Source organism: Pseudomonas sp. MYb193 (assembly GCF_002966775.1).
In the GTDB taxonomy this organism is placed as follows: domain Bacteria; phylum Pseudomonadota; class Gammaproteobacteria; order Pseudomonadales; family Pseudomonadaceae; genus Aquipseudomonas; species Aquipseudomonas paracarnis.
In genome coordinates this window covers 4022665-4134889 of sequence record NZ_CP023269.1, presented here as the reverse complement: position 1 = coordinate 4134889, position 112225 = coordinate 4022665, and the positions used below count along the sequence as shown (strand labels likewise).

Below are 112225 nucleotides of genomic sequence, written 5' to 3'. Positions count from 1 at the left end.
TTCGGCATCGAGGCACCGATGGGTGTCAACGTGTACCGCGCCGAGGTGTACCGCAAGATTCTCAAAGGCGAGGGCCAGGCTACCCATCCCGTGCCGGTGCCCAACCTTTAGGCGCAGCTTTTCAGTCGAACAGATGCTTGGGCACATCGTGCTTGAGCATCAACTGGCATTGCTCGCTCTCGGGGTCGAAGACGATCAGCGCCTGGCCTTTGGTCAGCGCCTGGCGCACGCGCAGCACGCGGGTTTCCAGGGGCGTGTCGTCGCCATTGTCGGTGCCGTCGCGGGTGACGAAGTCTTCGATGAGGCGGGTCAGGGTGTCGACTTCAAGTGCATCGTAGGGAATCAGCATACAAGCCTCAGGTGTCAGGTCCCGGCGATGCTACTGCGCCGGGACCTTTGTTGCCAGTATCAACTCACCGCGTCAGGACTTCTGGCCGACCAGGCTGTCTACCGACGGCACGCGGGTGTCGCTCTCCATTTGCGTTTCATGCTCGATCTGATGACTGAACCGATCCAGGGAACCCTGGGCCGGTTGCGCATCGCTGGCAAACACCGGCGGGCTGAGGATGTAAGCGCCCAGCAAGCGGCTCAGGGCGGCCAGGCTGTCTATATGGGTACGCTCGTAACCGTGGGTGGCGTCACAACCGAAGGCGAGCAGGGCGGTGCGTATATCATGGCCGGCGGTGACCGCCGAGTGCGCATCGCTGAAGTAATAGCGGAACAGATCGCGGCGTACCGGCAGGTCGTTCTCCGAAGCCAGGCGTAGCAAGTGGCGGGACAGGTGATAGTCATAGGGCCCGCCGGAGTCCTGCATGGCCACGCTCACCGCGTGTTCGCTGGAGTGCTGGCCGGGGGCGACCGGGGCAATATCGATGCCGACAAACTCACTCACATCCCAGGGCAGGGCGGCCGCTGCACCACTGCCGGTTTCCTCGGTGATGGTGAACAGCGGGTGGCAGTCGATCAGCAAGGGTTCGCCACTGTCGACGATGGCCTTGAGCGCGGCGAGCAGGGCGGCGACGCCGGCCTTGTCGTCCAGGTGGCGAGCGCTGATATGCCCGCTCTCGGTGAACTCGGGCAGTGGGTCGAACGCTACGTAGTCACCGACGCTGATTCCCAGGGAATCGCAGTCGGCACGCGTGGCGCAGTAGGCGTCCAGGCGCAGTTCCACATGGTCCCAGCTCACCGGCATTTCATCCACGGCAGTGTTGAACGCGTGCCCGGAGGCCATCAACGGCAATACGCTGCCGCGAATCACGCCGTTGTCGGTGAACAGGCTGACCCGGCTACCTTCGGCAAAGCGGCTCGACCAGCAGCCCACCGGCGCCAGGGTCAGGCGCCCGTTGTCCTTGATCGCACGCACGGCGGCGCCGATGGTGTCCAGGTGGGCGGAGACGGCGCGGTCAGGGCTGTTTTTCTGGCCCTTGAGGGTGGCGCGAATGGTGCCGCGCCGGGTCATTTCAAACGGGATGCCGAGTTCTTCCAGGCGTTCGGCGACGTAACGCACGATGGTGTCGGTAAAACCGGTGGGGCTGGGAATGGCGAGCATCTCCAGCAGCACTTTTTGCAGGTACGCGAGATCGGGTTCGGGGATGGTTCGGGTCATGGAAACTCCTGATGAGTTGAGGGCATCGATGGTTTCGATGAGGGGGGGGCACGGCCTCATCGCGGGCAAGCCCGGCTCCCACATTGGAGTGCGGTCAACTGTGGGAGTCGGGCTTGCCCGCGATAGCGCCGGTACAGGCGACACATCACTTAAGTCGCCGGCTGACTGTGTGGAAACAACAAATCCACAAACTTCTCAGCCGTGGGTTGCGGTTCATGGTTGGCCAGGCCGGCCCGTTCGTTGGCTTCGATAAACACATACTCTGGCTGGTCGGCGGCAGGTACCATCAGGTCCAGGCCGACCATAGGGATATCCAGAGCACGGGCCGCACGCACGGCCGCGTCCACCAGCGTGGGGTGCAGGATCGCCGTGACATCTTCCAGGCAACCCCCGGTGTGCAGGTTGGCGGTGCGTCGCACGGCCAGTTGCACGCCACGGGGCAGGATGCTGTTGTAGTCGTAACCTGCGGCTTTGAGGGTGCGCTCGGTTTCTGCATCCAGCGGGATTTTGCTCTCGCCGTCGGTGGCCGCCTGGCGACGACGGCTTTGCGCCTGGATCAACGCGCGAATCGAATGTTGGCCGTCGCCGATCACTTCGGCGGGGCGACGAATCGCAGCCGCGACCACTTCAAAACCGATCACCAGAATCCGCAGGTCCAGGCCTTCGTGGAAGCTTTCCAGCAACACGCGGCTGTCGAACTGGCGCGCCGCTTCGATCGCCTGCTGCACCTCTTCGATGCTGCGCAGATCCACGGCGACGCCATGGCCTTGCTCGCCATCCAGCGGCTTGACCACGATGCGCTGGTGTTCGTCGAGAAACTCCAGGTTGTCGTCGGCACTGCCCGCCAACTGTTGCACCGGCACCTGCAGGCCCGCCGCCTTGAGCACCTTGTGGGTCAGGCTCTTGTCCTGGCACAGAGTCATGCTGATGGCGCTGGTCAGGTCGCTCAGGGACTCACGGCAACGCACGCGACGCCCGCCGTGGCTAAGGGTGAACAAACCCGCATCGGCATCGTCCACTTGCACATCAATACCGCGTCGGTGGGCTTCTTCGACAATGATGCGTGCGTAAGGGTTGAACTCCGCCTGGGGCCCGGGGCCCAGAAACAGCGGTTGATTGATGCCGTTCTTGCGCTTGATCGCGAAGGTGGTCAACGCCCGAAAGCCGAGTTTGGCGTAAAGGCTCTTGGCCTGGCGGTTATCGTGCAGCACCGACAAGTCCAGGTAGCTCAAGCCTCGGCTCATGAAGTGCTCCACCAAGTGGCGCACCAACACTTCACCGACGCCAGGGCGCGTGCATTGAGGGTCGACGGCCAGGCACCAGAGGCTGCATCCGTTCTCCGGGTCGTGGAAGGCCTTGTGATGGTTGAGGCCCATTACGCTGCCAATCACCGCGCCGCTGTCTTCATCTTCGGCCAGCCAGTACACCGGGCCGCCTTGATGACGTGGGGTGAGGCGTTCCGGGTCGACAGGCAGCATCCCGCGGCCCTGGTACAAGTGGTTGACCGCTTGCCAGTCGGCCTCGCTCTGTACCCGGCGAATGCGAAAGCCGCGAAACACCCGGGTGGCCGGGCGGTAGTCGGTGAACCACAGGCGCAGGGTGTCGGACGGGTCGAGGAACAGTTGCTGCGGGTCAATGCCCAGGATTTGCTGGGGCGCGGCCACGTACAGCGCGATATCGCGCTCGCCGGGCTGCTCGTTGAGCAGTTCCAGGGCCAGGCTTGCCGGGTCGGGAAAGGTGTGGCCGATCAACAAACGGCCCCAGCCGCAATGCACGGCAATGGGGTCGGCGGCCAGGGCGCTGCCATCTTCGGCCAGGCGCGCTTGCAGGCGCTCGTAGGTCGGCGCCTGGCCCTTGAGTAAGCGTTGGCTGTAAGCCGCGGCATTCGGTTTCATGGATCAGATTCCTTGTTCGCTCAGCCACAGGTTCAGCGCCGCCAACTGCCACAGCTTGGAGCCGCGCAGTGGGGTCAGTTGGCCTTGCGGGTCGGTGAGCAAGCGGTCGAGCATGGCCGGGTTGAACAGCCCGCGGTCCTGGCTCGGGTCCAGCAGCAACTCGCGCACCCAGTTCAAGGTATCGCCCTGCAGGTGCTTGAGGCCGGGCACGGGGAAGTAGCCTTTCTTGCGGTCGATGACTTCGCTGGGGATGACCCGGCGCGCCGCTTCCTTGAGCACCTGTTTGCCGCCGTCGGGTAGCTTGAACTGGGCCGGCACACGGGCCGACAGCTCTACCAGGCGGTAGTCGAGGAACGGCGTGCGCGCTTCCAGGCCCCAGGCCATGGTCATGTTGTCGACGCGCTTGACCGGGTCATCCACCAGCATCACCGTGCTGTCCAGGCGCAGGGCCTTGTCCACGGCCGCGTCGGCGCCCGGCATTGCAAAGTGCTCGCGCACGAAATCGCCGGCGGCGTCGTTGGCGGTCAGCCATTGGGGTGCGACGGTCGCCGCGTAGTCGTCGTAGCTGCGGTCGAAAAACGCCTCGCGATAGGCCGCGTACGGGTCGCTGGCACCGTCCACTTGCGGGTACCAGTGGTAACCGGCGAACAGTTCATCGGCGCCCTGGCCGCTCTGCACCACTTTGCAATGCTTGGCCACTTCCCGCGACAGCAGGTAGAAGGCGATGCAGTCATGGCTGACCATCGGCTCGCTCATGGCGCGGAAGGCGGCCGGCAGTTGCTCGATGATCTCGCTTTCGGCGATGCGCAGTTGGTGGTGATGGGTGCCGTAGTGTTTGGCGATCAGGTCTGAGTACTGGAACTCGTCGCCACGTTCGCCGCCGGCGTCTTCAAAGCCGATGGAAAAGGTCGACAAATCCTCCACGCCCACTTCACGCAGCAGGCCGACGAGCATGCTCGAGTCGACGCCGCCTGACAGCAGCACGCCGACATCCACGGCGGCGCGTTGGCGGATGGCCACGGCTTCGCGGGTGCTGTCGAGCACGCGGTCGGTCCAGTCTTCCAGGGTCAGGTGTTTTTCGTCCTCATGGGGCCCGTAGGGCAGGGTCCACCAGGTTTTCTGTTCGGTTTTGCCGTTGGCGTCGATGCGCATCCAACTGGCGGGCGGCAGCTTTTCGATGCCGGCCAACAGCGTGCGCGGCGCAGGGACCACGGCGTGGAAATTCAGGTAATGGTTGAGGGCGACCGGATCGAGGATCGGGTTGATATCCCCACCCTTGAGCAACGCTGGCAACGCCGAGGCGAAACGCAGGCGCTGACCGGTGCGCGACAGGTACAAGGGCTTCACCCCGAGACGGTCACGAGCGATGAACAGACGCTGGGCATCACGCTCCCAGATGGCGAAAGCGAACATGCCGTTGAGCTTGGGCAGCAGCGCTTCGCCCCAGGCGTGATAGCCCTTGAGCAGCACTTCGGTGTCGCCGCCGGAATAGAAGGCGTAACCCAGGGCTTCCAGCTCTTGGCGCAGCTCCGGGAAATTATAGATAGCGCCATTGAACGCCAGGGACAGCCCCAGATGGGCGTCGACCATCGGTTGGGCAGAGCCGTCCGACAGGTCCATGATTTTCAAGCGGCGGTGGCCCAGGGCAATCGGCCCTTGGGCATGAAAGCCCCAGGCGTCGGGGCCTCGGGGGGCGAGGTGGTGCGTGATGCGTTCTACGGCTGCCAGGTCGGCAGGTTGATGATCAAAGCGTAACTCGCCAGCTAGTCCACACATAAGTTCCTTACCGGTTTTTCCGTTGGGGAGGGGTCAATACTCAATACGCCCAAAAGGGCGCGTACCCAGAAACTGACCCAGTGCTATGCGTGGAGTTTTAGACCGATAAGTTATAAGGCAGATAGCCGCCTTGCCTTTAATCCGGCTTTTTTTGTGCAGCGCCTTGGCCTCGCACCAGCGCGCGCAGGGCAAATCGATTGGGGTGGCAAGCCTCGGCTACGCTGGTTGGCACGGGCAGGGGCTCATCACTCAGCCATGCAGCCAGCAGTTCGCCGCACAACGGCGCAGTGATCAGGCCACGCGAACCATGGCCGCTATTGAGAAACAGCCCCGGCAGCCACGGGCATGGCGTTTGTGGCACTTGCCGGGCGTCTTTGCCCAGTACCGCATAAGCCTGCTCAAACGCCGCATGGTCGGCCAGTGGCCCAACGATGGGCAGGTAGTCGGGGCTGGTACAACGAAACGCGGCACGGCCTTCCAGTTGTTCGGCCGCCAGGCGGTCGGCACCCAGGCGCTGCAGCAGGTCGGTAGACATCTCGCGCAGCATCTGCAGGTTGCCGCTGTGTTCGGCGGGCGTGGGCGTGAGGTCTTGATTGTTGAAGTCAAAACTGGCGCCCAGGGTGTGTTCGCCAAGCCGGGCCGGCGCGACGTAGCCCTCGGCACAGACCACCGTGGCCAGCGCTTTACTCGCGCAGGTTTGCGCCAGCCGAGTGATCTGCCCACGGATGCGCTTGAGCGGTATGTCAGCACTGAAGGGGAAACGCTTGATCTCCGCAGCCCCTGCGAGCACCACGACACCGGCGCTGGCCAGTACGCGGTCACCGGCGCGGGCTTGCCATTGGTCGTCGAGCCGGTGCAGTTCCAGTGCCTCGTGGTGGGTGAGCACTTCAATCAGTGGATGTTTGGCCTGCCACTGGCACAGCGCGGGCGGATGCACCCAACCGCCCTGTGGAAAAAACAACCCGCCGTGGGCCAGTTCGATTCCCGCCTTTTGCTGCGCCTGCTCGCGGTCCAGCAGATGCAGCAGGTCCGGAGCAAAGGCGTTTGCCAATTGAGCCTGACGCTGGATCTCTTTGGCGTCAAACGCCAGTTGCAACACGCCACAACCGTCCCAATCGACACCTCGGTGCAAATGTTCCAGCAGGCGTCGGGTGTGGCCAAAACCGCTGACTATCAGCTGGGACAAGGCCGTGCCATGGGCCGAAAGCTTGAGGTACAACACACCCTGTGGGTTGCCCGACGCTTCCTGTGCCAAGCCGGCGTGGCGCTCCAGAAGGCTGACACGCCAACCCCTGGCGGCCAGGCTGGCGGCGGTCGCGCACCCGGCCAGGCCACCGCCGATGACCAGGGCATGACGTTCTCCCTCGATGGCGGGTGGCCGGGCGAACCAGGGTTTACGTGGGGCGGGCGCGGGTAAGTCGGCGGGCCAACCGACAAACTCCCCACGCAGGATCTCCCACTTATGGCCGATGCCTGGCGTGCGTTTCATCTTGAACCCGGCGGCATTGATCAACCGCCTTACCCAGCCGGTGCTGGTGAAGGTGCTGATGGTTGAGCCCGGTGCCGCCAGGCGCGCCAGTTGGGCGAACAGCTCGGCGGTCCACATGTCGGGGTTTTTCGCCGGGGCAAACCCGTCGAGAAACCATGCATCGACCTGGGCGTCCAGTTGCGGCAATTGTTCCAGCGCATCGCCGATCAACAGGGTCAGGGTCACGCGGCCGTTGTTCAGTACCAGGCGCTGGAAACCCTGGTGGATGGCAATGTATTGCGCCAGCAGTTGCTCGGCCAAGGGTTGCAGTTCGGGCCAGAGGGCGAGGGCGCGTTGCAGGTCGGCATGGCTGAGTGGGTACTTTTCCACGCTGACAAAGTGCAGCCGCGCACCGGCGACTGCGTGCTGTTCGAACAACTGCCAGGCGCAGAGGAAGTTCAAGCCGGTGCCGAAGCCAGTTTCACCAATCACCAGGCGCCCACCTGCGGGCAAGGCGGCGAAGCGTTCCTGCAAGCGGTTCTGCTTCAGGAACACGTAGCGGGTTTCTTCCAGGCCCGACTGGTCGGAGAAATACACGTCGTCGAATACCCGCGAATGCGGGCGGCCTTGGTCATCCCAGTCGAGCTGGGCGTGGGTGATGGGGTTCATGGCGGCTCATAAAATGAAAGCGGGCAAAGGCAAGGCGGCCATTCTAGCCGATCAACAGGCGTTGAATTGATCCATGGCAAGGCTGGGTTGTATTTCCTTGCGCGTGTCGGGGCCCAATCCGCTAGTCTTGAGCCATCTTGAAACGGAGCTGCCCATGTTCGAATCCGCCGAAATCGGTCACGCCATCGACAAAGAAACCTACGACGCCGAAGTGCCGGCCCTGCGTGAAGCCTTGCTGGAAGTTCAGTACGAACTGCAACAGCAGAAACGCTTCCCGGTGATCATCCTCATCAACGGCATCGAGGGCGCGGGCAAGGGTGAAACCGTCAAGCTGCTCAATGAATGGATGGACCCGCGCCTGATCGAAGTGCGCACCTTCGACCAGCAGACCGACGAAGAACTGGCGCGTCCACCGGCCTGGCGCTACTGGCGGCAACTGCCGGCCAAGGGCCGCATGGGCATTTTCTTCGGCAACTGGTACAGCCAGATGCTGCAAGGCCGCGTGCATGGGCAGATCAAGGATGCGCGCCTGGACCAGGCCATCGCCGGCGCCGAACGTCTGGAAAAGATGCTCTGCGATGAAGGTGCGCTGATCTTCAAGTTCTGGTTCCACCTGTCCAAAAAACAGATGAAGGCGCGCCTCAAGGCGCTGGCCGACGACCCGCTGCACAGCTGGCGCATCAGCCCATTGGACTGGCAGCAGTCCAAGACCTACGACAAGTTCGTGCATTTCGGTGAGCGTGTGCTGCGCCGCACCAGCCGCGATTACGCGCCGTGGCATGTGATCGAAGGCGTCGACCCCCTTTACCGTGGGCTGACCGTGGGCAAGATCCTGCTCGATGGGCTGCAAAGTGCCCTGAAGCAGGCCAAGGTCAAGGCCAGCGGCATGAACCCGGCGCCGTTGCTTGCCTCGGTGGACCGCAAGAGCCTGCTCGACAGCCTCGACATGACCCTGCGCCTGGACAAGGATGATTACGAAGAACAACTGATTACCGAGCAGGCGCGCTTCTCTGGCCTGATGCGCGACAAACGCATGCGCAAGCACGCGCTGGTAAGCGTGTTCGAGGGCAACGACGCGGCGGGCAAGGGTGGGGCGATCCGTCGAGTGGCGGCAGCACTGGACCCGCGCCAGTACCACATCGTGCCGATTGCCGCGCCCAGCGAAGACGAACGGGCCCAGCCTTATCTATGGCGGTTCTGGCAGAAGATCCCGGCGCGCGGCATGTTCACCGTGTTTGACCGCTCCTGGTACGGCCGCGTGCTGGTGGAGCGCATCGAAGGCTTCTGTACCCCTGCGGACTGGATGCGCGCCTATGGCGAGATCAATGACTTCGAAGAGCAACTGCGCGATGCGGGGGTGATCGTGGTCAAGTTCTGGCTGGCCATCGACAAGGAGACGCAACTGGAGCGCTTCCAGGCCCGTGAAGAAATCCCCTTCAAACGCTTCAAGATCACCGAAGACGACTGGCGCAATCGCGACAAGTGGGACGACTACCGCGCGGCAGTGGGCGATATGGTTGACCGCACCAGCACCGAGGTGGCGCCCTGGACTCTGGTAGAGGCCAACGACAAGCGCTGGGCGCGGGTCAAGGTGCTGCGCACCATCAACCGTGCGCTGGAAGAAGCGTTTGATAAAAGCGACAAGCACGACAAGAAGAAAAAGAAATAGCCTGAGGGGCTTGCCGTTTCCCACGTCGGTCCATGCTTTTGCATCCACGCAGTGAATGATCATCGCGGTCGGCCAGGCCTGGATCTATCCTCGATTCACATCCACAAGATCGAGGTAGCCCATGCGTGAAGTAGTGATCGTCGACAGCGTGCGAACCGGCCTGGCCAAATCCTTTCGCGGCAAGTTCAACCAGACCCGTCCCGATGACATGGCGGCCCATTGTGTCAATGCGCTGCTGGCCCGCAACGGGATCGACCCGGCGACGGTGGAAGACTGCATCGTTGGCGCCGGCTCCAACGAGGGCGCCCAGGGCTATAACATCGGGCGTAACGTGGCGGTGCTCTCGCAACTGGGCACCGGTACGGCGGGCATGACCCTCAACCGTTTCTGTTCGTCGGGCTTGCAGGCGATTGCCATTGCCGCCAACCAGATCGCTTCGGGCTGCAGCGACATCATTGTTGCCGGTGGCGTGGAGTCCATCAGCCTGACCATGAAGAGCGTCAACACCGATAACCTGATCAACCCGCTGCTTAAAGAACAGGTGCCGGGCATTTACTTCCCCATGGGCCAGACCGCCGAAATCGTTGCGCGCCGATATCACGTCAGCCGCGAAGACCAGGACCTTTATGCGCTGCAAAGCCAGCAACGCACCGCCCAGGCCCAGGCTGATGGCTTGTTCAACGATGAAATCGTACCGATGGCGGTCAAGTACAAGGTCGAGGACAAGAACACTGGCGCGGTGCAGATCCTGGATGGCGTGGTAGACCGTGACGACTGCAACCGCCCGGACACCACCCTGGCCAGCCTCAGCGGCCTGAAGCCGGTATTTGCCGAGGATGGCTCGGTGACGGCAGGTAACTCCTCGCAGCTCTCCGACGGTGCGTCGATGACCCTGGTGATGAGCCTGGAAAAAGCCCTGGAGCTGGGGCTCAAGCCCAAGGCGTTCTTCCGTGGCTTTACCGTGGCCGGTTGCGAGCCGGACGAGATGGGCATCGGCCCGGTGTTCTCGGTGCCCAAGTTGCTCAAGGCCAAGGGTTTGCAGGTGGCGGACATCGACCTGTGGGAACTCAATGAGGCCTTTGCTTCCCAATGCCTTTACGCGCGCAATCGCCTGGAGATTGATAATGCCAAGTACAACGTCAACGGCGGCTCGATCTCCATCGGGCACCCGTTCGGCATGACCGGCTCGCGGCAAGTAGGGCACCTGGTGCGGGAGTTGCAACGGCGCAATCTTCGTTATGGGATTGTCACCATGTGCGTGGGGGGCGGGATGGGCGCCACCGGGCTCTTCGAAGCGGTGCGCTGACTGCGGTTGGAACAGCGCCAGTGTGGGAGGGCTAATGTGGGAGCTGGCTTGCCTGCGATGACGGCCTGATAGCCGACACCCATCTACCTGGCACACCACGATCAACCTGTGGGAGCGGGCTTGCTCGCGAAGGCGGCCTAACAGTCAACACAGTTGGACCGGGTACATATCCGTTATTTCGGTAACGGCCACTTAGGGTTCCGCCCTGACGGCGGCTCACTTTTGAAAAGCGCAAAAGTAAGCAAAACGCTCTTGCCCCACCACTCGGCACCTCGCCTAGGCTCGGTGTGCCCGAACACAGGCTTGAATCCGTGGGCCGCCGCCACGCGCCATCCATGGCGCGGGGCGGCTAACCCGGCGTCCTGCCGGGTTACCCACGAATTCAAGCCTGCGTTCGGCCAGCGTGGTTTAACGGGGCGCCTGAGATCAAGATCACAAGCAGATCAAGAGCAAGATCAAGAGCGACTCGCTTCGCATCGTGGTTACCGTGGGCGTATGGCCATCGCAGGCAAGCTCCCACACTCAAAACTGTGACGTATCCGAACTCAGTGACTTGCCCCTAGAATGCCTGCTCCACTTCCTCTGGCATCTGGGGCACTCATGCACATCTCTTCCGGCCGCTGGGTCTACGGTTTCTTCCTGACCCTGCTGACCGCGTTCCTGTGGGGCATTCTCCCGATCAAGCTCAAGCAAGTGTTGCAGGTGATGGACCCGATCACCGTGACCTGGTTTCGCCTCATGGTAGCGGGCACGTGCCTGTTCGTTTACCTGGCCGCCACCAAACGCCTGCCCAGCCGCAAAGTGCTTGGCCCCAAGGGTGGGTGGCTGGTGGGCATGGCGGTGTGTGGCCTGGTGGGCAACTACGTGCTGTACCTGGTTGGCCTGAAAATGCTTAGCCCCGGCACGGCGCAGTTGGTGGTGCAGATGGGGCCGATCTTTCTGATGGTTGCCAGTGTGTTTGTGTTCAAGGAGCGCTTCAGCCTGGGGCAGGGAGTGGGGCTGTTGGTGCTGATCGCAGGCTTCGGCTTGTTCTTCAATCAACGTCTGGTGGAATTGCTGACGTCCATGGGCACCTACACCGCCGGTGTGCTGACGATCCTGCTCGCCACCACCATCTGGGTGTTCTATGCACTGGGGCAGAAGCAGTTGCTGACGGTATGGAATTCATTGCAGGTGATGATGGTGATTTACTTGTCGTGCGCGGTGTTGCTCACGCCTTGGGCGCACCCGCTGGAGGCGTTGCAGTTGAGCCCGTTGCAAGGCTGGCTGCTGCTGGCGTGCTGCATGAATACGCTGGTGGCCTACGGCGCATTTGCCGAAGCCCTGGCGCATTGGGAAGCCTCGCGGGTCAGTGCGACCCTGGCGTTGACGCCGTTGGTGACCTTTGTGGCGGTGGCAGTGGCGGCCTGGCTGTGGCCGGACTATGTGCAAGCCGAAGAGATCAATGCCTTGGGGTATGTGGGGGCTTTGGTGGTGGTGACTGGCTCGGCGATGGTGGCGCTGGCGCCTTCGCTGCTCGCCGGGCTCAGGGCCCGGCGGCTGCGGATGTCGGTTTAAGCGCCGAGCATGTTTTCCGGGCGCACCCACTGGTCAAACTCGGCATCGGTGAGGTAGCCCAGCTCCAGTGCAGCCTCACGCAGTGTCAGCCCTTCGGCGTAAGCCTTCTTGGCGATTTCGGCTGACTTGTCGTAGCCGATATGCGGGTTGAGGGCGGTGACCAGCATCAGCCCGCGTTCCAGGTGCTGGGCCATTTGCTCGGCGTCGGGTTCAAGACCGGCAATGCAATGCTCCTGGAAGTTGTTGCAGCCATCGGCCAGCAGGCGGATCGACTCCAGCAGGTTGTGGATGATCACCGGTTTGTACACGTTCAACTGCAAGTGCCCTTGGCTGGCGGCCATGCCGATGGTCACGTCGTTGCCCAGCACCTGGCAGGCCAGCATCGACAGCGCTTCGCATTGTGTGGGGTTGACCTTGCCGGGCATGATCGAACTGCCCGGTTCGTTGGCCGGCAACTTGACTTCGGCCAGCCCGGCGCGAGGGCCGGAACCCAGCAGGCGCAGGTCGTTGGCGATCTTCATCAGCGCCACGGCCAGGGTTTTCAGCGCGCCGTGCAAGGTCACCAGCGGCTCATGGCCGGAGAGGGCGGCGAATTTGTTCGGCGCGGTCACAAAAGGTAAACCCGACAACGCGGCCAGCTCGGAAGCAATCGCCTCGCCAAAGCCATGGGGGGCATTGAGGCCGGTGCCGACGGCGGTGCCGCCCTGGGCCAGCTCGCACACCGCGGGCAGGGCGCTGCGGATCGCACGCTCGGCGTAATCGAGCTGGGCGATAAACGCCGAAAGTTCCTGGCCGAAGGTGATCGGTGTGGCATCCATCATGTGGGTACGGCCGGTCTTGACCAGCTTCATATGCCGCGCGGCCAATTCTGCCAGTCCACCGGACAAGGTGGCGATCGCCGGCAGCAGTTGCTTGTTCACCGCTTGCACCGCAGCAATGCTCATGGCGGTGGGGAAGCAGTCGTTGGAACTCTGGGAACGGTTGACGTGATCGTTGGGGTGCACCGGGCTCTTGCCGCCGCGGTTGTTGCCGGCCAGTTCGTTGGCGCGGCCAGCGATCACTTCGTTGGCGTTCATGTTGCTCTGGGTGCCACTGCCGGTCTGCCAGACCACCAGCGGGAACTGGTCATCATGCTGGCCGTCCAGGACCTCGTCGGCAGCCTGTTCGATCAGGCGGGCAATATCGGCGGGCAGGTCGCCGTTGCGGTCGTTGACCCGAGCGGCGGCCTTCTTGATCAAGGCCAGGGCATGCAATACCGCCAGCGGCATGCGCTGCTCGCCAATCGCGAAATTGACCAGCGAACGTTGGGTTTGCGCGCCCCAATAGGCGTCATCAGGGACCTGTACTTCCCCCAGGCTGTCGGTTTCGATACGGCTCATCGGTCACCCTCGTTATGCAGTCGTGATTGGTCAGTTTAGGCCCTGGCGGCCAGCGTGGGTTCCCTAAAAGCGTATTTGTGCCATCGCGCCCCGTGAAACCGGGGCTTGCCAAGGAGTGGGGTTGAGCCGCGAGGTTTTTTAGGCGCAGAATGGTCGCCCTTGGGGTCTTACCTCGCCTGCTAGAAAAGGAAACTCGATGACTCGTCTTCGTGCCATCTGTACCGCGGTTGCTCTGGTTTGCGCCAGCGGCCAGGTTCTTGCCGATACCGCCAGCCACAACGCCAGTGCCGAAGCCTTCCTTACCCTGGCCCATGCAGACAAGCTGGGGACCCCGGTGTACATGCAAGTGCAGCAAATGTTCGCCCAGCGTTTTGAACAGACCAAGGCGCCTGCCGCCAAGCAGTCGGTACTGGACAGCTACCAGGCCAAGGCCAACGCCGCTCTGGACCAGGCCATCGGCTGGCCGAAGCTCAAGCCTGACATGGTCAAGCTCTACACCACCAACTTCAGCGAATCCGAGCTCAAGGACCTGGTAGCGTTTTACAAGTCGCCACTTGGCAAGAAAGTCCTGGAAAAAATGCCCCAGCTGACCCAGCAATCGGCCCAGATGACCCAGGCCAAGCTGGAAAGCGCCGTACCGGTGGTGAACAAGCTGTTGGAAGACATGACCAACGAGCTGGCGCCAAAAGCCGCTGCACCGGCCAAGAAGAAGTAAGCAGGAATGACCATGCAACAGCGTATCGAAACGGCCCTTGCCGCCCTGGCCCCGCAACACTTGAGCGTGCTGGATGAAAGCCACATGCACAGCCGTGGGTTGCAGACCCACTTCAAGGCCGTGCTGGTCAGCCAGCAGTTCGAGGGGCTCAACCGCGTCAAGCGCCATCAGAAGGTCTATGCCACCCTGGGTGATCTGATGAGCGAGTTCCATGCGCTGGCGCTGCATACCTATACGCCCGAAGAGTGGGCGACGATCGACGCAGCCCCGGCCTCGCCGACCTGCGCCGGCGGACATTGACGGGGGAACCCTGATAGAATCCGCAACGCGCCGCTTAGCCGGCGCGTTTTTTTTGCATCCGGTTCACCCCTTACGAGGGTAGCCACCTGGAGAGAACACCCATGACTCAACCGATTGTCGTGGCGGCACTGTATAAGTTCGTCACCCTCGAAGATTACGTCGCCCTGCGCGAGCCCCTGTTGCAGGCGATGGTCGATAACGGCATCAAAGGCACCTTGCTGATCGCCGAAGAAGGCATCAACGGCACCGTTTCCGGCAGCCGCGAAGGCATTGACGGCCTGATGGCCTGGCTGAAAAAAGACCCGCGCATGGTCGACATCGACCACAAGGAATCCTACTGCGACGACCAGCCGTTCTATCGCACCAAGGTCAAGCTCAAGAAAGAGATCGTGACCCTGGGCGTTGAAGGCGTCGACCCGAACAAAAAGGTCGGTACCTACGTCGAACCGCAGGATTGGAACGCGTTGATCAGCGACCCGGAAGTGTTGTTGATCGATACCCGTAACGACTACGAAGTGTCAATTGGCACGTTCGAAGGCGCAATCGACCCGAAAACCACCAGTTTTCGCGAATTTCCCGACTACATCAAAGCCAACTTCGACCCGGCCAAGCACAAGAAGGTCGCCATGTTCTGCACCGGCGGCATTCGCTGTGAGAAGGCGTCGAGCTACATGCTCAGCGAGGGCTTCGATGAGGTCTACCACCTCAAGGGCGGTATCCTGAAGTACCTCGAAGAGGTGCCCCAGGAAGAAACCAAATGGCAGGGCGACTGCTTTGTGTTCGACAATCGCGTGACCGTGCGCCACGACTTGAGCGAAGGCGACTACGATCAATGTCATGCCTGCCGCACACCCGTGAGCGTAGAAGACCGCGCCTCCGAGCATTATTTGGCCGGCATCAGTTGCCCCCATTGCTGGGATAAGCTGCCGGAGAAGACCCGTCGCAGCGCAATCGACCGCCAGAAGCAGATCGAACTGGCCAAGGCCCGCAACATGCCGCACCCGATTGGTTACAACTATAAGCAAACCCCTTCCGAGGCCTGAGCCATGTCTGCGCGCCTGCTCTATGTAATGGACCCGATGTGTTCCTGGTGCTGGGGCTTTGCCCCGGTGGCACAAGCGCTGGTGGAGCAGGCCCAGGCGGCCGGCGTGGACGTGCACCTGGTGGTGGGCGGCTTGCGCACCGGCAGCGGCGCGGCGCTGGAGCCGACTACCCGGCGCTACATCCTTGAACACTGGCAGGCCGTCACCGACGCCACCGGCCAGCCGTTCAAGCGTGACGGCGCGCTGCCTGACGGGTTTGTCTACGACACCGAGCCGGCGTGCCGCGCTATCGTCACCGCACGCAGCCTGGCGCCGGATTGCGCCTGGAAGCTGCTGGGGCTGATCCAGCGTGCGTTCTATGTCGAAGGACGGGACGTGACCCTTGCCCATGTGTTGGTTGAGCTGGCCGAGCAGGCCGGCATTCCACGTATCGAGTTTGCCGGCGAGTTCGACCGTGCCGAGCAGCACGCGGCCACGGCGGCCGATTTCACTTGGGTGCAAGACCTGGGCATTGCCGGGTTCCCGACCCTGCTGGCCGAACGCAACGGCCAGTTGGCCTTGCTGACCAATGGTTACCAGCCGCTGTCCGAGCTGTCGCCGTTACTGGGTCGATGGCTGGAGCGAGCTGCCTGTGTATGAACAGCCTCCACGCACCGACCGCCTGACCTGGGCAGAAATTCGCCGCCTGGCCCTGCGCCACAAGAAATCCCTGTGGGTTGCCAACGGCGTCGCTGTGCTCGCCACCCTGTGCAGCGTGCCTATCCCGCTGTTGTTGCCGTTGCTGGTGGACGAAGTGCTGCTGGGCCATGGCGATGCCGCCCTCAAGGTGATGAATCACGCGCTGCCCCTGGGTTGGCAAAAAGCCGCTGGCTATATCGGCCTGATGCTCTTGGTCACCCTGGCCCTGCGCTGCGGCGCGCTGGTGTTCAACGTGGTGCAGGCGCGGCTGTTTGCGCGCTTGGCCAAGGACATCGTGTACCGCATCCGCGTGCGCCTGATCGAGCGTCTCAAGCGTATCTCTCTGGGTGAGTACGAAAGCCTGGGCAGCGGTACGGTCACCACTCATCTGGTGACCGACCTGGACACCCTGGACAAATTCGTGGGTGAAACCCTCAGTCGCTTCCTGGTGGCGATGCTGACCCTGGTCGGCACCTCGGCGATCCTGGTGTGGATGCATTGGCAACTGGCGTTGTTGATCCTGTTGTTCAATCCGTTGGTGATCTACGCCACGGTGCAATTGGGCAAGCGCGTCAAGCACCTCAAGAAGCTGGAAAACGACAGTACTTCACGCTTTACCCAGGCGCTGACTGAAACCCTCGATGCCATCCAGGAAGTACGTGCCGGCAACCGCCAAGGCTTTTTCCTCGGGCGCCTGGGCCAGCGTGCTCAGGAAGTGCGTGACTATGCCATTCATTCCCAGTGGAAAACCGACGCGTCGAGCCGCGCCAGTGGCTTGCTGTTCCAGTTCGGTATCGACATCTTCCGCGCCGCGGCCATGCTCACTGTGCTGTTTTCCGACCTGTCCATCGGCCAGATGCTCGCGGTGTTCAGTTACCTGTGGTTCATGATTGGCCCGGTGGAACAACTGCTGAACCTGCAATACGCCTATTACGCGGCGGGCGGCGCGCTGTCGCGCATCAACGAGCTGCTGGCGCGTGCCGATGAGCCGCAATACCCAGGCGGCGCAGACCCGTTCAGCGGGCGCGAGACGGTCGGCATCGAAGTGCGTGGCCTCGACTTTGGCTACGGCGAAGACCTGGTACTCAACCAGTTGAACCTGGCCATCGCACCGGGTGAAAAGGTGGCAATTGTCGGCGCCAGCGGCGGCGGCAAAAGCACCCTGGTGCAACTGCTGCTGGGGCTCTACACGCCGCAGGCCGGCAGCATTCGTTTTGGCACTGCCACCCAGCAGGAGATCGGCCTGGAGACCATCCGCGAAAACGTCGCGGTGGTACTGCAACACCCGGCGCTGTTCAACGATACCGTGCGCGCCAACCTGACCATGGGCCGCACCCGCACCGATCAAGCCTGCTGGCAGGCGCTGGAAATCGCCCAACTGGATGCTACTGTCAAGGCATTGCCCTTGGGCCTGGACAGCGTTGTCGGGCGTTCGGGCGTGCGCTTTTCCGGTGGCCAGCGGCAACGCCTGGCGATCGCCCGCATGGTGCTCGCCGAGCCTAAAGTGGTGATTCTGGACGAGGCCACATCTGCATTGGATGCGGCGACCGAGTACAACCTGCACCAGGCACTGGCGCGGTTTCTCAGCGGGCGTACTACACTGATCATCGCCCACCGGCTGTCTGCGGTGAAGCAGGCTGACCGAGTGTTGGTGTTCGATGGCGGGCACATCGCCGAGGATGGCGACCATCAGCAGTTGATTGCCGATGGTGGGTTGTACGCCAAACTGTACGGACACTTGCAACAAGTGCGTTGATTTAGCTTAGGCTGTGCTATCGGGAGCGGATTTTCGCGTGCGTATTAAGCTGTGCATGTGTAAGGGACTTCATGAAGCAAAAGCGGACTCTCGGAACGCCACGTCTGTTGGGAATTGTCTGGCCCTTCATCGCCGTCGTGTTGTTCCAGGCATTGTTAGGCTGCGTCAGTCTCTACGTGCTTTCGGCAGTGCGGGGTTATGTGGCGGGTGAAAGCCTGTGGTCCAAGGGCCAGAAGGATGCCATCTACTACCTGACCCTCTACGCCGATAACCGCAACGACGCCACCTACCTCAAATACCAGCAGGCCATTGCCGTGCCCCAGGGTGGGCATGAATTGCGCATTGCGCTGGACCGTCCCAATCCAGACATGGAGGCCGCGCGCCTGGGTATTCTCAAGGGCGGCAACCATCCGGACGACGTTTCCAGCCTGATCTGGCTGTACCTCAACTTCCGCCATTTCAGCTACCTGGAAAAAGCCATTGAGCTGTGGACGGTGGGCGACGGCTATCTGCTGCAGTTGGATGAGCTGGCCCAGGAGATGCACGGCGCCATTACCTCCGGCTACGTCAGCAATGACGATGTCCATAGTTGGAAGGCGCGCATCACGGCCATCAATGAGGGGGTGACGCCCGCCGCCAAGGCCTTCAGCGATGCCCTGGGCGAAGGTTCGCGGATGATCCTGCGCCTGTTGTTGATCACCAACCTGGCGACTGCCTTGGGCCTGATCGTGTTGGCGCTGCTGCGCACCCACAAGCTGCTGGCCCAGCGTCATGCCTTTGCCGATGCGCTGCAAGCGGAGAAGGAGCGGGCGCAGATTACATTGGAGTCGATTGGCGACGGGGTGATTACCACCGATGTCGACGGGGCCATTGCCTATATGAACCCTGCCGCTGAGGCCTTGACCCACTGGCGCTCGGAGCAGGCCCAGGGCCTGCCGCTGGCGGCGTTGTTCAAACTTTTGAATGAAAACGCCGAGCCCGACGGATTCACCCTGATTGAGCACATCGTCAAGGGCCAGTTCAGCGGCGGCAGCGAGCATTCCAAGCTGATCCAGCGCCTGGACGGCAGCACGGTCTCGGTCACCCTGGTGGGCGCTCCGATCCGCAGCGCCGGCAAGATCAGCGGTGCGGTCCTGGTGCTGCACGACATGACCCAGGAACGCCAGTACATCGCCAATCTTTCCTGGCAGGCCACCCATGACGCCTTGACCGGCCTGGCCAACCGTCGCGAGTTCGAGTTCCGCCTTGAACAGGTGCTGCAACAGGTCGCGCGCCAGCAAAGTGGGCGACATGCCTTGATGTTCCTCGACCTCGACCAGTTCAAGCTGGTCAATGACACCTGTGGCCACGCGGCGGGCGATGAATTGTTGCGTCACATCTGCGCGCTATTGCAATCAGACCTGCGCGAAGGCGACACCCTGGCTCGGTTGGGCGGCGACGAGTTTGGCGTCCTGCTGGAAAACTGCCCGCCGCAGGTGGCGGAAAAAATCGCCGAGAGCCTGCGCCATACCGTGCAGAGCTTGCACTTCGTGTGGAAGGGGCGGCCCTTCATGACCACTGTCAGCATTGGCCTGGTGCATATCTCGCAAACCCCGACCACCCTGGAAACCTCCCTGCGCGCTGCCGATATGGCGTGCTACATGGCCAAGGAAAAGGGCCGCAACCGGGTGCAGGTCTACCACGTCGACGACTCGGAATTGTCTCTGCGGTTTGGCGAGATGGCCTGGGTACAGCGGCTGCATATCGCCCTTGAGGAAGACCGCTTTTGCCTCTACGCCCAGGAAATCGCGCCGTTGGGCCCTACCGACGCCGGCAATGGGCACATCGAAATTCTCCTGCGGCTGCATGACGAAGCGGGGCGGATCATTTTACCCAACAGTTTTATTCCGGCGGCCGAGCGTTACGGTTTGATGACGTCCCTGGACCGTTGGGTAGTGGAAAACGTATTCAAGATTATCGCCCGCTGCATGCATGAGCGTCCGGGCCGACCCATGGCCATGTGTGCGATTAATCTGTCAGGCATAACCATTGGCGATGATGACTTTTTGGGTTTTTTACGTCAGAAATTCGATAGTTACAACATTCCACCGGAAATGATTTGTTTTGAAATAACTGAAACGAGCGCTATAGCCAATTTGGGCAGTGCGATTCGATTTATTAATGAACTCAAAGCGTTAGGGTGCCATTTTTCCCTGGATGATTTTTGCGCCGGAATGTCCTCATTCGCATATTTGAAACATTTACCTGTAGACTTCCTGAAGATCGATGGAAGTTTCGTAAAGGATATGCTGGACGACCCGATTAACCGCGCCATGGTCGAGGTGATCAACCACATCGGCCACGTCATGGGTAAGCGCACGATTGCCGAGTTTGTTGAAACACCCCAGATCGAACAGGCTTTACTTGAGATAGGTGTGGATTACGCTCAGGGCTACCTGATTGAACGCCCGCAATTGTTTACCTTTGATAGCCTGCAGTGCCGACCTGAGCGGCCGCAGCCTCTGTTATTCAAGGCGCCCGGCACTTTCCGCTGAAACATTTGCTGGTCTGTACAATCACACTTGAAAAGGAGCCCCACAGTGATCGACACATTCAACAGAACCGGCCCGCTTATGGAAGCCTCGAGTTACCCCGCCTGGGCGCAGCAACTGATCCAGGACTGTAGCGAGAGCAAGCGTCGGGTTGTCGAGCACGAACTGTACCAGCGCATGCGCGACAACGCCCTCAGCGCCAAGACCATGCGCCACTACCTGATTGGTGGTTGGCCGGTGGTGGAACAGTTTGCCTTGTACATGGCGCAGAACCTGACCAAGACCAAGTTTGCCCGCCATCCTGGGGAGGATATGGCGCGCCGTTGGCTGATGCGTAACATTCGCGTGGAGCTCAACCATGCCGACTATTGGGTCAATTGGGCGCGGGCTCACGGCGTCAGCCTTGAAGAACTGCAAGCGCAGGAGGTGCCGCCCGAGTTGCACGCCCTGAGCCATTGGTGCTGGCACACCAGCTCGGCGGATGCGTTGATCGTCGCGATTGCCGCCACCAACTACGCGATCGAGGGGGCGACGGGGGAGTGGTCTGCCGTGGTCTGCTCTACTGGTGTGTATGCTGCCGCCTTCCCTGAGGAAGATCGCAAGCGGGCGATGAAGTGGCTGAAGATGCACGCCCAATACGACGATGCCCACCCTTGGGAAGCCCTGGAAATCATCTGCACACTGGCGGGGACCAGCCCGAGCAAGGCCTTGCAGGAAGAGTTGCGCCAGGCGGTGTGCAAGAGCTACGACTACATGCACTTGTTCCTGGAAAGCTGCATGCGTCTAGAGAATGCGGAAAAAGACAAGGCGCCAGCCGTTCGCGAGCGCCCTGTGCGCATCGCCAGCGAGGCGTAACGGTAACTGTGGCGAGGGAGCTTGCTCCCGCTGGGGCGCGAAGCGGCCCCATTCTTTATTTAAAAAGAATGGGCCTGCTACGCAGTCCAACGGGAGCAAGCTCCCTCGCCACAACTGACCTTATCCCGCCATCGCCAAGCGATTGCGACCTTCGCGCTTGGCCACGTACAACGCATTGTCGGCCCGGCGCAGCAGGCTTTCAGCCGACTCGGCCGCCAGCAGCGTAGAACAACCGAGGCTCACGGTCAGTTCGATTCGCGTGCCCTCTACCCAGTAGTCCTGGGCTTGCGCCGCCTGGCGCAGGCGTTCTCCCACCATTCTCGCGGCATCGCGACCGGTGTTGGAGAGTAGGATCAAAAACTCTTCCCCGCCAAACCGAAACACCATGTCCACGTTGCGCAGCTGGCGTTTGATCGCCCCGGCTACGGCGCGCAGTACGCTGTCGCCCGCAGCATGCCCATGGGTGTCGTTGATTTTCTTGAAGTGGTCGATGTCCAGCATCAACAACGACAGCGGGTGCAAGTGCCGACGTGCCATGTCGATTTCTCGCTGCAGCGTCTGGTCCATGGCCACACGGTTGCCGGTTTCGGTCAACGGGTCACGCAGGGCGCTGCGGGTGGCGGCGCGGTAGAGCAGGGCGTTGCGCATCGGATAAAGCAAGGTCACCAGCAGGAGTTCGAGTTGGCTCAGTTCCTCTTCAAGCAACCGCTGGTTGCGACGAAAGACCAGTTCCCCCAGGTGTTCGCCTTCATGGCTCAGGGTGTAGCTGACGGAGTGATGACCCCGGTGGCCAAACTCCAGGCGCAGGTCGCTGGCGGCGTGACGGTATTGCAACGCGTCCAGCGGCACCAGGCGCTGAACCTCACGAAAGAACAGGCCCAGGATGCGCTCCGGCTCCAGGCTGGTCTGCAACTGCTGGTTCAGTTGCTGGCGAAGTTCGGCGAGGGTGGCGGGGCGGCGTGGGCGCAAGGATGGCTGGCCAAATCCCAGGCGTTGCAATTTGGCACTGTCAAAGTCAATTGCGTTGGTCTGGGTGGGGGTTTTCATAAGCGCGGGGCCTCTAAGCACTGGGCTGTCTTACAGGCGGGATGAGGGTGGCGAGTGCCAAGCGTCTTACTGATCCTTCAGTTCCGTAAAACATTGGAAACAGTTTAAACCGCTTTTCGTTGGGTTATAACCCCATGGCACTGCCGCACGTCTTGTCATCGCCGAACCTGCTTGAACAGTACTAGAGCGAGATTCAGGCCAAGTGTATTTAGTTGGCAAAAATCCTTATAAATCAATTAACTAATTTTTAAGTAAGAAAAGTCCGTTAAAGCATGGCGCCAGTTATTTGGCTGATTTGGGCCAGCGTTGCCGCCGGCCCGGTTGACGTAACTGTTTCGGTGGGGCGAGTTGCTTGTCGCAAATAAACAACGCTTCGGTTATTCGTGAACAAAGTACACCGCACCCATCACCACTAGACCAGGGTGGTACGGTCGATTTGCGCGATGGAGGTGACCCCGGTAAGGGTCATGGCCACGCGCATTTCCTTGGCGAAGATGTCCAGCAGATTCTCTACCCCATGCTGGCCCTCGGCGGCCAGCGCGTAGGCGGTGGCACGCCCCAGCAGGCACGCCTTGGCGCCCAGGGCGAGCATGCGCACCACGTCGAGCCCGGAGCGAATGCCGGAGTCCACCAGCACGGTCAAGTCATCGCCCACCGCTTCGGCAATCGGCGGCAACGCCTTGGCCGTGGACAGCACCCCGTCGAGCTGGCGGCCGCCATGGTTGGAGACCACGATGCCGTCGGCACCGAAACTCACCGCGTCCTTGGCATCCTGAGGGTCGAGGATGCCCTTGATGATCATCGGGCCTTTCCAGAATTCGCGGATCCACTCCAGGTCTTTCCAACTGATGGACGGGTCGAAGTTGTTGGCCAGCCAGCCAATGTAGTCCTCCAGGTGAGTGGGTTTGCCCAGGTATTTGGAAATATTGCCCAGGTCGTGGGGGCGGCCCATCAAGCCCACATCGAAGGCCCACTGCGGCTTGGTCACCGCCTGCAACATGCGCCGCTGCGCTGCATAGGGGCCAGACATGCCCGAGTGCGCATCGCGGTAGCGTGCGCCGGGTGTGGGCATATCCACCGTGAATACCAGGGTGGTCACGCCGGCGGCCTGCGCCCGCTCCAGGGCGTTGCGCATGAAGCCGCGATCCTTGAGCACATACAGCTGGAACCAGATCGACTGCGGGCTTTGCGAGGCCACTTCCTCAATCGAACACACCGACACTGTCGACAGGCAAAAAGGGATGTTTTTGTTGGCCGCCGCCTTGGCTGCTTGCACTTCACCGCGTCGCGCATACATGCCGGTCAGGCCGACCGGGCTAAGGATCACTGGCATCGCCAGTTCGGTACCGAACAGCTGGGTGGTGAGGCTCAGGTCGTCGACATTGCGCAGGATGCGTTGGCGCAGGCTGATCTCGGCCAGGTCCGAACTGTTGGCGCGAAGCGTGTGCTCGGCGTAGGCACCGCCGTCGATGTAATCGAACAGAAAGCGCGGCAACTTGCGCTTGGCCGCAGCGCGGTAATCGGAAGCGGACGAGATGATCATCAACAGTGTCTCCCTGGGCAAAGTGCTACACCCTAAGCAAAGTTATGCCATGATGAAAACAACTTTTATCACTGTCATCCAGTCACTAAAGGAATACTGATGAACCTGCGAACCTTGCGTGCGTTTGTCGAAGTGGTGCGCCAGGGCGGGTTCTCCCAGGCGGCGGAAGTGGTTGCCCTGACCCAGTCCACCGTGAGCAAAGCGGTCAAGACCCTTGAGGACGAACTGGGCATGCCGTTGCTCAATCGTCTCGGCCACAGGAATGAACTCACCGCCGCTGGCGAAATTGCCTACCGCCGCGCCTTGGTGATGCTCGCCGAACGCACCGACTTGATGGCTGAAATCAACGACCTGCGCGGCCTCCAGCGCGGCGTGCTGCGCATCGGCCTGCCGCCGGTAGGGTGCGGAGTGTTGTTTGCGGCGATGTTCGCCACTTACCGCAGCCGTTACCCGGGCATCGACATCGAACTGACCGAGTACGGCAGTAAAAGGCTGCGCGAATGCCTGGAAGCAGGGGAGGTGGACCTCGCCGCCTTGCTGCTGCCGGTTGATGAAGGCTTCGACTACCAACCGGTGCGCAACGAGCCATTGATCGCCGTATTGCCCATGGGTCACCCACTGGCCCAGCGCGAGCGCATCGACTTCACCGACCTGGCCGACTCACCCTTCATCCTGTTCGAGGCCGGCTTTGCCCTCAATGCCAAGATCCTCAGCGCCTGTGAACGCAAAGGCGTGACGCCCAAAGTCACCGCCCGCAGTGGGCAAATAGACTTCATCGTCGACCTGGTCACCGCCGGGCTGGGCGTCGCCTTCCTGCCTAGGATGCTGGCGCACAAACACCAACATCCCGGCATCGCCTTGGTCCCCCTGGACGAGCCCCACACCGATTGGCACATCGCCCTGGCCTGGCGCGCGAGCGCCCACTTGCCGCCGGCGGCAAGGGCCTGGCTGGATTTGGCCAAGGAACCGCCGTATTCAAGCGAGCAGGGGGACGATTTGCGGAAAGTTTCTGAGGACGCTTGACTTCTTCTTTTTAATCAGTAACATACGGCGCATTCCGCGATAGCTCAGTTGGTAGAGCAAATGACTGTTAATCATTGGGTCCCTGGTTCGAGTCCAGGTCGTGGAGCCAGATAGAGAAAAGCCTGTAGAGATACAGGCTTTTTTTTGCTTGGGATTTGACCCAGCAACCCAGACGCTTAGCGCGCTTAGCATGACGCCATCTCTAATCCTTCGATTCAGAGGTAAGGCCAATGAAAGTCGCTGCAGTCGTTTCAACCAAAGGCGGGCCGGGGAAAACTACGGTTGGCGCCAATCCAGGCGCGTTCTGCGCCGACGCGGGTCTTCGTACCTTACTCATCGATCTCGATACCCAGCCGTCACTGTCCTCGTTCTATACGCTAACGCATGAGGCGCCGGGCGGGACCTACCCACTGATCGCCAATAACGAGACGCGTGCCGATCAGGTCATTTCCAAGACCCGCATCCCTAATCTTCGACTGAAGGAGTTCCCGCACATCGTCTGGAGTATCGGGCTTGCGACTCACCGCCGCTCTCCAACGAACAGGAAGAAAAGCGGCGATAGCGAACACATATGGTTTACTGGATATTTGAATATCCGTATATTCGTTTCTCCATATGCATAGAGTTCAACCATGAGCCCTGCTATCAAAGTGCTTTTCGTGTGCGTTGCCAACTCAGCCCGCTCCCTGCTTGCAGAGGCTTTGCTGCGGCACACCGACCCGCGCTTCGAGGCCTTCAGCGCAGGGTCTGAACCATCTGAGGTTGATCCGCGCACGACTCAAGCATTGGAGGCGGTTGGAGTCGATGCAACGGGTCTGCGCAGCAAGTCCATCAACGAGTTTCAAGCTGATCGATTCGATTACGTAATCACTCTTTGTGATAAATCCGCAAGCGAGTGCCTACCAATGCCCAGCGCAGGTGAAGTCATTGCCTGGGATTTTCCTGACCCAGTAACCAGCGATGATCCTGGCGCATTTCGCCACACGCTCCACGACATTCACGAGCGCATCAAGCTCTTCGTTTTGGTCAAGACCAAACACCTGGAGGATCTGTGACAGAACCCATGAACCCCACCACCTTATTCAAGTGCCTGGCGGATGACACCCGAGCAAAAATTTCGCTGCTTGTCGTGAGTGAAGGTGAGCTGTGTGTTTGCGAGCTAACGGCAGCACTCGACCTGAGTCAGCCGAAGATTTCTCGTCATTTGGCGCTGCTGCGCTCTGCCGGTTTGCTGTTGGATCGTCGCCAAGGCCAATGGGTGTACTACCGGCTGAATCCTGATTTGCCCACGTGGGTGACTGCAGTTTTGAAGGAAGTAGTAGACGCCAATCAGCAATGGCTGGAAACCGAGGCTAAGCGCCTCTGCTGCATGAGCGACCGTCCGATCAACCAAGCCGTGTGTAGCTGATTCACGCCCAACCGGATTAATGAAATGCTGATTGCCGTATTGATCTTTATCGCCACCATCGTCCTTGTTATCTGGCAGCCCAAGGGGCTTGGGGTGGGCTGGAGTGCGATGTTCGGTGCCATCGTGGCGTTGCTGGCAGGTGTCGTTACCCTTGCCGACATACCAGAGGTTTGGCACATAGTCTGGAACGCTACCGGAACGTTCATCGCGGTCATTATTATTAGTCTGTTGCTTGATGAGGCAGGCTTTTTCAAATGGGCTGCGCTGCATGTGGCCCGATGGGGAGGCGGGAGCACCCGTAAGCTGTTCGCATTTATCGTCCTGCTGGGCGCAGCGGTGTCGGCCCTGTTCGCCAATGACGGAGCAGCATTGATCCTCACACCCATTGTGATCGCGATGTTGCTGGCGCTGCGTTTTTCTCCTGCGGCTACGTTGGCATTCGTCATGGCAGCCGGTTTTATCGCCGATACGGCGAGCTTACCGCTGGTGGTTTCCAACCTGGTCAACATTGTCTCTGCCGACTACTTCGATATCGGCTTCAACGAATATGCTTCGATCATGGTGCCGGTAAACATCGTCAGCGTGGCAGCGACATTAGCCATGCTGCTGTGGTTTTTCCGCAAAGATCTACCAAAGACCTATGACCTCAACCAACTGGACAATCCGGACGAGGCGATCCACGACCGGGCCACTTTTGTAGCCGGTTGGTGGGTGCTGGCATTACTGCTGATCGGCTTCTTTGTCATTGAGCCATTGGGAGTGCCAATCAGCGCCATTGCAGCGGTCTGTGCATTCATTCTCTATGTCATCGCGGCTCGTGGTCACGCCATCAACACAAGCAAGGTGCTAAAAGAGGCGCCATGGCAGGTGGTGATTTTTTCTTTGGGTATGTACCTGGTTGTTTATGGCCTGAAGAACGCCGGCCTGACCGACCACATCGCGCAGATCCTGAACGTGTTCGCCGGTTATGGCGTTTGGGGCGCGTCCCTTGGTACAGGGCTGCTAACAGCGTTGCTGTCTTCGATCATGAACAACATGCCCACCGTTCTGGTAGGCGCCTTATCCATTCATGCCGCCGAAGTCGATGGTGTTGTCCAGCAAGCGATGGTTTACGCCAACATCATCGGCTGCGACCTGGGCCCGAAGATCACCCCAATTGGGAGCTTGGCAACTCTGTTGTGGCTGCACGTGCTCGCCCGGAAAAACATAACGATCAGCTGGGGTTACTACTTCAAGACCGGGATCGTGCTGACCGTGCCCATCCTCGTCGCCACATTGTCCGCCCTGGCACTGCGCCTCAGTTTTTGAATCAAGGAATCGTCTGATGAAAGTCTTGTTCATGTGCACCCACAACAGCTGCCGCAGCATTCTGTCCGAGGCGCTTTTCAACCACTTGGCGCCCAAGGGTGTAGAAGCCGTCAGTTCAGGAAGCTTTCCCAGTGGCCGGGTGAATCAACGGGCATTGCAAACGCTGGAGGCGGCGGGTATTTCCACGGTGGGCTTGAGCAGCAAGGCTTCGGATGCTTTTGAGGGCTCGCCTCCAGACATCGTGATCACTGTCTGTGACCGGGCAGCGGGTGAGGCATGCCCAATCTTCTTTGGGCCAGCTTTGAAGGCGCATTGGGGTCTGGCCGACCCGTCTGACGCTAGCGGGTCGGAGGCCGATATCACCGCAGCTTTTGAAACCACACTCGCCAAAATTCACGAGCGCGTGAGCGCATTTCTTGCGCTGCCACTGAAGACCATCAGCGCTGAACAGTTGAAAGCTGAACTGAACCGCATCGGTTCGCTTTAAAGATCAACCGAGCGGCACCCAACCAGGCGCCGCCGTAGGAGTTTATATGCAAGACACATTGCCGAACGTACACGCTGACTTGATCGACATTCCGTCGCTGGAGCAACTGTCGCCTCGCACGCCTTCGCTCCATAAACCTCGCATTCTTCTGCTGTATGGATCAACGCGAGAGCGCTCCTTCAGCCGATTAGTCACGCAAGAGGCGGCACGCCTGCTGAATGAGTTTGGCGCTGAAACCAAGATCTTTGACCCATCGGGTCTACCGCTTCCGGATGACGCTCCCGATACACATCCAAAGGTCTCTGAGCTGCGCGAGCTGATGCAATGGTCTGAGGGACAGGTGTGGTGCTCCCCTGAGCGTCACGGCTCCATGAGCGCAGTATTCAAAGCCCAAATTGACTGGGTTCCGCTGGCGATAGGTGCTGTACGACCTACGCAGGGCAAAACCCTAGCTGTGATGCAGGTCTGTGGCGGCTCCCAATCCTTCAACGTGGTTAACCAACTGCGCGTACTGGGTCGATGGATGCGGATGTTCACCATCCCAAACCAATCTTCGGTGGCAAAGGCGTTCACCGAGTTCGACGAGGCAGGTCGTATGAAACCCTCCTCGTACTACGACCGACTGGTGGACGTGATGGAGGAGTTGATGAAGTTCACGCTGCTGTTGCGGGATCGCCAGGATTATTTGGTTGATCGGTACTCCGAGCGTAAAGAGTCCGCCCAAGAGCTTTCCAAGCGCGTCAACCAGCGCTCCATCTAACGTCAGCACGAGGAAGCGATATGAGCCAGATCACGATCTACCACAACCCCGAATGCGGCACTTCTCGCAATACCTTGGAGTTGATCCGTAACAGCGGGGAAGAACCGACGGTTATCGAGTACCTGAAGACCCCGCCTGATCGCGCCACACTTACCAGGCTCATCGGGGACATGGGTATCGGGGTGCGGGCTCTTTTGCGTATTAAAGGCACTCCGTGCGAAGAGCTGGGATTGGGTGAAGCTTCGCTGACGGACGAACAGCTCATCGATGCCATGATGGCTCACCCTATCCTGATCAATCGCCCCATCGTCGTGACGCCTTTGGGGACGCGTTTGTGTCGTCCGTCAGAAGCTGTGCTCGATTTGTTACCGCAAGAGCAGCGAGGGAGTTTCGCCAAAGAGGACGGCCAAATAGTCATTGATGAGCACGGTCGCAGAGTCTGATACGACGACGGTGAGGTGCCGCGATTGAGCCTGGAGGATGCTGGTGAGTCAGAATTCGAAACTTGATGTTGTGGTCATTGGCGGTGGTCAATCCGCGCTGACACCTCAACGGGTGTCGTGTGGTCATCAGGAAACGAGACGAAGGTGGATGTCGTCATCTGGTGCACCGGGTTTTCTCCAGCGCTCGACCACCTAAAGAGCCTAGGCATTGTAGGCCAGGATGGCAAAGTGGCTGTGGACGAAAACCGGAGTGTTGCTTCACCCAATCTGTGGCTGGTGGGTTACGGCGATTGGACGGGGCTCGCGTCTGCGACATTGATCGGAGTAACCCGTACCGCTCGGGATGTAGTCAAGCAAGTAAAAAGCTATCTCACAGGCGGAGCCTGATAGCTTGCGCCGAGAATTCGAGTGAGGCTACTGTAATGCGACTTCAAGCTCGGGGAAGAAGGCAAACAAAGCGAAACCCAGAGCCGAAGTTGCCAGGCCGACCACGGCGGCGGCCTGGGAATTCCAGCGCTGCCTGACCGGCGCGCTGCCAGAAGCCGTGACCACACCCTGGTCGGCAACGGCGTACGGTACGTCCTGGTAATAATCTGCTCCGCGATAATGCACCTGCTTGAGGTTGTCAGCGGAATTGGAGGTGTGCTGCAAGTGATCCAGCACTCCAGCCTTGGCCAGTACGCGGGTACCGTCACAGATCCCCGCCACGACGATGTTCCTGGCGTGAGCCTCACGGACCAGCGCCTCGATGGCGGGTGCCTTGTCTGTTTTCCAGATCGGGCCTCCCGGCACAATCAGCAAGTCGACATCGTCCAGCCGAATGGCCTCGATGGCCAGGTCGGGAATGATGGTCATGCCACCGGATGATGTCACTTGCTTGCCACCGGGAGCGGCAAAACAAGTCTCGAAGCCATAGTAGGCGCGGCCCGTGGAATTGATCAGCGCGGGCTCCCAGTCAGAAAAATTCTCGGTGAGGATAGTAACGGCACGTACCATTTGAGTGTCCTTCTCAAGTTTCCATGATAATCAGCAGCAACCTGCCCAGCAGGATTGTCCTGGTGGGCATTGCTGTCGAGTGTACTCGCCAGCGGGGCTGATGAATGGTGTGTGGAGTATTGGCAGTATGTGTTTCAACTGGCAATGACAGTGATCAACGCGGCAGCATGTTCAGGCGTGAAACGTTGAGAGGGTGTTCTGGTGCGCTGCACAGCTCGCCGTTGGCGACCTGGCCTGGCAGCAAGTCTGCCTCCAGCGCGGCGGCTTTAGAGCGGCCCGGCGCCTGCACTGGGTAAGCATAAAGGCCGTGCATCTAAAACGTGCGCGGTGATTGAGCTGCAGGCAGGAGGTAGTCGAACCGTTGCGCAAGGTTCCAGCCTGATAGCCGCTGCAGCTCATCGACATCGCTCGACTCATCTTCCTGCGCGATGTAGCACTCGTCACCACTGCGCCTGTCATCGGGATAGACCATAAAACCACCACGGCCGTCAGGGCAGTCGGGCAGATACACCGAGGTCAGGTTGCGTTGCTCATCGAGGTGCGCATTCAAGCGCGCGATATATAGACCCATCGAAACCGCCACACCAATAACCAGCACCACGCAGACGACCAACTGGCTGGCATAGCTGGCGCCCAGCTCATCACGACGCACGGGCGACATGACACGACCCTGTCTGCTCAACATTCTGGCCAATCAGAAACCAGCCACTGCCTCCCATGCGTACCAACTGAGTTTGCTGTGGAAGGATGCCCACCATCAGCGCGAGGAAAATCACGGCTAACAGCACCCCTTTGATCATCGAATACAGGTTCATGACGGTGACGAGCTCTGGATAAGAAGAGCCTTAGCCTAAGCAGCGCGGGGTTAACACCAGGTAAACATCGCAGGAAACAGCCTGACTTCCGCTATCCTTCACACCGCTGAGCACCATCTGCCCGAGGGTTTTTCCGTGCATATTCATCTGCTGCTGGTCGAGGACAACCTGGACCTGGCCACCACTGTCATCGAGTACCTGGAGATCAGCGGTATCGTCTGCGATCACGCCAGCAATGGCCAGGCCGGGCTCAACCTGGCGCTCAACCAGCATTACGACGTCATTCTGCTGGACATCATGCTGCCGCGACTGAACGGCCAGCAGTTGTGCGCAGGGTTACGCCAGCAAGGCATCCAGACCCCCATCCTGATGCTGACCTCGCTGGATGCGTTGCCCGACAAGCTCGCCAGTTTTGCTGCGGGAGCCGACGACTATCTGGTCAAGCCGTTCGAGCTTGCCGAGCTGGTGGCGCGGATTCGCGCCTTGAGCCTGCGGCGCAGCGGCCAGACCAGCCGCCTGCAAGTGGACGACCTGGTCATGGAGCTGACCACTCGCACAGTCAGCCGGGCAGGGCAGGAGCTTCATCTGTCACCCATCTGCTGGGCCTTGCTGGAGCACTTGATGCGCGCCAGTCCCGAGCCTGTTCCCAGGGAGCGGTTGGAAAGCAAAATCTGGGGCGATGAGCCGCCCGACAGTAATACGCTCAAAGTGCATATGCATCGGCTGCGCAAGACGGTAGACAAACCTTTTGGCCGGCCATTGATCCACACCCTGGCGGGTGTCGGCATCCAGGTAAAGGCCCATGCGTAGCGGCCTGAGCCTGAAGTGGGTAATCAGCGGCAGTTTCCTGTGTCTGATTGCGGTGGTGCTGGTGATCTATAGCAGGCTGCTGCCTGAATTCACCGTGCGCGGCCTGTTCTACACCGCCAGCGCGATGATGGAGGAGGAAGCCCTGTATTTTCTCCGGCACTACAAACAGGACCCGACCACGCCGACGCCGCACAATTACTACTACACCAGCGTCATCGGCAAGGAGGCGTTGCCGCAGGACGTGCGCGAGTTGCTGAATGCACCGCCGAGCCTGTCCTTTGGTGCGGTGAATATCTTCGGCGATCTCTATTCCGATGACGACGAGGCGCCGTTCCATATCGTTCTCGAACAACCTTTGGGCGACGGCAAAACCCTCTACATGTATGACATCGACCACGATAAGGAGGTAGGGGGTGAGGTCGAGACGCCATTGTCCGACGCCTACTTTGACCAGGTACTGGAAAGCGTCCAGCTCATCAGCCTGGCCGTATTCGTGCCGGCGCTGATTATCATCGCGCTGTTGGTGTGGTGGTTGGTGCGTCCGCTGGGACGTCTGATCCAATGGTCCAGCACCCTGAACAATCCTGACGCCCTGGCCAGCGAGCGGCCGGGTTTCAACTTCAAGGAGTTCAATATGTTGGCCGATGCCCTGGCCAAAAGTGTTGTGCAAGTGCAGGCCGCCAGCCAGCGTGAAGGCCGCTTGTTGCGCTACACCAGCCATGAACTGCGCACGCCGCTGGCGGTGCTCAAGGCCAATATCGAATTGTTGGCTCTGCAATCGGGTGGTGTGCTACCACCCTCGTTGCAGCGCGTAGAACGCTCCGTGCTCAATATGCAGCTCATCGCCGAGACATTGCTGTGGATGAGCCGCGAACGTCCAGAGTCGTTGCCCGAGGAAGACGTTAATCTGAGCGAAGTAGTTGGCGAACTGATTGAAAGGCACCGCTACCTGATCGGTCACCGGGATATTGAGCTAAGCATCGACATCCACAACGAACCTTGCCGGCTGCCCCCTACGGCGTGTCGTATCGTGATCGGCAACTTCCTGCGCAATGCGCTGCAATACGCGGAAGAGGGCACGGTGGATATCAGTTTCAAATACCCCCGGCTGGTGATTGCCAATTACATCAGTGAGGTCAAGCCGCGGCAGGAGTCCGATGATTTTGGGTATGGGCTTGGGTTGCAGTTGATGCGGCAGTTGTGCGCAAAGCTGGGCTGGCAGATTGAGGTGATCCGTGAGCAGCAGCGGTTTACGGTCATTCTTGATTTTACGAGCGGGCGGGACACGCCGCCGGCAGACGGCGCACCTGGAGTCTGTTGAACGATTGTGCCTAAGCGAGCTTCACATTCATGGTGATGTGGGCGGTGAAGACCTTGACGCCGCCCGCATCGAAGATCTCCACCGGCACGATCTTGTCTCCGGTGGTTTGCCAATCGATAGCGCTGCCATCGGCAACAGCGCGGATATCGGTTTTCGCCTTGGCCAGATATTCCACAGTCATGCCTTTGGGAATCCAGCGTGCGCCTGCGGGGATCGACGCGTCGGTCATCATGCCGCCGGCCAGTTCGGCGGCGTTGCACAGTGCGATGGCATGCACCGAGGCCAGGTGATTGGTGATTTCCTTGCGAAACGGCACGGTGACCACCGCATGGTTGGGTTTGAGCTCCGCGATCTCGGGAGTGATGGTGCTGAAGTAGGGTGCCATTTGGCACGCCAGGTTGCTGAATGCGGCGGGGCCTACGCTATTGAACATGCTCAGGGCTTGGCTCATCGGAATATCCTCAAGGGTCATTTGCAGAATAATATTCTGTAACGGAACAATATTCTGTTGATTCCACGACTGTCAACCTGAGCTTTCTCTGCCGGTCGTTCAGCCTATAAACTGTTTTGATTTGGCGTTCCTCCATGCACTCCATCGATCTCATCGAGCGCACCTTCCCCGGCAGGCGCAGCGACCTCAAGCGCATCATCCTGCGCGAAGCACTGGCGTGTTTTAACGAGGTGGGCATCGAGGCGACCTCTATCGAAACCATTCGCGCGCGCTGCGATACCAGCGTGGGCGCTATCTATCACCACTTCGGCAATAAAGAAGGGTTGGTCGCTGCGCTGTTCTTTGCGGCGCTGGAGGACCAGGCCAGTCTGCGTGACCACTATCTGCAAGCAGCGGACACCGCCCACGCAGGTGTCGTCGGGCTGGTGTACAGCTACGTTGAATGGGTGACCGCACAGCCGGACTGGGCGCGGTTCGTGTTCCAAAGCCGCTTTGCCGTCTCCAGCGGCCCGTTCAAGGACGAGCTGCTTGCACGCAATAAACAGCGCAACCAACAGTTGAAGGAGTGGATGAGCGGGGAAGGGCGCAAGGAGCATTTCAGTCACTTGCCTGCCGAGCTGATCCCTTCGCTGATCATTGGCGCGGCGGAAAGTTACTCGCGTGCGTGGTTGTCGGCGAAGGTCAAAAAGAGCCCATTTGAATACCGCGAACTGCTGGCTGAAGCAGCGTGGAAGTCGATCAGCCTGGGTTAGTCAGTCCTCCATCCCCTGTGGGAACTGTCGAGCTTTAGCGAGGCTGCGAAAGCGGTGGTTCAGGCGATGAAGAGGTTGCCTGTGCCGCCGCCATCGCAGCCTCGCTGGGGCTCGACAGCTCCCACATTTGGACGGTGTTATGGTCGAGAGTTGTGTTTGGCGCGGTGGCCCTGCAAAGCGTAATTCCACATACACAGCCGATCCCCTGTGGGAGCTGTCGAGCTTCAGTGAGGCTGCGAAAGCGGTAGTTCAGGCGATGAAAAGGTTGTCTGTGCCGCCGCCATCGCAGCCTCGCTGGGCCTCGACAGCTCCCACATTTGGACGGTGTTATGGTCGAGAGTTGTGTTTGGCGCGATGGCCCTGCAAAGCGTAATTCCACATACACAGCCGATCCCCTGTGGGAGCTGTCGAGCTTTAGCGAGGCTGCGATAGCGGTGGTTCAAACGATGATCCTTTCGGTAATGGCCCACCTGGTCAAATTCCTTCTGAGGCTATACTTGCCTCCTTCCAACCAATCGAGAACCCCATGAGCACGTCTCTTTCCCTGACGCCCGTGCGCAAGCCCGTCGCGCCACTGATTGCCTTTATCATCCTGGTGGCGGGCGCGCTGTTCCTGCAGAACATGGTTGGCGCACGCCAGGTGTTGCTGCTGGTGGTCGGCGCCGCGCTGGGCCTGACGCTCTATCACGCAGCCTTCGGTTTCACCTCGGCCTGGCGCGTGTTTATCAATGATCGGCGTGGCGCTGGCTTGCGTGCGCAGATGGTGATGCTGGCGGTGGCGGTGCTGCTGTTTTTCCCGGCGCTGGGCGCGGGCACTTTGTTCGGCCAGCCGGTCGTGGGGCTGGTGGCGCCGGCGGGTGTGTCGGTGGTGTTCGGGGCGTTTATCTTCGGGATCGGCATGCAACTGGGTGGTGGTTGTGCGTCGGGCACTTTGTTCACCGTCGGCGGCGGTAATGCGCGGATGTTGGTGACACTGCTGTTCTTTATTTGTGGCTCGTTGATCGCCACCCATCACGTCGACTGGTGGTTTGCGCTGCCATCGTTCCCGGCGGTTTCCATCGTCAAAAGTTTCGGTGTGCTGCCGGCGTTGGTCCTGAGCCTGGCGCTGTTTGCGTTGATTGCGGTAGTCACGGTGCGCCTGGAAAAGCGCCGTCACGGCCAGCTTGAACCAGGCGTGCAAAGCGAGCACCAAGGGCTACGCCGCTTTCTGCGTGGGCCATGGCCGTTAGTCTGGGGCGCGATTGGCCTGGCGCTGCTCAACTACGCCACCCTGGCCTTGGCTGGGCGGCCGTGGGGCATTACCTCGGCGTTCGCGCTGTGGGGCGCCAAGGTGGCGAGCGGGCTGGGCGTGGACGTTGCCAGCTGGGCATTCTGGCAGATGCCGGGCAATGCCAAGGCCCTGGCTGCACCGGTGTGGGAAGACATCACCAGCGTCATGGACATCGGCATTGTCCTCGGCGCGCTGCTGGCCGCTGGCCTGGCCGGGCGTTTCGCGCCCAGCCTGAATATTCCAGCGCGCTCGTTGATCGCGGCTGTGATCGGCGGCCTGATGCTTGGCTATGGTTCGCGCCTGGCCTATGGCTGCAACATCGGCGCGTACTTCAGTGGCATCGCCTCGGGCAGCCTGCATGGTTGGGTGTGGCTGGTGGCGGCCTTTATCGGCAACGGCGTGGGCGTGCGCCTGCGGCCCTTCTTCTTTGCGGGCGAACGGCCCCAGGTGGCCTTGAGTGGCTGCTGAGCAGTCCACCCACATTCGCCTGGGGCGCATGCAAGATGCCGGTTTTTTGCCCGCCATCGAGCAGTGCGCGGCCCAGGTGTTTCGCGCAATCGAAGGGCTGGCTTGGCTGGCGGATGCCACGCCGATCGGCGTCGAGTGCCATCGGCAGTGGATCGCGTTATCGACCTGTTGGGTGGTGGTTGATGACCACGATCGCCCTCAAGGCTTCCTCAGCGCAGAACGCTTTGGCGACGACCTGCATATCCATGAAGTGTCGGTGGCTCAGCCGCTCCAAGGCCAGGGCTGGGGGCGCAGATTGGTGGAAACGGCGATAGAGCATGCCCGCGCCCAACACCTGCGTGCGGTGACGCTGACCACCTTCGTGCATGTACCCTGGAATGCTCCGTTCTACCGGCGCCTTGGCTTTGCCCCTTACCTTGATTCGCGTCTGGAAACGATCCTGGCGGATGAGTACGCCCATGGCTTCGAACCCGGCAGCCGTTGTGCCATGGCGTGCCAGGTGACATGTCCGAATCCGTCCTGAAGTAGTCTGCCTTGCGTCTGTCGTGCGCTGTGGGTTGTCCTTACCATGGCGTGCATCGCTTACCCGCTGATGCAAGCCACAAGGACTGTTTATGACCCATAAAGCCCTGATCGTGATCGACGCGCAACATTCCTTCCGCCATTCAACCTACTGGTCCGAAAATGACCTGCCCGACTACCTGGAAAAACAGCAGGCCCTCATCGATGGTTGTATTCAGCGGGGCATCCCGGTGATACAAGTCTTCCATGTTGAAGACCAGGGGCATTTCTCCATGCAGTCGGGCAACGTCAGGGTATTGAGCGAGCTGTCGATCAATCCGCAACTGGTGATCCATAAGCGCTACCACAGTGCTTTGGCCGGTACGCCACTGGCCGCTCGGTTGGTGGAAATGGGCGTCACCACGCTGATCATCAGCGGCATCCGCACCGAGCAATGCTGCGAGACCACCACGCGGCAGGCTGCGGACAGCGGCTTCAAGGTGGATTTTGTCAGTGAGGCGACGTTGACCTTCCCGATGACCCACGCGCGTAGCGGCCGGGTCTATACGCCGGCCGAGATTCGCGAACGCACGGAGTTGGTCCTCGATGACCGCTTCGCCCGCATCGTGACGGTCGCCCAGGTACTCGCGGAGTGACGCGGTGAGCGTGCCGGTGCTGTTCGTGCTGTTACCAAACGTGCTGATGCTCGACCTGGCCGGGCCTGCGGAAGTGCTGCGCCTGGCCGCGCAGGTCGATGACCCGGCGGCGGTGGATTTCGACTTGCAATACGTCAGCCCAGTGGCAACGCTGCACACCTCCATCGGCTTGCCGCTGACGGGGCTGGCGCCGCTGCCGCCGACCCTGGTCCCCGGTACGCTGGTGGTGTTGGTGGGCTCCACGATGAACGTGTCGAAAGCCCACCAAAAGGCTTTCGAATCGGCCAGCCATCAGCTCACCCAGTGGCTGCAAAACGTCTTCGCGCCCTCGGCCGAGCGTCTGGTGTGCGTGTGCGCTGGCGCGTTGAGTGCCGCCAGGGCCGGGCTGCTCGATGGGCGCCAATGCACCACGCACCATTCGCTGTGCGCCACCCTGCAGGCCCTCGCCCCCAAGGCCCGGGTTCTGGAAAACCGCCTGTACGTCACCGATGGCCCGGTCAGTTGCAGCGCCGGTGTCACAGCGGGTATCGACCTGATGTTGCACCTGGTTGCCGAACTGGCCGGGCCACGGCTGGCGTGCGCGGTGGCGCGAGACATGGTGGTGTACCTGCGCCGCAGCGGCAGCGACCCGCAGTTGTCGCCTTGGGTGAGCGGGCGCAATCACCTGCACCCGGCGGTGCATCGCGTGCAAGACGCCATCACCGCCGCGCCCTGTGAAGCCTGGACACTCACCCGCATGGCAAGCCTGGCCTGCACCAGCAGCCGGCACCTGGCGCGCCTGTTCCAGGAGCACGTACAGATCAGCCCCTTGGATTACTTGCACCGCCTGCGCCTGGCCGTAGCCCGCGAACTGCTGGCCGAGTCGGCCTTGGACATTGAAACCGTCGCCGAACGCGCAGGCTTTGGTTCGGCGCGTCATCTGCGGCGGATCTGGGGTAAATATGAAGCGGCAACCCCTTCAGCCATGCGCCTTACTCAGCAGGCGTCTCGGGGGACGTAACCGGGTCTTGGCCAACTTCGGTTTCCAACTTCAAACGATCGGCCTTGCTGATGTATCTGTCTTTGCTTTTTGGCGCCAGCTTGGCACTGGCCTTTTTGGCTTTGGCCTTGAAGAGCTGCTGGAGTTTTTTCTGGCGGTTCATGTTTCGTTGCCTGAAGGGGAAAGGCGCGGATGATACCAGTTTCAACAAATGTGACCGGGCGCTGGGTTAATACCAGTCAGTTAAGGCAGAGCCGGTAACTGTGGCGAGGGAGCTTGCTCCCGCTGGGCTGCCTAGAGGCCCCAAAAAAGCTGGGAGCGCTGCGCACTCCAGCGGGAGCAAGCTCCCTCGCCACGGGCTCAGCGCGCCAGGAACTGGGTGATCAGCGTGGTTATCTGCTGCTGGATCACGGGCCGTGGCCGCGCGCCTTCGCCGTCCTGGCAAATGATGCTGTCGCCGGGCACATCAGCGTCAAGCACCGCTGCCGCGCCCGGTTTGCACTGGGACATAAAACTGAAGTGGTTGGCGTCCTGGATCTCCACGTACTGCGTCGAGGCTTTTGGCAGCCGCTTGGCCATGTCGGCCGATTCCATCTGCGCTGGCAAATCCGCTGACGGTACACCCGCCGCTATCACCAACGCCCGCACCGGCAGCGCCGCCAGGCTTGCATCGGTAAACCCGCGCGATAGGCCCAGGTCCAAAGACACCACGGCGCTGACGCGCTTGTCGCTCAAGTCCGCGGCCAATTGCGCCTTCCCGTTCGGAGTGCCCTCAGGGTTCATCTCACGGTAGGCGGTACACGCGATCAGCGTCGGATGGGCGCTGCAGTCCCGGGCAAACAGCGCCGGGTCGAAACGTGCACCGGCCGTCTCCATGACCGTCCAACCCCCGAGGGAATGACCCACCACCGCGATCCGGCCGTTATCCACCGCACCGAATGGCTCGGGCTGCGCCAACAGCGCATCGATGGCCCGGCTCAAATCCCTGGGCCGTTGCCACAACTGCGCAGCGGCCTCGGCGCTGCGATCCTGGCTGGTAGTGCCCGGGTGGTTCACCGCCGCCACGATATAACCCTGCCGGGCCAGTGCACTGGCCAGCCACGCCTGCTTGCCCCAGTTACCACCGTAGCCGTGGGAGAGCACCACTAAAGGATGCTTGCCGGGCGTCGGTGCTGCATCAGGTACCGCAAGCACACCAATGAACACCAGGTTGTCGGCGATCAGCTTGGGTTGCGCGGTGGTAGTGGCGGGGTACCACACGGCCATTTCCAATGGGCGGTTGTTGTGGGTGTCCGGCAAGGTGGTGGTTTGGAAGCCGACGGGGTTGTCGGCGGCGAATGCGGGAGCGTTCAGGCACATCAGCAGCAGAGCGGCGAGGGGGGCTTTCATGCTTTTTTCGTCCTTGAAAGAGAGGGCGCAGCATGACCTGAATCGGTCGGTTCAGGTAGAGGGCAACGGTCGCCTTGGCCGTCCAATGACTTTAGGTTTAAAGTCAACTTCAAGGTCAATGGTTTTTATGGATGGGACATGAGAATAGGCGAGCTGGCAGAAATCAGCGGGTTGGCGGCCTCACGCATCCGCTTTTACGAGGCGAGCGGCCTGATCCAATCGGTTGCGCGTAAATCCAACGGCTATCGAGACTATGCGCCCGGCACCGAGGCGGTGTTGGAGATCATCAAGGGTGCCCAGGCAGCCGGTTTCTCTCTGGAAGAAATCCGGCAGTTAATGCCCAGAAGTGCCGGTGGTTGGCAGCATGACGAGCTGCTCATCGGGCTCAAGCACAAGGTCGAGGAAATCGAGATCCTGCAACAACGGCTGGCTCACAATAAGGCTCAGTTGTTGAACGTCATCAAGGGCATCGAAGGTAGGCCCGAGGGCATGGCATGTGCCGAGAATGCGCAGATGCTGATTGATCGTCTGCGCGAGGATGGGGCGGCTCCAGCGTCTTCCAAGAGAAAGAGCGCCCGCCAGGCTCCGAGGGCCTGACCGGCGCAAGGCGCTGTCGAGTCGTCGTGAAGTCGATCTTCGCTACTAAACGAAAGGGTGGCAGCTGTACGCAGGTTAGTAGACCGGGGAAACACACAAAGCCGGCGCGCCCGAGGGCGCCCTGCGCACAGCTACCATCAAGCACAGACAAGAACATCTGATCGATGAGGCTCATGCACTTTATGTTGTCACTCGGGATACTAAACCCGATCACTGAATTGTCAGCGACCGAGCCACCTTAGAGACGCCCATCCAAGCGCACAAGCCGGCGGATTCTGACGCAACTGTAGGCAACGGAGCAAGGTGGTGCAGCGCGCTGTAGGACATGTCTACAGGCTATCGCTACTCGTAGGCGAACTGGTCAATCAACCCCAAACGCGGAACACGACTGTTTGGCTCTAATATTGCGCCTGGAGCAATGACGGCATTCGCGCCGATTTTGCAGCCGTCGCCTACCAAGGCACCAAATTTGTTCACCCCTGTCTCGATCACATCGTCTGCGTAGCGGATCTTGATAGCCGCCCCATCCAGTTCGTTACGGTAATTGGCAATGATCGCCCCGGCTTCAATATTTACGCCTTCGCCTATCAACGAGTCGCCGACAAAATTGAAGTGCGCCAGCTTGCTCGCGGCAAGCATGAAGCTGCTTTTCAACTCGCAGCTTGGGCCCACGATGCAATTTTTGCCCAGATAAACGCCGCCACGTAGGTAGGCGCCTGCGGCTACGAATGAGCCTTCACCGATGATGATCGGCCCCTTCAGCACAGCGCCTTCTTCGACAGTGGCCGTTTCGTGGATGGCGCAGTTTCCGTGGCGGCGGTAGCCTGCGCCGAGGCGTGAAAGCAATCCCAGGACTTGGTTTTCGCAGTCCTGGGCTATCAACCAGGCGGCGCGAGTGCCGATGCCGAGCGAGGGCCATTGGGGAATGAATGTGCTGATCTCAGGGGGCTTCATAGGAAGTCCTTCGAAGTGGGTGTGGCGGATAAAATCGTTCGCTCATCTGGAACTCCAAGAGGTTCAGATAAGGTGAAATTACTCTATCGGCACCGGCATTGCCATTGGGCGTTCAACGATCACTAGCATTAACTGATAAATGAAATTCGACATCGTGTCATTCCAGATATCGTCATGTCCCGTCATCACCGATGCGTCAGTTCGAATGTTTGAAATCGGAAATCGATAGGGGATGAAGCCTTCGTCAATAGGACCTCGTGCCAAATATTTATCCCCTATTACACGTTCGCAGTCATAAGCTTTCTCGCAACGAGTCAGTAATAAAGGTGACACTCCATCGGCTCCAGTACCTGGAATGCATAAGTCTTTTGGGGATTTATTGATGGCCTCCAGTGGAAGTGGGTCGAGCGTAGAGCTTGTGCAAGTTGCTGCCACTAACTGATGAGTGATGTAGGGCTCATAATGCCCTATCGCCGTAGTATTCAAAGCCCGGTAATATTTGTCCGGGTATGCTTGAAATAAGGTTCCTAAATTTCTGCCCCATGAGAAGGCATCCTTCGTAGCCCAATCAGCAGTGGTCGTGACGACCACCAAACTCGGTCTGAGAGGACTGTAGTATTCATAGGATCTTGCCAAGTCAAAGAGCGGTTTCATGCGCATAGCTTCGAAGGCAGGATTAACTAGAAGCGTTAAGTCGGCAACCGATGTCGCTTTCGAGCTTTCGCTCCCATAGGCGTCGCGGCGGATTTGGTCCCCAAGCGTCTGTGAGATGGAGGAATAAAGAATTGCTCCGCCAAAGCTGTGCCCAATCACGATTAAACGGGAGTCGGGGTTCATTTCGCGGATATTAGATAGCTTGCGTAGAAGCTCCGAAACCCCGCCGCCGTTTCCAACGTTATGCGCTGTAGCTTTTCTATCCCAGAATGTAAGTAAATAGCTGCTCCAGCCGACGAGCGGAGTTTGCTTGTCGATAGAGTCGCCGCGCCAAGCGACATAAATGCCCATTGTTTTATTCGGTGTGTTTTTTGTATTACCGAATCTGGTTACCAGGTTTTGAAAATTATCAATGTCACTGTCGTCGACTCTGGAGGAGTGATGCCACCCGTGGATATAAACAATAATGTTGCCCCCAGATCGCGCGACGTCTCGAGCTGTATTCACGCCTGAGTCCAACTGGCGCCGACTAAATGAATTACCAAACTCGTCAAATTCAACAAAGTAAATACAGTTTTGGTTTTTCTCGTCTGAGTCCGCACATTGCATGGTTTTTTGCGCGTCGAGTGTTTTGTGTGGGGTAATCCGGCCGTCTGGGCCAGGCGCAGGATCAGGCGTTACTCGATAGGGCCCTTGTGGCATACAGGCGGTACTAAGTGTCGCCATCAAAACGAGCATCGCCAGTCGTTGTACTGTGCTCATTTTCGAGTCCTTTTGTTAGATGGCGTTGTGCCTTTATGGACGATAGCTGACAGTCAGACGCTCTGCACTATCGGGTGAGGGGGGCTGATTTAATTACCCTAGATAAAATCGCCGAGCAGTCATGAATGTGGTCACAACCACTCAGCGATCTTTCAAGGGGGTGGAAGATGTGGGAGGGTTGATGGCGCTACTCCAAGGCGACTCGGTGCCCGAGGACACAAGCGCTAATAGTATTGCCCGGCTGCCTGCGCGGAGGCTGGACTAGGATTTTTTCTTGCGGTGCTCACCGACATTAAAAATTCACTGGCATCTACAAGAAGTAGCCAGTAGGCTACATGTGACTCTGTGATCAATACGATTGGCAGGACGCCCGAGTTCGATACATGGCTCGACGGTATGAGGGATGTGTGGGGAAAAACGGCTGTGCTGATCCGCCTGGATCGAGCCGAAGAAAACAATTTTGGCGATTGCCAGCCTGTAGGCGATGGCATGAGTGAAATGCGTGTGTTTGTCGGGCCTGGCTACAGGATTTACTTTGTGCGCACGGGCATCACCGCTTACCTGATGCTGTGGGGGAGCGATAAAACCGACCAGAAACGAGGAATCAAGCGGGCAAAAGAGATTCTCGATGCCCTGAGAGGTCAATGACATGAGTAAGTCGACATTCAAACCAGAGGACATGCCGATCCTCGAGCTGGATACATCCGGCACCAGCGCCTATGGAGCTTCACGTTTCCTTGATAGCCCGGAAACCATCAGTGCCTATCTTGCGCAAAGCATGGCGTGCCATGACCCGCAAGTCCTTATGAAGGCGCTGGCCGAGGTTGCCAAGGCCCAGGGAGTGAACAAGGTTGCCGAAGCGGCGGGGGTGAATCGGGAGAGCCTGTATAAAACCCTGAAAGGCGGCTCAAAGACGCGATATGAGACGGTCCAGAAGCTGATGTTGGCATTAGGGGTGGAACTGACGGTGCAACCGATTGCCGCGCCCACACTTAAAAAAACGGTCGTCATTGGCAAAGCGTGATGAACCAAAAACAGGACGGTTTATTTGATTGAAAATAGATACCTCCCTTTTTGTCGACAGAGCGCCCATCCGTTACGAACGGGATAAGCCATTTACGAGAGAAGGCGAGTTGATGTGCGCCTGGTCTTGTAGGAAATCGACCTCTGGCAGCGTAAGGTTTCCTTCACTGCACTGGTTATATATCCAGTATTTTCAGGGCGGCGCGCTCACGAAACGAAAATGAGTGAAAAATGGGCCTGTGGCAAAAAAAAGCAACTCCGTTAAGTTGAGGTCCTCTCCTTCAAGAAAGGAGAGTTCTTAATCAAGTGAATGGAGTCACAACATGAACAAACCACAAACCCAGACACCTCTTCGCCATGGTCGTGTCACATCCCCTTCCAGCCGTGGCGCAGTCGCCGTGGATCTTGGCCTGCTGGAGACCTGGCAGGTCAACGAAATGGAAGGCGGCAAGAACTTCCCGGCACTGACGGCCGGTCCGTTCCCGGCGCCTTATCAAACCGACAGTGACAGCGTCACCCCGCCAGCCGACGGCTTTATTCTCAGCGGTGGCAAGACCGATGCCCGTGACTGCATCAACTTCACCCACGAGGAAATGGCCAAGAAACTCGGCCGTGCTTTCACTTGGCCGTTGCTCAATGTCGAGCCGGGCCAGACCTTCAAGGTCACCTGGGCATACACCGCGCCGCACACCACCCGTGGCTATCGCTGGCTGATCACCAAGGATGGTTGGGACCCGAAACAGCGCATCACCCGCGCACAACTGGAAACCCAGCCGTTCGCTGAAGACTTCTATGCCCAAGTGCCGTACTACAGCCATGCAGGCGAACTGAAGGCCAAGGTCAATCATGAGGTGAAACTGCCGACCAACAAAAAGGGCCAGCATGTGATTGTGTTGATGTGGATCGTCGCCAACACCGGCAACGCCTTCTATCAAGCCTTCGATGTGGACTTCAAATAAGCCCGCACCGTTAAACCCATACGTTCTGAAGGATTAGAACATGTCAAAGATTGACTTTACCTCGCTGCAATCGCCGCTTAACGATGCCGCTTCGCTGATGCCGAGCATTGCCGGCAAAAAGATCCTCATGGGCTTCTGGCACAACTGGCCTGCCGGCCCGAGCGATGGCTACCAGCGTGGCCAATTCGCCAATATGAGCCTGGTGGATGTGCCAAAGGATTACAACGTGGTGGCCGTGGCCTTCATGAAGGGCAACGGTATCCCAACCTTCACCCCGTACAAGCTTTCCGACGCCGAGTTCCGTCGCCAGGTGGGTGTGCTGAACAGCCAGGGCAGGGCGGTGCTGATTTCCCTTGGCGGCGCCGATGCACACATCGAACTGCATAAAGGCAACGAACAGCCACTGGCCAGCGAAATTATCCGCCTGGTGGAAACCTATGGCTTTGATGGCCTGGATATCGATCTTGAACAGAGCGCGATTGATTTCGCCGACAACAAGACTGTCCTGCCCGCCGCCTTGAAACTGGTCAAGGACCACTACGCAGGTCAAGGCAAACACTTCATCATCAGCATGGCACCGGAGTTTCCGTACCTCACCACCGCCGGCAAATACGTCGGTTACATCCAGGCGCTGGAAGGCTATTACGACTTCATCGCCCCGCAGTATTACAACCAGGGGGGCGACGGCATCTGGGTGCAGGAGGTCAACAATGGCAACGGCGCCTGGATTGCCCAGAACAACGACGCAATGAAAGAGGACTTTCTGTTTTACCTGACCGAAAGTCTGGTGAGCGGAACGCGCGGGTTTACCAAGATCCCGGCCGACAAGTTCGTCATTGGCCTGCCCGCCAACGTCGATGCGGCTGCCACCGGTTATGTAGTCAACCCGACAGCCGTGACCAATACATTCAAGCGTTTGCACGACAAAGGATTGTCGATCAAGGGCCTGATGACCTGGTCGGTGAATTGGGACAACGGGATCAGCAAAGACCACGTGCCCTACAACTGGGAATTCAGCCGCCGTTATGGGCCGATGATCAATGGCACTGATCTCGCTGGCCTGGAGCAGGATGAGGCGGGACTGGAGATCGCCAATCGGCAGTAGTGCAAAGGGGCCTCTGGCAGACGTGCCAGAGGTCCAACAGCTACGCTTCTGATCTGACTAAAATCCGATGCCTGTTTGGGCATCGGATTTTTTGCGTCACGCTCAAATTGCGCTGAGCATTCCTAAAGCCGATTTACCGCACCAGACAAGGCCGCTTGTTATCAAAGCCCCAACCCGGGATCAGAAACTGCATCGCCACACTGTCATCCCGCGCTCCAAGGCCCATGCCTTTGTACAGCTCATGGGCCTGGGCCACGGCGTCCATATCAATGTCCACGCCCAGGCCAGGCTTGGCCGGCACCTTCACATAGCCCCCTTCAATCTTCAACGGTTCCCGCGTCAGGCGCTGGCCGTCCTGCCAGATCCAGTGGGTATCGATGGCGGTGATCTCGCCCGGTGCGGCCGCCGCCACCTGGGTAAACATCGCCAGGGAAATGTCGAAGTGGTTGTTGGAGTGCGAGCCCCAGGTCAGGCCCCACTCGTTGCACATCTGCGCGACGCGCACCGAGCCCTGCATGGTCCAGAAGTGCGGGTCGGCGAGGGGGATGTCCACTGATTGCAACTGGATGGCATGGCCCATTTCACGCCAGTCCGTGGCGATCATGTTGGTGGCGGTTTTCAGGCCCGTGGCGCGGCGGAATTCGGCCATGACTTCGCGGCCCGAGTAGCCGTTTTCTGCGCCGCAAGGGTCTTCGGCGTAGGCCAGCACATGATGCTGGTCGCGGCACAGGCGGATGGCTTCTTTCAACGACCATGCGCCGTTGGGGTCAAGGCTGATGCGCGCATCGGGAAAACGCTCAGCCAGCGCGGTGACGGCTTCGATTTCTGCGTCGCCACTCAATACGCCGCCCTTGAGCTTGAAATCATTGAAACCGTATTTGGCCTTGGCCGCTTCGGCCAGGCGCACCACCGCATCGGCGGTCAGGGCTTTTTCATGGCGCAGGCGGAACCAGTCGTCATCGGCGTCGGCCTCGTTGCGGTAGGCCAGGTCGGTGGCGTTGCGATCCCCCACATAGAACAGGTAGCCGAGCATCTTCACCGCATCGCGTTGCTGGCCTTCGCCAAGCAAGGCGGCCACCGGCACTTCGAGGAACTGGCCCAGCAAGTCGAGCAGTGCGGCCTCCATGGCGGTGACGGCGTGGATGGTGATGCGCAGGTCGAAGGTCTGCAGGCCGCGGCCCGCGCTGTCTCGGGACGCAAAGGTGCTGCGCATCTGGTTGAGGACGCGCTGGTACTGGCCAATCGGCTGGCCGATCACCAGGCTGCGGGCGTCTTCCAGGGTTTGGCGAATGCGCTCGCCGCCGGGTACTTCGCCCACGCCGGTGTTGCCGCTGCTGTCCTTGAGAATGACGATATTGCGCGTGAAGTAGGGGCCGTGGGCGCCGCTGAGGTTCAGCAACATGCTGTCGTGGCCGGCGACGGGGATGACTTGGAAATGAGTAACGACAGGGGTATTCATGGCGCGTTCCTGGCTGAGTTCAAAGAGGTTTGCTGATGGCGGCGCCGCTGGGCACGGCCGGTACGGCAGAGGGTGAGGTCTTGGCAAAGAACACCAGGATGGCCGCGAGCACCGAGGTGCAGGCCAGGCCATACAGCCCGCCCTGGATCGAGCCGGTAGTTTGTTCGAGAAAGCCGAAGGTAGTCGGCGCCACAAAACCGCCCAGGTTGCCAATGGAGTTGATCAGCGCGATCACCGCGGCGGCGATGCGCACATCCAGGTAGCCTTGGGGGATCGGCCAGAACAGCGACGACGCAGACTTGAACCCGATGGCCGCAAAACAGATCGCCACGAAAGCGAAGATCGGCCCGCCGGTGGTGGACATGAACATGCCGGCCGCCGCGATCAGCAGGGCCGCGGCGACCCAGGCTTGTTGGAACTTGAACTTGCCCGACAGCGAGGCGAAGGCATACATGGCAATGATGGAGATCAGCCAGGGGATCGAGTTGAAGAAACCGACCTGCACATCAGTGAGGTCACCCATCTTCTTGATGATGCTGGGCAGCCAGAAGGTGGCGGCATAGATCGTCAGTTGAATGCAGAAGTACAGAGCGCAGAACAGCAGGATCTGACGGTCCTTGAGCAGTTTGCCGAGGGTGGGTTTCACCGTGGTCAGGGCTTCACGTTCGCGCTGTTCCTGGTCGATGGCGTCAACCAGGGCGTCTTGTTCTTCGCGGCTCATCCACTTGGCATCATGGGGCTTGGAGTCCAGCCAGAACCACACGAAGAAGCCCAGCGCCACCGAGGCCAGGCCCTCGATGCCGAACATCCATTGCCAGCCATGCAAACCAAAGCCTTCGATCTGCAACAACGCACCCGACAACGGCCCGGAGATCAACGACGCCACCGCCGAGCCACTGAGGAAAATAGCGATGGCCTTGCCGCGCTCCACGCCGGGCAACCAGCGGGTGAAGTAATAGATCACGCCCGGGAAGAATCCTGCTTCCGCCACACCCAGCAGGAAACGCAGGATGTAGAAGTGGGTTTCGTTCTGGATAAACGCCATCAGCGTGGCGACGATGCCCCAGGTGAACATGATGCGGGTCAGCCAGATACGCGCGCCGACTTTTTGCAGCAGCATGTTGGACGGCACTTCGAACAGCGCATAGCCAATGAAGAACAGCCCGGCACCGAAGCCGTAAGCCGCTGCGCCGATCCCCAGGTCATGCTCCATGTGCGTGCGCACGAAGCCGATATTGACCCGGTCGATGTAGTTGAGGATGAACATGACCACGAACAGTGGCAGCACATGGCGCTTCACTTTGCTCACGGCGCGGGCGAGCGCTGAATCACTTTCGGGTACGGCAGATGCTGGGCTTGAATGCTTCACGAATGAAAACTCCCCCTGATTATTTTTATGCGGGTTTGGTGTTTTGTTGACAGACATCATACAAGTTGTTTTTTGAAGGCCGCAATCCTGGGAGGGCTGTTTTTGTTCTTATAAGCCGGTATTGAGATTGGCTATTTTGGTTATTTGCCAGATTTTATTGGGTTTTGACCCGCTGGTGACGGCACGGGGTGTGCGCTTCTCTCAAAGCGAAGACAGAGTCTGGTGAGGTGGGATGAGTGTGTTGTCATACAAGCTGGGTGTTTTTCGCCGCCATCCGTCGCCTCGTGCGCTCAGGGTGATAAGCTCCCCTCAGCCCAACCCCGTGGACCCGTCTCGATGCCGATTAAAAGCACACCGCCTGTGCGCAAACGTTCCGCCAACCTGGCCCAGGGTGTGGTCGAGGCACTGACCCAGCGCATCCAGTTGGGGCAACTCAAGCCGGGTGAAAAACTGCCGTCCGAATCCACCATCGTGCTTGAGCATGGGGTGAGCCGCACCGTGGTGCGTGAAGCCTTGTCCAAATTGCAGGCGTCGGGGCTGGTGGAGACGCGTCACGGCATCGGCACCTTTGTGCTGGAGCAGCACACGCAGCCGGGGCTGCGCTTGCATGTGGACACGGTCGCCAGCGTGCGCAACATGCTCGAATTACGCCTGGGCCTGGAAGTGCAAGCGGTGGCCCTGGCCGCACTGCGCAGAAGTGACGCGCAATTGGCCCACATGCGCCAGGCACTGGACGACTACCAAGCCTCCCTGGCCAACAACGACAGCTGTGTGGAGGAGGACAAGCGCTTTCACCAACTGATCGCCGAAGCCACCGGCAATACGTTTTTCACCGACATCATGCAGCACCTGGGCACGGCGATGATTCCGCGCACCCAGGTGAATGCCGTCGAGCGCGGCGGCGCGGACTTTGCCCAACTGGGGCAGTTGGCGAACCTGGAACACGAGGCCATCTACAACGCTATCAAGCGCCAGGACCCGGACGCCGCACGGGCGGCCATGGTGCTGCACTTGACCAACAGCCGGGATCGATTTTCCGGGCACTCTTAAGGAATCACCGTTGAACGAACACACCTTGTCCCAGCGCCTGGAGCGCGTGGCCGCGCACATACCGGCGGGTGCCCGCCTGGCCGATATCGGCTCGGACCACGCCTACCTGCCGGTGGTCCTGATACACCGCGGCGCTATTGCGGCGGCCGTGGCGGGGGAAGTGGCCGCTACACCGTTTCACGCGGCCAACCGTACTGTGGCCGACAACGGCCTGGCTCAGCACATCTCCGTGCGCCGGGCCGATGGCTTGGCGGCGATTGAAGCGGGCGATGACATTACCGCTGTCAGCCTGTGCGGCATGGGCGGCGAGACGATCCGCGACATTCTCGACAGCGGCAAGGCGCACCTCAATGGCCGGGAACGCCTGATCCTGCAACCCAACGGCGGCGAGCAGCCCCTGCGCCAATGGTTGATGGACAACGGCTACCAGATCCTGCACGAGGAGCTGCTGCTGGAAAACCGCTTCTACTACGAAATCATCGTTGCTGAACGTGTTGGAGCGGTGACCTACACCGAAGAGCAACTGTACTTCGGCCCGCTACAAATGCAGGCCCGCAGCCCGGCGTTTGTGGCGAAGTGGCAACGGATGCTGCGCCAGAAGCGCAAGACATTGGCCAGCCTCGAACAGGCGCGGCAGGCGGTGCCCGAGCAGAAAGTGCAGGAGATCGTGCAGCAGGTGAAGTGGATCGAGCAATTGCTCGCCTGAGCCACATTCGCGGCACTTCACCGCTACGCTGTAGTCTTCTCTTAAATCCCCCCAAGGTGTTGCCTCGATGATCACTGTTCACCACCTCAACAACTCCCGCTCGCAACGTATCCTGTGGGCGCTTGAAGAACTGGGCCTGCCCTACGACATCAAGCGCTACCAGCGCGACGCCAAGACCAACCTGGCGCCGCCTGAACTCAAGGCCATTCACCCCCTGGGCAAATCCCCGGTGATTGAAGACGGCTCTCGTGTGCTGATCGAGTCCGCCGCGATCATCGACTACCTCATCCGCCGCCACGGCAATGGCCAACTGCAACCCGACCCGGCTACCGACGCCTATGACAGCTATGTGCAATGGCTGCACTTCGCCGAAGGCTCGGCCATGCTGCCGCTGATGCTCAACCTCTACGTCGGACGCCTGGGTGAAGCGGGCGCACCGCTGCATCCGCGGATCGAATCGGAGCTGGCCAATTACCTGGGCTACCTGAATGACGTGCTGGGCCACACGCCGTACCTGGTGGGCGACGCACTCAGCGGCGCGGATATCCAGATGAGCTTTATCGGCGAAGTCGCCCAGGCCCAGGGCAAATTGCAGGCCTACCCGAACTTGGCCGCATGGCTGCAAAAGCTCCAGGCGCGCCCGGCATACCGCAAGGCGGTGGAGCGGGGCGGGGAATACGCGTTCGCCAAATAGCGGGACCACCGACACCGCCTCCTGTAGGAGCGAGCTCGCGAAAAACGTAAACGATAACGCGTGTTTCCTGGATGAACGCGGCGCCTTTGGGTTTTTCGCGAGCAAGCTCGCTCCTACAGAACCCGTTTCGGCAGGTGAACCTTCGAGTCTCCCAGCGCTCACTTAAAAGGTGGCACTGGCTTTTCTCGAAAGGAATCTGCATGCACTCCACCTCGTCAATCGCGCCCGTAGAGCGCGAACTGAGCCTGCGGGCAGTCATCACCGGGATCGTGCTGGGCATCCTGCTGACCCCTTCCAATGTCTACGCAGGCTTGAAGATCGGCTGGTCGTTCAATATGTCGATCATCGCCTTGCTGATCGGTTATGGCATCTGGCAAGGCCTGGCCCGGCGTTGCGCTGAACACCTGCCGTGGACCCTGCACGAGAGCAATATCAACCAGACCGTGGCCTCTGCCGCGGCGTCGATCATTTCCGGCGGGCTGGTCGCGCCCATCCCGGCGTATACCTTGCTCACCGGAAACCAACTGGCAGCGCTGCCGATGATCGCCTGGGTGTTTTCGGTGAGTTTCCTGGGGATCTGGATCGCATGGTACCTGCGGCCTTCATTGCTCAATGACAAGGCGCTGAAGTTTCCCGAAGGCATGGCCACCCTGGAGACCCTGCTGCACATCTACAACCATGGCCGCGAAGCCGCCACGCGTTTAAAAGTGCTGCTCGGCGCGGCGCTGTTGTCCGGGCTGGTCAAGTGGGTGGATACCTTTATGTGGGCCTTCCCGCGCTGGTCTCCGAACGCCCAGTTGGAGCGCCTGACCTTCACCGCCGACCCCTCTCTGCTGTTGCTGGGGTTCGGCGGCATCATCGGCATTCGCGTGGGCCTGACCCTGTTGCTCGGCGCCTTGCTGGCATGGGGCGGGCTGGGGCCGTGGCTGTTGGCCAACGACCTGGTGAGCCTGCCCGCCGACAGCAGCGGCCCGCAATTTGCCGCGCTGGTGGAATGGCTGCTGTGGCCCGGCGTGAGCCTGATGGTGTGTTCCACCCTGGCGTCCCTGGCGATTCGCCTGTGGGCGTTGCATCGCTCAACCCGAGCGACTGGCGGCACGCCCTGGGCGATTCCAAAACCTGGGCCTGCCGTGGGGTTCGCGCTGGCGATCGTGTTGGTGGTGAGCCTGCAAGCGCTGTTGTTCGGTATCAACCTTGGGATGGCGCTGCTGACCATTCCCCTGGCGATCTGCCTGGCCGCCGTGGCGGCGCGGGTGGTGGGGGCAACCGGTATTCCGCCGATTGGCGCCATCGGGCAATTATCTCAGCTGAGTTTTGGCATCGTTGCGCCGGGCCAGGTGCCGATCAACCTGATGAGCGCCAACACCGCCGGCGGTTCGGCGGGGCAGTGCACAGACCTGATGAATGACTTCAAGGTGGGCAAAGCGATTGGCGCGACGCCGCACAAGCAAGTGATCGCTCAGATCCTCGGGATTTTTGTCGGCAGCATCGTCGGCGTATTCGCTTACCTGGCGTTGATCCCAGACCCGCAAACCATGCTGCTCACCGAACAGTGGCCAGCCCCGGCCGTCGCCACTTGGAAAGCCGTGGCCCAAACCCTGACCCACGGTTTGGATTCACTGTCCCCCAGCATCCGCTGGGCCATCGGCATTGCAAGCTTGTTCGGCGTGCTGCTGGGCATACTCGACAGCACATTACCCACCCATCGCGCCCGTTACCTGCCGAGTGCGGCAGCCTTGGGACTGGCGTTTGTCTTGCCTGCGTCGGTGTCGCTGATGATGGCCCTTGGCGCGATCATGACCTGGGCCGTGAGCTGTCGCTTGCCGAGCGTGACGCAGCGCTTTGCGATCACGGCAGCGGCGGGGCTGATCGCCGGTGAGAGCATTACCGGCGTAGGCGCGTCGTTATGGCAGATGCTGGGAAGTGGATAAATGGCCCTCGTGGATTTACAACTCTTCACGAATTCAAAAGGCTCACCGTTATAGGCTTGGCGCTGTCACGTCCGGATCAAACCCATTCAACTGACCGTTGAGCCTAACCCATGAAACTGCCTGCCATCGCTGCCGCGTTTCTCGCCGTTGCTACGCTGCATCCTTTACCCGTACACGGCGCAGGCCCCATCACCCATGTCGCCATCTACCGTGGCCCGGCGGGTTGCCCGGATTGCTCGGAAAACGTGAAAACCGCCCTGCAGCGCCTTAACCCCAATTACCAGATCGACTTCGTAGGTGCCGACGAACCCATCGACATCACCCCGCAAACCCTGGCGCGCTACGATCTATACGTGCAACCCGGCGGTGGCCAGGACATCCCGGCCGCCCTCGACAGCCTGGGCGATGCGCGTGCAGAAGCCATCCGCGATTACGTCGCCAAAGGCGGCCGCTACCTGGGCCTGTGCATGGGCGCCTACCTGGCCGACGACAACAACCTCGGCCTGATCCCCCAGGCGCTTGATACCGAAGCTGGCCGTCCCGGTTTTGAAGTGTCCGGCATTGAAGACGCCGCCGTGCGGGTGACGTGGGACGGGCAGCCCGACTCTGTGTTCTATCAGGATGGCCCTTACTTCCCCAAAGCCAGCGCCGCTGCGCCTTACAAGGTCATCGCGACCTACCACAATGGCGACGTGGCGGCGGCGCGTTACACCTACGAACGTGGCGTGGTGGTGCTGAGCGGGCCGCATCCGGAAGCTGGGCGGGAATGGTTTGAAAATGCTGATATCGAGCTGAGCAAGATGCCGCGTGGCGAGCTGTTCGGGTCGTTGATACGCAGCGCGCAAGAGTAGAGCACGCCGCGCGTTGCCTCACGGTGCCACTATTCCCCATGTCGATATCAGGCACGATGGTGGCGTAACCAGGCTACTTGTGCCTGGCCTCGGGCACTTAAGGTGAGGGTCATTGGCCGCCCGAGAACAACAAAAACAATGACTAGCCTCAACTGCAACGATTCCAACGGTCAGCTGGCGCAGGGCTTCAAGCCGCGCCATGTGACCATGTTGTCCATCGCTGGCATCATCGGCGCGGGGTTGTTTGTCGGCTCCGGGCATGCGATCGCCGCCGCCGGGCCAGCGGTGTTGCTGGCTTACCTGTTTTCCGGCCTGTTGGTGGTGCTGGTCATGCGCATGCTGGGGGAAATGGCGGTGGCGCGCCCGGACACCGGCTCGTTTTCCACCTACGCCGACCAGGCCATCGGCCCCTGGGCGGGGTTCACCATCGGCTGGTTGTATTGGTGGTTCTGGGTGTTGGTCATTCCTATCGAAGCGTTGGCCGCCGGGCATGTGCTCAACCAGTGGTTCCCTCAGGTTGATGCGTGGCTGTTTGCGTTGATCTCAATCGTTCTGCTGGTGATCACCAATCTGTTCAGCGTGGCCAAATACGGCGAATTCGAATTCTGGTTCGCCATGGCCAAGGTGATTGCCATCGTCGGCTTTATCGGCCTGGGCTTCAGCGTCCTCATGGGCTGGATCCCAGATCGCGAAGCCAGCGGCTTGAGCCGCTTGATGGAGGAACACGGCGGGTTTGCTCCCAACGGCCTGTCGGCGGTGGTGGGCGCGTTCATTACCATCATGTTCAGTTTCATCGGCACCGAAGCGGTGACCATCGCCGCGGCGGAATCGAGCAACCCGGCGCAGAACATCGCCAAGGCCACCCGCTCGGTGATCTGGCGCATTGGCGTGTTTTACCTGCTGTCGATCTCCGTCGTGATTTCCGTGGTGCCCTGGAACGATCCGCTGTTGGCCTCCGTGGGTTCCTATCAGCGCGCACTGGAAATTATGAACATCCCCAACGCCAAATTCATGGTCGATGTGGTGGTGTTGATCGCGGTAGCCAGTTGCATGAACTCCTCGATCTACATTTCTTCGCGCATGCTGTTTTCCCTGGGCAAACGCGGCGATGCGCCAGCAGCGCTTAAAATCACCTCGAAGGCGGGCGTGCCCAGGGCGGCGGTGATCGCCAGCACCATCATCGGTGCGGGCGTTACGTTGCTGAGCTACTTCATGCCGGCCGGTCTGTTCCAGTTCCTGCTCGCCAGCTCCGGCGCCATCGCGTTGTTGGTGTACCTGGTGATCGCTATCTCGCAACTGCGTATGCGTCGGTTGCTGCTTCGGCAGAACGTCGAACTGACCTTTCGCATGTGGCTGTTTCCGTGGCTGACTTACCTGGTGATCGTGTTCATCTGCCTGGCCCTGGGGGTGATGATGGTGACGCCGGAACACCGCACCGAAGTGTCCTCGACTATTGGCCTTGCGTTGGTGATCTCCTTTATCGGCCTGGTTACGTCGCGTCAGCACAACCGGGCAATTAAGCCGGTTGTGGTGTAACAAGCCTGACATAGCCAATTCTTTGTGGGCGGTGTTGTTGTCGGGAGTTGTGCTTGGCGCGATGGCCCTGCCAACCGGTTTGAACCCAGCACTGCCGAACCCCTGTGGGAGCTGTCGAGCTTTAGCGAGGCTGCGAAAGCGATGGTTCAGGCGATGAGGATGTTGCCTGTGCCGCCGCCATCGCAGCCTCGCCGGGGCTCGACAGCTCCCACAGTTGGGCGGTGTTGTTGTCGGGGGTTGTGCTTGGCGCGATGGCCCTGCCAACCGGTTTGAACCCAGCACTGCCGAACCCCTGTGGGAGCTGTCGAGCTTTAGCGAGGCTGCGAAAGCGGTGGTTCAGGCGATGAGGATGTTGCCTGTGCCGCCGCCATCGCAGCCTCGCCGGGGCTCGACAGCTCCCACAGTTGGGCGGTGTTGTTGTCGGGGGTTGTGCTTGGCGCGATGGCGCTGCCAACCGTTTTGAACCCAGCACTGCCGAACCCCTGTGGGAGCTGTCGAGCTTTAGCGAGGCTGCGAAAGCGGTGGTTCAGGCGATGAGGATGTTGCCTGTGCCGCCGCCATCGCAGCCTCGCCGGGGCTCGACAGCTCCCACAGTTGGGCAGTGTTGTTGTCGGGGGTTGTGCTTGGTGCGATGGCCCTGCCAACCGGTTTGAACCCAGCACTGCCGAACCCCTGTGGGAGCTGTCGAGCTTTAGCGAGGCTGCGAAAGCGGTGGTTCAGGCGATGAGGATGGTGCCTGTGCCGCCGCCATCGCAGCCTCGCCGGGGCTCGACAGTTCCCACAGTTGGAATGTGTGCCTTTCGAGAGTTGTGCCTGCCCCTGTCAGAACTTCGTTTGTAGACCCACCCTGAGTGTTCGGCCCGGTGCCGGCATAAAGCTTTGCGCCAAGGGGGCCAGGTAGTAGCGGTCGGTGAGGTTTTGCAGCGAGACATTCAGTTGGGTGTGGTCCTGCAATTTGTAGTTGAGGAACAGATCCACCAGCGTCACTTCGCGATAGACCAATTGCGGCGTGGTGGCGCCTGTCTGCCAAGGTTTATCGGCGGTCACCGTGGGGCCGGAGGTGTAGGTGATGCGCGTGCCGACCGTCAGCGACTGGTCGAAAAAGCGTAGGCCGGTGATCAGGTTTGCGGCAAAGCGTGGCGGGTTCTGTGTGTTGGTGTAGGAGCCCATGAAACTGCCGGGCGTGCAGTTGGGCGTCTGGCTGGTGTCGCGATAGCGGTTACTGCTGGCACGCAGGCGAGCGGCGAACGCCGAGTCGCAGGTTTGGGTCTTGAGGTAGTAGGTGGATGACAGGTCGGCAAACACACGGCCGGCATCGTAATGGGACTGCAACTCCAGGCCGCTGGTCTTGAAACTGTCGGTGTTGCTGAATTGCATCAGGCCCATCAGGCCTGGGCTGGGGTCGTAGTAACGGGTGATGTAGTTTTTGATGGTGTTGTTGAAGTACGCCAGTTTGATCGCCGCCTCATCGTCAGCCACAAACAGGCCTTTTTGGAGGGTGCTGGCGCCGATTTCCCAGTTACTCGAACGCTCGGGCTTCAAGCCTTTGCCGGGTAAAGTTTGTAATACGCCCTGGCTGGTCTCGAACAGCGACGGCATCCGCAGGCCCTGAGTGTAAGAGGCGTAGACGAAGGTGTCGGGCGCCACCTCCAGGTTGATGCCGAAGGCAGGCGCAAACGCACCGCCGCTGTTGCGGTTTTTTCCGGAGTAGTCATAACCGCTGACCACTTCGCCCACCTGGGGCTCATACACCGTGGTATCGGTGGCCCCGAAATCGTTATAGCGCGGGCCTTCAAATGGGTAGTTGGTGTTACTGAAAACGATGCCGTTGTTCAGGCGCGGGTCGGTAGCGTCGGTGTAGTCCCCGTTCAGGTCGGGGAACCAGAGCATGTTGCCGTAGGCCCCGGCCTTCGTGGCTGACACGTAGCGCAACGGGCGCTCTTCCCGGCGCGCCGTTGAAAGCGGCACGTGGTCTTGTGTGCGGTAATAGGTATAGCGGCCACCGCCCCATAGTGTCAGGCGGTCCACGGGTTGGTATTCGAGCTTGCCGTTGAGGTTGAATTCCTGGCGTGAACCATCGCGCAAACTGCGGTTGGCGTTGATGTCATGCTGGGTGGTGACCACGCCTTTTTGCGGGCGCAGCTCTTCGATCTGGAAGCCACCGCCCAGGTCCAGCTTGAGGTCACCATAGTCGCTGGTGAACCGCGAGGTATTGGCCAGGTCGCCGCCGATGCGACGGTTGGCCTGGCGGCTCCAGTTGCGGTCCGAACGGTAGGCTTGGGAAGCGGGCGCGAGCACTGAAGTCAGTTGGCTGGTTTGCGCATCGGTCATCCACAGGCTGGTGGTAAGGTCCACCAGCGGGTTATTGGTGGGCAGGTAATGGTAGCGCGCGGTATAGGTGTCGATCTGGGTATGGCCCAGCGGGTACTGGTAGATGCCGCCGGTGCCGAACCGAAAAATGTCCGACGGCATGATCTCGCCGATGTGCCCGTTGTAGCGCTGGTAACCCAGGTCAAAGGTGTGTTCGTCGGTGGGGCGGAGGGTGGTCTTGAGCAACCAGGATTCGGTCTCAGCCGACGAATTGAGTACTTCTTCGCCGGCGTTATAAGTGCTGGCCACCGTGCTTTCTTCGTCGCCATAGCGGTCGTAGGTACGGTAGCGATCCTGGCCCTTCTTGCCCGCAAAATAGTTGCCTTGATTGCGGTGAGCGTAGGCTGCGACTACATCGAACAGGTCATGGGTGTAGGCAAACGCGGCGCTGCCGGATTCGGCTTGGGAGCCGAACAACCCGCCACGGTTTCGGTGCGGTTCGGCGTACAGGCTGCCCTCTGATGAGTGACCGTCGCGGTAGGCGGGCGCAACGCCGTTGTTCCACGTCTCGCCCTTGAGGCGCAGGCCGATGTTTTGCCCATCGCGCAGAATGTCTTCAACTCCCAGGGTACGCATTTTAACCGTGCCGCCGATGGCGCTGGAGTCAACGCTGGGGCCCTTGTCGATGGTCACGTCGCTGATCAAATCCGGGTCGATGTAACTGCGCTGCTGGGTGCCGGCGTAGCCGCGATACACATCCAGTGCTTGCTGCGCGCCATCCACCGTAACCGCCACGCGGCTCTGGCCCTGGATGCCGCGGATGTTTACATCCAGGCCGCCGCCGTTGCGGCTGTCACCCACCTGTACGCCGGGCTGGCCTTTGAGCAGGTCGCCGGCGGAGATCACGCCAAAGCGCTGCATGTCCTCGCCGGAGATATACACGGAGGAACGCGGCGCCGCATACACCTGCTGTTTTTGCGGGTCTTCGCCGATGACTTTCTGCGTGGGCAGCGCAAGGGCCGTGCCGCCCTGGTACAGCTCGTAGCTGCCATCGGCCAGGCGCTGATAAACCAAGCGCGTGCCTTCAAGCAGCTTTGTCAACGCGGCTTCGGTGGTGAAGTCGCCGGTCAGGCCCTGGCTGTTCTTGCCGGCAGTCAGCGTGGCACGCCCCGCCATGCTGATGCCCGCCTGCACGCCAAAGCGCGAGAGCACCTGATCCAGCGTGCCGGCGTCGATGTTGAAGTGCTGGCGCTCATCGGCAGCCAACACCGCCGCGCCGCACAGCGGTTGCAAGGCAAGAAACAGCAGGCCGACGGTGCGGCTGCGCAGAACATGGAGGGGGGAGGTCATGCAGGGCTCCTGAGGGTGAAGGCCCACCTGTTTCGATGGGTTATTCCCATAGGCCAAGCGACGAGGAAAAAACTGCGCTGTATGACAAAAATATTTTCAGGCCGGCACCACGGTCACCCAATAGCGCGTGCGCCGCTCAATGCGCACCGGCAGCGCTTGGGCGAGCAGGGCCAGGGCGGCATCGGTATCGTCGAGCTGGAAACTGCCGGTGACGCGCAAGCCCGCAACGGCTTCGCCACAGCGCAAAATCCCTGGGCGATAGCTCGAGAGTTCGGCCAGCAGCGCGTCCAGGCGCATGCGTTCGGCAGGCAGCAAACCTCGCAGCCAGGCCTGGGCGAGGAACCCATCGACAGGGACCGCCGCGGCGACCCCCTGGCTGTTCACCTGGGTGCGCCAACCTGCTTCCAGCCGCAGGGGCAGTGGGTGGCCCCGCGTATGCACCTGCACCAAGCCGCGCAGGACCGTCACCTGAGTGCTCTGGCGGTCATGGCGCACCAGCAGATGAGCGCCCGGGCTGTGCAGCGTCGCGTCGGGTGTCTTCAGTTGCAGTGCTCGCGATTCGACGGGCGCGTCCAGGGCCATCTCGCCCTCGACCAACTGCACGCTGCGCTGTGCGGCGTTGAAGTCCAGGTTGACCGCGCTGGCGGTGTTCAGCCACAACGAACTGCCGTCCGCCAACCGCCACTGGCGCCGCTCACCGGTGCTGGTGCTATAAGTGGCCAACGCCGAACGCACCACAGTGGACTGCGCACCTTGCCACGACAGCCCGCCGAGCAGGCCGACGGCGAGCAGGGCCTTGAGCACCTGGCGGCGTTGGTGTGGATCATTGCCGGCAGCTTCCAGCGCCCGTCGCGTGGTGGCATCCGCCAACAGCGCCGCCCCCGGCTGCAACGACAACGGCAAGCTGCTGACGCGCTGCCAGGCATATTCATGTTCGATATTGGCTTGGCGCCATTGCTGCAAAGCCAAACAATCGGCAGCGTTCATCAGCCCGGATTGGCTTTTCACCAGCCAGTCGATAGCGCTGTCGCGGACCTGCGGATCAACCGGCAGGCTCATTCAAAACGACTCGCGTAACACACGCTGAACGCCTTGCCCATGGCCCGCTGCACCTGAGCCACGCTGAGGTTCAACTGCGCGGCGATTTGCGGGTAGGTCAAGCCGTCGAGCTGGGACAAAAAGAAAATCCGCCGCACCGGCATCGACAGCCCCACCAGCAATGAGTCGAGTTGCAGCAGGGTCTCGATGGTCAGCAGCCGCTCCTCCGGCGAAGGCTCCAGCGCTTCGGGCCGAGCGGCCAATGCGTCCAGGTAAGCGCGTTCAATCGCCTGGCGCCGCCAGCGGTTGATCAGCAAATCATTGGCAATCTTGGCCAGAAACGCCATGGGCTGGCGCAGCTCGCCCACCTCTTGGCGTGAACACAACACGCGTACGAAGGTGTCGTGGGCCAGGTCCTCGGCATCGGCACGGTGCCCCAGACGTCGATGCAGCCAGCCCCGCAACCACGTGCGATGGCGGGTATACAACTGCTCGACCGGCGAGGCGGTGCTGTCGTTGAACATGTGAGATTCGCTTGGCTTAAATGATAACTCTTCTCATCTTATGGGTTTTGGTTAAGGGTTGTACAGCGCTAAGCAGCGTACGCTTGCGCTCAAATCCACTGATCGTTGACTGCCGTCCGCTCTCCGCCTTCGTGCCCGGTGTTCAAGATGCCCCTTGGCTCGATCATCATCAGCCTGGCTTCACCTTCGGCCGCCGTCCTGTGCTCAATGCCACGCGGCACCACATACAACTCACCCGGCTTCACATACACCGGGCCATCCGGCAGGTCGATACGCAGCGTGCCTTCAAGCACCAGGAACGCTTCATCGGTTTCGGGGTGCGAATGCCGAATGAATTCGCCCTCGATGCGCACCACCTTGAACTGGTAGTCGTTCATTTCGGCAACCACTCTTGGGCTCCATTGTTGGTCGATAAGCGAGGCTTTTTGCGCGAGGTTTATCGGTTGGGCGGGTTGCTGTAGGTAAGTCATGCTGAGCCTTCCTGTCGGTGAGAAGGCCAGATTATCCGGGCCGACAGGTCATAGGCTTGTACGATCCTGCAACCCTTCCACTCCTACACCCCCGCATTCCCCACGGGAATGCAGCGCATAAAATTAATGCATTTTTCTTACTGCGACGGTTAACGTAATTTGCGTCAAGGCCACGGAGAACCGCCTTGAACTCATCCTCATCCAACCCTGCTGAAAAATTCGATACCTCAAGAGCCAACGAGTACGCACGACAAAGCCGTATCGCGCTGGCGGGCTATGACGCGTGCCAGGATCTGGCAGCCTGCATGCTCGCGGCGAGCCTTGGCGATGCCCCCTCGGCCAAGGTACTTGTGGTCGGCGCCGGCGGTACGGCGCAGGAGATCATCGCCATGGCCAACCTTGAACCGGGCTGGCGCTTCATGGCGGTTGATCCCTCCCAGCCGATGCTGGACGCGGCAAGGCAGCAGTTGGAAGCCAACCACTTGCTTGACAGAACCACCCTGCATCTCGGGACGCTTGAAGACCTGGCAGCAGACGCGTCATACGACGCCGCGACCTTGATCGGTGTGCTCCACCATCTGGAAGGGGATGACGCCAAGGACCGGATGCTGCGGTCGATTCGGGCGCACCTGAAACCGGGGGCACCGCTGATCGTCGCGGGCAATCATTACGCGTATGCCAGCCAGCCGTTGCTGCTGGCGGCATGGGGCCAACGGTGGCGTCAGCATGGCGCCACCCCGGACGAAGTGAAGGCCAAGCTCGGCAAAATCCTTCAAGGCGCCGACCCACCCCATTCCGAGGCCGCAGTTCAGAAGCTGTTGCATGACGCTGGCTTCGGCGACGCGATCCGTTTCTTCAGCAGCCTTTTCTGGGGGGCTTGGTTGACGTGCAAAGTGGGGTAGCGATGTTTGCCCTTGCTCGACAACCGGTGGCGCGATTCAGATCGCCCGGAGAGTAGCCAACCGCCGACGCCAATCGCCGCCATGCCGAAGGTGGCATTCCTCTTCGGAGTCGAAACTGACGCAGCGGCCGATGTTCGGGACGTGCACGTCAGCGTCATCCAGCGCGGCGGTAGTCAGCTCGCGCATACGGGCGTCCGCGCCGGTCGCAAGGGCGCGAGCCTTGCTCGCGACGTTGTCGAACACCCAGATCACCCGCAGGCTTTGGGGAAAAGCACAGTAGTCGACGGTGTGGGTTAACCAGTCGAAGCCCGGGATTTCGACCTTTGCGATCTCGCAGGCGTCGGTCAGGGCCGCGATGAGACGGCGTTCGATACGGGCGTGGTCGCGTGAGGCAGGCGGCATAAAGGAAATCCGTGAATCCTGGGAGTGGGTTGGGGCGTCAGGCGATAGGCTGATCAGAGCGGGCGTTATTGAAGCGCGGGGCGCAAGTGTTGCCACTCATGTCCTCGGCAACGATATCCGGGTCACCCCGCTCTTGTTCCATCGCCAACTCGGTGGAGAAGGGTACCGCAATGCAAGTGGCCTGGTCATTGCAGCGAAGTGTCATCGACCATCGGCCTGGTCACGGCGCGCCAGCATGGGCGGGCGATCAAGCCGGTGGTGTGGGAGCAATCCTGACAGCGCGGCCCTACCTGTGGGCCGCGTCACTTCAGTGCTGGCGCACCCCTCTTGTCATTCGCCGCAGTACCTGCTTATCGCCCTGCCAATAGTGCATGACCACCGCCCCGACATGCCCGAGGATAAGCACCAGCATTGTCCAACCCAGCAAGCTATGAAAGTTGCTGCCCAGACCAACCATCCACTGGATTTTTTCCCCCTCGAACCCCTCCATGACCGGCACGCCAAACGCAGAAAAAGCCCGGCCGGAGCCGTACTGGCGGATCATCCCGATCAGCGGGATCATGAACATCAGTGCATACAGCATGCCGTGCCCGGCGGCGGCGACACGGCTGACGCTGAGTGGGCGCCGGTGTCGGCTCAGCAGACTCCAGCCGGCACGTAGGATCAGCAACACCAGTAATAACAACCCCACGGGTTTGTGAAAGGGCCACAGCCATTTATCCAGCGTTGAGTCTGACGCCAGGTAATGGGTTATGGCTGAGCAATAGATCCACGCAAACAACAAGAACATCAGCCAATGCACTGCTCGGCTTACCGAGTCGTAGTGTTCACGTGACCCAGCAGGTGGGGCGCAAGTCGTCATTGTCGTATCCTTCTGGCGAGTCGCCTTGCGTTCTTTTTCAAGCGCATTGAGGCGACAGATGATAAACGGCCAGACTGAATCTGGCGGTGACCAGATCATATACAAGGAGACACAGGCAGCGGTCGTGTCGAAACATCAAGAAAACATGCATCCCTCAGGGTGTGATCTGGATGCCCAACGGCATGGGCGTAGCCTGTTCAAATCCACCGAGCATTTTCAGCCGTACGCTCCCCACCTTCATGCCCGCTATTCAAAATGCCCCGTGGCGAGCCTTCGAGCACCAGGAATGCTTCGGGCGCGTGTTCGTTCTTGCGCAGGGCGTGGAACGATCAAAAGCTGTGGCGAGGGAGCTTGCTCCCGTGACGGTCTAAAGCTGACGCGTTTATGGTCGATAACCCGTATGAACCCGCTAATCAAGGACCGATTAAATGGCACTTTCCGTTAGCCCTGCCTATATTCCACCGGCCAATCTCAACCTCACGCCTTCTGAGCAGAAGCTCGTACCCCAGGCGTCGACGGACCCCGCCAAGCAAGCCCTGGCAAACGCCGGCCCCGCGGCCATTTACCATCCCAGTGAAGCCGCGACAACCACGGCACAAGCCCCGGAGGCCGTTGATACCTGGGTCGGTCGCTCCGAATCGCCGCACTTTCCTCGTTTCGTAGACATGTTCAATGGCGCGCAAAGTGCGCTGAAAGCTTCCTTCCAGACATTCGAAGCGAACCTGGCAACCACTGCGCCCGACCTGGCCAGCACCGGGTACGGTTTTACCGTTGAGGCTGACGGCCGGCTGAAAGTGCTCGATACGGCTGGCCAGCTCAGCCGTGAGGCGACCGAGAGGCTGACGGTTCTGCTCAATCAATCCGTTGAGCTGAAAGCCACAGCCGTGGCCTACCGCAACGCCGCCATCGACATGGTAGACGCAGGTTCACCCTGGTCTGGAAGCACCCTGGGCTACTACAGCCTGACCAATGAAAACTTCGCCAGCACTATTGATCTGGCGCCCTTGTTCAGAACGCATGACCCGTCGGATATTAAAGCGGGCAGGAACCAGTTTTTCATAAACCAATTGTCTTCCAACGGCGAGCGCGCGACGCAAGAGACTGAGCGGGCGATGTTGGAGCGGCGGGCTGCCCAGAGGTTCAGCACCCAGGCTTGATTGGCGCAACCTGCGGTTGTCTCGGTGGCAGGGGGCGCGCTTATTGTTCAGGGTTGATCAACGATCTCAACGTATGGTCCTCCCAAACGCCAGCAATCTTCAGATAGGCTCGCGCATGTCCTTCTTTTTCAAACCCCAGCGACTCCAGAAGGCGTTCACTTCGCACATTGCGGGGTAAATGATTGGCCATGATCCGGTGAAGACCCAACTGCTCAAAGCAATGACGGTTAGTGACCTGAAGTGTTTTTTTCATCAGGCCGCGACCCTGGGCAGATTCCGCCAGCGAGAAGCCGAGATGACAGGCCTGAAAAACGCCCCTCACAATGTTCGTGTAGTTACACCGCGCTAGAACCTCTCCGCTCTTGGGTTCAAACAAGAGGAAACACAGCGCGTTGCCAGCGTGCATATTGTTGACCTGCTGCTCCACCCTGGCCTTGGCGTTGCCAGTGGTGAAGTATTCCTCGTCCCGGAGCGGCTCCCAGGGTTGCAGATGCCTGCGATTGACGCGTTCGTAACGGCTGACCCTCTCGAAATCGTCGGCCCACAATGGCCGAAGGCAGTAGCCCTCAACGCAATACTCCATAAGCCCCTCCAGATTTACCAATGGCCCCATCTGACTGCGTAGCCGCAAAGAATAGCGCCGCTGCGCGTAAAGCGACCCCTTTCATGGCAAACAGGTCTACCATGCCAGCCCCGGCAGTGGTTCCACTCGCTCCCGAACTCAATTTTTCAAGGTAGCGATAATGTCCATCGACCAAATCTCCCTCCCCAAAGGCGTCGGCCTCCACGCCGCCAAGCTGCTTGACGCTATTACTGGCGCCTCCACCCATGAAGAACTCAACCGTGCTGGCGGTAAAGCCGAGGGTTTTGTGCTGGGGCTGGAGGCCACCAAGGCGATCAAAAGCCAAATTGCAGAGTCGCTGTATGTGGCATATGACGACGCGGCGAGCAATCGGGCTGGTGAACTGAAGGGCTAGTGCACGTCAGCCCATGGTTGCGGAATGAGCGCCAATCGCCGGAATAGGCTGACGAACATAATAATTGTCGAATTCACTGCTTTCGATGAACTGGAAGCCATGGCGGGTATAAAAGCGATTCGAAGCGCTTTCTTTGAGAGCCCCCACTTTAATGGGAAGCGCCGCTGCATCCGCCTCTTTGAAAATCTGAGAGAGAACAGCAGACCCTACCCCTGACCCCTGCGCGCCCGGCCTTACATACAAGTGGTCGAGCAAGAGTTCATGGTGGTGATGTTTGATCACGACGAAACCCACCCTCTCTCCAGACGCCTCGATATAGCGTGTGTCGCGAGCTTCAAAGCCGCCAAGAAACCGCTCCCGCGCACGCACTGGGTCAAATCGCCCAACACGCTCCAGGCTTTCGCGCATGGCCTCGATTCGAATAGCTACCAGATTACCCAAGTCGCTTTGTTGAACGGGGACCAAAATGATGGGGGAATTTTGATTGGGTGCGACGGGCATATTGTGTGCTCCAACTACCATCCTGGGGGCTCAGTATAGAGAGCCTGATACTGATGAAGCGACCCGCATGGTAGGTTCACGGCATACATGGAGTAACGGACCCCAGGAACGAAATGGCCATGCCAGTGGACACCCACCCAATCCGCATTCTCTCGCAACGCCTGAGCATTGAGCCCTTCTGTGAGCAGGACGCTGTTGAGTCCTTCGCTTGTATCACTCCGGCACTGACTCGCTACATGTCCTGGGAACCGCCTGCCTCGCTGGAAGAGTACGCGCAAGTCTGGGGGCGGTGGCTGCCTGCGATAGAGGATGGCAGCGACATCGTGTTCACGGTCAGGGAGTTGGTAGGTGCTCGTTTTACCGGCTTGGTCGGGCTGCACCATACCGGCAGTGAAACACCGGAGTTGGGTATCTGGATCCGTGAAGATAAACACGGGCTGGGGTTTGGTGGTGAAGCGGTGCAGGCGGTTGTTCAGTGGGCTAGCCAGTGGGTGGTGGCAAAACACTTTATCTACCCTGTTGCGACGCAGAATAGTGCGAGTCGGCGTATTGCCGAAGCTTTGGGGGGAGTGGTCATCGAGAGGCGGATGGCAGAGAAATATGATTCGGTTGTGTACCAGATACCGGGGGCTTAACCCGGTTTATTATGTTGGCTGGATGCCTGCTCTTGGCCGAGGGAGGTCTCTGGTGAAAGGTTGGTTTCGGCCAGAAGCTGCTTGTCGGAAGCGTCTAGAAAATCCGGAGCATGCAATATCACATAGAAATTCATTTAGAATATTGGATCGGTGGGGGCATGCTCGAAAAGTATTTAAAAACACGCCTAGCCTGAAGTTGTTTCACGTGCAAAGAACTTATTGACAGGTACGGGCATTAGACGTGCAAAGACTTATATTCTAAGGAGCTTAAGCAAGGATGAAAACTGTATATGTTCTCGGGGCCGGTTTTTCTGTTGAAGCAGGCGCTCCAACACAGGCGGCCATCTTGCGCGAGGCATTCAATCTCTACAAAGATAGTTCTCACAACTTCGAGTCTGTAAGGTTTGAAGAGTTTATTAGCTTCCTCAGAGAACAGTTGAATGTGACAGATAGTGGGTTTTCAGATATTGATCTTGAGGATATATTTACACCGCTAGACCGATGCTTGGCTGAAAGCTCTCAATTCAGAGGGATCAGTCTGGATAAAATCATGAAGGTCCGCGAGTCTGTGTTTTATGTTGTTGGTCGCACCCTCCAGCTTTTACTAAACAGGACTAATAAATCAAAAGACTACATAGATCATTTTGCAAATCACATCACTAATTTGTCTTCGGTACGGGCTGGCATTGCATACAAAAGAAGTGATCCTGTTAGCGTGATTAGTACGAACTGGGATATTCTTCTTGATAATTCAATCTATAAATCTCTGCTAGCGAATAAGCAGTACGATGGGGTTGTGGACTATTGTTGCTACATTAGCTCTAAAGACGAAGGTGATGCAACAGTAACTCCTGGCCTGGAAAAGCTTGGCCAAGGCGGCTTTAACGTAAAGCTACTAAAACTTCATGGCTCCCTAAACTGGTTGCAATGCCCAAGATGTGCAAGGCTTTATGCTAAGTTTTTTGAAAAGGAGGCCATGCATAGTTTTGAGCATGCTACTTCATGCCGTCATTGTGACAGAAATTTCCCTGAGGAAATGGGCAAGCATTTGCTTGCTCAGAACTTAATAATGCCAACCTATTTAAAAAATTTGTCAAACCCTCAATATAGAATTATCTGGCAAAATGCCGGCATTGAAATTTCAGAGGCGGACAAGATTGTCTTCATAGGGTACTCGTTGCCCCAAGCGGATTTTGAAATGCGCCAATTACTTTCAAGAATGACAAGAAAAAATGCAAAAATACATGTAGTTGACTACCTCTCTGACGAAAATAGTGAGGCTTTAAAGCGCCATTGGTTAAAATTTTTTGGAGGGCGAGAAATAACCTTTAATTTTGATGGCGCAAAATCATTTGTTAATAGCTTGTAGTCGTTTAGTCCTTCGCTGGCGTAGCTCTAGCCAGCGGGGTGTATCGACCAGTGGAGTTAGTTATAATTGGTTTTTTTTGAATTTTGGTAACTGACCATTCTCTACCGATAGCACATGGGGGGCATAATCGCCCCGTTAGGTTTAACTTGAACGGCTAGAGAAATGAGGAATCGTGAGCTTTTATCCCCCAATGCCTCGGTATCGAACTTAAAAGGCGTGCTACGAATGACGTCGAGCAGTTAAAATGCGAGCGCCCCCCTTAGATCAGATGGCTAAGAAATGTCAGCAGCAGCTCAAATCAACACAACAAATTTGCTTACTATACTTGGTGTGATAGCAGCCGTTTGGGCGTTCATTCCTCAAGTTAGCAAGCTCCAGCTTAGGTTTTGTATGAGCCGTCTGGACTGGACGATTGTAGGTCTCGTTTTTCTACTTATTCACTATCTGGTTTTTGCACCTGCGCTGGTACAGCTAGGGTTGTACTTCAGCTTCGGTCCGTGGCGTTTGGGTTTTAACTGCGACACGGCGGTATACGTTCTTCTACTCATGATTGCAACTTATTTTTTCTGGAGGACTCGCTCCCCCAAATTGGTCAGAGGAAAAATAAAAGTCTTCCGTGAAATGCTGGATACCCTTATCCTCACTAAGCGTTATGACGAGTTGGTTCTACATGTAGAGCCCCAATTACCAAAATTAACTAAATTTAGTGAGGGCGAGTCATGGCTTGCTCAGTTCATCTACCATGTCAAACGCCTGCCAATTTTCACACTTTCGGTAAATGATAGAGAGCGGCCGACTGCAATCCGGAAACAGGAAAATAAGTCGAATATAGTAAAAGCTTTTTTTTCAGAGCGCGACGAATCAAAAACTCAAGCTCGAGAAATACTACAAGGTTTAGTCATTTCTCCAGAGCTGACGCGTTCATTAACGCTAAATCATCCTTATTTTTGTCTCAAGTTGTTTGAAACGAAAGAATCAGTTGCGAGTGACTTTACAAGAGATTTTTTGGAAGCAATGTTAGAAGCTCCCGGGAGTCAGCTTTACGTTGAGCTTAAAAATAGTAAGAACCTGAATGGCGCCGCGCGTTTAGCACTCCCGCAGAGCAACCGGATATTACGTTTCTTCTTTGAGGATCCAACGGTCGCCGTCAAACTTGGCGTTTATCAAGCCATTGGCGATGCGGTTTGTCGTCGGCTAGATGAGGATAAAGCGCTTATCTCCAAACTTAACGAGCCACTGGGATCTTACTACGATTTAGGGCGATATCGATGCCCAGTTAATTCAGGGATTACGTTGTTCGAGATTATGGTGCATGAAGGTATACATCATGGACTCCAGGATCATATGTGGCTCCATTATTTCCAGCACTTCGCGAGAGGCATCATAGTTCAGATGCATCAAATGCCTAATGAACCTTCACTTCAGGAATGGCCTACTCCTTTTCACTATTTACTGACGCGACTCTTATCGGTCGCAATTGATTGGATGGAACAATGTGGACGCATTAAACCCGCAAGCACGCTACTTGCGATTCCTACGTATGAAAGCTTGGATAAACTGTACATCTCTAAAGAGGCCGCAAAATCTATCGGTGAGATGATGCAGATCATCATCCCTAGCACGACTATCCCGGCCTATTTCAAGCGTAAATTGCTAGGTCTGGTGATTGCTAGCCACAACAACCTTAGAGGGCGACTCGGTCTTATTGGGGTGGCAGACGAGCTGAACAAAGCAACGATTTTTGGTTCGAGGATGCCTACTAAGTGCAGCTACCGATCGGCGTTGCTGATCCATTTTGAGGAGCTTGATAATCGACTTAAAGACAACGCTGTTCAGTTTAAAAAAGACCTAGCTAGCGCGCTGATGAATTGCCCATAAATATAAATTTTGACGCTCACGCTGTTTACCTGGCTCTACAGAAGGTTGAGTGTCTGCATTTAACATATGTCAGCTATTGGCCGGAAGCTGACTTTCGTGAATAGCGGCTAACGGCCGAAAGCAGTCGCCGCGTCCGTCATCGCGGACGTTTTTGTTCCGAGACTAGAATCCACCAAGGCCATCAAAAAGATCGCCGAGTCGCTGTATGTGGCTTATGACGACGCGGCGAGTTATTGGGCTGGTGGGTTGAATGTCTGATCATCGGCCAGGGCAGGGCGCTTCGCGGTCTAGGAGTCTGGCGGTGAGGAGTACGCCCAGTTCGCTCAGTTGGTGGATGGCCAGGGCGATGTCGCGGTGTTTGCCGTTGAGGTCTTCGGACAGGTCGAGCAGCAGGGTGCTGACGCTGGTGAAGGTTTCGTAGCTGTTGGTGATGAGGGTTTCGTTGCTGGCGTTTGGGGCGACGGTGAAGAGGGTGGTTGAATCGTTAACCATGGTTAAGTTCCTTGCTTGGGCCACTTCCCCATCGCTACTAAACAATAAGGGCGGTAGCTGTACGCAGGTTAGTAGACCGGTGGAACCTAACAAAACCGGCGCGTCCGAGGACGCCCTACGCACAGCCACCATCAAGCACAGACGGGAGCGTCTGATGGATGAAGCGTGTGCACTTGTTAGGTCTAAGGTGGGCTACTAAACCCGATCACTGAACAATTCAGCGACCGAGCCACCTTAGAGACGGCCACTCCAGCGCACAAGCCGGCGGATTCTGACGCAGGCGTAGGCAATGGAGCAAGGTGCGGCAGGGGAATCGGATTTTGCCTTCAGTCGCTGCGTGATCGTTTGGGGTTTTCGCGAGCAAGCTCGCTCCTACAGGGGTGACCTTGCGACGTTCATCATCTCAAACGAAATTGTTAGCATTGAACGCGTTTCATATTGGAGGCAGGGATGGATGAAACGATATGAGGTTCAACGGATCGCCCACCTTCCGCGCCAGATACAAGCGCTGGAAAAGGAAGCCGTTGGCGAGGGTTTCAGGTTCCTCACTCGTCTGATTAACGAATGGCACTCTGGAGCAAACCGCTTTGATGCACCCGGCGAGTGTTTGATGTCGGCCTATTTGAATCGGCAACTGTTAGGCATCGGAGGTGTTTCAGTTGATCCCTATACTGACAATAATGTGGCCAGACTGCGGCGGGTGTACGTCGCAGCTTCGGCAAGGGGGCAACACGTCGGGAAGGCGCTGGTAAAGGCGCTTGTTGAACGTGCCGCTCTCAGGTTTCAGGTCGTGCGTCTTTTCACGGATACGGCTGAAGGAAGCGCCTTTTATGAGCGCTGTGGCTTCAAGCGAACAGATGAGGCCCAGGCGACTCATATCATGCAGCTTGGCGGTTTCTGAGGCGGGTAGCTGCACCAGTGGACTGCGGAGTCGACATGAACGTGTTTTTGCTTTTCAGCTATGAAGGGTGTGTCGAGCGTGCCCAGCGCTATTGACACCCAGTCGGCGAATTCCCCTTGAGACCGCGACCAGAACAATGCCGAGCCGCAGTGCGTGCAAAATTCGCGCAACACTGCCTCTGAGGATGCATAGGTTTTGATGCTGTTGGCGCCGGAAAGTAGGCGTAGTGCGTTACGGGGAACACTGCCGTAAGAAGCGAATGCGGCCCCGTGACTTTTGCGGCACTGGCGGCAATGGCAGTGGCTCACTGACTTTGGCGTGGCGGATAGCTCGTAAGTGACGGCTGCGCATAAGCAGCTTCCCTGATACACCGTTGTCATTCGCTTTTCCCGTCATGCGAAAAACGTCAGCGTAACCGTCCCGCTCTAGCCAGTCGACCTACCCATCAAACCAAACCGCCGAGTCGCTGTAGGTGGCTCACGACGACGCGGCGGTTATCGGGCTAGCAAGTTGAAGGGCTAATCATCAGCCAGGGCAGGGCACTTCACGGTTTAGGAGTCTGGCGGTGAGGAGTACGCCCAGTTCGCTCAGTTGGTGGATCGCCAGGGCGATGTCGCGGTGTTTGCCGTTGAGGTCTTCGGACAGGTCGAGCAGCAGGGTGCTGACGCTGGTGAAGGTTTCGTAGCTGTTGGTGATGAGGGTTTCGTTGCTGGCGTTGGGGGCAACGGCGAAAAGCGTTGTTGAATCTGCTTTTGACATGAGTAGACATCCTGAGTGATGCCACCACCTTTCCGCTACTAAACAGTGGGTGGCAGCTGTACGCAGGTTAGTAGACCGGTGGATATCTAAAGCCGGCGCGCCCGAAGACGCCCTACGCACAGCCACCATCAAGCACAGATGCAATGTCTGATTGATGAAACTCATGCACTAATAGATACCCAAGCTCAGGCTACTAAACCCGAATCACTGAACAATTCAGCGACCGAGCCACCTTAGAGACGGCCACCTCAGCGCACAAGCCGGCGGATTCTGACGCAGGCGTAGGCAATGGAGCAAGCCGTGGCGAGGGAATCGGATTTCGCCTTCAGGCGCTGCGTGATCGTTTGGGGTTTTCGCGAGCAAGCTCGCTCCTACAGACGTGTTCGTCACCTCAGACGAAATTGTTAGCATTGAACGCGTTTCATATTGGGGGCTGGGATGGATGAAACGATATGAGATTCAACCGATCACACACCTCCCGCGCCAGATACTGGCGTTGGAGAAGGAAGCCGTTGGCGAGGGTTTCAGGTTCCTCACGCGTCTGATTAACGAATGGCACTCCGGGGCAAACCGCTTTGATGCACCCGGCGAGTGTCTGATGGCGGCCTATTTGAATCAGCAATTGATAGGCATCGGCGGTCTTTCAGTTGATCCCTATGCTGAAAATAATGTGGCCAGACTGCGACGGGTGTACGTCGCACCTCCGTCAAGGGGGCAACACGTCGGGCAGGCGCTGGTAAAGGCGCTTGTTGAACGCGCCGCTCTCAGGTTTCAGGTCGTGCGTCTTTTCACGGATACGGTTGAAGGAAGCGCCTTTTATGAGCGCTGTGGCTTCAAGCGGACAGATGAGGCTCAGGCGACTCATATCATGCGGCTTGGCGGTTTCTGAAGCGATGGCTGCAATGGCAATGGCTCACGGCGTTAGGCGTGGCCGATAGCTTGTAAGTGACGGGATTAAGAGAGCAACCCCACAACACTGCGACCTCGCCGCAGCACTGTGGGGTTGCTATGCCAGCGCCTACACCGACCCGAAACGTACCTCCACTGACAGACTGCCCTGGTTATCGCTCAGGCCAGCCCCGTAGCGCCCGGTCAGGTCGTCATTGATGCACAACTGCAACTCCCCCTGCTGGCCACGCGGCAATTGCGCCTGGTTGCCCACCAGGAACGGCGCGCCGCTGGTGCCGATACGCCCGATCAATGCGCCTTCCGCTTGACCGGGCAAGGTATAGCCGGGCTTGGCGGTCAGGCCTGGGTGGCCCGCCGCGCCGACCATGCCGGTGCCCGGGTTGGCCGTCCACTGCCCACCGGTGCACACCGCCAGTTGCCAGCTCTGTCCGTTGACCTGCACGCCGGTGCCCTGCCAGGGGTCTCTGGCCTGCACCTGCACGGTACGCTTGAGCAGGTCGCTGGCGACCACGTCGGCGGCCTGGAAGGTCAGCGCGGTGATGGTCAAGGTCGGGTTGGCGGTGCCGGTGGAGGGGAACACGCCGTCGCCCACCAGGAACAGGTTGGGGTGGTCCCAGCTGCGCTGGTCTTTGTCCACCACCGACTTGTTGCGGTCCGAGCCCATGCGGTAGGTGCCCATCAGGTGGCCAGCGCCGTAGAAGGCGTAGTTCTGACCGCCATGCTCGAACACCGTTTGCGAGCCGGGCTTGAGCTCAGGGTTCAGGTCGGTCAGCTCGGTGGCACCCATCAGCTTGGTGATGATATGCGTGGCGGCCAGGCGCGCCTGCTTGAAGCCCTCCTTGGTGTAGTCGGACAGTTCGTAGGCGATCTCTGGCCGAGGCAGGCCCAAGCCGTCGGTGAAATGCTTGCTACTCTCCACCCGGCACTGCGCATGCTCGGGGTCTTTCTCCACCTGCTCGATCAAGAAGGCCAAGCGGAACTGGCGGGTCAGCACGCTGTTGAGCTTCTGCACCAGCGCCACGCCGGACAATGCCTCGCTCTTGTGGTCGGCGCCGCCATTGTTGGTGCCGCCATTGTTGTCGCCGTCGATAAAATCGCAGACCGTGGTGTACGGATCATTCGCCGACCAATTCCAGCCCTCGTTGCCGATCTCGATACGCCAGGCGGCACGCGTGCTGCGGAACGCACCGTCGCGCATGTCTTCGATCCCTGAGGTGGACAGTGGCCCACGAAAGGGGAACAACGGCTTGCCTTCAGGCATCAGGCCCCAGGCCAGGTACACCGGGTGGTCGGCCAATGACTTGCCGACCTGGCCGCTGCTGTTGGCGACCCCTTTTGGGCTGTGCGGGCCGATGGAGTTGAGAAGCAGCTTAGGCGTTTCGATCGCGTGGGCGGCGATCACGTAGCGCTTGCCCTGAGCCGTGCCGTTCTGTTGCGTGCCGTTGTTCTGGTACTGGATGAAATCGATACCCGTGACCCCGTTGGCATCCACCTGCACCTTGCTCGCCACGCATTGGTAGAGGATCCGCACATTACCGGTATCCAGAGCCTTGGCCATGGTCACGGTGGCGTCGTATTTGGCCTGGATCGGACAGATCGGCGTGCAGCTGGTGTTGCCGGCGCATACCCGGCGGCCGTTGTCGTTCTGCGAGTTACGCCCGGCCGGGGTTTGCCGCACGTTGAGAGTGATGCCCTGGTACTGCGTGCCATTGATGGCCTTGCCCACGCCCTGGTCGACCAACGATGGAGGAATGCCGTGCATGCTGTATTGGTAGCCCTGGGGGAAGGTCACGCCCAGGTAAGTCTGCAACGCCACATCGGCGGACACGCCCATCTCTTCCTCGGCGCGGCAGTAGGCGGTCTGCAGGTCGTCGTAGCTGATCGGCCAGTCGACCCCGACCTTGTACTTGCTCTGCATACGAAAGTCGTTGGGTAACAGGCGCAGAGCCGTGCCCATCCAGTGCCACATGGTACCGCCGCCCACCCGCTCGTAGGTGCTGGCGAACAGTCGCGGCCCGTTCTGTACCAGGTAGCTCTTCTGCACCTTGTCCTTGTCGTGGCTGCCGGCGGTGATCAAGTCCTGGATAGTCGCTCGCGGGGCGAACTGTTTGGCCGGGGTCTGCTCGCTCTGCTCCGGTGGGTAGGGCGACTCGGGCGCCTTGAGCACGGCCGTGTAGAAACGCTCCAGGTACTCGCTGCGGTTAGGCGGTATCGCCGGGCCCGACTCGAGCACCAGCACTTTCAAGCCGGCCAGGCCCAGCTGGTAGGCCATGACGCTGCCGGCCATGCCGGCGCCCACGACGATCACGTCGGCGGTTTCGATGTTCTGGGTGTTTAGAGTGCTCATGGCTGCTGCCCTTCCTTGGCGTCGACACCGGTGAATTGCTTGAGGGTCGGTGGCTGCTCGGCCCAGTAGCCGAAGTGGTACTCGCTGTAGCCCATGGGGTGGGATTGGGCGATTTTCCACGCCCAGCTTTCCTTGTAAGCCTGGTCGGAGACCACGCGGATGTCACCCGTGTGGGCGGCGCCTTGGTCATAAGGCTGGTACCAGCTGCCAAGCAGCCACAGCTTCATGATCGAGCGGGCGCCTTTGGCGATCTGCGGGTCCGAACTGCCGAGTATGGCGCTGGCGATCTGCTTATGGGGTTGGTCTTTGATAGGGACGTACAGGTTCAGCAGTTTGCTGAACGCTTCGGTGCCCATGCCTTGCTGGGCGGTGTCGAAAAACACCGGAGGCAGGTTGATCGGGTCGACGGCAGGCGCCAGCAGCTTGGCTGACAGGCCAGTGAGCTCGGCAGACAGGTCGATGAAGTCTTGCAGGTTCGGGTCGCTCATGGCATCACTCCTTGGCACCGGTGGATTGGGCACGTTCAAGCAGAAAGGTGAAATCGGCGAAGCTGGTGCGCGGTGACTGGGTCACCCGGGTGGTCGCGTTGTTGTGGCATTCCATGCAACTGGATGAAGCCTGCGGCGTAGTGCCCTGGTTGTAGGTTTCCAGCGTGGCGTTGGCCAGGAAGTTCGGCGCAGGCGTGCCCAGCGGGTTGGTTGGCGACGGCACCTGGCAGTCATCGGCGGGGGCGGTTGGCCATTGGGTGCTGATCAACTGGTAGTTGGCCCACACCGTACCCTTGAGTGCGCCTTGCCACTGCGCGTTGAGCTGGTGGGTTGCGGCGGTGAGCGGAATTTCCCGCACGATCTGCGAGGGCGTGGCTTTCTTCGACGGGTCCCACGGCTGCGCGGGCGGCTCGTTCACCGGGCGGTCGCTGGCCTGGGCGTTGTAGAACAGGTAGGGGCCCTTGCGCTCGTTCATGGGGGTGGTCTTTTCCGGTACGTTGCGCACGTGCTCGAAGCTTGACCACACCCACTGCGGCGCATCTTTGGTCTTGTGCACGATGTGCAGGCCGACCAGCCCGACCTTCTGCGCGTTGCACGATTCGGGGATCACCGCGCCCTTGCTCGGGTCGGCGTTGCCGGGGGTGTAGACCAGCGCGTCGACGGCGTGGAAGTCCTGCGGGTTGTCGTTGCCGCCGAGTACCTTCCAGGCCGATTTGACCATGATCGCGCCGACATGCTTGTCTTTCTGCGAGCCGCAGGAGAAGGCGATGCGGTTGTCGGCCTTGGTGAAGAAAGCCTGTTGGCCTTCCTTGCTGTACAGACCATTGTTGACGATGTTGTCGAACATCGGCTGGTTGACCATGATCGCGTTGCGCGTGTAAGTGCCGTTCTGGTCCACCAGTGGGCCGGTCTTGAACGGCTGGATGGTCTCGTCGAGCACACCAGCGACCTTGCCCATCTGCTGCAGCACGGGCAGGTCACCCTTGCCTTGGCAGGCCGGGGGTAGCGGCGCCTTCTGGTTCCAGGCGACAGGCTTCTGGCCTTGGGGCAGGAAAATCTCGTAGCTCTCCTTCCACGACTCCCACACCGTCTGCCCCGGCGCGCCGATCTGCGCCGAGGTATTGGCGCTGCCGTCGGCGTTGGCGGGCCAGTTCAGCGCGACGAAGGTCTGCCACGACAGCACGTCGAAATCGTGTTGCAGGTTGTCCAGGGTGAAGGGGGCATTGGCGGTGACGTCGAAGGGAATCGCAGGTGACAGCGGCGGCGGGCTGGCCGCATCGGCCATGGCGAGCACGCTGGTGAAGCTTGCACCCAGGCACGCCAACCGTTTCAAGGTTATTTTCATTATCGTCTCCTCAGCAGATAAAGCGTCGGGACGACGAGGCGTACTGGCCCTTCATGGACCGATAGTTCAGCGTTATCCCTTACGCTAGGCTGAAGGCTAGTCGTTGCGCTTGAACCGCCAGAAATATCCGACTAAAGGTAGGGGTAAGCAGGATCGGCGCACGGCGGCAGACGCGCGCGTAGGCAATGGCGCAAGGTGCGGCAGGGGAATCGGATTTTGCCTTCAGGCACTGTCTGATCGTTTGGGATTTTCGCGAGCAAGCTCGCTCCTACAGGAGTGACATATTGGGATGATACTGTGGCGCCAGACTATGGAGGGCTGAACATGACATTGACTGTCGACACCTTGCTCGAATTGGCCATGGCCAACCCGATCAATGCGCAAATCACCGCGCGGCTACCGGACCTTGGTGTGCAGCAGTGCCTGCTCACGGCGGGCTGTTTGTTCCAGGCGGTGTGGAACCATCAGGCGAATCTGCCGGCGGCTCAGGGCGTGAAGGACTACGACGTTTTTTACTTTGATGAGGATGTGTCCTACGAGGCGGAGGACGCGGTGATTCGCAGGGCGCAGGTGCTATTTAATGACTTGGGTGTGAATGTAGAGGTCAAGAATCAGGCGCGGGTACACCTTTGGTATGGCCAGCGGTTTGGCCGGCCTTATCCGCAGTTGCATTCGGCTCGGCAGGGGGTTGACCGTTACTTGGTGGCGGGTACGTGCGTTGCGCTGGATATTGCCTCGGGCGAGGTGTATGCGCCTTATGGTTTGGAGGATGTGGAACAGGGGGTGTTGCGTATCAACCCTTTGCATCCGGAGCCTGAATTGTTTTTGCACAAGGCCAGGAGTTATCAGGCGCGTTGGCCGTGGCTCAAGATTGTCGAGCCGGGCTCAGCCCCAATGCCGGCCAGTTAAGACGCAGCGCGGAAAAGGGGACGGGGAGTAATACAGGTATCATATAGTGGCTCTGTGCTACCTTTATTGAGGGCTGCACCTCGCCTTTGATGAAGCTGACTTACTCCCTCCTTCTACCCGCGATTTTGGAACGGTGACACGCAATGGATGCAAGCATTCAGCCGATTGAACTTTACGGCCACACCCTTGAGACACCGCAAAGCAAGCTTGATACAAACCAGGTCAGGCAAGCATTCTCGACGATTGCCGCGACGTGGTCGCAGAAAATCAATGCCGGCTTTTACGATCTGTTTTCCAACCTGGATAACCTCTACGAAGGCGGCGATGATCTAGCAGACAAGATCCGCCTCCAGGCAATAGGCCAAAGTATCAAGCTCACCGTGGCCCACGGGATCTACGATATCGACGAAGAGCGCTTCTACGACGCGTTCATGCAGCGCTACGACTCATGGGATGAAGATTTCGGCGTATTGGCCGAGCAATACGAAGCCATTGTCGAGCGTTCAGCCGAGGTGGATGCGCATCGCACCAATCGTCGCCGTGGTCGTCGCCAATGGGTAGGCTATGGTTCAGAGAAGGCGGTATACGATGCCGACGCCAAAAACCTGATGTCCAATATTGGTCATGGGGTATTCAACCTGATGGCCAAAGGGGTCAGCGCACTCGGCGACTCGTTCAAGAAAGACGAGATTTTCAAGCGCCCGGCAACGGTCAAGGCGTTCGCAGACGGTGCCAGCAATATCGTTAATGCGGCCTACCTTGCGACCCTCGATGCCATCAATGCCGATTCGCCCGGTAAGTTGCACAGCTATTCAAAGGACGAGATCAGAAAGTCCCAGGCGATTACCGAGAATATTGAAAAAGGCCTGATCCCCGACGAGGCCGTGTTGCCGTCGGCGGTCAAGGCGATCAGCGCTTATCCCTACAACGAGCGTATCTATCCGATCCTGCTACGAAAGTTTGGGGGTGATCAAGGGCGACTCGATGGTGTTGTGGAGTACTTCGGCATGGGCGGCCTGCTCAAGGAAAAGCAAGCTCTGATCCAGGAGCAATTGCGCCAGTGCGACCTCAGCACTGTGGAAAGTTTCAGCGCCAGTCGCCCGGACATCGAGCGCTATGCGCAATTCATCAATTACGAACGTTTCGATGAACACTGTGAGCGAGTGATCGAGAAAATCGTGGCGCGCGAGACGCAGGCGAGCGCGCTATCGGTTGTTACCCCTGTACTACCAGGGTCAGAGAAACGCGGCGGCTGCGGGTTGACCGTGGCGACTGCCGCCCAAGGTTTCAGGTCCAACGCCGATCACAAGTTCTATGTGGCGCCGGACTTGCCGATGAAGAAGATCCTGACCTTCGAATCCAAGAACGCGCTGAACATTGCCAAGGACGAGGTGGTGTTCTTCTTCGACGAAACAGTGTTCGGCTCTGGCGACAAGGGCGTACTGGTTGATCTTGAGTATGTATACGTGCGCCTGCAATTCAAGGAATCGCACCGCGTGGCACTTGCCGATATTGCCGACGTTACCATCAGCGGTCTAATGAATAAAAAGCTGACGATGGCCAAGCGTGACGGAACCAATGTGGATGTGGTGCTGACCCAAAGCAACAAAGGTGCGACCAGCTTAAGCGAAGCCATCCTCGCACTGGTGCGGTTGAGCAAGGTGGCGGTGAACTGATCTACCAGGCCAATAATCTTTTGGGGCCTGGTTCTTTCCGACCTATGAGGTAGCGGCTGTGAACCGCGCCTTACAAAATAGTTAATGGGTTCCACAAGGCGGCACCTTTAGGCGCACGCTGGGTGTTACCCCATTGGCAATACAAGGACGATGCACATGACCCTAGGCGATCTCGCTCAGATTCTGGAAGACCACTTCAGGCCCAAGGCCCGTGACATCACGCGCTTTGCAGGCACCGGCTACTCGTTTGAAGAGTGGTTCAACTGGGAACAATTCAGCGCGTTTACCGCTCTAGCGTTCGAGTGCAATCCCAAACCTGGCTACAGGACACACTTTACTGGCCACGCATCTGGCCAATTGGGTGACATCGCGATTTCGGCGAAGGATGGCACAACCTGGTTGGTGGAAACGTCGTTGGTGCATGCCTATACGCAAAACAAATGGAAAGCCAAAATCACAGAAGATCGGGCAAAACTCCAAGGCGCCGTTGCACAAGGGGTTCGCAAGGTTCAGCTGATGTTGTTGTGCAGTGATGTAGAAACAGACCTTCAGACCCAGTGGGCCTACTGGTTTGAGGATATGCCCTTTTGGGCCGTGCCAGACTCGAAAAAAGACTTTAGTGATGGTGAGCAGGGAGAAGTGTGCTTGTTACTTTGGGAGGTGGAGTAACGACAGCAGATGCCGTGCTCTTGGCATGACGGAACAGGTCGAACGCAATCGCCGCTTTCGTCATTCGGCCTTTCATTGAATCTCTGATGGGGGCGGGTGTTAACGATCATCCTCCACACAGGCCTGCGCTAGCCCAGTAACCCGCCCAGTACGCCGCAACCTATCACCACCAGCCACGGCGGCAGCTTCCACACCATCAGCGCGACCAGTGCTAGTAGCGCCAACGCCACGTCATACCCGTTGAAAACCGCGCTGGTCCACACCGGCTGGTACAGCGCCGCCAACAACAGGCCAACCACTGCTGCGTTCACCCCGGCGAGCGCGGCTTGGGTGCGCGGGCTGCTGCGCAGGTTGGCCCAGAAGGGCAAAGCGCCGAAGATCAGCAGGAACGACGGGGCGAAGATCGCCAGCAGCGCGATCACTCCGCCAAGCCAACCGCTCGGGGCGTGGGTCATGGAGGCGCCGAGGAAGGCGGCGAAGGTGAACAGCGGGCCGGGCACAGCTTGGGTGGCGCCGTAGCCGGCGAGGAACACATCGTTGCTCACCCATTGGCTGGGCACCACTTCGGCTTGCAGTAGCGGCAACACTACGTGGCCGCCGCCGAATACCAGGGCGCCGGTGCGGTAGAAGGCGTCCACCAGCGCCAGTGTGGGGTTGAGCGCCCATGCGGCGAGGATCGGCAAACCCACCAGCAACAGCAAAAACAGTATCAACCACAGGGCTCCGGCGCGGCGGCTGATGGCGATGGGCAGGGCGTCGGGCTCGTTGCTGTTCTCGGGCTTGAACAACAGCAGGCCGGCCACGCCTGCGACCACCATGACCCCGACTTGAGCCCAGGCGGAGGGCTCCAACAGCACCACGCACGCAGCGGTCAACATCAACGCCACCCGTAACACGCCTCGGCACAGGTTGCGCGCCATGCCCCACACGGCCTGGGCCACCACGGCTACGGCGACCACCTTGAGGCCGTGCAGCGCGCCATGGGGCAGGGCGCTGCCGTAGTGGGCCAGCCCCAGGGCAAACAGGATCAGGGCGATGGCCGACGGCAAGGTGAACCCGGCCCAGGCTGCCGCCGCGCCCCGGTAACCTGCGCGGGACAGGCCCAACGCGATACCGACCTGGCTGCTGGCCGGGCCGGGCAGGAATTGGCACAGCGCGACCAGTTCGGCATAGCTGCGCTCGCTGAGCCAGCGGCGGCGGCTGACGAACTCTTGGCGAAAATAACCCAGGTGTGCAATCGGCCCGCCGAAGGAGGTAAGGCCCAGGCGCAGGAAAATCAGGAACACTGACCAGGGGCTGCTGCGGTGATCGGCAAGCTGGGGCAAGGGCATGTCTCGGGCAACGGTGCTGGATGTTGCCGACCATAACCAATTTTCATGACGCGCAAAAGCGCGGGTATTTTGCTGCCTCCATTGAATTTATCCGCGGTTGCTTGAGTCATTCAATGCAGTGCATTGTTTTCCATCCACTGGACCTCAAGGAGCGACCATGACCTTTTTCATCTTTCTGCTAGCCTGCGCCGCCGCTGCCGGCACGGGCGTGATCTTCAAACCTGGCGCCTGGTACGAATCCCTGGTCAAGCCCAGCTTTACCCCGCCCAATTGGCTGTTCCCGGTGGCATGGACGATCATCTACCTGCTGCTGGCCTGGGCCGGTTACCGCTTGACCCTGATCCCCGGCAGCGAAATGGTGTTGGCCCTGTGGGCGGCGCAGATTGCATTGAACACACTGTGGACGCCGGTGTTCTTTGGTGCCCATCGGTTGTTCGCCGGGATGGTGATTATCGTGCTCTTGTGGCTCACCGTGGCAGCGATGGTGGTGCTGGCCGTGCGTCTGGATTTGATCACCGGCCTGATCCTGTTCCCGTATCTGGCATGGCTGTGCGTGGCCGCGGCGTTGAACTTCTCGATCCTGCGTAATAATCGCTGATGGCCTACCAGCATTGGCCCGCCAGCGAGCCCGAACTGGCCCAGATGCGCCGCTTCAATCGCAAACTGGCGTGGATGCCGCGCTTCAAGGTCCGCAACCGCGTCACGCCGCGCATGATCCAGGCGCTGCTGCGCGCCAGCCAGACCTTCAAGAAGGCGCCCATGGCGGAACGCAAAATGCTCGGGGCGATCCCCTTGCGCATCCTGCGCCCCGCTGGCCCGCCAAGAGGCGTGGTGCTGGATATCCACGGCGGTGGCTGGGTGATCGGTAATGCGCAAATGGATGACGACCTTAACCTTGGCATGGTCAACGCGTGCGATGTGGCGGTGGTGTCGGTGGATTATCGGCTGGCGGTGGATACGCCGATCGAAGGGCTGCTGGACGACTGCCTGACGGCTGCGCGCTGGCTTTTGGCGGACTGCCCGGAGTTTGCCGGCCTGCCGGTGTTTTTCGTTGGCGAGTCGGCCGGCGGGCACTTGGCGGCGGCCACCTTGTTGGCGCTCAAGCAATGGCCCGAGTTGCTCCAGCGGGTAAGCGGCGCGGTGTTGTATTACGGCGTCTACGATTTGACCGGCACGCCCAGTGTGCGCACGGCCGGGCCGGACACCTTGTTGCTGGACGGGCCGGGCATGGTTCAGGCGCTGCGCCTGCTGACGCCGGGGATCAGCGACGAGACGCGCCGGCAGCCGCCGTTGTCGCCCTTGTATGGAGACTTTGAGGGGCTGCCACCCGCGTTGATGTTTGTGGGGCAATTGGACCCGCTCAAGGATGACACCCTGCTTATCGCCGAGCGATGGGCAGCGGTGGAGGCTCATGTGTTGCCGGAAGCGGCCCATGGGTTTATTCACTTTCCGGTGGCGATGGCCGATCGCGTGCTGGCTTACGCTCGCCAGTGGATAACGGGTCGGATCCCTGGCGATGAACGTTAGTATCGAGGCGGCGCAGGCCGCTGACATTCCCCAGGTGCTGAGCTTCGCTTTGCAGGCGCGTGATGAACTGTTTCCCACGCTCAGTGCCACCGGTGTCCCCCACGATCTGGCGCAGTTTGAAGCCATCTACCTTGAGGGCGGCGGGCGGTTTTTGATTGCCCGTGCCGAAGGCCGGATCGTTGCCGCGGTGGCTTATCGGCCCTACGACGGCCGCTTCCCGCAGTTGAACTACCAGGGCCGCAAGACGGTGGAAGTGGTGCGCCTGTATGTGCTCCCGGCTGTGCGACGCTTGGGCCTGGCGGGCCGGTTATACCGCTCGCTGGAGGCGCTGGCGCGAGCGGATGGGGTGGAGATGATGTACTTGCATACCCATCCGTTTCTGCCCGGCGCGATTGATTTCTGGCAGCGGCAGGGGTTCGACGTGGTGGATGTCGAGGCCGACCCGATCTGGCAGACCACCCATATGCACCGACTTCTGTAGATGAAGTGTGGGAGGGGACTTGCCCCCGATAGCGGCGACCCCCCAAATCACTGGCGGATTACGGGCACACCGAGCCTGGGCGAGGTGCCGAGTGGTGGGGCAAGAGCGTTTTGCTTACTTTGGCCTGGGCCGGCATCCCGGCTTTTGCAAAGTGAGCCGCCGTCAGGGCGGAACCCTAAGTGGCCGTTACCGCAGGAATGGATATGTACACGGTCCAACTGTGTTGACTGTCAAGCCGTCTTCGCAGGCAAGCCAGCTCCCACAGTTGGATCGCGGCGCGTCAGTTAGATCAGCGTCGGCTGCCAGGCCGTAGCGGGAGCAAGCTCCCTCGCCACAGGTTTAGCGTCGTACCGAAGTTGTGTAGATACCTATGCTCATCGGGGGCAAGCCCCCTCCCACATTTGGATCACAGTTGGCAGTCAGACTATCACCAGAGCAAGCTGCCCCAACGTACGGATTCAGTTGGAGCGCAGGCGCAGGATTTGCGCGCCGTCGAACGGGTCCGTCAGGTAATGCCCCTGTACCCCGAACGTCTCTTGCAAGCGCTGCGGTGTCAGCACTTGCAGCGGCGTGCCCAGCGCCACCAGTTGCCCGCGATCCAGCACGGCCAGGCGATCACAGGTCAATGCCTGATTTAGATCATGCAGGGCAATCAAGGTGGTCACCGGCAAGCCTTGCACGCCTTTGAGGATTGCCAGTTGATGCTGGATATCCAGGTGATTGGTCGGCTCATCCAGCAACAAAATCTGCGGGCGTTGTGCCAGGGCGCGGGCGATGTGCACGCGCTGGCGTTCGCCACCCGAGAGGCTGCGCCAGGCACGTTGGCTCAGGTGGGTGGCGTCTACGTCATGCAGGGCCTGGTGCACGATAGCATCGTCTTCACGCGACCACGGGCTCAATGCCGACAGCCACGGCGTGCGACCCAGGGCCACGGCGTCGAACACGCGGATGGCGTCGTCGGTGTCGGCCTGTTGCTCCACAACCGCCAATTGCTGCGCGATGGTGCGGCGCGACAACTCACCGAGCCGCTTGCCACCCAGGCGAACTTCGCCACTGGCCGGCGCACGTAATCCAGCCAGCAATTTGAGCAGGGTGGATTTGCCTGAACCATTGGGCCCGACGATACCGAGGGTTTCACCCAACTGCACGTCGAGGTCAATGTCACGCAGCAACTGCGCGTCACGCACTTTGAAGCCCAGGCCGCGACAACTGAGTACGCTCATCGTGCGTTCCTCCGGCCAATCAGGATCAGCGCAAACACCGGCGCGCCCACCAATGCGGTGACCACACCCACCGGAATCACCTGGCCCTTGATCAAGGTGCGCGACAGCACGTCCGCAGCGATCAAAAACAGCGCGCCACCCAAGGCACTGGCCGGCAGCAAACGCGAATGCCCGGTGCCAAGCAACAGGCGCACCGCATGGGGAATCACCAGGCCGACAAACCCGATGGAGCCGACGATGGATACCATCACCGCCGTCACCAACGCAGCGCAGGCCACCAGCACAAATTGCACGCGGCGCACCGGGATGCCGAGGGAGGCTGCCGAGTCGCTGCCGAAGGTAAACGCATCCAGTGCACGCCGGTGCCACAGGCACACCGCGAGCCCCACGACCGCCACCGGCACCGCCAACCACACCGACGGCCAGCGTACGCCGCTGAGGTTGCCCAGCAGCCAGAACATAATGCCGCGGGCTTGTTCGGAGCTGGCCGACTTGGTGATCAGGAACGCGGTCAGGGCATTGAACAACTGCGAGCCGGCGATACCCGCGAGGATGATCTGTCCGGTACCGCTGGACGATCCGCTGGCTCGTGCGAGCAGCGTCACCAGCGCAAAGGCCGCCATCGCCCCCACAAACGCGCCCGCCGATAACGACACCAGGCCACCGCCCACGCCGATCAAGGCAACGAGCACCGCGCCGGTTGACGCGCCGGCGCTGATGCCCAGCAGGTACGGGTCGGCCAGCGGGTTACGCAGCAGCGATTGCAGGATCACGCCGCACGTCGCCAACCCTGCGCCGCAAGCTGCGGCCACCAATGCACGGGTGAGGCGGTAGTTCCACACCACGCCTTCGTCGATGGGGTCCAGTACGTAGCCGGCGCTCCAGAGTTTATTGGCGAGCACCTGCAGCACCACCTGTGGTTCGATGGCGGTTTCACCGATGGCGACGCCAGCGAGCAGGGCGAGCAACAGCAGCGCCAGGGCGAGTAGGGTGCGCATCATTGGCCCAGGTGGTAGCCGTCAATGGCGGCCGCCAGTTGTTCAAGGCCCTCGAAGGTGCGCAGGCTCGCCTGCAAGGCCAGAGCGTCGAGGATGATGATGCGGTTGTTCTTCACCGCGTCCATGTTGCGGGTCACGGGGTCGCTGCGCAGGAAGGCGAGTTTCTTTTCATGGTCGTCGGCCGGGTAGCGACGGCGGTCCATGCGTGCGATCACCAGGAAGGTGGGATTGGCCTTGGCGATGGTTTCCCAGCCGACGGCAGGCCATTCTTCATCGGACTGCACCACGTTACGCAGGCCAAGGGTTTGCAGCATGAATTGCGGCACGCCTTTGTGGCCGGCTACGTAAGGGTCGCTGGCCATTTCGGCGCTGGAAAACCACACCAGTGCGCTGGCTTGCTGCAAGCCCTTGCCCTGGGCCGTGGCGACGGATTTGGCCAGGCGCGCCTTGAGTTCGTCGGTCAGTTGTTGGCCGCGATCCTGCACGTCGAAAATCTGTGCCAGTTGCTGGAGGCTCTGGTAGATCGTCTCGATGCGAAAGGGCTCCAATCGCGTGCCGTCGGCACCCACCAGGTTGTCCTTGCCTTCGCAATCGGACGGCAACAGGTAGGTGGGGATCTTCAGTTCATGAAACTGCTCACGGGTACCGACTACGCCTTGGGGGCCCACCACCCATTCCAGCTCGGCGGCCACCAGTTGCGGGCGCTTGGCGAGTACGGCTTCGAAGCTGGGCTCGTTGTTGGCCAGGCGCTCGATGCGGTCGTCCTGGGCCTTGTACTGCGCTGCCACGTTGTTGAACCACAGCGAAGTGCCGACCACCTTGTCGCCCACGCCCAGGGCATACAGCATCTCGGTGGCGGCCTGGCCGATGGTGACGCTGCGGGCGGGGGCGTGCTGGAAGGTCAGGGTGCTGCCGCAGTTGTGCAGGGTCAGCGGGTACTGAGTGGGCGCGGCTTGCGCCAGGGCACACATACCCAAGCCTGCGATCAGGGCGGTAACGCGTGGCAGCATGAGGCGATCTCCTTGTGAACCGTAGGTGCAGCAGGGGAGGTACGGCTCGGAAATACGCCCATGGAGGCTGCTGATGCGCAGGGCCAGGATGTCCTTCCCGGACACCCCGCCGGTTGGTTAATTAGCTGGGCCGGCAGGTCTCCTGACTGATGCGTCGTCGCCATGCCCCGCCTTCCCGGACGTGGTCCAGTGGCATTCAAGGGCAGGCTCGGCATCTACAGTTGCGGGGGCAGTTTCGGTTCACGTCGCGTGCGGCGTTTCGAATTCCCTGTTAGTCCCATACGGGAACCGGCGGCCGTATGGTAAGCGATCACACCCTGTAGGCGCGAATCAGAGTCGAATATCTTGCGGCCCGCGTATCAGCGCTTCGATCCGGGTGCCTGTGGCGCGCTCTTCGTTGCTGAACCCGTCGTAGTCGGCCAGGTTGGCGAAGCGGATGCCGGTCAGTTGTTCGATCGCAATCACACTGCGCTGGTAGGTGCGAAGCGGGCCGAATACCAGGTCGAGTTGGCCCAGTTCGCGGCTCTGGTCAATCATGTAGGCGCTGGCGGACGGCTTGTCCTCGTCGCTGAGGTAGGCCACTACTTTCCAGAACGCCTGGGGGATTTTTACGCCACGGTACAGTCGGTCGTCATCGGCGAACACTGGCCCGGTAAACACCGTGGCCCGGGCTTTCCAGCGCTGGGTGTTGTCGAGGATGTAGTCTTCGAGCTCCAGCCAGGTCTTCTGGTTGAAGCCGCTCATTTGGGGTGAGCAATTGGTGAAGTGAAAGGTGTCGACGTTGGCGGTGTTGGCCTCGTCGCCCCAGTTGGGGTCCTGGCGCCGCACCAGATGGCCGCGGTCCAGGCCATTGCCGGCATAAAGGTCTTCACCTACCTGCGCCTCCAGGGGCAGGCGACCATCGTAGGCCCAGGTGTCGTTGCTGCGCGTGATGTCTACATGCTTGGCGCCGTCGATATTCACCCCCACGTACAGCGCCAGTCGTCGAGCGCGCGACATGGTGATGGAGAAATGCGTGTAGTCCAGGCGCTTGGGTTGCACATCGCCCGCCAGTGGCTGGTCAACCGTGGGCCATGGCACCACGAAGTCGCTGAGGAAGTCGTCGGCATAGCCCGCGCGGTTTTTGAGGTCCTTGGCGGGGGTGACGCGCGGCATCGCGGCTCTGGCTTCCAGCAGGGTGGGGCTGGCCGCGACCAATGGGCGCAGGTCGGCAAGCCTTGGGCGGTGGGAAAGGTCGATGTTGGCTGCGCGGGCGGGCATGGGCATGTTCCTTATGGGCCTGGGATAAACACCACTGAAACACAAAACCATGACAATTTGGCCCAGGTGGCGAACTCAGGACTATCCTGAAAACCGTTACCCGGACGTTCATCACACGCCAAAAAGGAGCCAGCTCATGTGTGTTCGCCAACCGCGCAACCCGATTTTTTGCCTGATCCCGCCGTACATGCTCGACCAGATCGCCCGCCACGGCGACAAAGCCCAACGGGAAGTCGCATTACGCACGCGTGCCAAGGACAGCACGTTCCGCTCGTTGCGCATGGTCGCGGTACCCGCCAAGGGCCCAGCCCGCATGGCACTGGCCGTGGGCGCCGAGAAGCAACGCTCGATCTACAGCGCCGAAAACACCGACAGCCTGCCCGGCAAGCTGATTCGCGGTGAAGGGCAGCCCGCCAGTGGCGATGCCGCAGTAGACGAAGCCTATGACGGCCTGGGCGCAACCTTCGATTTTTTTGACCAGGTATTCGATCGCAATTCCATCGACGATGCGGGCATGGCGCTGGACGCCACGGTGCACTTCGGCCAGGACTACAACAATGCCTTCTGGAATTCGACCCAGATGGTGTTCGGCGATGGTGACCAGCAGTTGTTCAATCGCTTCACCGTGGCACTCGACGTTATTGGCCATGAGTTGGCCCATGGCGTGACCGAGGATGAGGCCAAACTGATGTACTTCAACCAGTCCGGTGCGCTGAACGAGTCGTTGTCGGATGTGTTTGGCTCGTTGATCAAGCAGTACGCGCTGAAGCAAACGGCCGAGGACGCCGACTGGTTGATCGGCAAGGGGCTGTTTACCAAAAAGATCAAGGGCACGGCGCTGCGCTCGATGAAGGCGCCAGGCACTGCGTTTGATGACAAGCTGCTGGGCAAAGACCCACAGCCTGGGCACATGGATGATTTTGTGCAAACTTACGAGGACAATGGCGGGGTGCATATCAATTCCGGCATCCCCAACCACGCGTTCTATCAGGTGGCCACCCGGATTGGCGGGTTCGCCTGGGAGCGTGCCGGGCGCATCTGGTATGACGCACTGCGCGATTCGCGGCTGCGACCCAATTCCGGGTTTTTGCGTTTTGCGCGCATCACCCATGATATTGCCGGCCAGCTTTATGGTGTGAACAAAGCTGAGCACAAGGCAGTCAAGGAAGGCTGGAAAGCGGTGGGTATCAACGTTTGACGAAGCCGCCTGCGCGGCGAGGAACAGCCATGCGAATTTCGATCAAGGAAAGCGGCGGACCGGCGTTTTTTCCGGGGTTGGCCAAGCCGCGTACGGTGGAGTTGGATACGTTGCCCGAGCCCGACCAGCAGGAGTTGCGGCAACTGATTGAAGCATCCGAGTTTTTCAAGTTGCCGCAAAGCACCGATCCCGAGCCTGGCAACCCAGGTCGAGTGCATTACACCCTGACAGTAGCGGAGGGCGAGCGCGAGCACACAGTCTGTGTACTCGCGCCGGTGAATCCCCCGGCACTGGACGGGTTGGTGCAGTGCGTGCGACGGCATATTAATTGTTGAAGCGCCAGTGCTGGCAGGCTACTTACGATCCAGCCACACCGTCTGCGCATTGCAGAACTCGCGTACGCCGAAGTGCGACAGCTCGCGGCCGAACCCGCTTTTCTTCACGCCGCCAAATGCCACCCGCGGGTCCGACACGCTGAACGCGTTGACGAAGATCCCGCCGGTTTCCAACTGGTCGGCAATCGCCTGTGCCTTTGCCGAGTCGGCCGTGAAGATGCTCGCGGTCAGGCCAAACTCGCTGTCATTGGCCAGCGCCACAGCGTGCTCGGCGTCGCGGGCAGTGATGATCGAGGCCACGGGGCCAAACAGTTCCTGTTTGAACGACGTCATGTGGTCGGTGACGTCGGCCAATACTGTCGGTTCGTAGTAATTGCCCGCGCCCGCGACTTTATGGCCGCCCAGCAGCAGCGTGGCGCCTTCTTCCAGGGTCGCCTGGACCTGGCCGTGCAGTTCGTCACGCAGATCAAAGCGCGCCATGGGGCCGATATAGGTGGCGTCCGCGGTGGGCTCGCCCATCACCAGGGCGCGGCTGGCTTCAAGGAATTTGGCGGTGAAGGCTTCAACCACGCCCGCTTCGATGATCAAGCGCTTGGCGGCGGCGCAGACTTGGCCGCTGTTCTGGAAGCGGCCGATGACGGCGGCTTGTACGGCGGCGTCGAGGTCGGCGTCGTTGAGCACGATAAACGGGTCGGAGCCACCCAGTTCCAGCACGCATTTTTTCAACGCGGCCCCGGCCTGTGAGCCGATGGCGATGCCGGCGCGCACGCTGCCGGTGAGGGTCACCGCGGCGATGCGCGGGTCGGCGATGGCGGTGGACACGCCATCCTGGGTCACGTTGATCACTTCAAACACGCCTTCGGCAAAACCGGCTTTGTGCAATGCTTGCTGGATCAGGTAGGCGCTGCCCATCACGTTGGGCGCATGTTTGAGCACGTAGGTGTTGCCGGCGAGCAGGGTCGGCACTGCACCACGCAGGACTTGCCACACCGGGAAGTTCCACGGCATTACCGCGAGGATCGGGCCCAGTGGGCGGTATTCGATCCGGGCGCTGCCGTTGTCCACCAGGGTGGGCTCCGGGGCGAGCATGGCCGGGCCGTGGGCGGCGTACCATTCGCTCAGTTGCGCGCATTTTTCGATTTCGGCGCGGGCCTGGGCGATGGGTTTGCCCATTTCCAGGGTGATCATTTGCGCCATGTCTTCGGCTTGCTCACGCAGGGCTGCAGCCAGGGCCAGCAGGTATTCGGCGCGCTGGCTCACGGGCGTGCGGCGCCAGGTTCGGAAGGCATCGGTCGAGCGGGAGAGGGCGGCGTTCAGCTGTTCTGCGCTTTCATAGGGGTAGCTGCCGACCGTTTCGCCGTTGGCGGGGTTGATCGACAGGGCGTGGGTCTGGTGGGAAATAGCGTTCATGGCACCGTCCGGATGAAGGAGTGAATGACGGCCAGCGTACGGGGCTGTATCTTTTCTGGAAACTGAATAATATTAAGCAATACATTCACAATTGGAGAATGACTTGGATCTGGTGCAGCTGGAAATCTTCAAGGCCGTTGCCGAGCAAGGCAGCATCAGCGCTGCCGCCCAGTTGATTCATCGTGTGCCGTCGAACCTCACCACGCGCATCAAGCAACTGGAGCAGGACTTGGGCGTGGAGTTGTTTATCCGGGAGAAGAGCCGCTTGCGTTTGTCCCCGGCGGGGTGGAATTTCCTCGGCTATACGCGGCGTATTCTCGACCTGGTGCAGGAAGCCCGCGCCACGGTGGCGGGGGAGGAGCCCCAGGGCGCCTTTGCCCTGGGCTCGCTGGAGAGCACGGCGGCCGTGCGTATCCCGGCGTTATTGGCGGCGTATAACCAGCAATACACCAAGGTCGAGCTGGACCTGAGCACGGGCCCCTCGGGCACCATGATCGAAGGCGTGCTGTCGGGTCGGCTGACGGCGGCCTTTGTCGACGGGCCGGTGCTGCATTCCACGCTGGAGGGTGTGGCGGTGTTCGAGGAAGAGATGGTGGTGATTGCGCCGCTGCATCACGCGCCGATCACCCGCGGCCAGGATGTGAATGGCGAGAACATCTATACGTTCCGTTCGAACTGCTCGTACCGGCATCACTTTGAACGTTGGTTCTCACAGGATGACGCGGTGCCGGGCAGGATCTTCGAGATCGAGTCGTACCACGGCATGTTGGCCTGTGTCAGCGCCGGGGCCGGGCTGGCGCTGATGCCGCGCAGTATGCTGGAGAGTATGCCGGGGTGTGCGGCGGTGAGCGTGTGGCCGCTGCCCGACACGTTCCGTACCTTGAATACCTGGCTGATCTGGCGGCGGGGCACGGTGTCGCAGAGCTTGAACAGCTTCGTAAAACTACTGCAAGAACGCAATCTGCCAACATCCTAGATCAAATGTGGGAGCAGGCAAGCCAGCTCCCACAGGTGTCTTACATCAGCCGCCAAATTGCAGAGTGCCCATGGCCAGTTTGGCCATGATTGCCGTCGCGCCCAGTTGTACCAGCCATAACGCCAACCCTCCGAGGAATACTCCCAGCGCTACCTGCAGCACCAAGCTCTTCTGCCGCTTGGCTTGCGGTGCGCGTGGGGCATAGTCGTGCAATTCGTCACGGTCGGCGCGCAGGTCCAGGTCGTCGTTTCTCATAAAGCTCTCACAGCAAGGGGGGCAGTCGGTATTCAGTCTAGTGTGTTCGCCAATAAAAAGGGGAAGCCATTGGCTTCCCCCTTCGTATAACGTGTGCTCGCTTACAGCACCTGGACAATCGCCTTGGTCACTGCACCAATGTTCGACTGGTTCAGTGCCGCCACGCAGATGCGACCGGTATCCAGCGCATAGATCCCGAATTCGGTGCGCAGGCGGGTGACTTGCTCAACGGTCAGGCCGGAGTAGGAGAACATCCCACGCTGGCGGCCGACGAAGCTGAAGTCATGGCCTGGAGCAGCCTTGGCCAGTTCGGCCACCATCTGCTCGCGCATGCCACGGATGCGCAGGCGCATCTCGGCCAGTTCGGCTTCCCATTGGGCGCGCAGTTCCGGGTTGTTGAGTACGGCGGCGACGATGGCTGCGCCGTGGGTCGGCGGGTTGGAGTAGTTGGTGCGGATCACACGCTTGACCTGGGACAGGATGCGCGCGCTTTCTTCCTTGGACTCGCTGACGATCGACAGCGCGCCTACGCGTTCGCCATACAGCGAGAACGATTTGGAGAACGAGCTGGATACAAAGAAGGTCAGGCCCGACTCAGCGAACAGGCGCACCGCGGCGGCGTCTTCGTGGATGCCATCGCCGAAGCCCTGGTAGGCCATGTCGAGGAACGGCACCAGGTTCTTGGCCTTGACCACGTCCAGCACGTTTTGCCAGTCGGCCGGGCTGAGGTCGACGCCGGTCGGGTTATGGCAGCAAGCGTGCAGCACCACGATGGACTGTGGCGGCAGGGCGTTGAGGTCTTCGAGCAGGCCGGCACGGTTCACGTCGTGGGTGGCGGCGTCGTAGTAGCGGTAGGTCTGCACCGGGAAACCGGCTTTTTCAAACAGCGCCTGGTGGTTTTCCCAGCTTGGGTCGCTGATGGCGACGACGGCGTTGGGCAGCAGTTGCTTGAGGAAGTCGGCGCCGATTTTCAGCGCGCCCGTGCCGCCCACGGCCTGGGCGGTAATCACACGGCCTGCGCTCAACAGTGGCGACTCAGCGCCAAACAGCAGCTTTTGCACGGCCTGGTCGTACGCCACGATGCCGTCGATTGGCAAGTAGCCTCGGGCGGCATGTTGCGCCACACGAATGGCTTCCGCTTCGGCAACGGCACGCAAGAGTGGAATCTTCCCCTCCTCGTTGCAGTAAACGCCCACGCCAAGGTTCACCTTGGTGGTTCGTGTGTCGGCGTTGAATGCTTCGTTGAGGCCCAGGATTGGATCGCGTGGTGCCATTTCGACAGCGGAGAACAGGCTCATTTTTGCGGCAGCTCTATGGGGGGTAGGAGGGACGTGTCGCGCTCCAGCCGAATGCACTAGAGCGGTGCACAAACGGGGAGCTAGTATAGAGGCCATCACGGCTGAGAGCGACAACGGAAACGGCTTTTCGGCCAAGTTTTTCGGTTTATTTGCTGACCGTTAGTCTTATTGCAACATTGACGATAAAGGTCGTGTAGGAAGACGGCCTTGAAACCCGTCACATTCGACACCACTTCTACAGCTATCATGGTTTTTTCCTGCAACCTGCGATGATTATTCGCGGGTTGCTGAGCTATTTCGTCCCTGGCGGTGTCGAGTCTGGGGTGACTTCACGAGGTACGTTATGTCGGATTTCCAGCTCGTTACCCGTTTTGAGCCCGCCGGCGATCAACCGGAAGCCATTCGTCAGATGGTCGAAGGCATCGAGGCCGGCCTGGCGCACCAGACGCTGCTTGGGGTGACCGGTTCCGGCAAGACCTTCAGCATCGCCAACGTGATCGCCCAGACCAACCGCCCGACCCTGGTGCTGGCGCCAAACAAAACCCTGGCGGCGCAGCTCTACGGCGAGTTCAAGGCGTTCTTCCCCAACAACGCGGTGGAGTACTTCGTTTCCTACTACGACTACTACCAGCCCGAAGCCTATGTGCCATCCTCCGATACCTTCATCGAGAAGGATGCGTCGATCAACGACCACATCGAGCAGATGCGCCTGTCGGCCACCAAGGCACTGCTGGAGCGCAAAGACGCGATCATTGTCACCACGGTGTCGTGCATCTACGGCTTGGGCAGCCCGGAAACCTATTTGAAGATGGTGCTGCACGTCGACCGTGGCGACAAACTCGACCAGCGCGAGCTGTTGCGCCGCCTGGCGAGCCTGCAGTACACCCGTAACGACATGGACTTCGCCCGCGCCACCTTCCGGGTGCGCGGCGATGTGATCGACATCTACCCGGCCGAATCCGACCTGGAAGCCATCCGCATCGAGCTGTTCGATGATGAAGTTGAAAGCCTGTCAGCCTTCGACCCGTTGACCGGCGAGGTGATCCGCAAGCTGCCACGCTTCACCTTCTACCCCAAAAGCCACTACGTGACCCCGCGCGAAACCCTGATGAGCGCCATCGAGGGCATCAAGGTCGAGCTGGCCGAGCGCCTGGAATACCTGCGCTCCAACAATAAGCTGGTGGAAGCCCAGCGTCTGGAGCAACGCACCCGCTTCGACCTGGAGATGATTCTGGAGCTGGGCTACTGCAACGGCATCGAAAACTACTCGCGCTACCTGTCGGGCCGTGACTCCGGGGCGCCGCCACCGACGCTCTATGACTACCTGCCGCCGGACGCCTTGCTGGTGATTGACGAATCCCACGTCAGCGTGCCGCAGGTGGGGGCCATGTATAAGGGTGACCGCTCACGTAAGGAAACCCTGGTGGAGTACGGCTTCCGCCTGCCGTCGGCGCTGGACAACCGGCCGATGCGCTTTGACGAGTGGGAAGCCATCAGCCCGCAGACCATCTTCGTCTCTGCTACGCCCGGCAACTATGAAGCCGAACATGCCGGTCGCGTGATCGAGCAATTGGTGCGACCCACTGGCCTGGTGGACCCGGAGATCGAAATCCGCCCGGCGCTGACCCAGGTCGACGACTTGCTCTCGGAAATCAACAAGCGCGTGGCCCTGGAAGAGCGGGTGCTGGTCACCACCCTGACCAAGCGCATGTCCGAAGACTTGACTGATTACCTGGCCGACCACGGCGTGCGCGTGCGTTACCTGCACTCGGACATCGACACCGTGGAACGCGTGGAAATCATCCGCGACCTGCGCCTGGGCACCTTCGATGTGCTGGTGGGGATCAACCTGCTGCGCGAAGGTCTGGACATGCCGGAAGTGTCGCTGGTGGCGATCCTGGATGCGGACAAGGAGGGCTTCCTGCGCTCCGAGCGTTCGTTGATCCAGACTATTGGCCGAGCGGCGCGTAACCTCAATGGACGGGCGATCCTGTATGCGGACCGCATCACCGGTTCGATGGAGCGTGCGATTGGCGAGACCCAGCGTCGTCGCGACAAGCAGATCGCGTTCAACCTGGAGCACGGCATCACCCCCAAAGGCGTGTTCAAGGACGTTGCCGACATCATGGAAGGCGCCACCGTGCCCGGCTCGCGCAGCAAGAAGCGCAAGGGCATGGCCAAGGCCGCCGAGGAGAGCGCCAAGTACGAAAACGAACTGCGCTCACCGAGTGAGATCACCAAGCGGATTCGACAACTGGAAGAGAAGATGTACCAGTTGGCGCGGGATCTGGAGTTTGAAGCGGCGGCGCAGACGCGGGATGAGATTGGCAAGTTGCGTGAGCGCCTGTTGGCTGTTTGATTTGCGTTGATTGGGCTGGCCCTATCGCGGCATAGGTATCTACATAACTCTGTTAGCTCAACGGTAACCACGATGCGAAGCGAGCCGCTCTTGATCTTGATCTGCTTTTGATCTTAGGCGCCCCGTTAAACCACGCTGGCCGGAATTCGACAGGGATTTGGGGGGTAAACCGGCAGGGATGCCGGTTTAGCCGCCCCGCGCCATGGATGGCGCGTGGCGGCGGCCCCCCAAATCACTGGCGGATTACGGGCACACCGAGCCTAAGCGAGGTGCCGAGTGGTGGGGCAAGAGCGCTTTGCTTACTTTCGCGCTTTTCGAAAGTGAGCCGCCGTCAGGGCGGAACCCTAAGTGGCCGTTACCGCAGGAATGGATATGTACACGGTCCAACTGGGTTGACTGTCAGGCCGTCTTCGCAGGCAAGCCAGCTCCCACATTTTGACCTGTGAATACATTCAAGTGTGGGAGCTGGCTTGCCTGCGATGGCCGCGCCTCGGTTTTCCAGATATCCCCCAGGCTGTTACCATTCGCCCCTTGTTTCAATTTTCAGTTTTATCGCCCATTCGAGACCTGCCATGACCACCGTCCGCACGCGCATTGCGCCATCGCCTACTGGGGATCCCCACGTCGGTACTGCTTACATCGCCCTGTTCAACTACTGCTTTGCCAAGCAGCATGGCGGTGAGTTCATCCTGCGGATCGAAGACACCGATCAACTGCGCTCCACCCGTGAGTCGGAACAGCAGATTTTCGATGCCTTGCGCTGGTTGGGCATTACCTGGGCTGAAGGCCCGGACGTGGGTGGCCCTCACGGCCCGTATCGCCAGAGCGAGCGCAGCGACATCTACAAGCAGTACACCCAGCAACTGGTCGATATGGGCCATGCCTTCCCGTGCTTCTGCACCGCCGAAGAACTGGACCAGATGCGCGCCGAGCAGCAGGCCCGTGGCGAGACCCCGCGTTACGATGGTCGTGCGTTGCTGTTGTCCAAGGAAGAAGTGGCTGCGCGCCTGGCCGCCGGTGAGCCTCACGTCATCCGTATGAAGGTGCCAAGCGAAGGCGTGTGCGTGGTGCCGGACATGCTGCGCGGTGACGTCGAGATCCCGTGGGACCGCATGGACATGCAAGTGCTGATGAAGACCGACGGCTTGCCGACGTACTTCCTGGCCAACGTGGTCGATGACCACCTGATGGGCATCACCCATGTGCTGCGCGGTGAAGAGTGGCTGCCATCGGCACCGAAGCTCATCCTGCTCTACGAATACTTCGGCTGGGAGCAACCGCAGCTGTGCTACATGCCGCTGCTGCGTAACCCGGACAAGAGCAAGCTGTCCAAGCGCAAGAACCCCACGTCGGTGACCTTCTACGAGCGCATGGGCTTCATGCCTGAGGCGATGCTCAACTACCTGGGCCGCATGGGCTGGTCGATGCCGGACGAGCGCGAGAAGTTCTCGCTGCAGGAAATGGTCGACAACTTCGACCTGTCCCGTGTTTCCCTCGGCGGGCCGATCTTCGATGTCGAGAAGCTGTCGTGGCTCAACGGCCAGTGGCTGCGTGACCTGCCGGTGCAAGAGTTCGCCAGCCGTGTGCAGCAGTGGGCGTTGAACCCCGAGTACATGATGAAGATTGCGCCGCTGGTGCAGGGCAGGGTAGAGACGTTCAGCCAGGTCGCGCCCTTGGCCAGTTTCTTCTTTGCCGGCGGGGTGAATCCCGATCCCAAGCTGTTCGAGTCCAAGAAGCTCTCCGGTGACCAGGTTCGCCAGCTGATGCAGTTGATCCTGTGGAAGCTTGAAAGCCTGCGTCAGTGGGAGAAGGATGCGATTACCGCGACCATCCAGGCGGTGGTGGAATCCCTTGAGCTGAAACTGCGCGATGCCATGCCGCTGATGTTTGCCGCCATCACCGGGCAGGCCAGTTCGGTGTCTGTGCTCGATGCGATGGAAATTCTCGGCCCGGACCTGACCCGTTTCCGTCTGCGCCAAGCCCTTGATTTGCTTGGTGGTGTGTCGAAGAAAGAAAACAAGGAATGGGAAAAGCTGCTGGGCGCTATCGCCTAAGCAGGCCGCTTAGGGCACGAAACCCCGGTTTTCCGGGGTTTCGTCGGTAAGTGATTGTTATCCCGGCAAAAAATTATGGAAATTGTTGAAAATAAATTTGACACGTTTCCAAACCACCATTAAGATTCGCCCCGTCCTCACCGATGAGGGGCTATAGCTCAGCTGGGAGAGCGCTTGCATGGCATGCAAGAGGTCAACGGTTCGATCCCGTTTAGCTCCACCAATTTACAGGTTCAAGGTTCCGGCCACACCGTCCTTGAATTGATCAGGTCTCAGCTCTGATCAGATGTACAGAAGGTTTTGTCCCCTTCGTCTAGTGGCCTAGGACACCGCCCTTTCACGGCGGTAACAGGGGTTCGAGTCCCCTAGGGGACGCCAGTTTCAACAAGCAGCTCGAAAGGCCTGCTGCGTCGCGAGACGAAAAATCCGGGGCTATAGCTCAGCTGGGAGAGCGCTTGCATGGCATGCAAGAGGTCAACGGTTCGATCCCGTTTAGCTCCACCAATTTTACAGGTTCAAGGTTCCGGCCACACCGTCCTTGAATCGATCAGTTCTCAGCGCTGATCTGTTGTATAGAAGGTTTGTGTCCCCTTCGTCTAGTGGCCTAGGACACCGCCCTTTCACGGCGGTAACAGGGGTTCGAGTCCCCTAGGGGACGCCACGATTACCCGCTCTGCGGGATTTTTAAGGGTCATTCAATTATTGAATGGCCCTTTTGTTTGTCTGGCGTTTGGCCAATTCCCTCCTTTATCACCCATTTTCTGTTCTGACCGGCGGTCGTGCTTATCGCTTGCCAAATATTATTATGGTAATAATATTCAACCCATGAAAGACGGAGGCTTCGATGAGCGATAAAAAAGCGCAAACCCGCGAACGTATTTTGCAGGCTGCCAGCGCGGCGTTGATCCAGCGCGGCCCGGCTGAGCCCAGTGTGGGCGAAGTGATGGGGGCGGCGGGGCTGACGGTCGGCGGCTTCTATGCGCACTTTGAAAGCAAGGACGCGCTGATGCTGGAAGCGTTCAGCCAGTTGCTGGCGCAGCGTCGCGCCTCCATCGATGACTTGGACGAACAACTGACCGGCGAAGAGCGCCGCACGTTGGTCGCCGCGTTTTATCTGTCGCGCAAGCACCGCGACTCCACGACCCAGGCCTGCCCGTTGCCCGCGACGGTGGGGGAGATGGGGCGCTTGCCGGACGCTTTTCGCGAGGTTTTGAACGAGCACGTCGAGTTGATGGCCGCGCAATTGGCCGGCAGCCCCGAAGACATCGACAAGGCCCTGGCGGACATGGCCTTGATGGTAGGGGGGCTGACCCTGGCGCGGGCACTCGGGCCCGGCGAGTTATCAGATCGGGTGATACGTGCGGCCAAGTCGGCGGTACGCTGAAAAAGGGGATGCAAGATGGGCGCATTGACCTGGGTTCGTGGTTTCAATGGCACGGTGGGGCGCCTTGCGCCGCATGCGGTCGCCAGCAAGATGCGTCGCACCTTCATGACCCCGCGCGATCTGCCGCCGCGTGACTGGGAGTTGCCGCTGTTGGCCCAGTCGGAGCGCATCACTCTGCGTTTCGGCCTGTCGGCGTTGCGTTGGGGGCATGGCCCGGCGGTGCTGCTGATGCATGGCTGGGAAGGTCGCCCGACTCAATTCGCCAGCTTGATCACGGCGTTGGTCGACAACGGCTATTCGGTGATAGCCCTGGACGGTCCCGCTCACGGCCGTTCGCCAGGGCGTGAAGCTCATGTACTGCTGTTTGCCCGCGCCATGCTTGAGGCGGCGGCCGAGCTGCCGCCGCTGTATGCGGTGGTCGGCCATTCCATGGGCGGCGCCAGTGCGATGTTGGCGGTGCAGTTGGGGTTGCGTACGCAGGCACTGGTCAGCATTGCCGCACCGTCGCGCTTTCTGGATGTGCTGCGCGGGTTCACTCGCATGGTTGGCTTACCGCCACGGGCGCGCTCAGCCTTTATCCAAGAGGTGGAGTTGAGCATGGGCATGCCGCTCAAGCATTTGGACGTGGCCCACTACCAACTGAATATTCCCGGCCTGATCGTGCACGCCGAAGACGACACCTTCGTTCCGGTCAGGGCGGCTCAAGCCATCCACGAAGCCTGGTTCGACAGCCGCCTGCTGCGCCTGGAGCAGGGTGGCCACCAGAAAGTGCTCGCCGACCCGCAGGTCATCGACGCTGTACTCGCCCTATTGGCAGGCTGCCGTCTACAGGAGCGCCAAAGCGCCTGATACACTGCCCCGCCGACATCAATCGACTGGAGCAAGGCATGGGCTGGGATTTGGCAACGCCGTTCATCATCGATCTGCAGGTTACGGCTGAGGACATCGACGGCCTGGGGCACGCCAATAATGCGGTGTACGTCTCATGGCTGGAGCGTTGCGCCTGGCGCCATTCCCAGCGCCTGGGGCTGGACCTCACCGAATACCGCCGCCTCGACCGCGCCATGGCCGTGGTGCGCCATGAGATCGACTACCTGGCCGCAGGCTATGAGGGCGATGAGTTACAACTGGCCACCTGGATCGTCGATTGGGACCAACGCCTGAAAATGACCCGTCGTTTCCAGCTTGTGCGCCCCCGTGACGGCGCGACCCTGCTGCGTGCGCAAACAACCTTCGTATGTATTGAGTTGTCCAGCGGCAAGCCCAAGCGTATGCCCGCCGAGTTTATTGAAGGTTACGGCCCCGCCCTGACAGGGGGTTAACGGTTGCCGCAGGAAACCCAGTAAACTGCGCCACGATTTTTGTTGAGTGTTTTCCATGCAAATTGCTTTGGCGCCCATGGAGGGGTTGGTCGACAACATCCTGCGGGACGTGTTGACCCACGTGGGCGGTATCGACTGGTGCGTGACCGAGTTCATCCGGGTCAACGACCGCCTGCTCACACCTGCCTATTTCCACAAGCTCGCCCCGGAACTGCTGCACGGTGCGCACACCGCTGCGGGCGTGCCGTTGCGTGTGCAATTGCTGGGCTCGGACCCGGTTTGCCTGGCGGAGAACGCCGCTTTGGCCTGCGAGCTGGGTTCGCAAGTCATCGACCTGAACTTCGGCTGCCCAGCCAAGACCGTCAACAAGTCCCGCGGCGGTGCGGTGCTGCTCAAGGAGCCGGAGCTGCTCAACCAGATCGTCGAACATGTGCGCCGTGCCGTGCCTGCCCATATCCCGGTGACCGCCAAGATGCGCCTGGGCTTCGACAGCCCGGATGGCGCGTTGGTGTGTGCAACGGCCCTGGCAGAAGGTGGTGCGGCGCATATCGTGGTACATGCGCGTACCAAAACCGATGGGTATAAGCCCCCGGCCCATTGGGAGTGGATCCCGCGTGTGCAAGACGTGGTGAAGGTGCCAGTGTTTGCCAATGGTGATATATGGAGTGTTGAAGATTGGCGGCGGTGCCGGGAAATCAGCGGCGTAGAAGACATCATGTTGGGGCGCGGCTTGGTCGCGCGGCCCGACCTGGCCCGGCAAATCGCCGCCGCGCGTGCTGGCAAAGAAGTAGTGGAGATGACCTGGGCGCAGATGCAACCCATGCTCCACGAGTTCTGGCGTCAATCGGTAGCCCAGTTGACTGAAAAGCAGGCGCCGGGCCGTTTGAAGCAATGGCTGGCGATGTTGACGCGTAATTACCCGGAGGCGGTCGAGCTGTTTACGGCCCTGCGTCGTGAAACCGCATTGGAACAGGTTAGCCGCTTGCTTGGCATGCCTCACCCACAACCGGCAACGTTATGAGTTGTAACGCTTCAATGTCCGTTGATGGTGGGTGCAACATTGTTTGAGTCGGCGTCCTGTTTCAAAAAATGCCCCATATTGAGAGATATGGGGCATTTTTTTGTTTGTCGGGATTATCTATGGCTAAACTTGACGCCCTTTATAGGGCGCTCGCAGTTTGTTTTCAGATAGCTTGAATGTTGCTCGGTAATAAACAGGCATGTTATAGATTTTTTAAATTCAATAGTTTCGCGGTGTAAGTTTATCTATAAATATATGTCTTCGGTTGCGTGGTTCTGGTGGTGTCTTTTATGTTCGCGCGAAATATCAAAGTGGGCGGTTACGTGGCGTTTTGAATTGTATCGAAAATTTGCGTTTCAGGTGAGTTGTTAGTCTGTATTTCTGTCACGCACACGTTCGGGTGCGGCAAACGGAGGTGTTCTTTAAAAAGCACGAGGCAAAGTCTGAAAATTTGGTTTGGTTTCTTTATATGAAGCGCGATTTTAGGAACTGGTCAGCGTTAACTCCCACAAATTAGCAGCTGTCAGGCAGTGCTGTTGCTTGCAGTTCACTAAGGCTGTTGCCGTCCTGGCCATTTAACGGAGTCAGGTGGCGCCGATTAAGGAGTTTATGAATGTCTCTATCTGTCAATAATTCGCCCTTTGTCAAAGTTGATACATCACCTCTGAGTGGGCAGTTGCCGACCCCGTTGAAAGTCGACATGCAACCTAAACCTCCGACGACCCATTTAAACCTCAACCCCGCAGCTGCACGCAATGAAAACAGTGAGGTCATGGTGAGTGCGACGGCGCTCACCAGAGTATTTGACATGCTCGAGCAGTTCTTCAAATCCATGCGGGAGATGCTTTTGGGGAAAAGTATTACGCCTGATCTGGAGGCAAAAGAGCAGCCAGTGAAGCCAGGTACAACTGATCAAGCGGTGAAGCCGAATGCAAAAGACCAGCCGGTGAAGCCAGGTACGACTGATCAAGCGGTGAAGCCTGATGCAAAAGACCAGCCGGTGAAACCAGGTACGACTGATCAGTCGGTGAAGCCGAATGCAAAAGACCAGCCGGTGAAGCCAGGTACAACTGATCAAGCGGTGAAGCCGGATGCAAAAGACCAGCCGGTGAAGCCGAATGCAAAAGACCAGCCGGTGAAGCCAGGTACGACTGATCAAGCGGTGAAGCCGAATGCAAAAGACCAGCCGGTGAAGCCAGGTACGACTGATCAAGCGGTGAAGCCGAATGCAAAAGACCAGCCGGTGAAGCCAGGTACAACTGATCAAGCGGTGAAGCCGGATGCAAAAGACCAGCCCGTGAAGCCAGGTACAACTGATCAAGCGGTGAAGCCGGATGCAAAAGACCAGCCGGTGAAGCCAGGTAAGGCTGATCAAGCGGTGAAGCCGGATGCAAAAGACCAGCCGGTGAAGCCAGGTACGACTGATCAACCGGTGAGGCCGGATGCAAAAGGTCCGGGGGTGTTAATAGATCACGGCGGATTGACGCCGAAACCGGGTAGAAACGATCATCCAGTGAAGCCGTCAGTGCCGATGCCTTCAGTGAATGTCACAAATGATGCTGAAGCAAATGTGCATGTGAACATCAATGTCGCTCACTGTCACTGCCCTGATACAAAGGACGGGCCAACCCCGGACTTAAATCCCAGGCAAGGTCCGAAACCGGAATCGAACCCCGTGCCCCAGCCCGGTCCAAAGCCTGAATCGAACCCCGTGCCCCAGCCCGGTCCGAAGCCTGAATCGAACCCCGTGCCCCAGCCCGGTCCAAAGCCTGAATCGAACCCCGTGCCCCAGCCGGGTCCGAAGCCGGAATCGAACCCCGTGCCCCAGCCCGGTCCAAAGCCGGAATCGAACCCCGTGCCCCAGCCCGGTCCAAAGCCTGAATCGAACCCCGTGCCCCAGCCGGGTCGGAAGCCGGAATCGAACCCCGTGCCCCAGCCGGGTCCGAAGCCGGAATCGAACCCCGTGCCCCAGCCGGGTCCGAAGCCGGAATCGAACCCCGTGCCACAGCCCGGTCCAAAGCCGGAATCGAACCCCGTGCCCCAGCCGGGTCCGAAGCCGGAATCGAACCCCGTGCCCCAGCCGGGTCCGAAGCCGGAATCGAACCCTGTGCCCCAGCCGGGTCCGAAGCCGGAATCGAACCCCGTGCCCCAGCCGGGTCCGAAGCCGGAATCGAACCCGATGCCACAGCCAGGCCCGAATCCGGATACCAACCCGATACCTACACCCGCGCCACAGCCCGATAAGTTTATTCCGGATTTGACCAGCCCAGGTCCTGCTGAGAATAAATTCGACAAAAACTGGCGCTTCAATGCTCGACTTTCGTCCAGATCTTGAAACCCGCTGGCTCATAAGAACGCTTGAATAAAACGGGGGCTTCTCCGAGGTACACCACTCGGAGAAGTACTGTTTAAGGAGAAACTTGTGTCGTGCTGTTCGATTAATAATATTGCGCGCGTGATAGATGTCCGTCAGGTGGCACCTGTTGATACGTTAAAACCCATTAATGACACTCTTCAGTGCACTCCAGTTAATTACGGGGCTGTCGAGACAGCTAAAAATAGCATTGGTACTAATAGGGAGTTAGTCACAACATTGTCGGGGCTGTTTGCGGCTTTTTTTTCACAGCTGATTTCTCTGTTGTCCGATAAAAAAGATACGACAGTTCCTGACGTTCCTCCTCCGCCCAGGGTTCAGCCTGAGGTTCCGCCTCGGGTCATACCTGAACCACTACCACCAAAGCCTGAGGTCGCCGCAAACATTCCGGGTCTTTCGATAAAGCGTAATGGGGCTAAGCCGGACAACATCTGGAGTGGCTTTCGCCAAGGGCCAGATGGCAACTGCGTTACCGTATCGGCCATCAAGGCAGCCATGTACCGATTTGGTCAAAGCCCTACGGACATTTTTCGCTCAGTGAGAAAAGAGCCTGGCGGTTATCACGTGATCATGCGCGACGATTTTCAGCTGAGATTGACTGACTCGGAGTTGGTGCAAGCAGCACAAGGTTCGCGGTTTATAGGTCCCGATAAAGAGATGCTCAAGGATGCGCGGTTTCTTTTTGCCGTCAGCGCCAAGCGCGCGCAAATGGAAAACAACGATGGTACGGCGAGCAGGAGTTTTCATGCTGCCATTCGCAGCCTGAACAATGGGGAGGATGAGTGGGGGCCAGGCGAGGGGTTCCTGCGCCTGGGGTTGAGGAAACACATGAAAAGGGTGCCCGTCAGTGCGCTAGCCGGTGGGCAAGTGGGTATGTGCAATCGGGATAAGCACTCGGTAGCGGTTATCAATGGTCGTGAAGAGTTGTGGGGGCGCCGAGGCTCGGCCCCTACCCAAGGCGATGCTGTAGCGCTTATGTAATTGAACAGGCAGCCAGGCGGGCGGTTCGATTGACGGCAGTGGCGCTTGGCTGCACCTTTTGCAACCTCGCGTGATCAGGCGCGGCCCTATTCCAGCAACCGCCTGAAACCCTCGATCGGCAATGGCCGGCTGTGTAAATACCCCTGGAACAAATGGCAGCCCAGCTTTTGCAGGAACGCCAGCTGTTCCAGGGTTTCCACCCCCTCGGCGATGACTTCCAGGTTCAGGCTGCGCGCCATGGCCACAATGGCGCGGATGATTTCTGCATCATTGGGGTCGTGGGTCGCATCGCGCACGAACGACTGATCGATCTTCAGCGCGTCCACCGGCAGGCGCTTGAGGTAGGTCAGGGATGAGTAGCCGGTACCGAAGTCATCCATTGCAAAGCTCACGCCTAGTTTTTTCAGGCGGCGCATCTTCACCACGGTGTCGTCCAGGCTCTGGATCACGATACCTTCGGTGATTTCCAGTTTCAGCAGGCTGAACGGCAGGCCGTGTTGCTTGAGGCTGTGCTCCACCCGTTCCACAAAGTCGTTCTGGCGAAACTGCCGCGGGCTGATATTCACGCACAGGCTGAAATTGAGCGGGTCCACCAGGCCGTCGGCAATCAACTGGGCAAAAGCGCCGCAGGCTTCATCGAGAATCCAGGTGCCGACCTCCAGGATCAGGCCGCTGTCCTCCAATACCTTGATAAATTCCGCCGGCGACTGCGCGCCCAATTGTGGATGCTGCCAGCGCACCAGAGCCTCGGCGCCGACTATCCTGTTGCCTCGCGCATCCACCTGGGGCTGGTAATGCACGCTGAACTCGCCGCGTGACAAGGCCAGGCGCAAGTCGGTTTCCATGCGCAGGCGCTCGCTGGCGGTTTTTTGCATGCTGTTATGGAACATCTGCGTGGTGTTGCGCCCGGAGTCCTTGGCGCGGTACAGGGCGATGTCGGCACGCTTGAGCAGATCGGCGGGCGTGGTGCCATGGTCGGGGATCAGCGCCACGCCGATGCTGGGCGTGACCTGCAACCGGTGACCGTCGAGAAACATGGGTTCCGAGAGTAATTCACGCAGGGTATCGGCCAGCGCTTGCACCTGGCTGCTGACCGTCTGGCGGGTGCCCTCCAGGCCGCTGAGCAATACCACAAACTCGTCGCCGCCCAGGCGCGCCACGGTGTCCTCTGTGCGCACGCTGGCTTCCAGGCGCGCGGTGACGATTTTCAGCACAGTGTCGCCAACGGGGTGGCCGAGGGAGTCGTTGATGTGCTTGAAGTGATCCAGGTCCAGAAACAGCAGGGCGCCGCGCAGGTTGTGGCGCTTGAGCAGGGCGATCTGCTGGCTCAGGCGGTCCATCAGCAGTGCCCGGTTCGGCAGGTTGGTCAGCGGGTCGTGATAGGCCAGGTGCCGGATCTGCGCCTGGGCGTTCTTCAATAGGCTCACATCCCGCGCGGTCAGCAGTAGACAGGGGGTTTCATTCAAGGTGATCGGCTCCACCGAGACCTCCACCGCCAGCACCTCGCCACGCTTGTTGCGCCAGAGCATTTCCAGGTGGTGAATGCGCCCCTTGATGTGCAACTCGGCCAACAGTGCGGCGCGCTGGTTTTCATCGGCCCAGATGCCGATCTGGTACAGCGTCAGGCCGATGGCCTCTTCGGTGCGGTAACCGGTCAGGCGGCAAAAACCGTCGTTGACCTCCACATAACGGCCGGTGTCGCGTTCGGTGATGGATATCGCATCGGGGCTGGAATGGAACGCCTTGGCGAACTTCTCTTCACTGGCCTTGAGTGCGGCTTCCGAGCGTTGCTGTTGGGTAATATCGCGCAGCGTGGTGACGATGCACGGCTGGTCGCTGACCTTGATCAAGCGGCTGGAAATCATGCAGGTCAGGCTTTGGCCGTCCTTGTGATGCACCACGATGGCCACATTGCTCAGGGCCTGTTCGCGTATCACCTGCTCGATGCGCTGCAGGCGCTTGCTGGAGTCGTCCCACAAGCCGATTTGTTCCGCGCTTTTGTCCAGTACTTCGGCGGCTGTCCAGCCAAACGTCTGGGTAAACGCCGGGTTGATCTCGATAAAGGCGCCGCTGTCCAGGCAGGTCACGCAGATCGGGTCGGGGCTGGCCTGGAACAGGCTGGCGAACTTTTCTTCCGAGGCGGTCAGCCGTTGCTCGCGCTCGACCTGGTCGGTGATATCCAGCAAGGTCCCCGCCATGCGCAGGGGCTTGCCTGACTCATCGCGATACAGGCGTGCGCGGCTCTCCAGGTAGCGCGGGCTGCCGTCTTCCATTTGCACGCGATAGGTCAGCTGATAGTTGCCGTCCGGGCCTTCGCGCAAACTGCGGTACGCATGGCGCATGCCCTCGCGGTCCTCATCGGACATGCCCTCAAAAAACGCATCGAAGGATTCATGGAACGGCGCGGGTTCCAGCCCGTGCAACTGGGCGGCACGCGCCGAGCCGTAGAGCATGCCGCTGGGGATGTGCCAATCCCAGGTGCCCAGTTGCGCGGAATCCAGGGCCAGGTCCAGGCGCTCCTGGCTGTCCTTGAGTGCTTGCTCGGCGTTTTTACGTTCGGTGGTGTCCAGAAAGGTGCTGATCAGGTACGCCTCGCCGTCCAGTTCCACTTTTTGTGCGCTGAGGGTGCCGTCATGAATCTGGCCGTTGCTGGCGCAGAACTGCACTTCCATGGTGATCGGTTCACCCTTGCGCTGCGTGGCCTTGACCAGCAGCGCCCGCTGTTCCGGGTGGCGCCACAAGCCCAGTTCCAGAGTGGTGCGGCCGATGGCATCGGCCACCGGCCAGCCGAACAGCATCTCGAAATACTGGTTGGCTTCGCTGATCAAGCCGTCGGCCTGGCGCGTCAGCAGCACCATGTTCGGGCACAGGTGGAACAGGGTGGCAAAGCGCTTTTCCGAATGGCTGAGGGCGTGTTCACGCTCGCGTTGGTGGGTGATCTCGCGGATGACCCCGATCATGCGACGCCGTCCGGCTTTATCGGGAACCAGGCTGCCACTGATTTCCAGCCAATGCAGGCTGCCATCGGGCCATTGGATGCGGTGGTGCATGGCGCGGTCGAACGGCTCTCCGGCGAGCACCGCATGAAAGCCGCGCACCACCCGCGCACTGTCTTGCGGAGCCAGCAGGTCGAGATAGTCGAGGTCCTTGGGCAGAGGCTGGCGCGGGTCAAAGCCGAATAACGCCTGGGTGCCCCGTGACCAACTGATTCTTCCTGTGTCGATTTCCCAGCACCAGGCACCCAGCCGCGCGGCATTGAGGGCCGTCAGCAGTTGCGGGGCACTGTCCCAGCTTTGTTCCGCCGCTTGAGGGTCCAGGGCGTAGATGCGGGGCAGGGGTGGAATCGGGTCAAGGGGGTTGCGCATTATCAAAGGGCCTTGGCTCATTGAGAAAACCGCGCGGTTTGACCTAAACCCCTGGCCCGCACGGTGTCATGCCGGTAACCCTGGCAGATCGACCTGTGCATCCAACAGGCTCATGAAAGCCCGCGCAGCGTTCGACAGCGTCCTTTCGGTGTGCACGATATAGCCTAGCTGGCGACTGAGCTGTATGCCCGGCAAAGCGATACTTGCCACCTGATCGTCGAGCATGGTGCGCGGCAACACGCTCCATGCCAGGCCGATGGAGACCATCATCTTGATGGTTTCCAGGTAGTTAGTGCTCATCGCGATATTGGGCGTCAGGCCCTGGGCCTCGAACAGACGGCTGACAATATGGTGGGTAAAGGTGTTGCCACCGGGAAACACGGCCGGATGCCCGGCGATATCGGCCAGGCTGACGGAACCGTTGCTGATCAGGCTGTGTTCCGGCGCCACCACAAAATCCAGCGGGTCGTCCCACACCCGGGTTGCACGTACCAGGTTGTGGGGCTCAGGCGCCAGGGTGATTACCGCGACTTCCGCACGGCCATGGAGGATTTCTTCGTAGGCCACTTCTGAATCCAGAAACTGAATATCCAGCGCCACATTCGGATATTGCCGGGTGAAGGTGCGCAGGATCGGTGGCAGGCGGTGCAGGCCGATATGGTGGCTAGTGGCCAGAGTGAGGCGCCCGCTGACTTCGCCGGTGAGGTTAGTCAGGGCCCGGCGGGTGTCGTCCAGCACGTTGAGGATTTGATAGGCGCGGGGCAGCAAGGCCCGCCCGGCCTCGGTCAAGCCGACTTCGCGGCCCAGGCGGTCGAACAGCCGTACCTTCAATTGTTGTTCCAAACCGGCGATGCGCTTGCTGATGGCCGGCTGAGTCAGGTGCAGGCGTTCGCCGGCGCCGGAGAAGCTGCCGGTCTCGGCGATGGCGATAAAGGCGTTGAGGTTGGCCAGGTCCATGGTGCTATTCCAGTTGGTAATCCAAAGCATAAAAAATATGAATTTGAGTTATTTAATGTAGCGCCATACCATCAGCCTCACAAGCCAAAGGGTTATTGAAAAGCCCGGCGTATAGAAGCACCGCTGATGAGGACCGACTGATGGCCGGCAAAACGCTTTACGACAAGCTTTGGGATTCCCATGAAGTGAAACGTCGCGATGATGGATCGTCGCTGATCTACATCGACCGTCACATCATCCATGAAGTGACCTCGCCCCAAGCGTTCGAAGGCCTGCGACTGGCCGGGCGCAAGCCTTGGCGCGTCGACTCCATCATCGCCACGCCGGACCACAACGTGCCTACCACTCCTGAGCGCAAGGGCGGCATCGAAGCCATTGCCGACCAGGTTTCGCGGTTGCAGGTGCAGACCCTCGACGACTATTGCGACGAATACGGCATCACCGAATTCAAGATGAACGACGTGCGCCAAGGCATCGTCCACGTCATCGGCCCGGAGCAGGGCGCCACCTTGCCGGGCATGACCGTGGTCTGCGGTGACTCTCATACCTCCACCCATGGTGCGTTCGGCGCTCTGGCCCACGGCATCGGTACTTCCGAGGTGGAGCACGTGTTTGCCACCCAGTGCCTGGTGGCCAAGAAAATGAAGAACATGCTGGTACGCGTCGAAGGCCAATTGCCGTTTGGCGTGACCGCCAAGGACATCGTACTGGCTGTGATCGGCAAGATCGGCACCGCGGGCGGTAACGGCCATGCCATCGAGTTCGCCGGCAGTGCTATCCGCGACCTGTCCATTGAAGGCCGCATGACCATCTGCAACATGTCCATCGAAGCCGGTGCCCGCGTGGGCATGGTGGCGGCGGACGAAAAAACCGTCGAATACGTCAAGGGCCGCCCGTTCGCGCCGCAAGGCGCCGATTGGGATGCCGCCGTCGAAGCGTGGAAAGACCTGGTCTCCGACGCCGATGCGGTGTTCGACACCGTGGTCGAACTCGACGCTGCGCAGATCAAGCCGCAAGTCAGCTGGGGCACTTCGCCCGAAATGGTCCTGGCCGTCGACCAGAACGTGCCGGACCCGGCCAAAGAGGCCGACCTGGTCAAGCGTGGCTCCATCGAGCGCGCCTTGAAATACATGGGGTTGACCGCCAATCAGGCGATCACCGACATCCAGTTGGACCGTGTGTTTATCGGTTCCTGCACCAACTCGCGGATCGAAGACCTGCGCGCCGCGGCGGTGATCGCCAAAGGCCGCAAGGTGGCCTCGACCATCAAACAAGCCATTGTGGTGCCAGGTTCCGGGCTGGTTAAAGCCCAGGCGGAAGCCGAAGGCCTGGACAAGATCTTCCTCGAAGCCGGTTTTGAATGGCGTGAGCCGGGCTGCTCGATGTGCCTGGCGATGAACCCGGACCGCCTGGAGTCGGGCGAGCATTGCGCGTCGACCTCCAACCGTAACTTCGAAGGGCGCCAAGGCGCGGGTGGGCGGACCCACCTGGTGAGCCCGGCCATGGCCGCCGCTGCTGCCGTCAACGGTCGTTTCATCGACGTTCGCGAATTGATCTGAGGAAAACCCGATGAGAGCTTTTACCCAACACACAGGCCTTGTAGCACCGTTGGACCGTGCCAATGTGGACACCGACCAGATCATCCCAAAGCAATTCCTGAAGTCGATCAAGCGCACCGGTTTCGGCCCCAACCTGTTCGATGAGTGGCGCTACCTGGACGTGGGCTACGCCTATCAGGACAACTCCAAGCGCCCACTGAACAAGGACTTTGTGCTCAACGCCGAGCGTTACCAAGGCGCCAGCGTGTTGCTGGCCCGGGAAAACTTCGGCTGCGGCTCCAGCCGCGAGCACGCTCCGTGGGCCCTGGAAGAGTACGGCTTTCGCAGCATCATTGCGCCGAGCTATGCCGATATCTTCTTCAACAACAGCTTCAAGAACGGCCTGTTGCCGATCATCTTGAGCGATGCTGAAGTGGACGAGTTGTTCCAGCAAGTGGAGGCCAATGTCGGCTACCAGCTGACGGTGGACCTGGCCGCGCAAACCGTGACCCGCCCGGATGGCAAGGTGTACCACTTTGAAGTGGATGCCTTCCGTAAGCACTGCCTGATCAACGGCCTGGACGACATCGGCCTGACCTTGCAGGACGGCGATGCGATTGCTGCGTTTGAAACCAGGCACCGGGCGAGCCAGCCCTGGCTGTTTCGCGATGCCTGATTTGCGGTAACCGTGCGGGCCCCATCGCGGGCAAGCCCGCTCCCACAGGGATCGAGGTTCGCCTGAGCACCTCGGTCAACGGTGGGAGCTGGCTTGCCTGCGATAGCGCCAGTGCAACCACCACAAACCCCAAGGAAAGCCACCATGACCACCACCGCCCATACCCAAGTCGTGCAAAAACAATTCGGCGAGCAAGCCTCGGCCTACCTGAGCAGCGCCGTACACGCCCAGGGCACCGAATTCGCACTGCTACAGACCGAACTGTCCGGGCAGGGCGCTGCACGCCTGCTGGACCTGGGCTGCGGTGCCGGTCATGTCAGCTTCCATGTAGCGCCTCTGGTCAAAGAAGTGGTGGCCTACGACTTGTCCCAGCCTATGCTCGACGTGGTGGCCGCCGCCGCCAGAGACCGCAACCTGGCCAACATCCGCACCGTGCACGGCGCCGCCGAGCGCCTGCCGTTCGCCGATGGCGAATTCGACTTCGTGTTCAGCCGTTATTCGGCCCATCACTGGAGCGACCTCGGCCTGGCCCTGCGTGAAGTGCGCCGGGTGCTCAAGCCGGGTGGCGTGGCGGCATTTGTGGATGTCTTGTCACCGGGCAGCCCGCTGTTGGACACTTACCTGCAAACCGTCGAAGTGCTGCGCGACACCAGCCATGTACGTGACTATTCCAGCGCCGAGTGGATGCGCCAGTTGAGTGAGGCCGGCCTGCACGTGCGCAACAGCAGTCGCCAGCGCTTGC

At 59.8% G+C, this 112225-nt stretch carries 107 protein-coding genes, 5 tRNA genes, 3 pseudogenes and 1 riboswitch (2 of these 116 running past the window's edge); of the genes and pseudogenes, 71 read left to right on the top strand and 44 right to left on the bottom strand.

The annotated features are described in order from the left end of the window. Positions 1-111, top strand: the 3' portion of a protein-coding gene (gene csrA, locus CLM72_RS18755; protein WP_096143236.1) for a carbon storage regulator CsrA. The gene continues 93 nt to the left of window position 1, outside the view; 111 of the gene's 204 nt are visible here — the last part of the coding sequence; the start codon falls outside the window, past its left edge; its stop codon occupies positions 109-111. A gap of 10 nt (positions 112-121) precedes the next feature. Here csrA and CLM72_RS18750 read toward each other — a convergent pair whose 3' ends face one another. The 5 genes from CLM72_RS18750 to mnmC all read right to left on the bottom strand — a co-directional run bounded on the left by CLM72_RS18750 (position 122) and on the right by mnmC (position 7414). Continuing rightward, positions 122-349 (bottom strand): YheU family protein, encoded by a 228-nt coding sequence (locus CLM72_RS18750; protein WP_003192759.1) that lies wholly within the window; start codon positions 347-349, stop codon positions 122-124. 72 nt (positions 350-421) lie between these two features. After that, positions 422-1606: an osmoprotectant NAGGN system M42 family peptidase gene (locus CLM72_RS18745; protein ID WP_034126152.1), complete on the bottom strand. Its 1185-nt coding sequence runs from the start codon at positions 1604-1606 to the stop codon at positions 422-424. A 149-nt stretch (positions 1607-1755) separates the two neighbouring features. Then, positions 1756-3501: an N-acetylglutaminylglutamine synthetase gene (gene ngg / locus CLM72_RS18740; protein ID WP_105227482.1), complete on the bottom strand. Its 1746-nt coding sequence runs from the start codon at positions 3499-3501 to the stop codon at positions 1756-1758. 3 nt (positions 3502-3504) lie between these two features. Further along, positions 3505-5277, bottom strand: coding sequence for an N-acetylglutaminylglutamine amidotransferase (locus tag CLM72_RS18735; RefSeq protein ID WP_105227480.1), 1773 nt, complete (start codon positions 5275-5277; stop codon positions 3505-3507). Between the two features lie 136 nt (positions 5278-5413). After that, on the bottom strand, positions 5414-7414 hold the full coding sequence (gene mnmC / locus CLM72_RS18730) for a bifunctional tRNA (5-methylaminomethyl-2-thiouridine)(34)-methyltransferase MnmD/FAD-dependent 5-carboxymethylaminomethyl-2-thiouridine(34) oxidoreductase MnmC (protein WP_105227478.1): 2001 nt from the start codon (positions 7412-7414) through the stop codon (positions 5414-5416). A gap of 154 nt (positions 7415-7568) precedes the next feature. On the opposite strand from mnmC, the gene pap reads away from it, so the two are divergent. The 3 genes from pap (at position 7569) to CLM72_RS18715 (ending at position 11946) form a co-directional block, all read left to right on the top strand. Continuing rightward, positions 7569-9083 carry a polyphosphate:AMP phosphotransferase gene (gene pap, locus CLM72_RS18725; protein ID WP_105227476.1) on the top strand — a complete coding sequence of 505 codons (1515 nt, stop codon included), beginning with the start codon at positions 7569-7571 and terminating at the stop codon, positions 9081-9083. 121 nt (positions 9084-9204) lie between these two features. Continuing rightward, positions 9205-10389 (top strand): thiolase family protein, encoded by a 1185-nt coding sequence (locus CLM72_RS18720; protein WP_003192745.1) that lies wholly within the window; start codon positions 9205-9207, stop codon positions 10387-10389. Between the two features lie 600 nt (positions 10390-10989). Then, the gene (locus CLM72_RS18715) at positions 10990-11946 is read left to right on the top strand and encodes a DMT family transporter (RefSeq protein ID WP_105227474.1); all 957 of its coding nucleotides are present in this window, start codon (positions 10990-10992) and stop codon (positions 11944-11946) included. On the opposite strand, the gene CLM72_RS18710 is transcribed toward CLM72_RS18715, so the two are convergent. Further along, the gene (locus CLM72_RS18710; protein WP_014719259.1) at positions 11943-13325 is read right to left on the bottom strand and encodes a class II fumarate hydratase; all 1383 of its coding nucleotides are present in this window, start codon (positions 13323-13325) and stop codon (positions 11943-11945) included. The two genes, CLM72_RS18715 and CLM72_RS18710, sit on opposite strands and share 4 nt — an antisense overlap. A gap of 196 nt (positions 13326-13521) precedes the next feature. On the opposite strand from CLM72_RS18710, the gene CLM72_RS18705 reads away from it, so the two are divergent. From CLM72_RS18705 to CLM72_RS18675, 7 genes are all read left to right on the top strand, one after another. Then, positions 13522-14040, top strand: a complete 519-nt coding sequence (locus CLM72_RS18705) for a DUF2059 domain-containing protein (protein ID WP_105227472.1) — start codon at positions 13522-13524, stop codon at positions 14038-14040. Between the two features lie 6 nt (positions 14041-14046). Continuing rightward, positions 14047-14340 (top strand): BolA family transcriptional regulator, encoded by a 294-nt coding sequence (locus tag CLM72_RS18700; RefSeq protein ID WP_105227470.1) that lies wholly within the window; start codon positions 14047-14049, stop codon positions 14338-14340. A 101-nt stretch (positions 14341-14441) separates the two neighbouring features. Continuing rightward, the gene (locus CLM72_RS18695; protein WP_105227468.1) at positions 14442-15383 is read left to right on the top strand and encodes a rhodanese-related sulfurtransferase; all 942 of its coding nucleotides are present in this window, start codon (positions 14442-14444) and stop codon (positions 15381-15383) included. 36 nt (positions 15384-15419) lie between these two features. Continuing rightward, positions 15420-16022: a DsbA family protein gene (locus CLM72_RS18690; protein WP_170949794.1), complete on the top strand. Its 603-nt coding sequence runs from the start codon at positions 15420-15422 to the stop codon at positions 16020-16022. Next, positions 16015-17817, top strand: a complete 1803-nt coding sequence (locus tag CLM72_RS18685) for an ABC transporter ATP-binding protein (RefSeq protein ID WP_034126161.1) — start codon at positions 16015-16017, stop codon at positions 17815-17817. The genes CLM72_RS18690 and CLM72_RS18685 overlap by 8 nt, the downstream gene beginning before the upstream one ends. A 71-nt stretch (positions 17818-17888) precedes the next feature. Then, the gene (locus CLM72_RS18680; protein WP_105227466.1) at positions 17889-20351 is read left to right on the top strand and encodes an EAL domain-containing protein; all 2463 of its coding nucleotides are present in this window, start codon (positions 17889-17891) and stop codon (positions 20349-20351) included. A gap of 78 nt (positions 20352-20429) precedes the next feature. Then, entirely contained in the window at positions 20430-21203 is a 774-nt protein-coding gene (locus tag CLM72_RS18675) for a TenA family transcriptional regulator (RefSeq protein WP_371920475.1), read from the top strand. A gap of 120 nt (positions 21204-21323) precedes the next feature. Here the strand turns inward: CLM72_RS18675 and CLM72_RS18665 are convergent, their stop codons facing one another. Then, positions 21324-22250: a GGDEF domain-containing protein gene (locus CLM72_RS18665; protein WP_014719251.1), complete on the bottom strand. Its 927-nt coding sequence runs from the start codon at positions 22248-22250 to the stop codon at positions 21324-21326. A gap of 412 nt (positions 22251-22662) precedes the next feature. Beyond that, positions 22663-23793, bottom strand: coding sequence for an FMN-dependent L-lactate dehydrogenase LldD (gene lldD, locus CLM72_RS18660; RefSeq protein WP_034126164.1), 1131 nt, complete (start codon positions 23791-23793; stop codon positions 22663-22665). Between the two features lie 99 nt (positions 23794-23892). On the opposite strand from lldD, the gene CLM72_RS18655 reads away from it, so the two are divergent. The 10 genes and pseudogenes from CLM72_RS18655 to CLM72_RS18610 all read left to right on the top strand — a co-directional run. After that, positions 23893-24816 carry a LysR family transcriptional regulator gene (locus CLM72_RS18655; protein ID WP_105227459.1) on the top strand — a complete coding sequence of 308 codons (924 nt, stop codon included), beginning with the start codon at positions 23893-23895 and terminating at the stop codon, positions 24814-24816. Positions 24817-24849: 33 nt separating this feature from the next. Then, a tRNA-Asn gene (locus CLM72_RS18650) sits at positions 24850-24925 on the top strand. Between the two features lie 121 nt (positions 24926-25046). Further along, positions 25047-25295: pseudogene (locus CLM72_RS18645) on the top strand (ParA family protein); the annotation flags it as partial. A gap of 153 nt (positions 25296-25448) precedes the next feature. Then, entirely contained in the window at positions 25449-25871 is a 423-nt protein-coding gene (locus tag CLM72_RS18640) for an arsenate reductase ArsC (protein ID WP_105227457.1), read from the top strand. An 8-nt stretch (positions 25872-25879) separates the two neighbouring features. Further along, a complete protein-coding gene (locus tag CLM72_RS18635) occupies positions 25880-26224 on the top strand; it encodes a metalloregulator ArsR/SmtB family transcription factor (RefSeq protein ID WP_168220182.1) in 345 nt (114 codons plus the stop codon). 24 nt (positions 26225-26248) lie between these two features. Beyond that, positions 26249-27532: an arsenic transporter gene (locus tag CLM72_RS18630; RefSeq protein ID WP_096143207.1), complete on the top strand. Its 1284-nt coding sequence runs from the start codon at positions 26249-26251 to the stop codon at positions 27530-27532. Between the two features lie 16 nt (positions 27533-27548). Then, the gene (locus tag CLM72_RS18625) at positions 27549-28019 is read left to right on the top strand and encodes an arsenate reductase ArsC (protein WP_105227453.1); all 471 of its coding nucleotides are present in this window, start codon (positions 27549-27551) and stop codon (positions 28017-28019) included. Between the two features lie 46 nt (positions 28020-28065). Then, a complete protein-coding gene (arsH, locus tag CLM72_RS18620; RefSeq protein WP_105227451.1) occupies positions 28066-28779 on the top strand; it encodes an arsenical resistance protein ArsH in 714 nt (237 codons plus the stop codon). 20 nt (positions 28780-28799) lie between these two features. Beyond that, positions 28800-29222, top strand: coding sequence for an arsenate reductase (glutaredoxin) (gene arsC / locus CLM72_RS18615; RefSeq protein WP_105227449.1), 423 nt, complete (start codon positions 28800-28802; stop codon positions 29220-29222). A gap of 102 nt (positions 29223-29324) precedes the next feature. After that, a pseudogene (locus CLM72_RS18610) lies at positions 29325-29609 on the top strand (FAD-dependent oxidoreductase); the annotation flags it as partial. A gap of 27 nt (positions 29610-29636) precedes the next feature. Here the strand turns inward: CLM72_RS18610 and CLM72_RS18605 are convergent. From CLM72_RS18605 to CLM72_RS29000, 4 genes are all read right to left on the bottom strand, one after another. Continuing rightward, the gene (locus tag CLM72_RS18605; protein WP_249348353.1) at positions 29637-30218 is read right to left on the bottom strand and encodes a DJ-1/PfpI family protein; all 582 of its coding nucleotides are present in this window, start codon (positions 30216-30218) and stop codon (positions 29637-29639) included. A 154-nt stretch (positions 30219-30372) separates the two neighbouring features. Then, positions 30373-30531, bottom strand: a complete 159-nt coding sequence (locus CLM72_RS28795; RefSeq protein WP_158688693.1) for a hypothetical protein — start codon at positions 30529-30531, stop codon at positions 30373-30375. Then, complete coding sequence (locus tag CLM72_RS18600; protein WP_105227447.1) at positions 30532-30879, bottom strand: hypothetical protein; 348 nt, start codon at positions 30877-30879, stop codon at positions 30532-30534. Next, entirely contained in the window at positions 30860-31033 is a 174-nt protein-coding gene (locus CLM72_RS29000) for a hypothetical protein (RefSeq protein WP_014719228.1), read from the bottom strand. Before CLM72_RS29000 ends, CLM72_RS18600 begins: the two co-directional genes overlap by 20 nt. 135 nt (positions 31034-31168) lie before the next feature. Between CLM72_RS29000 and CLM72_RS18595 the strand changes: the two genes are divergently transcribed. Together CLM72_RS18595 and CLM72_RS18590 are read left to right on the top strand one after the other, a co-directional pair. Beyond that, entirely contained in the window at positions 31169-31843 is a 675-nt protein-coding gene (locus CLM72_RS18595) for a response regulator transcription factor (RefSeq protein ID WP_105227445.1), read from the top strand. Beyond that, complete coding sequence (locus CLM72_RS18590; RefSeq protein WP_105227443.1) at positions 31836-33164, top strand: HAMP domain-containing sensor histidine kinase; 1329 nt, start codon at positions 31836-31838, stop codon at positions 33162-33164. Before CLM72_RS18595 ends, CLM72_RS18590 begins: the two co-directional genes overlap by 8 nt. 10 nt (positions 33165-33174) lie before the next feature. Here CLM72_RS18590 and CLM72_RS18585 read toward each other — a convergent pair whose 3' ends face one another. Next, positions 33175-33615 (bottom strand): hotdog fold domain-containing protein, encoded by a 441-nt coding sequence (locus CLM72_RS18585; protein ID WP_105227441.1) that lies wholly within the window; start codon positions 33613-33615, stop codon positions 33175-33177. Positions 33616-33749: 134 nt separating this feature from the next. On the opposite strand from CLM72_RS18585, the gene CLM72_RS18580 reads away from it, so the two are divergent. The 5 genes from CLM72_RS18580 (at position 33750) to CLM72_RS18560 (ending at position 38262) form a co-directional block, all read left to right on the top strand. Beyond that, positions 33750-34367, top strand: coding sequence for a TetR/AcrR family transcriptional regulator (locus tag CLM72_RS18580; RefSeq protein ID WP_054921569.1), 618 nt, complete (start codon positions 33750-33752; stop codon positions 34365-34367). A 526-nt stretch (positions 34368-34893) separates the two neighbouring features. Next, a complete protein-coding gene (locus CLM72_RS18575; protein ID WP_105227439.1) occupies positions 34894-36105 on the top strand; it encodes a YeeE/YedE family protein in 1212 nt (403 codons plus the stop codon). After that, positions 36095-36628 carry a GNAT family N-acetyltransferase gene (locus CLM72_RS18570; RefSeq protein WP_105227437.1) on the top strand — a complete coding sequence of 178 codons (534 nt, stop codon included), beginning with the start codon at positions 36095-36097 and terminating at the stop codon, positions 36626-36628. Before CLM72_RS18575 ends, CLM72_RS18570 begins: the two co-directional genes overlap by 11 nt. A 91-nt stretch (positions 36629-36719) precedes the next feature. After that, entirely contained in the window at positions 36720-37262 is a 543-nt protein-coding gene (locus CLM72_RS18565) for a cysteine hydrolase family protein (protein WP_105227435.1), read from the top strand. A 4-nt stretch (positions 37263-37266) separates the two neighbouring features. Further along, complete coding sequence (locus CLM72_RS18560) at positions 37267-38262, top strand: GlxA family transcriptional regulator (protein ID WP_105227433.1); 996 nt, start codon at positions 37267-37269, stop codon at positions 38260-38262. Here CLM72_RS18560 and CLM72_RS18555 read toward each other — a convergent pair. Both CLM72_RS18555 and CLM72_RS18550 read right to left on the bottom strand, forming a co-directional pair. After that, positions 38234-38404: a DUF2986 domain-containing protein gene (locus CLM72_RS18555; RefSeq protein ID WP_105227431.1), complete on the bottom strand. Its 171-nt coding sequence runs from the start codon at positions 38402-38404 to the stop codon at positions 38234-38236. The two genes, CLM72_RS18560 and CLM72_RS18555, sit on opposite strands and share 29 nt — an antisense overlap. Positions 38405-38601: 197 nt before the next feature. Beyond that, entirely contained in the window at positions 38602-39630 is a 1029-nt protein-coding gene (locus CLM72_RS18550; RefSeq protein WP_105227429.1) for an alpha/beta fold hydrolase, read from the bottom strand. Between the two features lie 138 nt (positions 39631-39768). Between CLM72_RS18550 and CLM72_RS18545 the strand changes: the two genes are divergently transcribed. Beyond that, on the top strand, positions 39769-40227 hold the full coding sequence (locus tag CLM72_RS18545; RefSeq protein WP_105227427.1) for a MerR family transcriptional regulator: 459 nt from the start codon (positions 39769-39771) through the stop codon (positions 40225-40227). A gap of 342 nt (positions 40228-40569) precedes the next feature. Here CLM72_RS18545 and CLM72_RS18540 read toward each other — a convergent pair whose 3' ends face one another. Further along, positions 40570-41181 carry a DapH/DapD/GlmU-related protein gene (locus CLM72_RS18540; protein ID WP_105227425.1) on the bottom strand — a complete coding sequence of 204 codons (612 nt, stop codon included), beginning with the start codon at positions 41179-41181 and terminating at the stop codon, positions 40570-40572. Between the two features lie 78 nt (positions 41182-41259). Next, positions 41260-42597 carry a hypothetical protein gene (locus tag CLM72_RS18535; RefSeq protein WP_105227423.1) on the bottom strand — a complete coding sequence of 446 codons (1338 nt, stop codon included), beginning with the start codon at positions 42595-42597 and terminating at the stop codon, positions 41260-41262. 345 nt (positions 42598-42942) lie between these two features. Here CLM72_RS18535 and CLM72_RS18530 point away from each other — a divergent pair, with 345 nt between their 5' ends. The 4 genes and pseudogenes from CLM72_RS18530 to CLM72_RS18515 form a co-directional block, all read left to right on the top strand. Then, positions 42943-43245 (top strand): type II toxin-antitoxin system RelE/ParE family toxin, encoded by a 303-nt coding sequence (locus CLM72_RS18530; protein ID WP_032896084.1) that lies wholly within the window; start codon positions 42943-42945, stop codon positions 43243-43245. Between the two features lies 1 nt (position 43246). Beyond that, positions 43247-43621, top strand: coding sequence for an addiction module antidote protein (locus CLM72_RS18525; protein ID WP_105227421.1), 375 nt, complete (start codon positions 43247-43249; stop codon positions 43619-43621). Between the two features lie 322 nt (positions 43622-43943). Continuing rightward, positions 43944-44579, top strand: a complete 636-nt coding sequence (locus tag CLM72_RS18520) for a lytic polysaccharide monooxygenase auxiliary activity family 9 protein (RefSeq protein WP_105227419.1) — start codon at positions 43944-43946, stop codon at positions 44577-44579. 40 nt (positions 44580-44619) lie between these two features. Continuing rightward, positions 44620-45621: pseudogene (locus tag CLM72_RS18515) on the top strand (chitinase); the annotation flags it as partial. Positions 45622-45817: 196 nt separating this feature from the next. Here CLM72_RS18515 and gudD read toward each other — a convergent pair. Both gudD and CLM72_RS18505 read right to left on the bottom strand, forming a co-directional pair. After that, complete coding sequence (gene gudD, locus CLM72_RS18510) at positions 45818-47143, bottom strand: glucarate dehydratase (RefSeq protein WP_105227415.1); 1326 nt, start codon at positions 47141-47143, stop codon at positions 45818-45820. A gap of 19 nt (positions 47144-47162) precedes the next feature. Next, a complete protein-coding gene (locus CLM72_RS18505; protein ID WP_105229168.1) occupies positions 47163-48512 on the bottom strand; it encodes an MFS transporter in 1350 nt (449 codons plus the stop codon). Positions 48513-48848: 336 nt separating this feature from the next. On the opposite strand from CLM72_RS18505, the gene CLM72_RS18500 reads away from it, so the two are divergent. From CLM72_RS18500 to CLM72_RS18470, 6 genes are all read left to right on the top strand, one after another. Continuing rightward, on the top strand, positions 48849-49562 hold the full coding sequence (locus CLM72_RS18500; protein ID WP_034126185.1) for a FadR/GntR family transcriptional regulator: 714 nt from the start codon (positions 48849-48851) through the stop codon (positions 49560-49562). Between the two features lie 10 nt (positions 49563-49572). Then, positions 49573-50268, top strand: a complete 696-nt coding sequence (locus CLM72_RS18495; RefSeq protein WP_105227413.1) for a tRNA (adenine(22)-N(1))-methyltransferase TrmK — start codon at positions 49573-49575, stop codon at positions 50266-50268. A 67-nt stretch (positions 50269-50335) separates the two neighbouring features. Then, a complete protein-coding gene (locus CLM72_RS18490; protein WP_034126187.1) occupies positions 50336-50962 on the top strand; it encodes a glutathione S-transferase family protein in 627 nt (208 codons plus the stop codon). A 200-nt stretch (positions 50963-51162) separates the two neighbouring features. Next, a complete protein-coding gene (locus CLM72_RS18480) occupies positions 51163-52893 on the top strand; it encodes an OPT family oligopeptide transporter (protein ID WP_105227411.1) in 1731 nt (576 codons plus the stop codon). A gap of 110 nt (positions 52894-53003) precedes the next feature. Continuing rightward, positions 53004-53744 (top strand): BPL-N domain-containing protein, encoded by a 741-nt coding sequence (locus CLM72_RS18475; protein ID WP_105227409.1) that lies wholly within the window; start codon positions 53004-53006, stop codon positions 53742-53744. 138 nt (positions 53745-53882) lie between these two features. Next, positions 53883-55280, top strand: coding sequence for an amino acid permease (locus CLM72_RS18470; RefSeq protein ID WP_105227407.1), 1398 nt, complete (start codon positions 53883-53885; stop codon positions 55278-55280). A gap of 822 nt (positions 55281-56102) precedes the next feature. Here CLM72_RS18470 and CLM72_RS18465 read toward each other — a convergent pair. From CLM72_RS18465 to CLM72_RS18450, 4 genes are all read right to left on the bottom strand, one after another. Then, positions 56103-58940 carry a TonB-dependent receptor gene (locus tag CLM72_RS18465; protein ID WP_105227405.1) on the bottom strand — a complete coding sequence of 946 codons (2838 nt, stop codon included), beginning with the start codon at positions 58938-58940 and terminating at the stop codon, positions 56103-56105. Between the two features lie 96 nt (positions 58941-59036). Then, entirely contained in the window at positions 59037-59999 is a 963-nt protein-coding gene (locus tag CLM72_RS18460; RefSeq protein WP_105227403.1) for a FecR domain-containing protein, read from the bottom strand. Next, positions 59996-60502, bottom strand: coding sequence for a sigma-70 family RNA polymerase sigma factor (locus tag CLM72_RS18455; protein ID WP_105227401.1), 507 nt, complete (start codon positions 60500-60502; stop codon positions 59996-59998). Before CLM72_RS18455 ends, CLM72_RS18460 begins: the two co-directional genes overlap by 4 nt. Before the next feature lie 89 nt (positions 60503-60591). After that, on the bottom strand, positions 60592-60972 hold the full coding sequence (locus CLM72_RS18450; protein ID WP_105227399.1) for a cupin domain-containing protein: 381 nt from the start codon (positions 60970-60972) through the stop codon (positions 60592-60594). A gap of 185 nt (positions 60973-61157) precedes the next feature. Between CLM72_RS18450 and CLM72_RS18445 the strand changes: the two genes are divergently transcribed. Further along, a complete protein-coding gene (locus CLM72_RS18445) occupies positions 61158-61874 on the top strand; it encodes a class I SAM-dependent methyltransferase (protein ID WP_105227398.1) in 717 nt (238 codons plus the stop codon). 36 nt (positions 61875-61910) lie between these two features. Here CLM72_RS18445 and CLM72_RS18440 read toward each other — a convergent pair whose 3' ends face one another. The 3 genes from CLM72_RS18440 to CLM72_RS18435 all read right to left on the bottom strand — a co-directional run bounded on the left by CLM72_RS18440 (position 61911) and on the right by CLM72_RS18435 (position 63138). After that, a complete protein-coding gene (locus tag CLM72_RS18440; protein ID WP_105227397.1) occupies positions 61911-62276 on the bottom strand; it encodes a hypothetical protein in 366 nt (121 codons plus the stop codon). Between the two features lie 37 nt (positions 62277-62313). After that, positions 62314-62481 (bottom strand): hypothetical protein, encoded by a 168-nt coding sequence (locus CLM72_RS28995; RefSeq protein ID WP_168220157.1) that lies wholly within the window; start codon positions 62479-62481, stop codon positions 62314-62316. 102 nt (positions 62482-62583) lie between these two features. Further along, positions 62584-63138 carry a cytochrome b gene (locus CLM72_RS18435; protein ID WP_105227396.1) on the bottom strand — a complete coding sequence of 185 codons (555 nt, stop codon included), beginning with the start codon at positions 63136-63138 and terminating at the stop codon, positions 62584-62586. Between the two features lie 428 nt (positions 63139-63566). On the opposite strand from CLM72_RS18435, the gene CLM72_RS18430 reads away from it, so the two are divergent. Continuing rightward, the gene (locus CLM72_RS18430) at positions 63567-64295 is read left to right on the top strand and encodes a hypothetical protein (RefSeq protein ID WP_105227395.1); all 729 of its coding nucleotides are present in this window, start codon (positions 63567-63569) and stop codon (positions 64293-64295) included. A 40-nt stretch (positions 64296-64335) separates the two neighbouring features. On the opposite strand, the gene CLM72_RS18425 is transcribed toward CLM72_RS18430, so the two are convergent. Then, positions 64336-64878 (bottom strand): GNAT family N-acetyltransferase, encoded by a 543-nt coding sequence (locus CLM72_RS18425; protein ID WP_105227394.1) that lies wholly within the window; start codon positions 64876-64878, stop codon positions 64336-64338. A gap of 160 nt (positions 64879-65038) precedes the next feature. On the opposite strand from CLM72_RS18425, the gene CLM72_RS18420 reads away from it, so the two are divergent. Beyond that, positions 65039-65272, top strand: a complete 234-nt coding sequence (locus CLM72_RS18420; RefSeq protein ID WP_105227393.1) for a hypothetical protein — start codon at positions 65039-65041, stop codon at positions 65270-65272. 6 nt (positions 65273-65278) lie between these two features. On the opposite strand, the gene CLM72_RS18415 is transcribed toward CLM72_RS18420, so the two are convergent. After that, on the bottom strand, positions 65279-65773 hold the full coding sequence (locus CLM72_RS18415; protein ID WP_105227392.1) for a GNAT family N-acetyltransferase: 495 nt from the start codon (positions 65771-65773) through the stop codon (positions 65279-65281). Between the two features lie 119 nt (positions 65774-65892). On the opposite strand from CLM72_RS18415, the gene CLM72_RS18410 reads away from it, so the two are divergent. The 3 genes from CLM72_RS18410 (at position 65893) to CLM72_RS18400 (ending at position 69655) form a co-directional block, all read left to right on the top strand. Further along, the gene (locus tag CLM72_RS18410) at positions 65893-66408 is read left to right on the top strand and encodes a GNAT family N-acetyltransferase (protein ID WP_105229167.1); all 516 of its coding nucleotides are present in this window, start codon (positions 65893-65895) and stop codon (positions 66406-66408) included. Positions 66409-66685: 277 nt separating this feature from the next. Next, the gene (locus tag CLM72_RS18405; protein ID WP_105227391.1) at positions 66686-67777 is read left to right on the top strand and encodes a hypothetical protein; all 1092 of its coding nucleotides are present in this window, start codon (positions 66686-66688) and stop codon (positions 67775-67777) included. 279 nt (positions 67778-68056) lie between these two features. Beyond that, on the top strand, positions 68057-69655 hold the full coding sequence (locus tag CLM72_RS18400; protein ID WP_105227390.1) for a hypothetical protein: 1599 nt from the start codon (positions 68057-68059) through the stop codon (positions 69653-69655). A gap of 258 nt (positions 69656-69913) precedes the next feature. Here CLM72_RS18400 and CLM72_RS18395 read toward each other — a convergent pair whose 3' ends face one another. Further along, positions 69914-70147, bottom strand: a complete 234-nt coding sequence (locus CLM72_RS18395; RefSeq protein WP_105227389.1) for a DUF6124 family protein — start codon at positions 70145-70147, stop codon at positions 69914-69916. A 454-nt stretch (positions 70148-70601) separates the two neighbouring features. Between CLM72_RS18395 and CLM72_RS18390 the strand changes: the two genes are divergently transcribed. Beyond that, positions 70602-71048 (top strand): GNAT family N-acetyltransferase, encoded by a 447-nt coding sequence (locus CLM72_RS18390; RefSeq protein WP_105229166.1) that lies wholly within the window; start codon positions 70602-70604, stop codon positions 71046-71048. On the opposite strand, the gene CLM72_RS18385 is transcribed toward CLM72_RS18390, so the two are convergent. Together CLM72_RS18385 and CLM72_RS18380 are read right to left on the bottom strand one after the other, a co-directional pair. Beyond that, positions 71021-71428 carry a GFA family protein gene (locus tag CLM72_RS18385; RefSeq protein ID WP_105227388.1) on the bottom strand — a complete coding sequence of 136 codons (408 nt, stop codon included), beginning with the start codon at positions 71426-71428 and terminating at the stop codon, positions 71021-71023. The genes CLM72_RS18390 and CLM72_RS18385 overlap by 28 nt on opposite strands. A 145-nt stretch (positions 71429-71573) precedes the next feature. Further along, complete coding sequence (locus tag CLM72_RS18380) at positions 71574-71807, bottom strand: DUF6124 family protein (RefSeq protein ID WP_105227387.1); 234 nt, start codon at positions 71805-71807, stop codon at positions 71574-71576. Positions 71808-72249: 442 nt separating this feature from the next. Here CLM72_RS18380 and CLM72_RS18375 point away from each other — a divergent pair, with 442 nt between their 5' ends. Further along, entirely contained in the window at positions 72250-72696 is a 447-nt protein-coding gene (locus tag CLM72_RS18375; RefSeq protein WP_105227386.1) for a GNAT family N-acetyltransferase, read from the top strand. Between the two features lie 129 nt (positions 72697-72825). Here the strand turns inward: CLM72_RS18375 and CLM72_RS18370 are convergent, their stop codons facing one another. Genes CLM72_RS18370 through CLM72_RS18360 form a run of 3 tightly spaced genes read right to left on the bottom strand, consistent with a single transcriptional unit; the run spans position 72826 to position 76896 of the window. Then, positions 72826-75063: a GMC family oxidoreductase gene (locus CLM72_RS18370; RefSeq protein ID WP_105227385.1), complete on the bottom strand. Its 2238-nt coding sequence runs from the start codon at positions 75061-75063 to the stop codon at positions 72826-72828. Continuing rightward, complete coding sequence (locus tag CLM72_RS18365; RefSeq protein WP_105227384.1) at positions 75060-75551, bottom strand: sorbitol dehydrogenase; 492 nt, start codon at positions 75549-75551, stop codon at positions 75060-75062. Before CLM72_RS18365 ends, CLM72_RS18370 begins: the two co-directional genes overlap by 4 nt. A 4-nt stretch (positions 75552-75555) precedes the next feature. Next, positions 75556-76896: a cytochrome C gene (locus tag CLM72_RS18360; protein ID WP_105227383.1), complete on the bottom strand. Its 1341-nt coding sequence runs from the start codon at positions 76894-76896 to the stop codon at positions 75556-75558. Between the two features lie 324 nt (positions 76897-77220). Between CLM72_RS18360 and CLM72_RS18355 the strand changes: the two genes are divergently transcribed. The 3 genes from CLM72_RS18355 to CLM72_RS18345 all read left to right on the top strand — a co-directional run bounded on the left by CLM72_RS18355 (position 77221) and on the right by CLM72_RS18345 (position 80150). After that, positions 77221-77805 (top strand): nucleotidyltransferase family protein, encoded by a 585-nt coding sequence (locus CLM72_RS18355; RefSeq protein ID WP_105227382.1) that lies wholly within the window; start codon positions 77221-77223, stop codon positions 77803-77805. A 143-nt stretch (positions 77806-77948) separates the two neighbouring features. Next, positions 77949-79481 (top strand): hypothetical protein, encoded by a 1533-nt coding sequence (locus CLM72_RS18350; RefSeq protein ID WP_105227381.1) that lies wholly within the window; start codon positions 77949-77951, stop codon positions 79479-79481. Positions 79482-79637: 156 nt separating this feature from the next. Then, complete coding sequence (locus CLM72_RS18345; protein ID WP_105227380.1) at positions 79638-80150, top strand: hypothetical protein; 513 nt, start codon at positions 79638-79640, stop codon at positions 80148-80150. A 128-nt stretch (positions 80151-80278) separates the two neighbouring features. Here the strand turns inward: CLM72_RS18345 and chrA are convergent, their stop codons facing one another. Next, on the bottom strand, positions 80279-81481 hold the full coding sequence (gene chrA, locus CLM72_RS18340) for a chromate efflux transporter (RefSeq protein ID WP_105227379.1): 1203 nt from the start codon (positions 81479-81481) through the stop codon (positions 80279-80281). Between the two features lie 157 nt (positions 81482-81638). Here chrA and CLM72_RS18335 point away from each other — a divergent pair, with 157 nt between their 5' ends. The 3 genes from CLM72_RS18335 to CLM72_RS18325 are packed head-to-tail and all read left to right on the top strand — an operon-like array spanning position 81639 to position 83489. Then, positions 81639-82079, top strand: coding sequence for a TspO/MBR family protein (locus tag CLM72_RS18335; RefSeq protein WP_105227378.1), 441 nt, complete (start codon positions 81639-81641; stop codon positions 82077-82079). Then, the gene (locus CLM72_RS18330) at positions 82079-83008 is read left to right on the top strand and encodes an alpha/beta hydrolase (protein WP_105227377.1); all 930 of its coding nucleotides are present in this window, start codon (positions 82079-82081) and stop codon (positions 83006-83008) included. The genes CLM72_RS18335 and CLM72_RS18330 overlap by 1 nt, the downstream gene beginning before the upstream one ends. Then, positions 82998-83489 carry a GNAT family N-acetyltransferase gene (locus CLM72_RS18325; protein ID WP_105227376.1) on the top strand — a complete coding sequence of 164 codons (492 nt, stop codon included), beginning with the start codon at positions 82998-83000 and terminating at the stop codon, positions 83487-83489. Before CLM72_RS18330 ends, CLM72_RS18325 begins: the two co-directional genes overlap by 11 nt. Positions 83490-83947: 458 nt before the next feature. Here CLM72_RS18325 and CLM72_RS18320 read toward each other — a convergent pair whose 3' ends face one another. From CLM72_RS18320 to CLM72_RS18305, 4 genes are all read right to left on the bottom strand, one after another. Continuing rightward, positions 83948-84712 carry an ABC transporter ATP-binding protein gene (locus CLM72_RS18320; protein WP_105227375.1) on the bottom strand — a complete coding sequence of 255 codons (765 nt, stop codon included), beginning with the start codon at positions 84710-84712 and terminating at the stop codon, positions 83948-83950. After that, positions 84709-85713 carry an iron ABC transporter permease gene (locus CLM72_RS18315; RefSeq protein ID WP_054921644.1) on the bottom strand — a complete coding sequence of 335 codons (1005 nt, stop codon included), beginning with the start codon at positions 85711-85713 and terminating at the stop codon, positions 84709-84711. The genes CLM72_RS18320 and CLM72_RS18315 overlap by 4 nt, the downstream gene beginning before the upstream one ends. Then, positions 85710-86720: an ABC transporter substrate-binding protein gene (locus CLM72_RS18310; protein ID WP_105227374.1), complete on the bottom strand. Its 1011-nt coding sequence runs from the start codon at positions 86718-86720 to the stop codon at positions 85710-85712. The genes CLM72_RS18315 and CLM72_RS18310 overlap by 4 nt, the downstream gene beginning before the upstream one ends. A 114-nt stretch (positions 86721-86834) precedes the next feature. Beyond that, positions 86835-87028, bottom strand: a riboswitch (cobalamin riboswitch). Between the two features lie 22 nt (positions 87029-87050). Further along, positions 87051-87980: a DNA/RNA non-specific endonuclease gene (locus CLM72_RS18305; protein ID WP_105227373.1), complete on the bottom strand. Its 930-nt coding sequence runs from the start codon at positions 87978-87980 to the stop codon at positions 87051-87053. Between the two features lie 136 nt (positions 87981-88116). On the opposite strand from CLM72_RS18305, the gene CLM72_RS18300 reads away from it, so the two are divergent. Next, the gene (locus tag CLM72_RS18300) at positions 88117-89178 is read left to right on the top strand and encodes a M4 family metallopeptidase (RefSeq protein WP_054898578.1); all 1062 of its coding nucleotides are present in this window, start codon (positions 88117-88119) and stop codon (positions 89176-89178) included. Between the two features lie 29 nt (positions 89179-89207). Then, positions 89208-89513 (top strand): protealysin inhibitor emfourin, encoded by a 306-nt coding sequence (locus CLM72_RS18295; protein WP_054921648.1) that lies wholly within the window; start codon positions 89208-89210, stop codon positions 89511-89513. An 18-nt stretch (positions 89514-89531) separates the two neighbouring features. On the opposite strand, the gene CLM72_RS18290 is transcribed toward CLM72_RS18295, so the two are convergent. Continuing rightward, the gene (locus CLM72_RS18290) at positions 89532-90923 is read right to left on the bottom strand and encodes an aldehyde dehydrogenase family protein (protein WP_105227372.1); all 1392 of its coding nucleotides are present in this window, start codon (positions 90921-90923) and stop codon (positions 89532-89534) included. A 103-nt stretch (positions 90924-91026) separates the two neighbouring features. On the opposite strand from CLM72_RS18290, the gene CLM72_RS18285 reads away from it, so the two are divergent. Further along, a complete protein-coding gene (locus CLM72_RS18285; RefSeq protein ID WP_105227371.1) occupies positions 91027-91899 on the top strand; it encodes a LysR family transcriptional regulator in 873 nt (290 codons plus the stop codon). 45 nt (positions 91900-91944) lie between these two features. Here the strand turns inward: CLM72_RS18285 and CLM72_RS18280 are convergent, their stop codons facing one another. Beyond that, the gene (locus tag CLM72_RS18280) at positions 91945-92154 is read right to left on the bottom strand and encodes a hypothetical protein (protein ID WP_005789784.1); all 210 of its coding nucleotides are present in this window, start codon (positions 92152-92154) and stop codon (positions 91945-91947) included. Between the two features lie 101 nt (positions 92155-92255). After that, entirely contained in the window at positions 92256-93452 is a 1197-nt protein-coding gene (locus CLM72_RS18275; RefSeq protein WP_034116881.1) for an amino acid aminotransferase, read from the bottom strand. Positions 93453-93795: 343 nt separating this feature from the next. Here CLM72_RS18275 and uvrB point away from each other — a divergent pair, with 343 nt between their 5' ends. The 12 genes from uvrB to CLM72_RS18210 all read left to right on the top strand — a co-directional run bounded on the left by uvrB (position 93796) and on the right by CLM72_RS18210 (position 104947). Continuing rightward, positions 93796-95811 carry an excinuclease ABC subunit UvrB gene (gene uvrB / locus CLM72_RS18270; protein ID WP_057977608.1) on the top strand — a complete coding sequence of 672 codons (2016 nt, stop codon included), beginning with the start codon at positions 93796-93798 and terminating at the stop codon, positions 95809-95811. 572 nt (positions 95812-96383) lie between these two features. Further along, positions 96384-97865 carry a glutamate--tRNA ligase gene (gltX, locus tag CLM72_RS18260; RefSeq protein WP_105227369.1) on the top strand — a complete coding sequence of 494 codons (1482 nt, stop codon included), beginning with the start codon at positions 96384-96386 and terminating at the stop codon, positions 97863-97865. Between the two features lie 147 nt (positions 97866-98012). Then, positions 98013-98088 (top strand) — tRNA-Ala (locus tag CLM72_RS18255). Positions 98089-98167: 79 nt separating this feature from the next. After that, positions 98168-98243: transfer RNA gene (locus CLM72_RS18250), tRNA-Glu, on the top strand. Positions 98244-98293: 50 nt separating this feature from the next. After that, positions 98294-98369, top strand: a tRNA-Ala gene (locus tag CLM72_RS18245). Between the two features lie 81 nt (positions 98370-98450). Further along, positions 98451-98526 (top strand) — tRNA-Glu (locus CLM72_RS18240). Positions 98527-98709: 183 nt separating this feature from the next. Beyond that, positions 98710-99249: a TetR/AcrR family transcriptional regulator gene (locus CLM72_RS18235; protein WP_054898574.1), complete on the top strand. Its 540-nt coding sequence runs from the start codon at positions 98710-98712 to the stop codon at positions 99247-99249. 15 nt (positions 99250-99264) lie between these two features. Then, a complete protein-coding gene (locus CLM72_RS18230) occupies positions 99265-100098 on the top strand; it encodes an alpha/beta hydrolase (RefSeq protein WP_054921654.1) in 834 nt (277 codons plus the stop codon). A 38-nt stretch (positions 100099-100136) separates the two neighbouring features. Continuing rightward, on the top strand, positions 100137-100571 hold the full coding sequence (locus CLM72_RS18225) for a thioesterase family protein (RefSeq protein WP_054921656.1): 435 nt from the start codon (positions 100137-100139) through the stop codon (positions 100569-100571). Positions 100572-100626: 55 nt separating this feature from the next. Then, positions 100627-101592: a tRNA-dihydrouridine synthase gene (locus CLM72_RS18220; protein ID WP_105227368.1), complete on the top strand. Its 966-nt coding sequence runs from the start codon at positions 100627-100629 to the stop codon at positions 101590-101592. Positions 101593-102205: 613 nt separating this feature from the next. Next, positions 102206-103927, top strand: coding sequence for a hypothetical protein (locus tag CLM72_RS28790; protein WP_158688692.1), 1722 nt, complete (start codon positions 102206-102208; stop codon positions 103925-103927). Positions 103928-104014: 87 nt separating this feature from the next. Continuing rightward, positions 104015-104947, top strand: a complete 933-nt coding sequence (locus CLM72_RS18210) for a hypothetical protein (protein ID WP_168220181.1) — start codon at positions 104015-104017, stop codon at positions 104945-104947. An 86-nt stretch (positions 104948-105033) separates the two neighbouring features. Here the strand turns inward: CLM72_RS18210 and CLM72_RS18205 are convergent, their stop codons facing one another. Further along, positions 105034-108312, bottom strand: a complete 3279-nt coding sequence (locus CLM72_RS18205; RefSeq protein WP_105227367.1) for an EAL domain-containing protein — start codon at positions 108310-108312, stop codon at positions 105034-105036. A gap of 66 nt (positions 108313-108378) precedes the next feature. Then, positions 108379-109269, bottom strand: coding sequence for a LysR family transcriptional regulator (locus tag CLM72_RS18200; RefSeq protein ID WP_105227366.1), 891 nt, complete (start codon positions 109267-109269; stop codon positions 108379-108381). Positions 109270-109409: 140 nt separating this feature from the next. On the opposite strand from CLM72_RS18200, the gene leuC reads away from it, so the two are divergent. From leuC to CLM72_RS18185, 3 genes are all read left to right on the top strand, one after another. Then, positions 109410-110828: a 3-isopropylmalate dehydratase large subunit gene (gene leuC / locus CLM72_RS18195; protein ID WP_003192562.1), complete on the top strand. Its 1419-nt coding sequence runs from the start codon at positions 109410-109412 to the stop codon at positions 110826-110828. Positions 110829-110838: 10 nt separating this feature from the next. Continuing rightward, positions 110839-111483, top strand: coding sequence for a 3-isopropylmalate dehydratase small subunit (leuD, locus tag CLM72_RS18190; RefSeq protein WP_014719160.1), 645 nt, complete (start codon positions 110839-110841; stop codon positions 111481-111483). A 144-nt stretch (positions 111484-111627) separates the two neighbouring features. Next, positions 111628-112225, top strand: partial view of a class I SAM-dependent methyltransferase gene (locus CLM72_RS18185; protein ID WP_105227365.1) — the 5' portion only. Its footprint extends 167 nt past the window's final position; the window shows 598 of its 765 coding nt (coding positions 1-598); its start codon is at positions 111628-111630; the stop codon falls past the right edge of the window.

Excerpts from the sequence above, each read along its gene's own strand:
- CLM72_RS18750 (WP_003192759.1), bottom strand. The coding sequence starts at position 349 with ATGCTGATTCCCTACGATGCACTTGAAGTCGACACCCTGACCCGCCTC.
- CLM72_RS18745 (WP_034126152.1), bottom strand. The coding sequence starts at position 1,606 with ATGACCCGAACCATCCCCGAACCCGATCTCGCGTACCTGCAAAAAGTG.
- ngg (WP_105227482.1), bottom strand. The coding sequence starts at position 3,501 with ATGAAACCGAATGCCGCGGCTTACAGCCAACGCTTACTCAAGGGCCAG.
- CLM72_RS18735 (WP_105227480.1), bottom strand. The coding sequence starts at position 5,277 with ATGTGTGGACTAGCTGGCGAGTTACGCTTTGATCATCAACCTGCCGAC.
- mnmC (WP_105227478.1), bottom strand. The coding sequence starts at position 7,414 with ATGAACCCCATCACCCACGCCCAGCTCGACTGGGATGACCAAGGCCGC.
- pap (WP_105227476.1), top strand. The coding sequence starts at position 7,569 with ATGTTCGAATCCGCCGAAATCGGTCACGCCATCGACAAAGAAACCTAC.
- CLM72_RS18720 (WP_003192745.1), top strand. The coding sequence starts at position 9,205 with ATGCGTGAAGTAGTGATCGTCGACAGCGTGCGAACCGGCCTGGCCAAA.
- CLM72_RS18715 (WP_105227474.1), top strand. The coding sequence starts at position 10,990 with ATGCACATCTCTTCCGGCCGCTGGGTCTACGGTTTCTTCCTGACCCTG.
- CLM72_RS18710 (WP_014719259.1), bottom strand. The coding sequence starts at position 13,325 with ATGAGCCGTATCGAAACCGACAGCCTGGGGGAAGTACAGGTCCCTGAT.
- CLM72_RS18705 (WP_105227472.1), top strand. The coding sequence starts at position 13,522 with ATGACTCGTCTTCGTGCCATCTGTACCGCGGTTGCTCTGGTTTGCGCC.
- CLM72_RS18700 (WP_105227470.1), top strand. The coding sequence starts at position 14,047 with ATGACCATGCAACAGCGTATCGAAACGGCCCTTGCCGCCCTGGCCCCG.
- CLM72_RS18695 (WP_105227468.1), top strand. The coding sequence starts at position 14,442 with ATGACTCAACCGATTGTCGTGGCGGCACTGTATAAGTTCGTCACCCTC.
- CLM72_RS18690 (WP_170949794.1), top strand. The coding sequence starts at position 15,420 with ATGTGTTCCTGGTGCTGGGGCTTTGCCCCGGTGGCACAAGCGCTGGTG.
- CLM72_RS18680 (WP_105227466.1), top strand. The coding sequence starts at position 17,889 with ATGAAGCAAAAGCGGACTCTCGGAACGCCACGTCTGTTGGGAATTGTC.
- CLM72_RS18675 (WP_371920475.1), top strand. The coding sequence starts at position 20,430 with ATGGAAGCCTCGAGTTACCCCGCCTGGGCGCAGCAACTGATCCAGGAC.
- CLM72_RS18665 (WP_014719251.1), bottom strand. The coding sequence starts at position 22,250 with ATGAAAACCCCCACCCAGACCAACGCAATTGACTTTGACAGTGCCAAA.
- lldD (WP_034126164.1), bottom strand. The coding sequence starts at position 23,793 with ATGATCATCTCGTCCGCTTCCGATTACCGCGCTGCGGCCAAGCGCAAG.
- CLM72_RS18655 (WP_105227459.1), top strand. The coding sequence starts at position 23,893 with ATGAACCTGCGAACCTTGCGTGCGTTTGTCGAAGTGGTGCGCCAGGGC.
- CLM72_RS18640 (WP_105227457.1), top strand. The coding sequence starts at position 25,449 with ATGAGCCCTGCTATCAAAGTGCTTTTCGTGTGCGTTGCCAACTCAGCC.
- CLM72_RS18635 (WP_168220182.1), top strand. The coding sequence starts at position 25,880 with ATGAACCCCACCACCTTATTCAAGTGCCTGGCGGATGACACCCGAGCA.
- CLM72_RS18630 (WP_096143207.1), top strand. The coding sequence starts at position 26,249 with ATGCTGATTGCCGTATTGATCTTTATCGCCACCATCGTCCTTGTTATC.
- CLM72_RS18625 (WP_105227453.1), top strand. The coding sequence starts at position 27,549 with ATGAAAGTCTTGTTCATGTGCACCCACAACAGCTGCCGCAGCATTCTG.
- arsH (WP_105227451.1), top strand. The coding sequence starts at position 28,066 with ATGCAAGACACATTGCCGAACGTACACGCTGACTTGATCGACATTCCG.
- arsC (WP_105227449.1), top strand. The coding sequence starts at position 28,800 with ATGAGCCAGATCACGATCTACCACAACCCCGAATGCGGCACTTCTCGC.
- CLM72_RS18605 (WP_249348353.1), bottom strand. The coding sequence starts at position 30,218 with ATGGTACGTGCCGTTACTATCCTCACCGAGAATTTTTCTGACTGGGAG.
- CLM72_RS28795 (WP_158688693.1), bottom strand. The coding sequence starts at position 30,531 with ATGCACGGCCTTTATGCTTACCCAGTGCAGGCGCCGGGCCGCTCTAAA.
- CLM72_RS18600 (WP_105227447.1), bottom strand. The coding sequence starts at position 30,879 with ATGTCGCCCGTGCGTCGTGATGAGCTGGGCGCCAGCTATGCCAGCCAG.
- CLM72_RS29000 (WP_014719228.1), bottom strand. The coding sequence starts at position 31,033 with ATGAACCTGTATTCGATGATCAAAGGGGTGCTGTTAGCCGTGATTTTC.
- CLM72_RS18590 (WP_105227443.1), top strand. The coding sequence starts at position 31,836 with ATGCGTAGCGGCCTGAGCCTGAAGTGGGTAATCAGCGGCAGTTTCCTG.
- CLM72_RS18585 (WP_105227441.1), bottom strand. The coding sequence starts at position 33,615 with ATGAGCCAAGCCCTGAGCATGTTCAATAGCGTAGGCCCCGCCGCATTC.
- CLM72_RS18580 (WP_054921569.1), top strand. The coding sequence starts at position 33,750 with ATGCACTCCATCGATCTCATCGAGCGCACCTTCCCCGGCAGGCGCAGC.
- CLM72_RS18575 (WP_105227439.1), top strand. The coding sequence starts at position 34,894 with ATGAGCACGTCTCTTTCCCTGACGCCCGTGCGCAAGCCCGTCGCGCCA.
- CLM72_RS18565 (WP_105227435.1), top strand. The coding sequence starts at position 36,720 with ATGACCCATAAAGCCCTGATCGTGATCGACGCGCAACATTCCTTCCGC.
- CLM72_RS18555 (WP_105227431.1), bottom strand. The coding sequence starts at position 38,404 with ATGAACCGCCAGAAAAAACTCCAGCAGCTCTTCAAGGCCAAAGCCAAA.
- CLM72_RS18550 (WP_105227429.1), bottom strand. The coding sequence starts at position 39,630 with ATGAAAGCCCCCCTCGCCGCTCTGCTGCTGATGTGCCTGAACGCTCCC.
- CLM72_RS18545 (WP_105227427.1), top strand. The coding sequence starts at position 39,769 with ATGAGAATAGGCGAGCTGGCAGAAATCAGCGGGTTGGCGGCCTCACGC.
- CLM72_RS18540 (WP_105227425.1), bottom strand. The coding sequence starts at position 41,181 with ATGAAGCCCCCTGAGATCAGCACATTCATTCCCCAATGGCCCTCGCTC.
- CLM72_RS18535 (WP_105227423.1), bottom strand. The coding sequence starts at position 42,597 with ATGAGCACAGTACAACGACTGGCGATGCTCGTTTTGATGGCGACACTT.
- CLM72_RS18525 (WP_105227421.1), top strand. The coding sequence starts at position 43,247 with ATGAGTAAGTCGACATTCAAACCAGAGGACATGCCGATCCTCGAGCTG.
- CLM72_RS18520 (WP_105227419.1), top strand. The coding sequence starts at position 43,944 with ATGAACAAACCACAAACCCAGACACCTCTTCGCCATGGTCGTGTCACA.
- gudD (WP_105227415.1), bottom strand. The coding sequence starts at position 47,143 with ATGAATACCCCTGTCGTTACTCATTTCCAAGTCATCCCCGTCGCCGGC.
- CLM72_RS18500 (WP_034126185.1), top strand. The coding sequence starts at position 48,849 with ATGCCGATTAAAAGCACACCGCCTGTGCGCAAACGTTCCGCCAACCTG.
- CLM72_RS18490 (WP_034126187.1), top strand. The coding sequence starts at position 50,336 with ATGATCACTGTTCACCACCTCAACAACTCCCGCTCGCAACGTATCCTG.
- CLM72_RS18480 (WP_105227411.1), top strand. The coding sequence starts at position 51,163 with ATGCACTCCACCTCGTCAATCGCGCCCGTAGAGCGCGAACTGAGCCTG.
- CLM72_RS18475 (WP_105227409.1), top strand. The coding sequence starts at position 53,004 with ATGAAACTGCCTGCCATCGCTGCCGCGTTTCTCGCCGTTGCTACGCTG.
- CLM72_RS18470 (WP_105227407.1), top strand. The coding sequence starts at position 53,883 with ATGACTAGCCTCAACTGCAACGATTCCAACGGTCAGCTGGCGCAGGGC.
- CLM72_RS18465 (WP_105227405.1), bottom strand. The coding sequence starts at position 58,940 with ATGACCTCCCCCCTCCATGTTCTGCGCAGCCGCACCGTCGGCCTGCTG.
- CLM72_RS18460 (WP_105227403.1), bottom strand. The coding sequence starts at position 59,999 with ATGAGCCTGCCGGTTGATCCGCAGGTCCGCGACAGCGCTATCGACTGG.
- CLM72_RS18455 (WP_105227401.1), bottom strand. The coding sequence starts at position 60,502 with ATGTTCAACGACAGCACCGCCTCGCCGGTCGAGCAGTTGTATACCCGC.
- CLM72_RS18450 (WP_105227399.1), bottom strand. The coding sequence starts at position 60,972 with ATGACTTACCTACAGCAACCCGCCCAACCGATAAACCTCGCGCAAAAA.
- CLM72_RS18440 (WP_105227397.1), bottom strand. The coding sequence starts at position 62,276 with ATGCCGCCTGCCTCACGCGACCACGCCCGTATCGAACGCCGTCTCATC.
- CLM72_RS28995 (WP_168220157.1), bottom strand. The coding sequence starts at position 62,481 with ATGACACTTCGCTGCAATGACCAGGCCACTTGCATTGCGGTACCCTTC.
- CLM72_RS18435 (WP_105227396.1), bottom strand. The coding sequence starts at position 63,138 with ATGACGACTTGCGCCCCACCTGCTGGGTCACGTGAACACTACGACTCG.
- CLM72_RS18430 (WP_105227395.1), top strand. The coding sequence starts at position 63,567 with ATGGCACTTTCCGTTAGCCCTGCCTATATTCCACCGGCCAATCTCAAC.
- CLM72_RS18425 (WP_105227394.1), bottom strand. The coding sequence starts at position 64,878 with ATGGAGTATTGCGTTGAGGGCTACTGCCTTCGGCCATTGTGGGCCGAC.
- CLM72_RS18420 (WP_105227393.1), top strand. The coding sequence starts at position 65,039 with ATGTCCATCGACCAAATCTCCCTCCCCAAAGGCGTCGGCCTCCACGCC.
- CLM72_RS18415 (WP_105227392.1), bottom strand. The coding sequence starts at position 65,773 with ATGCCCGTCGCACCCAATCAAAATTCCCCCATCATTTTGGTCCCCGTT.
- CLM72_RS18410 (WP_105229167.1), top strand. The coding sequence starts at position 65,893 with ATGCCAGTGGACACCCACCCAATCCGCATTCTCTCGCAACGCCTGAGC.
- CLM72_RS18405 (WP_105227391.1), top strand. The coding sequence starts at position 66,686 with ATGAAAACTGTATATGTTCTCGGGGCCGGTTTTTCTGTTGAAGCAGGC.
- CLM72_RS18400 (WP_105227390.1), top strand. The coding sequence starts at position 68,057 with ATGTCAGCAGCAGCTCAAATCAACACAACAAATTTGCTTACTATACTT.
- CLM72_RS18395 (WP_105227389.1), bottom strand. The coding sequence starts at position 70,147 with ATGGTTAACGATTCAACCACCCTCTTCACCGTCGCCCCAAACGCCAGC.
- CLM72_RS18390 (WP_105229166.1), top strand. The coding sequence starts at position 70,602 with ATGAAACGATATGAGGTTCAACGGATCGCCCACCTTCCGCGCCAGATA.
- CLM72_RS18385 (WP_105227388.1), bottom strand. The coding sequence starts at position 71,428 with ATGACAACGGTGTATCAGGGAAGCTGCTTATGCGCAGCCGTCACTTAC.
- CLM72_RS18380 (WP_105227387.1), bottom strand. The coding sequence starts at position 71,807 with ATGTCAAAAGCAGATTCAACAACGCTTTTCGCCGTTGCCCCCAACGCC.
- CLM72_RS18375 (WP_105227386.1), top strand. The coding sequence starts at position 72,250 with ATGAAACGATATGAGATTCAACCGATCACACACCTCCCGCGCCAGATA.
- CLM72_RS18370 (WP_105227385.1), bottom strand. The coding sequence starts at position 75,063 with ATGAGCACTCTAAACACCCAGAACATCGAAACCGCCGACGTGATCGTC.
- CLM72_RS18365 (WP_105227384.1), bottom strand. The coding sequence starts at position 75,551 with ATGAGCGACCCGAACCTGCAAGACTTCATCGACCTGTCTGCCGAGCTC.
- CLM72_RS18360 (WP_105227383.1), bottom strand. The coding sequence starts at position 76,896 with ATGAAAATAACCTTGAAACGGTTGGCGTGCCTGGGTGCAAGCTTCACC.
- CLM72_RS18355 (WP_105227382.1), top strand. The coding sequence starts at position 77,221 with ATGACATTGACTGTCGACACCTTGCTCGAATTGGCCATGGCCAACCCG.
- CLM72_RS18350 (WP_105227381.1), top strand. The coding sequence starts at position 77,949 with ATGGATGCAAGCATTCAGCCGATTGAACTTTACGGCCACACCCTTGAG.
- CLM72_RS18345 (WP_105227380.1), top strand. The coding sequence starts at position 79,638 with ATGACCCTAGGCGATCTCGCTCAGATTCTGGAAGACCACTTCAGGCCC.
- chrA (WP_105227379.1), bottom strand. The coding sequence starts at position 81,481 with ATGCCCTTGCCCCAGCTTGCCGATCACCGCAGCAGCCCCTGGTCAGTG.
- CLM72_RS18335 (WP_105227378.1), top strand. The coding sequence starts at position 81,639 with ATGACCTTTTTCATCTTTCTGCTAGCCTGCGCCGCCGCTGCCGGCACG.
- CLM72_RS18330 (WP_105227377.1), top strand. The coding sequence starts at position 82,079 with ATGGCCTACCAGCATTGGCCCGCCAGCGAGCCCGAACTGGCCCAGATG.
- CLM72_RS18325 (WP_105227376.1), top strand. The coding sequence starts at position 82,998 with ATGAACGTTAGTATCGAGGCGGCGCAGGCCGCTGACATTCCCCAGGTG.
- CLM72_RS18320 (WP_105227375.1), bottom strand. The coding sequence starts at position 84,712 with ATGAGCGTACTCAGTTGTCGCGGCCTGGGCTTCAAAGTGCGTGACGCG.
- CLM72_RS18315 (WP_054921644.1), bottom strand. The coding sequence starts at position 85,713 with ATGATGCGCACCCTACTCGCCCTGGCGCTGCTGTTGCTCGCCCTGCTC.
- CLM72_RS18310 (WP_105227374.1), bottom strand. The coding sequence starts at position 86,720 with ATGCTGCCACGCGTTACCGCCCTGATCGCAGGCTTGGGTATGTGTGCC.
- CLM72_RS18305 (WP_105227373.1), bottom strand. The coding sequence starts at position 87,980 with ATGCCCGCCCGCGCAGCCAACATCGACCTTTCCCACCGCCCAAGGCTT.
- CLM72_RS18300 (WP_054898578.1), top strand. The coding sequence starts at position 88,117 with ATGTGTGTTCGCCAACCGCGCAACCCGATTTTTTGCCTGATCCCGCCG.
- CLM72_RS18295 (WP_054921648.1), top strand. The coding sequence starts at position 89,208 with ATGCGAATTTCGATCAAGGAAAGCGGCGGACCGGCGTTTTTTCCGGGG.
- CLM72_RS18290 (WP_105227372.1), bottom strand. The coding sequence starts at position 90,923 with ATGAACGCTATTTCCCACCAGACCCACGCCCTGTCGATCAACCCCGCC.
- CLM72_RS18280 (WP_005789784.1), bottom strand. The coding sequence starts at position 92,154 with ATGAGAAACGACGACCTGGACCTGCGCGCCGACCGTGACGAATTGCAC.
- CLM72_RS18275 (WP_034116881.1), bottom strand. The coding sequence starts at position 93,452 with ATGAGCCTGTTCTCCGCTGTCGAAATGGCACCACGCGATCCAATCCTG.
- uvrB (WP_057977608.1), top strand. The coding sequence starts at position 93,796 with ATGTCGGATTTCCAGCTCGTTACCCGTTTTGAGCCCGCCGGCGATCAA.
- gltX (WP_105227369.1), top strand. The coding sequence starts at position 96,384 with ATGACCACCGTCCGCACGCGCATTGCGCCATCGCCTACTGGGGATCCC.
- CLM72_RS18235 (WP_054898574.1), top strand. The coding sequence starts at position 98,710 with ATGAGCGATAAAAAAGCGCAAACCCGCGAACGTATTTTGCAGGCTGCC.
- CLM72_RS18230 (WP_054921654.1), top strand. The coding sequence starts at position 99,265 with ATGGGCGCATTGACCTGGGTTCGTGGTTTCAATGGCACGGTGGGGCGC.
- CLM72_RS18225 (WP_054921656.1), top strand. The coding sequence starts at position 100,137 with ATGGGCTGGGATTTGGCAACGCCGTTCATCATCGATCTGCAGGTTACG.
- CLM72_RS18220 (WP_105227368.1), top strand. The coding sequence starts at position 100,627 with ATGCAAATTGCTTTGGCGCCCATGGAGGGGTTGGTCGACAACATCCTG.
- CLM72_RS28790 (WP_158688692.1), top strand. The coding sequence starts at position 102,206 with ATGTCTCTATCTGTCAATAATTCGCCCTTTGTCAAAGTTGATACATCA.
- CLM72_RS18205 (WP_105227367.1), bottom strand. The coding sequence starts at position 108,312 with ATGCGCAACCCCCTTGACCCGATTCCACCCCTGCCCCGCATCTACGCC.
- CLM72_RS18200 (WP_105227366.1), bottom strand. The coding sequence starts at position 109,269 with ATGGACCTGGCCAACCTCAACGCCTTTATCGCCATCGCCGAGACCGGC.
- leuC (WP_003192562.1), top strand. The coding sequence starts at position 109,410 with ATGGCCGGCAAAACGCTTTACGACAAGCTTTGGGATTCCCATGAAGTG.
- leuD (WP_014719160.1), top strand. The coding sequence starts at position 110,839 with ATGAGAGCTTTTACCCAACACACAGGCCTTGTAGCACCGTTGGACCGT.